104 protein-coding genes, 1 pseudogene and 1 riboswitch (2 of these 106 cut by a window edge) are annotated in these 115,343 nt (G+C 38.1%); of the genes and pseudogenes, 10 read left to right on the forward strand and 95 right to left on the reverse strand.

Annotation, left to right across the window (positions count from 1 at the left end):
* The 21 genes from QNJ52_RS00625 to ylqF all read right to left on the reverse strand — a co-directional run.
* Positions 1 to 1,525, reverse strand: partial view of a PolC-type DNA polymerase III gene (locus QNJ52_RS00625; protein WP_419956634.1) — the start only. The gene continues 2,780 nt to the left of window position 1, outside the view; the window shows 1,525 of its 4,305 coding nt (coding positions 1-1,525); it begins with the start codon at positions 1,523 to 1,525; its stop codon lies off the left edge, out of view.
* A gap of 71 nt (positions 1,526 to 1,596) precedes the next feature.
* Positions 1,597 to 3,303 carry a proline--tRNA ligase gene (locus QNJ52_RS00630; RefSeq protein ID WP_219494665.1) on the reverse strand — a complete coding sequence of 569 codons (1,707 nt, stop codon included), beginning with the start codon at positions 3,301 to 3,303 and terminating at the stop codon, positions 1,597 to 1,599.
* Between the two features lie 83 nt (positions 3,304 to 3,386).
* Positions 3,387 to 4,667: an RIP metalloprotease RseP gene (gene rseP, locus QNJ52_RS00635; protein ID WP_219494664.1), complete on the reverse strand. Its 1,281-nt coding sequence runs from the start codon at positions 4,665 to 4,667 to the stop codon at positions 3,387 to 3,389.
* Positions 4,668 to 4,669: 2 nt separating this feature from the next.
* On the reverse strand, positions 4,670 to 5,800 hold the full coding sequence (locus tag QNJ52_RS00640) for a 1-deoxy-D-xylulose-5-phosphate reductoisomerase (protein WP_219494662.1): 1,131 nt from the start codon (positions 5,798 to 5,800) through the stop codon (positions 4,670 to 4,672).
* 156 nt (positions 5,801 to 5,956) lie between these two features.
* Entirely contained in the window at positions 5,957 to 6,742 is a 786-nt protein-coding gene (locus tag QNJ52_RS00645) for a phosphatidate cytidylyltransferase (protein ID WP_099483165.1), read from the reverse strand.
* 10 nt (positions 6,743 to 6,752) lie between these two features.
* A complete protein-coding gene (locus QNJ52_RS00650; protein ID WP_283721623.1) occupies positions 6,753 to 7,502 on the reverse strand; it encodes an isoprenyl transferase in 750 nt (249 codons plus the stop codon).
* A 140-nt stretch (positions 7,503 to 7,642) separates the two neighbouring features.
* Entirely contained in the window at positions 7,643 to 8,200 is a 558-nt protein-coding gene (gene frr / locus QNJ52_RS00655; RefSeq protein ID WP_219494658.1) for a ribosome recycling factor, read from the reverse strand.
* Between the two features lie 25 nt (positions 8,201 to 8,225).
* Positions 8,226 to 8,948 carry a UMP kinase gene (gene pyrH, locus QNJ52_RS00660; protein ID WP_219494656.1) on the reverse strand — a complete coding sequence of 241 codons (723 nt, stop codon included), beginning with the start codon at positions 8,946 to 8,948 and terminating at the stop codon, positions 8,226 to 8,228.
* A gap of 144 nt (positions 8,949 to 9,092) precedes the next feature.
* Entirely contained in the window at positions 9,093 to 9,974 is an 882-nt protein-coding gene (gene tsf / locus QNJ52_RS00665) for a translation elongation factor Ts (RefSeq protein WP_219494655.1), read from the reverse strand.
* 125 nt (positions 9,975 to 10,099) lie between these two features.
* Entirely contained in the window at positions 10,100 to 10,867 is a 768-nt protein-coding gene (gene rpsB / locus QNJ52_RS00670; RefSeq protein ID WP_086038570.1) for a 30S ribosomal protein S2, read from the reverse strand.
* Positions 10,868 to 11,075: 208 nt separating this feature from the next.
* The gene (gene codY / locus QNJ52_RS00675; protein ID WP_219494652.1) at positions 11,076 to 11,849 is read right to left on the reverse strand and encodes a GTP-sensing pleiotropic transcriptional regulator CodY; all 774 of its coding nucleotides are present in this window, start codon (positions 11,847 to 11,849) and stop codon (positions 11,076 to 11,078) included.
* Between the two features lie 16 nt (positions 11,850 to 11,865).
* Positions 11,866 to 13,239 carry an ATP-dependent protease ATPase subunit HslU gene (gene hslU, locus QNJ52_RS00680; RefSeq protein WP_219494650.1) on the reverse strand — a complete coding sequence of 458 codons (1,374 nt, stop codon included), beginning with the start codon at positions 13,237 to 13,239 and terminating at the stop codon, positions 11,866 to 11,868.
* A 10-nt stretch (positions 13,240 to 13,249) separates the two neighbouring features.
* Complete coding sequence (gene hslV, locus QNJ52_RS00685) at positions 13,250 to 13,792, reverse strand: ATP-dependent protease subunit HslV (protein ID WP_219494648.1); 543 nt, start codon at positions 13,790 to 13,792, stop codon at positions 13,250 to 13,252.
* 11 nt (positions 13,793 to 13,803) lie between these two features.
* Positions 13,804 to 14,676, reverse strand: coding sequence for a tyrosine recombinase XerC (locus tag QNJ52_RS00690; protein ID WP_219494646.1), 873 nt, complete (start codon positions 14,674 to 14,676; stop codon positions 13,804 to 13,806).
* A 59-nt stretch (positions 14,677 to 14,735) separates the two neighbouring features.
* On the reverse strand, positions 14,736 to 16,037 hold the full coding sequence (trmFO, locus tag QNJ52_RS00695) for an FADH(2)-oxidizing methylenetetrahydrofolate--tRNA-(uracil(54)-C(5))-methyltransferase TrmFO (RefSeq protein WP_219494644.1): 1,302 nt from the start codon (positions 16,035 to 16,037) through the stop codon (positions 14,736 to 14,738).
* A gap of 164 nt (positions 16,038 to 16,201) precedes the next feature.
* A complete protein-coding gene (topA, locus tag QNJ52_RS00700) occupies positions 16,202 to 18,271 on the reverse strand; it encodes a type I DNA topoisomerase (RefSeq protein ID WP_219494822.1) in 2,070 nt (689 codons plus the stop codon).
* Positions 18,272 to 18,356: 85 nt separating this feature from the next.
* Positions 18,357 to 19,244: a DNA-processing protein DprA gene (gene dprA, locus QNJ52_RS00705; RefSeq protein WP_219494643.1), complete on the reverse strand. Its 888-nt coding sequence runs from the start codon at positions 19,242 to 19,244 to the stop codon at positions 18,357 to 18,359.
* 130 nt (positions 19,245 to 19,374) lie between these two features.
* A complete protein-coding gene (sucD, locus tag QNJ52_RS00710) occupies positions 19,375 to 20,283 on the reverse strand; it encodes a succinate--CoA ligase subunit alpha (RefSeq protein WP_219494641.1) in 909 nt (302 codons plus the stop codon).
* Positions 20,284 to 20,298: 15 nt separating this feature from the next.
* Positions 20,299 to 21,468: an ADP-forming succinate--CoA ligase subunit beta gene (gene sucC / locus QNJ52_RS00715; RefSeq protein ID WP_219494639.1), complete on the reverse strand. Its 1,170-nt coding sequence runs from the start codon at positions 21,466 to 21,468 to the stop codon at positions 20,299 to 20,301.
* Between the two features lie 108 nt (positions 21,469 to 21,576).
* Complete coding sequence (locus QNJ52_RS00720) at positions 21,577 to 22,362, reverse strand: ribonuclease HII (RefSeq protein WP_219494636.1); 786 nt, start codon at positions 22,360 to 22,362, stop codon at positions 21,577 to 21,579.
* Complete coding sequence (gene ylqF, locus QNJ52_RS00725; RefSeq protein WP_219494634.1) at positions 22,352 to 23,224, reverse strand: ribosome biogenesis GTPase YlqF; 873 nt, start codon at positions 23,222 to 23,224, stop codon at positions 22,352 to 22,354. The genes QNJ52_RS00720 and ylqF overlap by 11 nt, the downstream gene beginning before the upstream one ends.
* Before the next feature lie 122 nt (positions 23,225 to 23,346).
* Here ylqF and QNJ52_RS00730 point away from each other — a divergent pair, with 122 nt between their 5' ends.
* Genes QNJ52_RS00730 through QNJ52_RS00745 form a run of 4 tightly spaced genes read left to right on the forward strand, consistent with a single transcriptional unit; the run spans position 23,347 to position 29,859 of the window.
* Positions 23,347 to 24,303: a glycosyltransferase family 2 protein gene (locus QNJ52_RS00730; protein WP_219494633.1), complete on the forward strand. Its 957-nt coding sequence runs from the start codon at positions 23,347 to 23,349 to the stop codon at positions 24,301 to 24,303.
* The gene (locus tag QNJ52_RS00735) at positions 24,300 to 24,677 is read left to right on the forward strand and encodes a GtrA family protein (protein ID WP_219494631.1); all 378 of its coding nucleotides are present in this window, start codon (positions 24,300 to 24,302) and stop codon (positions 24,675 to 24,677) included. Before QNJ52_RS00730 ends, QNJ52_RS00735 begins: the two co-directional genes overlap by 4 nt.
* 3 nt (positions 24,678 to 24,680) lie before the next feature.
* Positions 24,681 to 27,275, forward strand: a complete 2,595-nt coding sequence (locus tag QNJ52_RS00740) for a YfhO family protein (protein WP_241427498.1) — start codon at positions 24,681 to 24,683, stop codon at positions 27,273 to 27,275.
* Positions 27,259 to 29,859, forward strand: a complete 2,601-nt coding sequence (locus tag QNJ52_RS00745) for a YfhO family protein (RefSeq protein WP_219494627.1) — start codon at positions 27,259 to 27,261, stop codon at positions 29,857 to 29,859. Before QNJ52_RS00740 ends, QNJ52_RS00745 begins: the two co-directional genes overlap by 17 nt.
* A 16-nt stretch (positions 29,860 to 29,875) precedes the next feature.
* Here the strand turns inward: QNJ52_RS00745 and rplS are convergent, their stop codons facing one another.
* The 21 genes from rplS to QNJ52_RS00850 all read right to left on the reverse strand — a co-directional run bounded on the left by rplS (position 29,876) and on the right by QNJ52_RS00850 (position 49,587).
* On the reverse strand, positions 29,876 to 30,223 hold the full coding sequence (gene rplS / locus QNJ52_RS00750; protein WP_012656731.1) for a 50S ribosomal protein L19: 348 nt from the start codon (positions 30,221 to 30,223) through the stop codon (positions 29,876 to 29,878).
* Between the two features lie 122 nt (positions 30,224 to 30,345).
* Positions 30,346 to 31,068 (reverse strand): tRNA (guanosine(37)-N1)-methyltransferase TrmD, encoded by a 723-nt coding sequence (gene trmD / locus QNJ52_RS00755; RefSeq protein ID WP_219494625.1) that lies wholly within the window; start codon positions 31,066 to 31,068, stop codon positions 30,346 to 30,348.
* Entirely contained in the window at positions 31,068 to 31,565 is a 498-nt protein-coding gene (gene rimM, locus QNJ52_RS00760) for a ribosome maturation factor RimM (RefSeq protein WP_219494623.1), read from the reverse strand. Before rimM ends, trmD begins: the two co-directional genes overlap by 1 nt.
* 48 nt (positions 31,566 to 31,613) lie before the next feature.
* Positions 31,614 to 31,841: a KH domain-containing protein gene (locus tag QNJ52_RS00765; protein ID WP_219494621.1), complete on the reverse strand. Its 228-nt coding sequence runs from the start codon at positions 31,839 to 31,841 to the stop codon at positions 31,614 to 31,616.
* Positions 31,842 to 31,846: 5 nt separating this feature from the next.
* Positions 31,847 to 32,122 (reverse strand): 30S ribosomal protein S16, encoded by a 276-nt coding sequence (gene rpsP, locus QNJ52_RS00770; protein ID WP_041635895.1) that lies wholly within the window; start codon positions 32,120 to 32,122, stop codon positions 31,847 to 31,849.
* Positions 32,123 to 32,264: 142 nt separating this feature from the next.
* Positions 32,265 to 33,617 (reverse strand): signal recognition particle protein, encoded by a 1,353-nt coding sequence (gene ffh, locus QNJ52_RS00775; RefSeq protein WP_219494619.1) that lies wholly within the window; start codon positions 33,615 to 33,617, stop codon positions 32,265 to 32,267.
* Positions 33,618 to 33,628: 11 nt separating this feature from the next.
* Positions 33,629 to 33,973 carry a putative DNA-binding protein gene (locus QNJ52_RS00780; RefSeq protein WP_219494617.1) on the reverse strand — a complete coding sequence of 115 codons (345 nt, stop codon included), beginning with the start codon at positions 33,971 to 33,973 and terminating at the stop codon, positions 33,629 to 33,631.
* Positions 33,966 to 35,216 carry a signal recognition particle-docking protein FtsY gene (gene ftsY, locus QNJ52_RS00785; RefSeq protein WP_219494615.1) on the reverse strand — a complete coding sequence of 417 codons (1,251 nt, stop codon included), beginning with the start codon at positions 35,214 to 35,216 and terminating at the stop codon, positions 33,966 to 33,968. Before ftsY ends, QNJ52_RS00780 begins: the two co-directional genes overlap by 8 nt.
* Positions 35,213 to 38,791 (reverse strand): chromosome segregation protein SMC, encoded by a 3,579-nt coding sequence (gene smc, locus QNJ52_RS00790; protein WP_283721624.1) that lies wholly within the window; start codon positions 38,789 to 38,791, stop codon positions 35,213 to 35,215. The genes ftsY and smc overlap by 4 nt, the downstream gene beginning before the upstream one ends.
* A complete protein-coding gene (gene rnc, locus QNJ52_RS00795; protein ID WP_219494611.1) occupies positions 38,791 to 39,519 on the reverse strand; it encodes a ribonuclease III in 729 nt (242 codons plus the stop codon). Before rnc ends, smc begins: the two co-directional genes overlap by 1 nt.
* A 151-nt stretch (positions 39,520 to 39,670) precedes the next feature.
* Positions 39,671 to 39,904, reverse strand: a complete 234-nt coding sequence (locus QNJ52_RS00800) for an acyl carrier protein (protein ID WP_041635894.1) — start codon at positions 39,902 to 39,904, stop codon at positions 39,671 to 39,673.
* Between the two features lie 30 nt (positions 39,905 to 39,934).
* Complete coding sequence (gene fabG, locus QNJ52_RS00805; protein WP_219494609.1) at positions 39,935 to 40,669, reverse strand: 3-oxoacyl-[acyl-carrier-protein] reductase; 735 nt, start codon at positions 40,667 to 40,669, stop codon at positions 39,935 to 39,937.
* 1 nt (position 40,670) lies between these two features.
* Positions 40,671 to 41,567, reverse strand: a complete 897-nt coding sequence (gene fabD, locus QNJ52_RS00810) for an ACP S-malonyltransferase (protein WP_219494608.1) — start codon at positions 41,565 to 41,567, stop codon at positions 40,671 to 40,673.
* Positions 41,560 to 42,540 (reverse strand): phosphate acyltransferase PlsX, encoded by a 981-nt coding sequence (gene plsX, locus QNJ52_RS00815; protein ID WP_283721625.1) that lies wholly within the window; start codon positions 42,538 to 42,540, stop codon positions 41,560 to 41,562. The genes fabD and plsX overlap by 8 nt, the downstream gene beginning before the upstream one ends.
* Before the next feature lie 2 nt (positions 42,541 to 42,542).
* Complete coding sequence (fapR, locus tag QNJ52_RS00820; protein WP_099483189.1) at positions 42,543 to 43,106, reverse strand: transcription factor FapR; 564 nt, start codon at positions 43,104 to 43,106, stop codon at positions 42,543 to 42,545.
* A 163-nt stretch (positions 43,107 to 43,269) separates the two neighbouring features.
* Positions 43,270 to 43,899, reverse strand: coding sequence for a class A sortase (locus QNJ52_RS00825; protein ID WP_219494605.1), 630 nt, complete (start codon positions 43,897 to 43,899; stop codon positions 43,270 to 43,272).
* Between the two features lie 12 nt (positions 43,900 to 43,911).
* Positions 43,912 to 45,948 carry an ATP-dependent DNA helicase RecG gene (gene recG / locus QNJ52_RS00830; RefSeq protein WP_219494603.1) on the reverse strand — a complete coding sequence of 679 codons (2,037 nt, stop codon included), beginning with the start codon at positions 45,946 to 45,948 and terminating at the stop codon, positions 43,912 to 43,914.
* On the reverse strand, positions 45,917 to 46,807 hold the full coding sequence (sdaAA, locus tag QNJ52_RS00835; protein WP_219494601.1) for an L-serine ammonia-lyase, iron-sulfur-dependent, subunit alpha: 891 nt from the start codon (positions 46,805 to 46,807) through the stop codon (positions 45,917 to 45,919). The genes recG and sdaAA overlap by 32 nt, the downstream gene beginning before the upstream one ends.
* A 12-nt stretch (positions 46,808 to 46,819) precedes the next feature.
* The gene (gene sdaAB / locus QNJ52_RS00840; protein WP_219494599.1) at positions 46,820 to 47,485 is read right to left on the reverse strand and encodes an L-serine ammonia-lyase, iron-sulfur-dependent subunit beta; all 666 of its coding nucleotides are present in this window, start codon (positions 47,483 to 47,485) and stop codon (positions 46,820 to 46,822) included.
* 67 nt (positions 47,486 to 47,552) lie between these two features.
* Positions 47,553 to 49,202, reverse strand: a complete 1,650-nt coding sequence (locus QNJ52_RS00845) for a DAK2 domain-containing protein (RefSeq protein ID WP_241427510.1) — start codon at positions 49,200 to 49,202, stop codon at positions 47,553 to 47,555.
* Positions 49,203 to 49,212: 10 nt separating this feature from the next.
* A complete protein-coding gene (locus QNJ52_RS00850) occupies positions 49,213 to 49,587 on the reverse strand; it encodes an Asp23/Gls24 family envelope stress response protein (RefSeq protein WP_219494596.1) in 375 nt (124 codons plus the stop codon).
* 253 nt (positions 49,588 to 49,840) lie between these two features.
* On the opposite strand from QNJ52_RS00850, the gene rpmB reads away from it, so the two are divergent.
* Complete coding sequence (gene rpmB, locus QNJ52_RS00855) at positions 49,841 to 50,029, forward strand: 50S ribosomal protein L28 (protein ID WP_219494595.1); 189 nt, start codon at positions 49,841 to 49,843, stop codon at positions 50,027 to 50,029.
* A 46-nt stretch (positions 50,030 to 50,075) separates the two neighbouring features.
* Here rpmB and QNJ52_RS00860 read toward each other — a convergent pair whose 3' ends face one another.
* The 4 genes from QNJ52_RS00860 to QNJ52_RS00875 all read right to left on the reverse strand — a co-directional run bounded on the left by QNJ52_RS00860 (position 50,076) and on the right by QNJ52_RS00875 (position 52,609).
* Entirely contained in the window at positions 50,076 to 50,714 is a 639-nt protein-coding gene (locus QNJ52_RS00860; RefSeq protein ID WP_219494593.1) for a thiamine diphosphokinase, read from the reverse strand.
* Positions 50,711 to 51,361, reverse strand: a complete 651-nt coding sequence (gene rpe, locus QNJ52_RS00865; RefSeq protein WP_219494591.1) for a ribulose-phosphate 3-epimerase — start codon at positions 51,359 to 51,361, stop codon at positions 50,711 to 50,713. Before rpe ends, QNJ52_RS00860 begins: the two co-directional genes overlap by 4 nt.
* Positions 51,361 to 52,236, reverse strand: a complete 876-nt coding sequence (gene rsgA / locus QNJ52_RS00870; protein ID WP_219494590.1) for a ribosome small subunit-dependent GTPase A — start codon at positions 52,234 to 52,236, stop codon at positions 51,361 to 51,363. Before rsgA ends, rpe begins: the two co-directional genes overlap by 1 nt.
* Before the next feature lie 79 nt (positions 52,237 to 52,315).
* Complete coding sequence (locus QNJ52_RS00875) at positions 52,316 to 52,609, reverse strand: hypothetical protein (RefSeq protein ID WP_219494587.1); 294 nt, start codon at positions 52,607 to 52,609, stop codon at positions 52,316 to 52,318.
* A gap of 69 nt (positions 52,610 to 52,678) precedes the next feature.
* On the opposite strand from QNJ52_RS00875, the gene QNJ52_RS00880 reads away from it, so the two are divergent.
* A complete protein-coding gene (locus QNJ52_RS00880; protein ID WP_099483199.1) occupies positions 52,679 to 52,978 on the forward strand; it encodes a rhodanese-like domain-containing protein in 300 nt (99 codons plus the stop codon).
* A gap of 28 nt (positions 52,979 to 53,006) precedes the next feature.
* Here QNJ52_RS00880 and QNJ52_RS00885 read toward each other — a convergent pair whose 3' ends face one another.
* The 12 genes from QNJ52_RS00885 to gmk all read right to left on the reverse strand — a co-directional run bounded on the left by QNJ52_RS00885 (position 53,007) and on the right by gmk (position 66,374).
* Entirely contained in the window at positions 53,007 to 54,284 is a 1,278-nt protein-coding gene (locus tag QNJ52_RS00885) for a cytochrome P450 (protein ID WP_219494586.1), read from the reverse strand.
* Positions 54,285 to 54,332: 48 nt separating this feature from the next.
* The gene (locus QNJ52_RS00890) at positions 54,333 to 55,202 is read right to left on the reverse strand and encodes a S41 family peptidase (RefSeq protein WP_219494584.1); all 870 of its coding nucleotides are present in this window, start codon (positions 55,200 to 55,202) and stop codon (positions 54,333 to 54,335) included.
* Between the two features lie 71 nt (positions 55,203 to 55,273).
* Positions 55,274 to 57,244, reverse strand: a complete 1,971-nt coding sequence (gene pknB / locus QNJ52_RS00895; protein ID WP_219494582.1) for a Stk1 family PASTA domain-containing Ser/Thr kinase — start codon at positions 57,242 to 57,244, stop codon at positions 55,274 to 55,276.
* Between the two features lies 1 nt (position 57,245).
* Entirely contained in the window at positions 57,246 to 57,983 is a 738-nt protein-coding gene (locus QNJ52_RS00900) for a Stp1/IreP family PP2C-type Ser/Thr phosphatase (RefSeq protein ID WP_283721626.1), read from the reverse strand.
* Between the two features lie 4 nt (positions 57,984 to 57,987).
* Entirely contained in the window at positions 57,988 to 59,079 is a 1,092-nt protein-coding gene (gene rlmN / locus QNJ52_RS00905) for a dual-specificity RNA methyltransferase RlmN (protein ID WP_012656707.1), read from the reverse strand.
* On the reverse strand, positions 59,079 to 60,383 hold the full coding sequence (gene rsmB / locus QNJ52_RS00910) for a 16S rRNA (cytosine(967)-C(5))-methyltransferase RsmB (protein WP_283721627.1): 1,305 nt from the start codon (positions 60,381 to 60,383) through the stop codon (positions 59,079 to 59,081). Before rsmB ends, rlmN begins: the two co-directional genes overlap by 1 nt.
* On the reverse strand, positions 60,373 to 61,305 hold the full coding sequence (gene fmt, locus QNJ52_RS00915) for a methionyl-tRNA formyltransferase (RefSeq protein ID WP_283721628.1): 933 nt from the start codon (positions 61,303 to 61,305) through the stop codon (positions 60,373 to 60,375). The genes rsmB and fmt overlap by 11 nt, the downstream gene beginning before the upstream one ends.
* The gene (def, locus tag QNJ52_RS00920; RefSeq protein WP_099483207.1) at positions 61,298 to 61,780 is read right to left on the reverse strand and encodes a peptide deformylase; all 483 of its coding nucleotides are present in this window, start codon (positions 61,778 to 61,780) and stop codon (positions 61,298 to 61,300) included. The genes fmt and def overlap by 8 nt, the downstream gene beginning before the upstream one ends.
* A gap of 152 nt (positions 61,781 to 61,932) precedes the next feature.
* On the reverse strand, positions 61,933 to 64,314 hold the full coding sequence (gene priA / locus QNJ52_RS00925) for a primosomal protein N' (protein WP_283721629.1): 2,382 nt from the start codon (positions 64,312 to 64,314) through the stop codon (positions 61,933 to 61,935).
* Positions 64,311 to 65,489 (reverse strand): bifunctional phosphopantothenoylcysteine decarboxylase/phosphopantothenate--cysteine ligase CoaBC, encoded by a 1,179-nt coding sequence (gene coaBC / locus QNJ52_RS00930; RefSeq protein ID WP_283721630.1) that lies wholly within the window; start codon positions 65,487 to 65,489, stop codon positions 64,311 to 64,313. Before coaBC ends, priA begins: the two co-directional genes overlap by 4 nt.
* Positions 65,490 to 65,544: 55 nt before the next feature.
* The gene (gene rpoZ, locus QNJ52_RS00935; RefSeq protein WP_099483212.1) at positions 65,545 to 65,754 is read right to left on the reverse strand and encodes a DNA-directed RNA polymerase subunit omega; all 210 of its coding nucleotides are present in this window, start codon (positions 65,752 to 65,754) and stop codon (positions 65,545 to 65,547) included.
* Positions 65,754 to 66,374, reverse strand: a complete 621-nt coding sequence (gmk, locus tag QNJ52_RS00940) for a guanylate kinase (protein ID WP_101141978.1) — start codon at positions 66,372 to 66,374, stop codon at positions 65,754 to 65,756. The genes rpoZ and gmk overlap by 1 nt, the downstream gene beginning before the upstream one ends.
* Positions 66,375 to 66,507: 133 nt before the next feature.
* Between gmk and QNJ52_RS00945 the strand changes: the two genes are divergently transcribed.
* A complete protein-coding gene (locus QNJ52_RS00945; RefSeq protein WP_283721631.1) occupies positions 66,508 to 68,190 on the forward strand; it encodes an Rqc2 family fibronectin-binding protein in 1,683 nt (560 codons plus the stop codon).
* A gap of 95 nt (positions 68,191 to 68,285) precedes the next feature.
* Here the strand turns inward: QNJ52_RS00945 and QNJ52_RS00950 are convergent, their stop codons facing one another.
* Positions 68,286 to 70,325 carry an AAA family ATPase gene (locus tag QNJ52_RS00950; protein ID WP_283721632.1) on the reverse strand — a complete coding sequence of 680 codons (2,040 nt, stop codon included), beginning with the start codon at positions 70,323 to 70,325 and terminating at the stop codon, positions 68,286 to 68,288.
* Positions 70,326 to 70,856: 531 nt separating this feature from the next.
* Between QNJ52_RS00950 and QNJ52_RS00955 the strand changes: the two genes are divergently transcribed.
* A complete protein-coding gene (locus tag QNJ52_RS00955) occupies positions 70,857 to 71,588 on the forward strand; it encodes a transglycosylase family protein (protein ID WP_283721633.1) in 732 nt (243 codons plus the stop codon).
* A 45-nt stretch (positions 71,589 to 71,633) separates the two neighbouring features.
* Here the strand turns inward: QNJ52_RS00955 and QNJ52_RS00960 are convergent, their stop codons facing one another.
* The 11 genes and pseudogenes from QNJ52_RS00960 to glgB all read right to left on the reverse strand — a co-directional run bounded on the left by QNJ52_RS00960 (position 71,634) and on the right by glgB (position 85,560).
* Positions 71,634 to 73,031: an alkaline phosphatase gene (locus QNJ52_RS00960; protein ID WP_283721634.1), complete on the reverse strand. Its 1,398-nt coding sequence runs from the start codon at positions 73,029 to 73,031 to the stop codon at positions 71,634 to 71,636.
* Between the two features lie 153 nt (positions 73,032 to 73,184).
* The gene (gene lepB, locus QNJ52_RS00965) at positions 73,185 to 73,769 is read right to left on the reverse strand and encodes a signal peptidase I (RefSeq protein WP_283721635.1); all 585 of its coding nucleotides are present in this window, start codon (positions 73,767 to 73,769) and stop codon (positions 73,185 to 73,187) included.
* A 96-nt stretch (positions 73,770 to 73,865) separates the two neighbouring features.
* Entirely contained in the window at positions 73,866 to 74,876 is a 1,011-nt protein-coding gene (locus tag QNJ52_RS00970; RefSeq protein WP_219494561.1) for a PTS sugar transporter subunit IIC, read from the reverse strand.
* A 179-nt stretch (positions 74,877 to 75,055) separates the two neighbouring features.
* Positions 75,056 to 75,778: pseudogene (tenA, locus tag QNJ52_RS00975) on the reverse strand (thiaminase II).
* Positions 75,770 to 75,865, reverse strand: a riboswitch (TPP riboswitch). Its footprint overlaps the pseudogene before it by 9 nt.
* 50 nt (positions 75,866 to 75,915) lie before the next feature.
* Entirely contained in the window at positions 75,916 to 77,013 is a 1,098-nt protein-coding gene (locus QNJ52_RS00980) for a DUF1648 domain-containing protein (protein WP_283721636.1), read from the reverse strand.
* Between the two features lies 1 nt (position 77,014).
* On the reverse strand, positions 77,015 to 77,386 hold the full coding sequence (locus QNJ52_RS00985; RefSeq protein WP_283721637.1) for a GntR family transcriptional regulator: 372 nt from the start codon (positions 77,384 to 77,386) through the stop codon (positions 77,015 to 77,017).
* Positions 77,387 to 77,518: 132 nt separating this feature from the next.
* A complete protein-coding gene (locus QNJ52_RS00990) occupies positions 77,519 to 79,924 on the reverse strand; it encodes a glycogen/starch/alpha-glucan phosphorylase (protein ID WP_283721638.1) in 2,406 nt (801 codons plus the stop codon).
* A 10-nt stretch (positions 79,925 to 79,934) separates the two neighbouring features.
* Complete coding sequence (locus QNJ52_RS00995; protein WP_283721639.1) at positions 79,935 to 81,335, reverse strand: glycogen synthase; 1,401 nt, start codon at positions 81,333 to 81,335, stop codon at positions 79,935 to 79,937.
* Positions 81,336 to 81,352: 17 nt separating this feature from the next.
* Positions 81,353 to 82,456 (reverse strand): glucose-1-phosphate adenylyltransferase subunit GlgD, encoded by a 1,104-nt coding sequence (glgD, locus tag QNJ52_RS01000; protein ID WP_283721640.1) that lies wholly within the window; start codon positions 82,454 to 82,456, stop codon positions 81,353 to 81,355.
* On the reverse strand, positions 82,456 to 83,604 hold the full coding sequence (locus QNJ52_RS01005; RefSeq protein ID WP_283721641.1) for a glucose-1-phosphate adenylyltransferase: 1,149 nt from the start codon (positions 83,602 to 83,604) through the stop codon (positions 82,456 to 82,458). Before QNJ52_RS01005 ends, glgD begins: the two co-directional genes overlap by 1 nt.
* Before the next feature lie 36 nt (positions 83,605 to 83,640).
* On the reverse strand, positions 83,641 to 85,560 hold the full coding sequence (gene glgB / locus QNJ52_RS01010; protein ID WP_219494545.1) for a 1,4-alpha-glucan branching protein GlgB: 1,920 nt from the start codon (positions 85,558 to 85,560) through the stop codon (positions 83,641 to 83,643).
* A gap of 198 nt (positions 85,561 to 85,758) precedes the next feature.
* On the opposite strand from glgB, the gene pulA reads away from it, so the two are divergent.
* The gene (gene pulA, locus QNJ52_RS01015) at positions 85,759 to 87,798 is read left to right on the forward strand and encodes a type I pullulanase (protein WP_283721642.1); all 2,040 of its coding nucleotides are present in this window, start codon (positions 85,759 to 85,761) and stop codon (positions 87,796 to 87,798) included.
* A 79-nt stretch (positions 87,799 to 87,877) separates the two neighbouring features.
* The gene (locus QNJ52_RS01020; protein WP_241427495.1) at positions 87,878 to 89,524 is read left to right on the forward strand and encodes a phospho-sugar mutase; all 1,647 of its coding nucleotides are present in this window, start codon (positions 87,878 to 87,880) and stop codon (positions 89,522 to 89,524) included.
* Between the two features lie 56 nt (positions 89,525 to 89,580).
* On the opposite strand, the gene QNJ52_RS01025 is transcribed toward QNJ52_RS01020, so the two are convergent.
* The 25 genes from QNJ52_RS01025 to mraY form a co-directional block, all read right to left on the reverse strand.
* Entirely contained in the window at positions 89,581 to 90,300 is a 720-nt protein-coding gene (locus tag QNJ52_RS01025; protein ID WP_219494540.1) for a hypothetical protein, read from the reverse strand.
* Positions 90,301 to 90,363: 63 nt separating this feature from the next.
* Positions 90,364 to 90,975 carry an orotate phosphoribosyltransferase gene (gene pyrE, locus QNJ52_RS01030; RefSeq protein ID WP_101044320.1) on the reverse strand — a complete coding sequence of 204 codons (612 nt, stop codon included), beginning with the start codon at positions 90,973 to 90,975 and terminating at the stop codon, positions 90,364 to 90,366.
* Complete coding sequence (gene pyrF, locus QNJ52_RS01035) at positions 90,965 to 91,663, reverse strand: orotidine-5'-phosphate decarboxylase (RefSeq protein WP_219494536.1); 699 nt, start codon at positions 91,661 to 91,663, stop codon at positions 90,965 to 90,967. The genes pyrE and pyrF overlap by 11 nt, the downstream gene beginning before the upstream one ends.
* Positions 91,660 to 92,577, reverse strand: coding sequence for a dihydroorotate dehydrogenase (locus QNJ52_RS01040; RefSeq protein ID WP_219494534.1), 918 nt, complete (start codon positions 92,575 to 92,577; stop codon positions 91,660 to 91,662). The genes pyrF and QNJ52_RS01040 overlap by 4 nt, the downstream gene beginning before the upstream one ends.
* Complete coding sequence (locus QNJ52_RS01045; protein WP_219494533.1) at positions 92,574 to 93,332, reverse strand: dihydroorotate dehydrogenase electron transfer subunit; 759 nt, start codon at positions 93,330 to 93,332, stop codon at positions 92,574 to 92,576. The genes QNJ52_RS01040 and QNJ52_RS01045 overlap by 4 nt, the downstream gene beginning before the upstream one ends.
* A gap of 11 nt (positions 93,333 to 93,343) precedes the next feature.
* Positions 93,344 to 96,517, reverse strand: coding sequence for a carbamoyl-phosphate synthase large subunit (carB, locus tag QNJ52_RS01050; protein ID WP_219494531.1), 3,174 nt, complete (start codon positions 96,515 to 96,517; stop codon positions 93,344 to 93,346).
* The gene (gene carA / locus QNJ52_RS01055) at positions 96,510 to 97,604 is read right to left on the reverse strand and encodes a glutamine-hydrolyzing carbamoyl-phosphate synthase small subunit (protein ID WP_283721643.1); all 1,095 of its coding nucleotides are present in this window, start codon (positions 97,602 to 97,604) and stop codon (positions 96,510 to 96,512) included. The genes carB and carA overlap by 8 nt, the downstream gene beginning before the upstream one ends.
* Positions 97,597 to 98,880, reverse strand: coding sequence for a dihydroorotase (locus QNJ52_RS01060; RefSeq protein WP_283721644.1), 1,284 nt, complete (start codon positions 98,878 to 98,880; stop codon positions 97,597 to 97,599). Before QNJ52_RS01060 ends, carA begins: the two co-directional genes overlap by 8 nt.
* Positions 98,881 to 98,891: 11 nt before the next feature.
* Entirely contained in the window at positions 98,892 to 99,773 is an 882-nt protein-coding gene (locus tag QNJ52_RS01065; protein ID WP_219494524.1) for an aspartate carbamoyltransferase catalytic subunit, read from the reverse strand.
* 11 nt (positions 99,774 to 99,784) lie between these two features.
* Positions 99,785 to 101,095, reverse strand: coding sequence for a uracil-xanthine permease family protein (locus tag QNJ52_RS01070; RefSeq protein WP_219494523.1), 1,311 nt, complete (start codon positions 101,093 to 101,095; stop codon positions 99,785 to 99,787).
* Between the two features lie 106 nt (positions 101,096 to 101,201).
* Positions 101,202 to 101,726 (reverse strand): bifunctional pyr operon transcriptional regulator/uracil phosphoribosyltransferase PyrR, encoded by a 525-nt coding sequence (gene pyrR / locus QNJ52_RS01075; RefSeq protein WP_133418592.1) that lies wholly within the window; start codon positions 101,724 to 101,726, stop codon positions 101,202 to 101,204.
* Positions 101,727 to 101,882: 156 nt separating this feature from the next.
* Positions 101,883 to 102,788 (reverse strand): RluA family pseudouridine synthase, encoded by a 906-nt coding sequence (locus tag QNJ52_RS01080; protein ID WP_219494521.1) that lies wholly within the window; start codon positions 102,786 to 102,788, stop codon positions 101,883 to 101,885.
* Positions 102,775 to 103,266, reverse strand: a complete 492-nt coding sequence (gene lspA, locus QNJ52_RS01085) for a signal peptidase II (RefSeq protein WP_099483238.1) — start codon at positions 103,264 to 103,266, stop codon at positions 102,775 to 102,777. Before lspA ends, QNJ52_RS01080 begins: the two co-directional genes overlap by 14 nt.
* Positions 103,267 to 103,403: 137 nt before the next feature.
* Positions 103,404 to 106,148 carry an isoleucine--tRNA ligase gene (ileS, locus tag QNJ52_RS01090; protein ID WP_283721645.1) on the reverse strand — a complete coding sequence of 915 codons (2,745 nt, stop codon included), beginning with the start codon at positions 106,146 to 106,148 and terminating at the stop codon, positions 103,404 to 103,406.
* Positions 106,149 to 106,397: 249 nt separating this feature from the next.
* Positions 106,398 to 106,964, reverse strand: a complete 567-nt coding sequence (locus QNJ52_RS01095; protein ID WP_219494518.1) for a DivIVA domain-containing protein — start codon at positions 106,962 to 106,964, stop codon at positions 106,398 to 106,400.
* A gap of 14 nt (positions 106,965 to 106,978) precedes the next feature.
* On the reverse strand, positions 106,979 to 107,752 hold the full coding sequence (locus QNJ52_RS01100; protein WP_283721646.1) for a YlmH family RNA-binding protein: 774 nt from the start codon (positions 107,750 to 107,752) through the stop codon (positions 106,979 to 106,981).
* 74 nt (positions 107,753 to 107,826) lie between these two features.
* On the reverse strand, positions 107,827 to 108,120 hold the full coding sequence (locus QNJ52_RS01105) for a YggT family protein (protein WP_283721647.1): 294 nt from the start codon (positions 108,118 to 108,120) through the stop codon (positions 107,827 to 107,829).
* Positions 108,117 to 108,638, reverse strand: a complete 522-nt coding sequence (locus QNJ52_RS01110) for a cell division protein SepF (protein WP_219494513.1) — start codon at positions 108,636 to 108,638, stop codon at positions 108,117 to 108,119. Before QNJ52_RS01110 ends, QNJ52_RS01105 begins: the two co-directional genes overlap by 4 nt.
* A gap of 9 nt (positions 108,639 to 108,647) precedes the next feature.
* Complete coding sequence (locus QNJ52_RS01115; protein ID WP_283721648.1) at positions 108,648 to 109,310, reverse strand: YggS family pyridoxal phosphate-dependent enzyme; 663 nt, start codon at positions 109,308 to 109,310, stop codon at positions 108,648 to 108,650.
* The gene (pgeF, locus tag QNJ52_RS01120; protein ID WP_219494509.1) at positions 109,288 to 110,094 is read right to left on the reverse strand and encodes a peptidoglycan editing factor PgeF; all 807 of its coding nucleotides are present in this window, start codon (positions 110,092 to 110,094) and stop codon (positions 109,288 to 109,290) included. The genes QNJ52_RS01115 and pgeF overlap by 23 nt, the downstream gene beginning before the upstream one ends.
* Before the next feature lie 67 nt (positions 110,095 to 110,161).
* Positions 110,162 to 111,295, reverse strand: coding sequence for a cell division protein FtsZ (gene ftsZ, locus QNJ52_RS01125; protein WP_086042291.1), 1,134 nt, complete (start codon positions 111,293 to 111,295; stop codon positions 110,162 to 110,164).
* A 32-nt stretch (positions 111,296 to 111,327) separates the two neighbouring features.
* Complete coding sequence (ftsA, locus tag QNJ52_RS01130) at positions 111,328 to 112,704, reverse strand: cell division protein FtsA (RefSeq protein ID WP_283721649.1); 1,377 nt, start codon at positions 112,702 to 112,704, stop codon at positions 111,328 to 111,330.
* A gap of 117 nt (positions 112,705 to 112,821) precedes the next feature.
* On the reverse strand, positions 112,822 to 113,709 hold the full coding sequence (locus QNJ52_RS01135) for a cell division protein FtsQ/DivIB (RefSeq protein WP_283721650.1): 888 nt from the start codon (positions 113,707 to 113,709) through the stop codon (positions 112,822 to 112,824).
* Between the two features lie 10 nt (positions 113,710 to 113,719).
* Positions 113,720 to 115,057 (reverse strand): UDP-N-acetylmuramoyl-L-alanine--D-glutamate ligase, encoded by a 1,338-nt coding sequence (gene murD, locus QNJ52_RS01140; RefSeq protein ID WP_283721651.1) that lies wholly within the window; start codon positions 115,055 to 115,057, stop codon positions 113,720 to 113,722.
* Positions 115,058 to 115,343 carry the 3' end of a phospho-N-acetylmuramoyl-pentapeptide-transferase gene (mraY, locus tag QNJ52_RS01145; RefSeq protein ID WP_283721652.1) on the reverse strand. The gene runs 683 nt beyond the window's last position, so only the last 286 of its 969 coding nucleotides appear in the window; its start codon lies off the right edge, out of view; it ends in the stop codon at positions 115,058 to 115,060.

Here is a 115,343-nt window from a genome sequence, read left to right on the forward strand (position 1 = left end):
CCATATCAAAGCTTGCATTATGCGCCACGTAGATTGCATCCCCTACAAAATCTTTAAAATCCTTCAATACAGATTCGATTGGCGGTGCATCTATAAGCATATCATCAGTAATTCCAGTCAAGTTCTTAATCGTTTCATTCAGACGTTCTCCGGGATTGCTAAAGCGCTCAAACTTATCGATGATTTCTCCGTCTTTCACTTTAACTGCCGCAAGTTCAATAATTTTATCATATTGTGAGCTTAAACCTGTTGTCTCTACGTCAAAGACAACGTAGGTCGCATCTTTCAGTGGTATATCTTGTGGTTTGTAACTGATGTTCACACCCTCATCGACAAGCATCCCTTCTATACCATAGATCATCTTAATGCCCGCTGCACTTGCTGCAGCATGTGCATCCGGAAATGCCTGACAGCCGTTATGATCAGTTACCGCGATTGCTTTGTGGCCCCATTTTGCAGCTTGAGCAACATATTTTCCGATATGCGTAATACCATCCATCTGGCTCATCGCACTATGCAGATGGAATTCAACACGTTTGTCCTGTGCTTTATCTTGCTTTTCAGGTTTTTTGATGGCCTCGATATCATCCATCATCATGACCAAATCTCGTACAAAGGTGTCCATTTCAATACGACCTTGTACACGCACCCAGTCACCAATTTTCAATGACTCAAAATGCTCTAAGTCGTTTTTACCTTTGCGTGTGAACATCTTAACGATTAAAGAATCTGTGTAATCTGTTATTTTAAGCTGCACGATATGTCGTCCGCTTTTTAGTGCTTTAATATCGATATCGAAGACTACACCTTCAAGTGCAACTTTATATTCTTCTTCGATAATGGATTCGATACGTTTAACATTTTCAATTTGTATCGGCTTCCCAATCTGACAACGTGTCACTTCAGGGCCATCATCTTCTTTACGCTGTTTTTCTCGTTCGATCATCTTTTCTCTTAATATTTTACTATGATTTTCTTCTTCTTCCTGTATATACGCTTCTAAAGATGCCAGCTCTTCTTGTTCAGCATTGTCTGACACTTCAAATACACAACGTGAGACATTAAAACCTACGTCTTTAAAGGCTTTAAGAAGCGCGCCATTACAGTTCTTTTCAAAGTGAACTTTCTCGATATCATTCGTCACATTGAATTTTAATATATCACCGCTGAATGTAAACGCTTTACTATTTAACTGATGCTTTAAACTTGGACTCATATTCGTCTGGCTAATCGCATAAGGAATATATGCGCAGAGTTTCTCTGTATCAAGAGCATCCAATACTGCTATTTCAAATGTCACTGTTGCAATATGTTCAAAATGTTCTTTAATCTTAGATTTAAGCAGAGCAAATAATTCATATGGCAGGTGCGTTTGAAATTTAAAGTACATATGCCATCTACGGTCATTCTTATAAACATCAATCTTAGTGAGTTCTGCTTCATCGAGATCAGGTATTGTAAATAAATCTTCAATCTGCAGCTGCTTTAACAATACTTTAAATTTTTCGTTATTATTTATTGTCACGTTTTTTACCACCTTCAAAATGAAAAAGTAACACGCAGGTGCGTATTACTTTTATTATTCATTATATCAAATTATGATTCAAAAGATGCATAAATTGATTGAATCGTTTCTTGTAAGTCATCTATATGGACTTCAACAGCGTCCCCAGTACGACGGTTCTTAACCTCGACAATACCGTCGGCTGCTTGTTTCCCAACCACCACACGAACCGGTATTCCGATTAAATCTGCATCATTAAATTTCACACCCGCACGTTCTGCTCGGTCATCATACAGTACTTCATACTGCGTGCGATATGCAGCATAGAGCTGGTCTGCAAGGTTTTTTTGGGCTTCCTGCTTAGGATTCACACTGATGATATGCACTTCATATGGGGTAATAGCAGTTGGCCATATAATACCTTTGTCATCATTATGCTGCTCGATTACTGCTGATAATGTACGTGAAACGCCTATTCCGTAACATCCCATTATCATAGGCTCTGCTCGGCCTTGATCGTTTAAGAAAGTCGCATTCATGCTCTCACTATATTTTGTACCGAGTTTAAATACTTGTCCGATTTCAATACCTTCAGCAAATTTAACTGGACCACTACCATCTGCAGCTGGTTCACCTTCTAAAATAAATCGGAAATCACCATATGCTTTCACGTTAAAGTCACGATCGGCATTCGCATTCACATAATGATAGTCATCTTCATTTGCACCGACTGCTAAATTATTTAGATCCTGTACACTGTTATCTGCATAGATATCAATCTTATTAACTCCTACTGGGCCTAATGAACCTGGACTCGCATTTAAGATTGAACGAATATCATCATCTGTTGCCATCTCTACATGTTCAGTTCCAAAGAATGATTTTACCTTAATATCATTTAATTCATGATGTCCACGAATTAAGAACATTACAAACTGGTCATCGACTTTAACAATCATTGATTTCACAATTTCATCTAAGTCACGCTTTAAGAAATCTGCTAACTGCTGCGCTGTTTTTACACCAGGCGTATGTACTTTTTCTAATGCTTTCTCTTCTGTATGTTTCTTATTTGGATGGTATACGACTTCTGCTTTTTCGATATTTGCTGCATAATCACTGCCATCTGTATAACAAATCGTATCTTCACCAATTTCCGCTAACGCCATAAATTCATGCGTGTGGCTGCCACCAATTGCACCACTATCTGCGATAACTGGACGGAACTGCAGATTAAGTCGTGTAAAGATCTTGGAATATGCATCATACATGTCTTGATATGTCTCATCAAGTGATGCTTCTGTCGCATGGAAGCTATATGCATCCTTCATAATAAATTCACGGCCACGTAACAATCCGAATCTAGGACGCTTTTCATCACGGAACTTGTTTTGAATCTGGAATAACGTTACCGGTAACTTCTTATAAGACTTTAATTCATCACGCACTAGTGATGTAATAATTTCTTCATGCGTCGGTCCAAGCGCAAATTCACGACCATGACGGTCTGTCATACGCATAAGCTCTGCGCCGTAACTTTGCCAGCGACCAGATTCGCTCCAAAGCTCTGAAGGCTGTAAGGCAGGCATTAGTATTTCGACACCATCAATCGCTTCCATCTCTTCACGTACGATAGCCTCAATCTTGTTCAATACACGTTTCGCAATCGGTAAGTAGCTGTATACACCACTTGCGACTTGTTTGATCATCCCTGCTTTAAGCAGTAGCTGGTGACTTTTGCTATCTGCATCGCTTGGAACTTCTCTTAATGTTGGAATAAACATCTTACTCTGTTTCATAGCTGCCTCCTAAAATCTATAATACATATATCATATAATAAAATAATCATTAATCAAACAAAAAATAAACAGCACAGTGCTGTTTATTTTAAGAAATATCTTGAAATATCGTTCCACGTCACCATTATCATCACAAAGAACATAAATATTACCCCTGCTCCGACGATAATCATCTCTACACGTTTATTCACAGGACGTCTGAATATAGCCTCATACAGAACAAACAATATACGTCCGCCGTCTAAAGCAGGAACAGGTATCAAATTCATAATCCCGATGTTTATAGAAAGCATTGCTGCTAAATTAAGCAGTGGGATAAGTCCTTGCTGCGCAACAGTATCTGTAAATTTATAGATACCTACAGGTCCATTTAACATATTAAATGAAAAACTCCCTGTAAATATAGAAGTAAACAGTTCGATAAGTAATGTAAAAATCAGCGTTGCATAGCGCATCGTTTCATTAAAGCCATTTATAAATGGGTCTGTGAGTGAAAACTGTCTTTCTGGTAAGAAACCGATCTGATAAGTCGTTTCTTTCTTTGTTTTAGAAATCTGAGTGACAATCTTTTTAGGTTTCAGTTCTATCTTTTCAGCACGGTCTCCACGTTCAACGGTTACGCTTAACGGATTACCCTCATTATTCGCAAGGTAAGATTTTATTTCGCCAAATGTACTTACCTTCTCGTCATTGAGCTGTACTATTCTATCACCAGCCTTCAGTCCTGCACTCATTGCAGGAGAATCTTCAGCTACTTCTTTCACAGCATTTGTAGGAGAACCTATCATAAATGCAATGATAATACATAGTACAAGTGTCAACAGAAAATTAAAGAATGGTCCTGCAAATAATGTTAAGAACTTTGGCAATGGTTTCTTCGTTCTGAACTGTCTGCTCGGAGGAGCAATCTGAATCAAGTCTCCTTCACGGACAAAATATGACTGTTCTGCAATACGAAGATGCTCTTGCTGCTGCGTATATTGATTGATACCTTCAATAAACATTGCATCATCCATATCACTATCAACGACTTCAATTTGTTCAATTTGCTGGAATTGATGCTGCTCATCAAGCAGAATATGCGTCACTTCGCCATTAGGATTCCTCTTAATATTAACATTCATCCCTGCTTTTAGCGGATTTTCTTCCATGCCGCTTCCAGCCATCATCACATACCCACCAACTGGCAGCATACGAATCGTGTACAGCGTTTCATTCTTCTTGTAAGAGAAGAGCTTCGGTCCCATACCGATTGCAAACTCCGGACACATAATACCTGCACGTTTTGCGAAGATTAAATGTCCAAGTTCATGCACGGTAACGATTAATCCGAAGACTAATATAAAGGCTAATAATCCTAACATCGCTACACCTCATACTTTCTTGACTTATACTGTGCATCAATTTCAAGAATGGTTTCAAGATCTGGACTTTGTATCACATCATGTGCATTCATTTCACGTTCAATAATTGTCTCAATATCTAAAAAGTCAATCTCTTCATCTAAAAACTGCTGCACGACAACTTCGTTGACTGCATTCATTACGACTGGCATCGTGCCACCAATCCTGATTGCATCATATGCAAGTTTCAGACATCGATATCTATCAAAATCCATCGCCTTAAAGTCCAGCTGACCAACTTCAGCAAGATTTAGTCGTTCTGCTTTACGTGCGAGACGATCCGGATAACTAAATGCATAAAGAATCGGCATACGCATATCCGGTGTCCCAAGCTGGGCAATCACACTTGTATCATTGAACTCTACCATTGAGTGTATGATACTTTGCTTATGTAACAGAGTTTCAATTTTATCGATTGGCATATCAAACAGCCATCTTGCTTCAATGACTTCAAGTCCTTTATTCATCATTGTCGCAGAATCAATTGTAATCTTCTGACCCATCGACCAGTTCGGGTGTTTCAGTGCATCCTGTACAGTAACATCTTTCAGTGCCGCGCGAGATAAATCTCTAAATGAACCTCCACTCGCTGTAATAATCAGTTTCTCAATATGTTTATGATCTTCACCATTTAAACACTGAAAGATTGCAGAATGCTCTGAGTCTACAGGTATTATATTCACATTATTTTCACGGGCGAGCTGCATAATAATTTCACCTGCAACAACAAGCGTCTCTTTATTGGCAAGCGCAATATCGATGCCGTGTTTAATCGCATGAACAGTAGGCTTTAATCCGACACTCCCCATAATTGAATTTAAGAGCATATCATTTTTGTGATATGCAGCTATTTCCATCAATCCATCATTACCATATACGACTTTAATAGCCGTTGATCTAATCTTATCTACATCTTCTTTATTTTGTACACAGCAGATGTCCGGTCTAAATTCTTCAATAATTTCATTTGCCAGATCAATATTTTTACCAACCGAAAAACTCACAAGCTTGTAAGCATGCGGATATTGTCTAATTATATCTAATCCTTGTGTACCAACTGATCCGCTGGCACCTAATATTCCTATGTTTTTCATTGTTTCACCTTTTTTACGTTTAATAGCTTTATTCTATCATAAATCTTGCAATCATAATAAGCATTCAAATACATTTATCACATGAAAAAATAACCCTGTTCACGATTTAGCAAAACATGAACTGGGTTATTATGTATAAAATAATGCTGTGATTGTTTATTTGAAACTAATCAATAATATATTCATCAAAGGCAGTACAAAGATAAAAGAATCAAAGCGATCGAGTATTCCGCCATGTCCAGGCAACAGATTACCTGAATCTTTAACATCAAAGTGACGTTTTAGCGCACTTTCCACTAAATCACCGAGCTGCCCGAACATACTGAATAACCAAGTTAAAAGAATCAGTGGCAGGATCGATAGCGGCATATCATAATTGATACTGAATATAATTGCTATTATAGTAGAACTTAGAATACCTCCTACAAAGCCTTCTATCGTTTTATTGGGACTGATTTCTGGCCACAGCTTATTCTTGCCAAATAAACGTCCAAATATGTATGCACCTGTATCTGTTACCCATACGATAAGTAAAGCGAATAAAATATAAATCAGACCGTTGTTACGCGTTTCATAGAAATACATAAACCCAATCCCAATATATGCAACTGCAAGCATACAAAATGCAGCATCCACGAAATTGAATCTATTCTTACTCATCACTGTATAGCTCAGCATAATTAAACTCATTAATATTAAAAAAGGAACCTGATAATCGAGCGCAACAAGCTTACTTTTTTCTGGTAACATAATTAAACATATTGCGACTACACTAATAATACCGGGTAATGAATAAAGCTTAATATTCTTCATATTCAACACTTCTTTTAGCGCTACAATCGCAAGTAAGTATGCCATAATTAATAGTGGCAGCTTACCATATACAACCACGGGCAAAAAGATTGCCATTGCGATTATCGCAGTAATCGTTCTTGTTTTCATGATTTACTCCTTATAATCCACCAAATCGTCTATGTCGATTCTGGTATATTGAAATACATTTATCTAAACTTTGTTCTGTGAAGTCCGGCCAGTATTCATCTACAAACACAAACTCACTATATGAACATTGCCAGATTAGAAAGTTACTTAAGCGCTCTTCACCAGATGTACGGATGAGAAGTTCTGGATCCGGCATATTTTTAGTAAATAAAAATTCATTAAACTGAGACTCATTGATTTCATCTAATGAAAGCTCTCCAGATTTATATTGTTCTGCAATTAACTGTACCGCAGAGATGATTTCTTTTCTGCCACCATAATTTAATGCAAATACTAACTTTAACCCTGTATTATCCTTTGTTCTTTCTTTCGCCTCTAGTACAGCCTTCTTTGTGTGTTCTGGCAGATCATCAATAAATCCAATCGTTTCCACCTTTACGTTCTTTGCAATCAATTCCGGAAGAAAGGTATTTAAGAAATCTCCTGGTAACTTCATTAAATAATTTACTTCATCTTTAGGTCGTGACCAGTTTTCGGTAGAAAATGCATACAATGTTAAATATTCTACTCCGAGATCACTTGCATGTCCTGTTATCTTCTTTACTGTCTGCATGCCTTCGTAGTGCCCTTTAATGCGCGGCATCTTCTTAGCTTTCGCCCATCTCCCATTACCATCCATTATAATAGCAATGTGTTTCGGAATATGCGCTTTACTCATTTGAATATTTTCTGTCACTTTCCTTTTCTTAAATGGGAACATAGCCGCCTCCGTAATTCAACTTATTCATATATTTTAACATAAGATATATGTATATTCATGAAAATCACAAAAAAAGGTCGAGCCAAAAATGATTTGGCTCGCCATTTATTCAAACTATAATTTATTTTATTACAGGTACCCTATACTTCTAAAATATCTTTTTCTTTAGACGCAGTTAATTCGTCAATCTTTTTAATAAATTTATCAGTTTCAGCTTGAACATCATCAGAAAATGATTTTAAATCATCTTCAGTAATGTCTCCAGCTTTTTCAGCTTTTTTAAGTGCATCGTTCGCATCACGACGGATGTTACGAATCGCAATTTTTGAATTCTCTGCTTCTTTCTTAGCTTCTTTAACGAGTTCTTTACGGCGTTCTTCTGTTAAAGCTGGTATTGTAATACGGATTACATTCCCGTCTGAAGTCGGGTTAACACCAAGGTTTGCCATATTAATTGCCTTTAAAATATCATCAATTGATGTTTTATCATATGGCGTAACTAAAAGCATTCTTGCTTCAGGAACTGATATACTTGCTAATTGCTGAACTGGCGTTTCAGCACCGTAATAAACTACAGATACACGATCTAACAGATTAGCATTTGCATGGCCCGCACGAATCGCAGCAAAGTCACGCTGTAAGCTCTCGATACTCTTTTCCATCTTTGATTTTAATTCATTCATAATTTCAGTTGTCATTCTTTTTCTCCTTTGATTCTATATTTTATTTTGTGATGATAGTCCCTATCTCTTCACCCATAATTGCACGTTTAATATTACCATCTTCCATAATTGAGAATACCATGAGTGGAATATCGTTGTCCATACAGAATGAGCTTGCTGTTGAATCCATTACTTGTAGACCTTCTTGTAACATTTCGATATATGTTAAGGTTTCATATTTCTTCGCATTTGGATCTAGTTTCGGATCAGCTGAATATACACCGTCTACGTTATTCTTACCCATAAGAATGACATCTGCTTCCATCTCGGCAGCACGTAATGCAGCTGTTGTATCTGTTGAGAAATAAGGATTCCCAATACCAGCAGCGAAGATGACAACACGACCTTTCTCAAGATGGCGTATCGCTCGACGTCGAATGTAAGGTTCTGCAACTTGCTTCATTTCAATAGAAGTTAGCACACGCGTGTCACAATCCAATTGTTCTAAAGAGTCCTGTAATGCTAATGAATTCATTACCGTAGCAAGCATCCCCATGTAGTCAGCAGTACCGCGGTCCATACCTAGGTCACTTCCCGTTTTACCGCGCCATATGTTACCACCGCCTACGATTACAGCAATCTCACAATCCATCTTCGCTACTTCTGCCACTTGTTTCGCAACACTTTTAATCACAAACGGATTAATGCCAAAGCCTGTTTCTCCAGCAAGCGCTTCTCCACTCAACTTTAATACGACACGTTTATATTTAGAAGTTTCAATCATTATTACCCGTCCTCTCAAAATATGTGTACTGTACACAAAACTATAGCCATTATATCAATAATCTTCTGTTAAATAAATCATTATATGTAGTTTTTCTAACCTTTTATGTATAAAAAAAGACACCGAAGTGTCTTTATCAGAACATTATTTACCCATTTGCCCCATTACTTCATCAGCAAAGTTATCTTGACGTTTCTCGATACCTTCTCCAACTTCATAACGTACGAATGATTTTAATGAACCACCTTTTGATTTTAAGAATTCAGCAACAGTTTGATCTGGATTTTTAACGAATGGCTGATCAACCACACAAATTTCTTCTAAATATTTACGTAGACGACCTTCTACCATTTTTTCAACGATATTTTCTGGTTTACCTTCATTTAATGCTTGTTGTTTCAAAATTTCTTTTTCGTGTTCTAATTCTTCAGCAGAAACTTGTTCACGAGAAACGAACTTCGGATTTAATGCAGCGATGTGCATTGCAACGTCTTTTGCAGCTTCAGCATCAGTTGAATTTTCAACTACTGCTAACACTCCAATACGTCCACCCATGTGTAAGTATTCACCAAATGCATCTGCATCTGTTTTTTCAGCTAATACGAAACGACGTAAAGTTAATTTCTCACCGATTGTAGAAATTGCTTCGTTCAATTTAGTTTCAACATTTTTACCTGCTTCGATTTCAGACGCCATTAATGCATCAAGATCAGCTGGTTTAGTTGCTAGAATATGATCTGCCATTTCTTTAACTAATGCTTGGAAACCTTCATTACGTGCAACGAAGTCTGTTTCAGAGTTTAACTCTAATAAAACTGCAGTGTTGCCACTAGAAGCAACATAAGTTGTACCTTCAGCAGCGATACGGTCAGCTTTTTTAGCAGCTTTCGCAATTCCTTTTTCACGTAAGTAGTCAACTGCTGCGTCGATATCTCCGTTTGTTTCAGTTAATGCTTTTTTGCAGTCCATCATACCTGCGCCTGTTCTTTCACGTAATTGTTTAACTAATTGTGCTGTAATAGCCATGTATAATACCTCCAGAGATTTATGTTTACGGTTTTATTTTACTAAAATTTTAATTAAAACTAAAGCAAATGCTTTAGCTTTTAAAAAAAGTGATAAATGTTATACACTTATCACTTTTATTTCAATTAAGCTTCAGTTGTTTCTTCTGCTTTAACTTCTGCTTCTTCAGATAAATCAATATTTTGTTCAGCTGCAACTTCTTCGTTAGATACGCCTTGACGACCTTCTAAGATTGCATCAGCCATTTTACCAGTTAATAATTTAACGGCACGAATCGCATCATCGTTTGCAGGGATTACGTAATCGATTTCATCTGGATCACAGTTTGTATCTACGATACCAACGATTGGAATGTGTAATTTCTTAGCTTCTGCAATCGCGTTACGCTCTTTACGAGGGTCTACTACGAATAATGCTGAAGGCATAGATTTCATTTCACGAATTCCACCTAAGAATTTGATTAAACGATCATATTCTTTTTTAAGTTCAACTACTTCTTTTTTAGGAAGTACGTCAAAAGTACCGTCTTCTTCCATTTTTTCAATTTCTGAAATACGTTTTACACGTTTAGAAATTGTTTTGTAGTTTGTTAATGTTCCACCTAACCAACGTTCGTTGATGAAGAATTGACCTGCACGTTCCGCTTCTTCTTTGATTGCTTCTTGTGCTTGTTTTTTAGTACCTACGAATAATACAGTACCGCCTTCTTCAGAAATAGATTTTACGAAGTTGTATGCTTCTTCAACTTTCTTAACTGTTTTTTGAAGGTCGATGATATAAATACCATTTCTTTCAGTGAAGATATATTTCTTCATTTTTGGGTTCCAGCGACGTGTTTGGTGACCGAAGTGAACACCAGCTTCTAGCAATTGTTTCATTGAGATTACTGCCATTTTAATTTCCTCCTAATTGGTTTTATTCCGCCATTACAGGCAATTTCAGAAACAACAGATGTTGCACCGTCCGAAATACTTATCTGTAATGTGTGAATTTGGCTTTTTAGCCATAGATTAATATAACATAAATCAATATTACATTCAATAATAAAAATTAAAAGAAACATAAATTATCTCTTATAAGTTTGTATATTTATCACATTGATTAATGTGACGCAGATAGTTCCTCTAAGAAATGTTCTTTTTTAATTTTGATAAATGTACCCTTCATACCAAGCGATCGCGATTCAATAACTCCTGCGCTTTCAAGCTTACGGAGTGCATTAACGATAACCGAACGCGTGATTCCGACTCTATCTGCTACTTTAGAAGCAACAAGTAATCCTTCTGATGCCCCTAATTCTTCAAAGATATGTTCAATCGCTTCTTTCTCTGAATACGATAGTGAATTAATAGCCATATTGATTGCTGCTTTATCTCTCGCAAGCTTTTCAACATCAGCGTGCTTTTCACGCAGAATTTCCATACCTACTACAGTAGCTGCATATTCTCCTAGTACGAGATCCTCATCATCAAACGCTCTATCTACACGGCCTAATACAAGCGTTCCAAGGCGTGTACCGCCCCCTTTTATCGGGATAATAACCGTATTAGACTGAGCGAATAAGTCTGCATTTTCAGATGGGAACACAGAAAGGTCATTTTCTATTTGAATATTGCTCTTTGTCTCATCAATATTTAAAAGTAGCTCAACATATGTTTCTGGAAACTGACGTTCCTCAAGCATCTTGATAATGCGTTCGTTCTTAAGTAGTTCATTAACACCAAAACCTAATAACTTTCCGCGACGTGATAAGATGAACACATTAGATTGCATCGTTGAACCAAGATAATCTGCCATTTCTTTAAAATCAACTGCAATCCCTTTATGCTCCTGTAAAAGTTTGTTAATCTTTCTCGTTTTTTGTAATAATCCCATATTAAAAGGCACTCCTTTAAAGTATAAATTCACTTAAATTTTTATTTTTTGTAATGTTTCCTAGTTTAGCATCGACATATTGCGCAGTAATATCTACATGTGCGTTCGGCATTTCCGAAGCCTCAAACAGCAGATCCTCAAGCATCTTTTCTAAAATTGTATGTAGGCGTCTTGCACCAATGTTATCTGTTTCCTGATTCACTTCATAGGACATTTCCGCGAGTCTGTCAATCGCTTCATCCGTAAACTGGATAGTAACATCTTCTGTCGCCAGCAAACTTTCATACTGTTTTAACAACGATAGTTTCGGTTCTTTTAGTATTCTTTTGAAATCATCTACCGAAAGCTTATCAAGCTCCACCCGAATCGGGAACCTCCCTTGTAACTCTGGAATCAGGTCGCTTGGTTTGGACACATGGAAAGCCCCAGCACCTATGAATAGGATGTGTTCAGTATTAACAGCTCCATACTTCGTCTGAACTACACTACCTTCAACAATCGGTAATATATCACGCTGAACACCTTGTCTTGAAACATCCGGCCCTTGGTTACCTCCGGCTATCTTATCTATTTCATCGATAAATACAATTCCTAACTGCTCAGTTAAGGCTACAGCTTCACTATGCATTGATTCTTCATCGATCAGCTTTGTTGCTTCTTCATCAATCAGAACGTCCCTTGCATCTGAAACCTTTAACGTACGTTCAACCTTCTTCTTCGGCATCATCTGACTGAACATATCCTGCATTTGATTGTTCTGCATATCCATACCGAACATATTCAGTCCTTTAAATTCTTGGTCTACTTTAATCTTGACAGTTTCATCTTCTAATTTTCCTGCTTTCAGCTGAACTTGAATATCTTTACGTTTTAATTTTACATGCTCATCTGGTGCATCTTCTTCTTCTTGGATAGTTTGATTGAACAGCATTTCAAATGGATTTCCAGCTTTATTTTCTTTTTTCTTCATCGCTGGAACGAGCAACTTAACAAGGCGTTCTTCTGCATTTCGTTTAGCTTCTTCTAGAACTTCCTGTTTTTTCTTCTCTTTAATTAACCTGACACCATTTTCTGTAAGATCCCTTATCATACTTTCAACATCGCGACCTACATAACCGACTTCTGTATATTTGGTTGCTTCTACTTTTACAAAAGGCGCGCCAACCAGCTTTGCCATTCGTCTCGCTATCTCTGTTTTACCGACACCCGTTGGCCCAATCATCAATATGTTCTTAGGAATAACTTCCTTTTGAATCTCATCATCTAGTGCCATACGACGGTAACGATTTCTTAAGCTTACCGCCACTTTCCTCTTTGCATCCTGCTGACCGATAATATGTTCATCAAGATGACTAACGATTTGTCTTGGCGTTAAGTTCGCTGACTTCATGATTTGCCTCCTAAATTTCTTCAATAATAATATTATGATTTGTGAATACACATATATCAGCTGCTGTTTCTAAAGAAGCCTGTGCGATATCGCGGGCGCTCAATGTACTGGCATGACGCTTTAATGCACGCCCCGCACTTAGCGCATAATTCCCACCTGAACCAATCGCAATAATATCATCATCAGGCTGGATCACTTCGCCTGTACCACTCACGACAAGCAGTTCATCTTTGTTCATAACAATCAGCATCGCTTCAAGTTGACGTAACATTTTGTCGCCACGCCATTCTTTGGCAAGCTCAACTGCTGCACGTGATAAATTACCATTATATTCATGAAGTTTTGCTTCAAACATTTCAAATAACGTAAATGCATCTGCAACACTGCCGGCAAATCCTGCCATGACTTCATCATTAAAAAGTCTTCTCACTTTTCTTGCAGTCTGTTTCATAATGACCTGTTGGCCGAGTGTCACTTGACCATCACCACTCATCGCCGCCCGACCATTATGTCTGATTGCAAAAATTGTCGTAGCATGTAATTGATTATTCATTCTTTCACTCCTTATGCTCTTGGATGTGCTTTTAAATATGAATTTCTTAAGTGCGCTTTCGTTATATGCGTATATTTGCTCGTTGTCGATAAATTGACATGGCCAAGCAATTCCTGAACAGTACGCAAATCTGCTCCATTATTCAATAAGTGTGTTGCGAATGTATGTCTTAATTTATGGGGATGGATATGTCCATCCGCACTACTCCTCTTAATCAGCATATCAAGAATATATGTCAGTCCCCTAGCGGTGAGAGGACCACCCCGCTGATTAACCAGTAAATAGTCATGCGTTATCACCTTGCTGTTTCTAAAATCCAGATAATCCAGTAATGACCGATGTGCATAGGCACCATAAGGAATAATTCTTTCTTTACGGCCTTTCCCCATCACCTTTACTGTCATAAGTCCTAGATCGAATGCATCACTCTTCAGCTCAATAAACTCTGAAACACGCATACCTGTAGCATACAACATCTCAAGTATGAATTTATCCCTTACTGCGAATGGTTTTGACATGTCGATACTATTAAACAATAAAGTCATCTCTTTTTCATAGAAGAATTCAGGCAGATACTTCTTTTGTTTCGGATGAACAAGTTGTACAAAGGGATTGCTTTCGTCTCCATCATATAAAAACCCATAAAAAGAGCGTAACGCAGAAATTCTTCTCGACACCGTCGTACGTTCAAGCCCTTTGTTATATTGACTCACGAGGTAATTTCTCGCATCACGATATTCAAAAGTTCTAAACTCTAACTGTTCGTGTTCTAAAAACGCAATAAACTGCAGTACATCATTTTTATAGGCAGTAACAGTATGGTCTGAAAAATTACGCTCATTCTTCAAGTAAGTTAAGAATCTTTGCAAATCATTAGTGTCCATACAGTCCTCCTATTTATCTGAATTCTATCACAATTTAAAATTGACACACAACTAAAACACTATAAAGTAACTTTAAAATGTTCTAAAGAAGCTAATGCGCGTGCTGCGAGCGCTTCATATCGTTCTTTTTTATCTTTAATACGTTTATCTAAACTTGGCAAGAGTCCGAAATTGGCGTTCATCGGTTGAAAGTTCTTGCTGCTTGTATGCGTGATGTAATATGCCATTGAACCGATCACTGTATTTTCAGGGAATGTAATCACAGGCTTATTGTCAACATACTTCGCCATATTGATTCCTGCAACTAATCCACTTGCTGCACTTTCCACATAACCTTCTACACCTGTCATCTGTCCAGCCAGAAACAGACTGTCATTGCCTTTAAATTGATACGTCTGCTGTAGATTTGTCGGCGAATTGATAAACGTGTTGCGGTGCATAACACCATATCTGACAACTTCCACATTTTCAAGACCAGGAATCAGCTTTAATATTTCTTTTTGTGCGCCCCACTTCAAATGTGTCTGAAAACCTACAATATTATAAAGTGTTCCTGCTGCATCATCCTGACGTAACTGGACAACTGCATATGGACGTTCCCCAGTCTTAGGATCTTCTAGACCAACAGGCTTCATTGGTCCAAACAATAGTGTTTTACGCCCTCGCTTCGCCATCTCTTCAAACGGCATACAGCCCTCAAAGTAGATTTCTTTTTCGAATTCCTTTAATGGCACTACTTCTGCTTCAAGTAAAGCATCATAGAATGTATTGAACTCTTCTTCTGTCATCGGACAGTTCAAATATGCAGCCTCACCTTTATCATAACGCGACTTCAAATACACTTTATCCATATCGATTGAATCCTTTTCAATGATAGGTGCAGCCGCATCATAGAAGTAGAGATGATCTTGTCCTGTTAGCGTCTGAATTTGTTTTGATAAGCTTTCAGTAGTTAATGGGCCAGTCGCAATTATCGTCGGTCCATCTGGTATCTCCGTAATTTCTTCATTGATAACTTCAATATTTGCATGTTGCTTTAATGTATCTGTCACATATCCACTGAATTCATGTCTATCTACAGCTAGTGCTCCGCCTGCGGGTACGCTTGCGTTATCAGCAGCTTTGATGATTAACGAATCGAGTCTACGCATCTCTTCTTTAAGAACACCGACAGCATTCGTCAATGCATTGCCTCGTAATGAATTCGAGCAGACAAGTTCAGCAAATTTGTCTGTATGATGAGCTGGGGTCTGCTTTACCGGCCTCATTTCATATAGTTTAACTTTAATACCTCGTTTTGCTAATTGGTATGCCGCTTCACTACCCGCAAGCCCAGCGCCAATTATATTTACAGTTGTCATAGTATCTCCTCCTGAATATCCTTCATGATTGTATTACAATTTTGTAATGAAATAAACTATTATTATTAAAAACAGATTCATTTTTCACAAAAATCGAAAAAATAATAGAGAACAGATTATATTTCAAATCTGTTCTCAGATTAACATGATTATTTATGGATGTGTTATTGAGGCTTCTCATCATAATCACAATTCGTGCATACAACTTGTGTCTGCTTCCCTTTTTTGCGTTCCACAAGCTGCGTGTCACACTTCGGACAATTTCTTGCAATAGGTTTATCCCAAGAAATATAATCACATTCTGGAAAATTACTGCAGCCATAAAAAATTCTATTTTTCTTAGATTTACGTTCAACAACTTCGCCATCTTTACACTTTGGACATGGTACACCAATAGTTTTGACGATTGCTTTTGTATTTCTGCAGTCAGGGAAATTTGAACAGGCCATAAATTTACCGTAACGTCCCATTTTATATACCATCGGAGAACCGCATTTCTCACAATCTTCTCCTGCTGGCTCGTCTTTAATTTCAATCTTTTCCATTTCTGCTTCTGCACGTTCAACATGCGTTTTAAAATCACCATAAAATGTTGAAACAACTTTCTTCCATTCCATATCTCCACTTGCAATTTTATCCAATAATGTCTCCATATTCACCGTGAAATCAATATCAATAATTTCAGGAAAGTATTCTTTAACAGACTCGTTGACAATGATGCCAAGCTCCGTCGGATAAAATTTCTTCTGGTCAACTTTTACATAATTACGCTTTTGAATCGTATCTATGGTTGGTGCATAAGTTGAAGGTCTGCCAATACCTTTTTCTTCCATCGTTTTAACAAGACGTGCTTCAGTGTAGCGTGGAGGTGGTTGTGTGAAATGCTGATTTTCGTCGATATTAACAGCCTTAACTGTGTTACCCACTTCCAGCACCGGCAATTTATTCTCTCCGTCTTCAGTCTCTTCATCCTGACCTTCGATGTACACGCTCATAAATCCTTTAAACTTAATTGTCTGACCATTTGCTCTAAATTTAATATTATCCTGAACAAGGTCTACACTGACCGTATCAATGACTGCTGCAGCCATTTGACTTGCCATAAAACGCTCCCAGATCAATTTGTATAGGCGTAGCTGATCTCTAGAAAGATACGCTTTCATCTCAGAAGGCGTACGCATCACCGATGTTGGGCGTACTGCTTCATGTGCATCTTGGGCACCTCCACTCTTACTTCTGCGTTTAGACAAGAATTCTTTACCGTAATGTTCTTCAATATAGCTTGCAGCCTCATTCTTTGCAGTATCTGAAATACGAGTAGAATCCGTACGCATATATGTAATCAGCCCGACTGTACCTTGTTTCTTAAGGTCGATCCCTTCATATAATTGTTGTGCAAGCATCATTGTTTTACGTGCTTTGAAGTTAAGCTTACGTGCAGCTTCTTGTTGCAGCGAACTTGTAGTAAAGGGTTGTGCAGGATTTCTGAGTTTTTCTTTTTTTGTGACATCTGTCACTTTAAATGTATCTGATTTCAGTTGTTTGACAATTGCTTTAACGTCGTCTTCCTGCTTTAATTTCTTAGGTTTATTATTCTCATGTAAGAACTTTGCCTTGAACTGTTTTTTATCATATTCAAATAATCCGTCAATCGTCCAGTATTCCTCTGGTTTAAACGCATTGATTTCTTCTTCTCGATCAATAATAAGCTTAAGTGCCACAGATTGAACACGGCCAGCCGAAAGTCCTTTTTTAACTTTTTTCCATAATACCGGAGAAATATTATAACCTACGAGACGGTCAAGTATACGTCGTGCTTGCTGAGCATCAACAAGATTTTGTTCAATTTGTCTTGGATGCTTAAAACTCTCTTTGACAGCATCCTTTGTAATTTCATTAAATACAACTCTGGATTCTGCTTTTTCATCTATATTCAGTATATGTGCCAAATGCCAGGCAATCGCTTCACCTTCACGGTCCGGGTCACTCGCAAGATAAACATGTTTCGCGCGCTTTGCATGTCTTTTTAAATCTTGTACGATAGGCCCTTTTCCTCTAATCGTTATATATCTTGGTTCAAAATCATTTTCAGTATCAACGCCCATCTGGCTACGCGGTAAATCACGTACATGCCCCATAGATGCGACCACTTTAAATTTCTTCCCTAAATATTTTTCAATGGTTTTAGCTTTTGCAGGCGACTCAACAATGACGAGATTTTCTGCCAATTGTATATCCCCCTCTTACTTAATTTGTTTTCAATGATAAATAATATACGTATAAGTAAGTGATTGTCAAATAAAACTCATAAATATAGTTTTAATTTTTTGAAATATCAGGAAAAAAATAATCTTCTATAATATCCTGTGCACATTGAACAAGCTTTGCACCTTCTTTGATCCTTTTATTACATCCTGCTGAAAGTTCATGAATGATAGGTCCTGGCAGACAATAGATGTTCCTATTCTGTTCTAAACCTTGATCCAGCGTTATTAAACTCCCACTCCTCTCTTTTGCTTCAGTGATCAGGATGCCTTGAGCAAGACCGCTAATAATTCTATTACGTTCTGGAAATCTAAACTTTTGTATCGGTGTAGCCGGTGGATATTCACTTATCACGATGTGATGTTTTTCCATCAGCCTTCTTATTAAAGTAGTCTCTGCAGGATAGATGAAATCATGACCATACGCGAGGACTCCAATCGTATGACCTCCATAAAAGTTACATGCCAGATGCGCATAATTATCTGCGCCTTTTGCCAGACCACTGACGATGTATATATTATTTTTTATCAGTACCGGTACAATCTGGTCCAGGGCATCTGCTGTATAATTCGTTGCATCTCTGCTCCCTACAATCGCTAAGGCATTCGTATAGTTAAGAAGATTAATATTGCCTTTTGCGAATAAAACAAAAGGATAATCATAAATTTCAAGCAGTAGTTGTGGGTACGCTTCTGAATCAAAATAGATTGGGGTGATCTCCTTGTTTGCAAGCTCTTCTAACAGCGTTTTGATTTTGAGATTCTGAAATTTTGATAACTTATTATCCAGCGTGCGCTCATGGCAGTTAAGAATTTGTCGTAATATAGGCTTGAGCTGAAGAAAATTTAAATCAAATGAATGGTAAACATTATATATCTTGTGTAACTCCTGAGTCGTGAAACCTGCATAAATGAGTTTTAAAAGTTTATGATGTCGTTTCATATCTGTCACCTCATTACTATTCTAATAGGTGTTCTTTAATTTCATTTCATTTAAGTATTAATATTTGTAAATATTAATAAAAAAATACCGGACGACCTATAACTCATATATAGGTCGTCCGGATTCTTTTTTATTTAACTGTTAAACATTTTTCGTATAAGCCTGCTTCTTCTTTAATACGTTCGATTAATGTAGAACCAATTTCAGAAGGTGTCGCTGCAGTTTTAATGCCGCAAGCATTCATTGTTTTAATCTTTTCTTCAGCCGTACCTTTACCGCCAGAAATAATCGCACCAGCATGTCCCATACGTTTACCTGGAGGTGCAGTCTGACCACCGATAAAGCCTACAACAGGTTTCGTCATGTTCGCTTTTACCCATTCAGCAGCTTCTTCTTCCGCTGTCCCACCGATTTCACCGATCATCACAACAGCTAAAGTTTCAGGATCATTGTTAAACGCTTCTAGTGCATCGATGAAGTTCGTACCGTTTACAGGATCTCCACCGATACCTACAGCTGTTGTTTGACCAATACCTGCTTGTGTTAGCTGATGCACTGCTTCATAAGTCAATGTTCCAGAACGGCTTACAACGCCAACGTGACCTTTTTTATGAATGTATCCTGGCATAATCCCGATTTTACACTCATCAGCAGTAATAACACCAGGACAGTTCGGTCCAACTAAGCGTGTTTTCTTACCTTGCATATAACGTTTCACTTTAACCATATCTAATACTGGAATATGTTCTGTAATACAGATTGCTAAATCTAATTCAGCATCTACACATTCAACAATTGCATCTGCAGCAAATGGTGCTGGTACATATATAACAGATACCGTAGCACCTGTTGCTTTTACTGCTTCTTCAACGGTATTAAATACCGGTACGCCTTCAACTTCCATACCACCTTTACCTGGTGTAACACCGGCAACGATCTTTGTACCATATTCAATCATTTGTTTCGTATGAAATAATGCTGTTGATCCTGTAATTCCTTGTACGATTACTTTTGTATCTTTATCAATAAATACTCCCACGATTATCCCCGCTTCCTATTTAGCTTCTTTTACTAATTCAACGATTTTTTGTGCACCTTCAGCCATCGTGCTTGCTGGTGTAATTGCTAATCCTGAATTACCTAGAATTTCTTTACCTTGATCCACATTTGTACCTTCTAAACGTACCACTAATGGGATTGTTAATTCTAATTCTTTAGCCGCTGCAACAACACCTTCTGCGATTACATCACACTTCATGATACCACCGAAGATATTAACGAAAATCCCCTCAACCTTCTCATCACCTAAAATGATTTTGAATGCTTCAGTAACTTTCTCTTTCGTTGCGCCGCCCCCTACATCAAGGAAGTTCGCCGGATTTCCGCCGAAATGATTAATTGTATCCATCGTTGCCATCGCAAGACCGGCACCGTTTACCATACAACCGATATTCCCATCTAAAGCGATATATGATAAATCATATTTAGATGCTTCGATTTCCTTTGGATCCTCTTCATCTAAATCACGTAGTTCCATAACGTCTTTTTGACGGAATAATGCGTTTGCATCAAAGTTAATTTTAGCGTCAAGCGCTAAAACTTCCCCTTCACCTGTTGTTACAAGTGGGTTAATTTCAATGATTGAAGCATCTTTCTTCATAAATACATCATATAGACCTAGCATAATTTTTACTGCTTTATTTACAGATTCTTTCGGAATATTAATGTTAAATGCTAGACGACGTGCTTGATAAGGCATTAATCCAACAACTGGATCGATAACTTCTTTAAAGATTTTTTCAGGTGTCGCTTCAGCTACCTCTTCAATTTCAGTCCCACCTTCTTCAGAACCCATTAATACTACACTGTCTGTAGCACGGTCTAGTACGAAACCTAAATAATATTCCTTTTTTATATCGCATCCTTCTTCAACTAGAAGACGTTTAACTTCCTTACCTTCAGGACCAGTTTGATGCGTAACTAATACTTTTCCAAGTAATTCTTTCGCGTAGCTTTCAACTTCTTCTAAAGATTTTGCAATCTTAACACCGCCAGCTTTACCACGGCCACCAGCGTGAATTTGAGCTTTAACGACGTAGACCCCTTCTTTTAGACCTTTAGCTACTTCAACTGCTTCTTCAGGTGTATAAGCAACAGAACCGTTCGGAACTGCTACACCCATAGAGCGAAAAATCTCTTTCCCTTGATACTCATGGATATTCATTGTCCATCCTCCTATAGTGCACATTAATTTAGCTTACGTTCCAATTATAAAAAATGAAAGCGCTATTGTAAACCGCAAACGCTTAAAAAAAACAGACAATTACGATAGTTACGTAATTGTCTTTGCGTTTTCTTCTGTTTTTATCATTGATTTAATCGGCTCAAATGATTTGCGATGATGCTCTGTTATCCCATACTGCATCAAACCTTCTAAATGTCTTTTAGTGCCATATCCAGCATTATGATTAAAATCATAGTAAGGAATATCTTTATGAATCTCTTCCATCAGGTGATCGCGATAAACTTTCGCAATAACACTTGCTGCAGCGATAGAAATACTTTTAGCGTCTCCTTTAATGATTGATTCCTCAATTAAACCTGTATTCAGTTTCATCGCATCTATCAGTAGTACGTCAGGCTTTACAGGTAACTTATCTATCGCTCTGTGCATCGCAATTTTCGTTGCTTCGTATATATTGAATTTATCAATTTCCTCCACACTTGCTTCTCCTATCGCATATGCAACCGACTGTGTTAATGCGTCATAAAGCGATGCCCTCTTATGCTTTGATAACTGCTTCGAATCGTTTAGACCAATATAGTGATGGCCATCGTTTAAGATGACAGCACATGCGATAACTGGGCCCGCTAATGGACCACGCCCGACTTCATCAATACCACAAACGACTTTTCCGTTATAGCGACGTTCATATTCGAGCATTTGTTCATATTCATCTATTGCTTGAGTTTCCTGCGCGATTTGTTTTGCTCTCGCCTGCTTTACTTTTAACGCACCACTTCTCGACTCTTCTTCAAAAAAATCAATAAGTTCTGTTTGATTCATCTCTCTTACTTTTTCTTTAAGTAAAGCGATGGTATAGTCATTACTCTTCATCATCAACCTCTGACATTGAAATATGATCGAATGTATATTTTCCTATTTTTTCGTTACGTATATCTCTTATAATTAATTCTACAACCGATTCATAATCTATTTCATTACCCTTTAACTTTAGGCCACGGCTTCTGCCGATCGCATCAAATACTTCAATATACGGCGTATCTGCTGTGACATCAATATTATAGTGCTTGTTAAATGTGTTCAGGTCTCTTTCCTGCAAAAACGAAATCCCATATATAGCGACTTCATCTAAATGAACAATGCTATCTTTAATTGCACCTGTTAAACTTAATTTTTTGCCGACAGTCTGATCCTCAAACTTCGGCCATAAAATCCCGGGTGTATCTAATAGTTCCAATGTCTTTCCAACCTTAATCCACTGCTGTTTCTTTGTAACCCCTGGCATATTCCCCGTCTTTGCGATTGACTTCTTTGCAAGGCGATTAATTAAAGTTGATTTACCCACATTTGGAATGCCGACAATCATTGCACGAATTGCACGTGGACGTAACCCTTTTTGCTTCATGCGGTCAAACTTTTCTTTAGTAACGATTTCTGCCGCTTTCGTTACTTGGGATAGATTTTTACCATTTTTGCTATCAATGAGCACAGGATAAAAGCCCTGTTCCTCAAAATAGGACATCCACTTTTTTGTTTCATTTAAATTTGCCATATCCATCTTGTTTAATAATACGACGCGCGGTTTATCCTTGATTACTTCATCAATCATAGGGTTTCGTGAAGAGTAAGGGATGCGTGCATCAACAAGCTCAAATACTACATCGACGAGCTTAAGCTGCTCTGTAACTTCTCTCCTTGCCTTTGCCATATGTCCTGGGAACCATTGTATTGCCATAATTTCACTTCTTTCCAGTTATTTAATTTAATCATCATACAAAATACGATTTACTTCATTGTATGTTAAAATATCTTTATGATTTATAATTAATATTTTAACACATTACTTAAGGAGTCTTTATGCTAATTTCACTCATCGCACCAATTTATAATGAAGAGAAGAATATTCAGCTACTTACTGAACAGATTGATGCTGTGATGCATAATAACAACTACAACTATGAACTCATACTCGTCAATGATGGAAGTAAAGACCATTCTTTATCAATCATAAAAGAGCAGGCAACCCTTTTTCCACAAATAAGGTACATTTCCTTTTCTCGCAATTTCGGTAAAGAGTCTGCTATGATCGCCGGACTCAATGCAGCTCGTGGAGACTGTGCTGTTATTTTAGATGCTGATTTCCAGCACCCTCCTGAACGCATACCGGAGATGATTCATTATTATGAAGAAGGATATGACCAAGTGGTCATGCGCAGAGACCGTTCAGGAGAGCATGTCATCAGGAAATTCCCAACTCAGTTATTTTACAAGCTTATCAACAATGCAGTTGATATTCAGCTAACAGATGGTGAAGGTGATTTTCGTCTGATCTCAAGACGTGTGATTGATAGCATCCTTTCCTTAAAAGAATATAACCGATTTTCTAAAGGGATATTTGAATGGGTAGGTTTCAGCAAAAAGACATTAAACTTTAAAAATATTGAACGTTTTGAAGGACAGTCTTCATTCTCTCCAAAAAGACTGATTGACTATGCAATTGACGGTATTATTAGCTATAACAATAAACCATTACGTCTTTGTTTCCATTTTGGCGCACTCACTATGACGTTATGCTTACTCTATATATTGATCACTTTCATACAAATTATGCGCCACGGCGTAGAGTCACCTGGATATTTCACAATCATTGCATCGGTATTGTTTCTCGGTTCCGTTCAACTGTTTGGCCTTGGCATTATCGGCGAATATATCGGTCGGATTTATTATGAGACAAAGGGTCGACCCCACTACATTATTAGCGAAACTAATATTAGTAAAAACGAGCTGCAGGAGAACGTGAGAACACGCATATGATAAAACGTTACAGTCGACTGATCAAGTTTATTGTTGTAGGTTTCATTAATACATTCAATTATTACCTTGTCTATTTGCTATTATTAAAGGTTTTACATTTAGGTTATTTAACGAGTCATCTAACGGGATTTCTCGTGTCATTTATTATTTCTTATTTTTTAAACTGTTATTTTGTGTATAAAGTGAAACCCACCTTTAAAAAATTTATTCAATTTCCACTGACGCAGGTTGTGAATATGGGTGTACAGACGCTGCTACTCTATATATTCGTGGAATCACTGCATATCGATAAAGTTTATGCCCCTTTCCCTGCACTAGTCTTTACGATACCTATTACTTATTTCGTTACAACTTATATCTTAACAAAGGAGTAAATGATGAAAAACAACAGAAAAATATTTATTCCGGTAATTGCCTTGATGCTTGCTATCTTTGGGCATAGTTATTATATTTACCGTTTTTTGCAGGATGGTACAATTTTTACAGGTCCAAATGATGGATTAGAACAAATGCTGCCAATGCAGCTTTACCTTTATAAGAAATTTATTAATGGTGAGTTCTTCTACAGTATGGATTTCGGTCTTGGTGGCGATTATTTTACGGATTTATCATATTACTATTCAACAAATATTATTTACTTTATAAACATCATATGCGTCTGGTTTCTAGATGTATTTTTCAACTTTAAAACAGACAGTATTTCATTTTGGGCCAAAAACGCTTTTTATGTTTCTATCGTTAAATCTGCTATCGCTATTATTTTCAGTTACTTATACTTTAGAAAGATTCGTTTAGCAGGATCATCAGCAATGCTTGCTGCTTTTTTATTTGTCATGTCCGCTATATATTTCAGATTTACATTGTACTGGTCGTTTTTTAGCGATGTCTTTATTTTTTTACCACTTATGTTGCTTGGAATTGAATATTTCATTCAGAATAAGAAACATTCTATATTTATCATTGCAGCAGCACTTATATTTATTAATAATTTCTATTTCGCATATTATCACCTGCTTGCAGGACTTATCTATTTTATTGCAAGAAATATATTCAGATCAAAATATGATGTTGTGCCTCGTAAAACACAGTGGCCTCATTTTGTTATCATGTCGATCATCGGATTACTGATCAGCAGTGTGTTCTTCTTCTATGGTGTTAAGAGCTTTCTACAAAATGAACGTGCACCATATAAAGCGGGTATTTCTTTATTTGATTCTTTCGATCAAAATGCAAATATCTTCTATGACAATTACTTAGTCATTGTATTATTCTTAGCGGTTCAGGCCATCTTTACTTTTAAATTATATGACAATTATTTTTACAGATTCTTTAGTATCATGTCGATTATCTTTATGTGTTTCAGTCTTACACCCTTTATAGATGCTGTATTCAATGGATTCAGTGCTCCACAAAAACGCTGGCATTATTTAATATCCTTCTTCACAAGTGGTCTGATCGGAATGTATATTATGCACTTTAGAACAATCACGGTTAAACACTATCTCATCTCCGTTATTCCCGGGATATCGATGGTCTTTGCGAGTCATCTTGTGATTCATAAAGCGGTGAGCTGGGTATATATTGTTCCGATCATCATTATCGTCGGACTATTAGTATTAATCGTAAAGGATAAAAAACAGCAGCGTGCGCTCTATATTTCTATGATTATCTTAATTCTTATCTTCAACTGGGACGTCATTCGAGTGCATAATAAACTGGATAATTATAATCCGGGTATCAATGATCGTGCGAAGATGAGCTATATTGTATCAAGTGTTTATGATTCACCTTTGCAACAGCATATTATCGATCAGCTAAAACAAAAGACGAAAGCTGACGAACGTATCGACTGGAGGGTGCTTGAACAAGATAACACACCGATGTATCAAGGGTTTAAAGGTGTAAGTCTGTATTCAAGTATATTCGATGGTGCTTTAGTCGATTTCTATTTTAAAGACATGAAGATTAATCTGAAGGAGGAGTCAGTCAGTCGATACTCCACCTTCCAGTCAAGAAGCAACCTTGAGTCATTGTTCAACGTCAAGTATCTCGTTCGTAAAGCATATCAGACTGACGTACCCGAAAACTTTAAACTCGTTCAGAATGACGGAAAATATAAAGTTTATGAGAACACACAGACCATTCCTTTTGTCAGGATTACAAATAAATTTGTCAATACTAGGGATCTCACTGAAATTATCGACCGAGAACATGCGATGATGGAAGGTATCATTTCAGAAGACGAACCTACAAGCTATCCTTTCAAGAAAAATAAAAATTTAATCGATAAGGTACACATCAATACAAGCGGATCAAATTGGCTTACCCAAAATGAGAAGCTTAAAGTCAATCCTCCAAGTGGTGGATTAATCATCGAAATCCCTCAAAACCTACAACAACAATACAAGGATTTCTATGTCGATATGCACGTTGAAATCATTTCACCTATCACAAATCATCAGATTAATGTGAACAAATATGCCAACAACCGTCTTTTCCAGACAAGTAAGTATCGTACACATTATGATGATTTGCTGTATCGTGTAAAATCACCTGAGAACGGAAAGATTCTAATCGGTCTGACACCTGGTACTTATAAACTGAAAATCAATGGTATTTATGGTGAAGATTATAAACAGTTGAAGAGCATGAAGAAAGAAATTGACTATAATTTCAAAGATGAAGGTAATAAAATGACCATCAACCTAAAATCTTCTAAAGATGGCACGATGGTTGTTCCTATCGTTTATCGTGATGGCATGAAAGCTCACGTGGATGGAAAGAAAGCAGAGGTAAAGCGCGGCAATTATATTATGACTACAATCCCAGTAACCAAAGACACAAAGGAAGTTGTTCTAAATTACACACCTCCATACTTTTATCTCATGATACTATTGTCATTGATGGGTATCATCCTGGCTGTATTCTACATTAAATTTACGAGGTTAACTAAAGATGAGACAAAGATTTAAGCGTTATCCCAATATATCTCTATTGCTTGCTTCAATACTATGTGCATGTATCGCACATAGTGTTGTCCTTTATCGTATGTTTGACCGCGGGACATTGTTCACCGGCAAGGGTGATGGTATTGCACAGATGCTGCCATTTCAGATGTATCTGTATAATAAGTTTTCTCATCTTCATTTCTTCTATGATATGGACTTTGGCATCGGTGGAGACTTTCTTAAAAGTCTTTCTTATTATTATTCTACATCGCCGATAACATATTTAAATTTTATCTGTATCTATATTGGAGATATTTTTTTATCCTATGATGTGACTGACCCAGTATTCTGGGCAAAAAATCAAATCTTCATCTCAATCATCAAACTATCACTTATATTTTTTGTGACTTATAAATTTTTAAGATATATGAATATAAACCGCTATGCCGCATTTACCGGCAGCTTTATTTATGGCTGGTCAACAGTGTACTACTTCTTTACATTTACATGGAGCTTCTTTAGTGATGTAATGTTGTGGCTCCCAATGACAATCTTTGGTCTCGAACGACTGTTCAGAGAAAGAAAGCCGCTTCTTTTTATAATTGCAGTTGCGCTGACACTGCATGCTAACTTTTATTTTAGCTACTATGAATTTATTTTCGTATCTGTATATTTTTTATATAGATCGATTTTTAGTAAAGATGATGATCTACTGAACTTAAAGGAAAAGCTGATTACAGGTAGCATAAGCGGCATCCTTGCACTGATGATCAGCAGTGTCGGATTTTTCACTGGTGCTACAAGCTATTTAATGAATGACAGAACACTACCCCCAATTAAGCTCAATCCTATCATTGATATGGTCGGTTTCTATAATTTATTTTATGATGGCTATTATGTCGTTATTTCAGCAGTGGCTGTTATCGCTTTAGCGACGTTTGTATTGTATAAGCATTATGATTATAGACTTTATGCGATACTTTCTATTATCTTTATGATCGGTTCTTTAAGCCCATATTTTGATAGTTTCTTTAACGGATTCTCAATTGATCAGAGGAGATGGGTCTATCTACTTGTATTTACGACTTCCATTCTAGCTGCGATCTATCTTGATAAATTAAGCGAACTTAAAATGAAGTCATTTCTAATTTCTTTAATACCTGCACTATTCATCTATCCTGTTTCTGTAATTGGTCACGAGAAGTTTCTGATCTGGCTGATTTATATTCCGATAATCTGTGTTCTAATCGGATATTATATCTATAATAAAAAAAGATACCTGTATATACTCATACATGCCGTTATCTTTATCATGACCAATTTCTTTGTATATGAATATATGACCGAACAGATTGATACGTTGCATCCTGAAAAGGAGCGAAATATCGAATATATTACAAGTAAAACTTATCAATCGCCGATTCAAAACAGAATTATCGATGAAATCAAGGCGGTGCTAAAGCCTGGTGACCGTATAGACTGGCAGACATCAATCACACATAATACACCGATGTTACTGCAGTTCAATGGGATAAAATTATATTCAAGTATCTTCAACAAAGATATCTATCAGTTTTATGATAAGGATCTAAATATTACGATGGATACGGATAGTAACTCTATTTACTATCGTCTTGGTGAACGCGCAAACTTAAATAGTTTATTTAATGTCAATCAGATTATCAGAATCAATGAATTGATGACTATCCCCTATGGGTATGAGCGTGGTAACCTCTATGCTGAGAATGACTTGTCGCAAAAGTACTATGTCTATAATAATACTCATAGACTTCCATTCGTTCGTGTGACCGATAAAGTATATAATGCAAACGAACTGAAACAGCCTATAGATAGAGAACACGCGATGCTAAATGGTGTTGTACTTGAAGGCAAGGGCGACAGCAAGATTAAACCACAGAAGAACTTAATGCAAGATGCCGAGCCGCAATTGCGTAATGCGACACTTCAGGGCAATAAACTTATTGTGAATCAGGAAAACGGCGGCATCACTTATAAACTCGGTAGCAAGAAAATCAATAAGTATAAGGATCTTTATGTAACTTTGAGCATTGAATCAAAGACAGCTACAGATTATCATTATGTCTGGATCAACGAAATTTATCAGTCAAGAAAACCTTTGAATGATGATTATCGCCGATTTAATCCTGTAATCACGTTAAAAGTCAAAGCAACAGATGTTATCGATCTAAAATTAAAGACAGGTACTTATCACTATAAACTTCTTGGAATATATGGTGAGGATTACCAACAACTAAAAGAAGCATCAAAGAATACAAATACACATTTGTTTAAGAAGAATAAAGACAAGATGGAAATTACACTTGCAAAGCATAAAGCAGGCTATGTGGTTATACCCGTTCCATTTTTAGAAGGTATGAGTGCTAAAGTTGATGGTAAAAAAGCTCAGATTTCTGAAGGGAACTACTTGATGACAGCCGTTAAGGTTGATGCTGACGCAAAACATATAACGATTAAATATACACCACCATATTTCCATTTAATGCAGGTAATTTCTGTTATAGGCATGCTTCTTACCTTCTTATATATTCGTTATTTAAAAAACAGAGCTAGAGACATAAGTCTCTAGCTCTGTTTGTCTAATATTAGCGAATTTCTTTAATACGTGCAGCTTTACCACGTAAGCTACGTAAGTAGTACAATTTAGCACGACGTACTTTACCACGACGTAATACTTCAATTTTCTCGATTTTAGGTGTATGTACAGGGAATGTACGCTCAACACCAACACCGTATGAAATTTTACGAACTGTGAAAGTTTCAGAAATTCCACCACCACGACGTTTGATTACTACACCTTCGAATACCTGGATACGTTCGCGAGTTCCCTCAACGATACGTACGTGAACTTTTAAAGTGTCACCAGGACGGAATGCAGGAATGTCTGTACGTAATTGTTCTTTTGTTACTGCTTCGATTAATTTGTTATTCATTTTACCTTCTCCTTCTGCCTATGTTCTTAAGTCTTCGCTCAGCGGATCATAGTGATTTATGTGTGATTCACACTTTTAAAATAATATCATACTTCACTGTGTAAAGCAATATATATTGACACCTAATTATCATGTTTAAGGTGTTCTAAATATTCTTTATCTGACTGAGTCAGTGGGTAGTGTTCTAATAAATCTGGTCGGCGTTCAAAAGTACGCTTCAAGCGCATTTCATGGCGCCATGAGTCGATATGCTTATGGTTACCACTAAGCAGTACATCCGGTACTTTCATTCCATTATAGTCAGCTGGTCTCGTATATTGTGGATGTTCAAGTAATCCTGTTGAGAATGAATCATCCCTATGACTCTCTTCTTTTATTGATTCAGGAATCAGTCTCACGATTGCATCTGTCATTGTAATTGCTGCAAGTTCTCCGCCGGTTAATACATAATCACCGATAGAGAGTTCATCAGTTACAAGATGCTCGCGTATACGTTCATCATATCCTTCATAATGACCACAAATAAATACAAGATGTTCTTCTTGTGCTAACGATTCAGCCACTTGCTGCGTGAAAGGTTTTCCTTGCGGACACATAAGGATAACACGTGTCTTGCTCGTTTTATCAATGGCATTCATTGCATTGAATATCGGTTCTGGCTTTAGAACCATGCCTTGCCCCCCACCATATGGATAATCATCCACTTGGTTATGTTTATTACCTGAATAATCTCTGAAATTAACCGTGTTCAGCTCCACAATTCCTTTTTCCTGAGCACGTTTCATAATAGAGTGATTCAGCACGTCAAACATTTCAGGAAATAATGTTAAATAATCAATCTTCATTATAATAACCCTTCAATCGCTTCAATGATGATTGTTTTATTATCAATATCGATTGACTTAACAACATCTTCAATGTATGGAATTAAATATTCTTTATCGCCTTGAACAACCCATACGTCGTTTGCTCCTGTTTCAAAGATATCATTCACAATACCGATTTCGCGTTCGCCATCAAACACAGTGCACCCAATAATATCTGAATAGAAGTATTCATTTTCGTCCAATATAATATCTTCATTCTCAATATCCTGATAGACATCCAGACCCTTATACTTCTCTACATCATTTATATTGTTTAAACCTTCAAATGCTACCATATGGAAGTTTTTATGGGTGCGATACGATTTGATTGTGAGCGTAACTCGCTCATCTTTAAATGGAATCATTAGCACTTTACCCGGCTTAAAACGTTCTGATGCAAAATCAGATGCCGTTAAAATCTTTACTTCGCCTTTCACACCGTGTGTATTGACGATTTTCCCTACATTCATTTCCATTTCACAAAACCTCCATCTCATAAAAAAAGAGTACCAAAAAAGGTACCCTTAATCAATCTCTACAAACACTTTCTTAACAGACGCAAGCGCTGCACCACTCGTAACTGTTCGCATTGCTTTAGCAATACGACCTTGTTTACCGATTACTTTACCTTTATCGTCCTGATTGACTGATAGATGATACGTAATGCTGGATGCATGTTCTTCCTTCGTGATCTTAATATCTTCAGGATGACTCACAAGCGGTGTAACAATGGTTTGTATTAATTTTTCCATAGCGATTACTTCGCGATTTTTTGGTTATGGAATTTCTCCATAATACCTTGCGTTGATAAGATATTACGAACTGTATCAGTTGGTTTTGCGCCATCAGCTAACCATTTTAAAGCTAAAGCTTCATCAACTTTGATTTCTGCTTCAGGTTTAGCAACTGGATTATAAGTTCCAATTGCTTCGATGATACGACCATCACGTGGTGCGCGTGCATCTGCTACTACAATACGGTAGAATGGGTTTCTTTTAGAACCCATACGAGTTAAACGAATTTTTACTGCCATTATAAATCTCTCCATTTCTAATCTTTTCTCAAGTACTAATATTAACAGGAAACTTACTTCCTGTAAAGTGTTTTTTCTTTACAAAAATAAATTTAATATAAAAGACAGAAAAAATCAAGTTTTTTCTGTCTTTTAGTAAATATTAAAACGGTAAATTCATGCCCTGGAATGGATTACGCCCTTTTTTACCTTTTTTCATTCCTGTAAACTGCTTCATCATCTTCTTCATCTCGTCAAACTGCTTAATCAGTTTATTCACTTCAGATAAACTTCTGCCTGACCCTTTTGCGATTCTCTTCTTACGTGATACATTGATAATCGCCGGATTGTTACGTTCTTCTTTCGTCATTGAACGTATAATTGCCTGCACATGATCGATTTGCTTAGCGTTCATATTAACATTATTCAGACCTTTCATCTTGTTCGCACCAGGAATCATCTTAAGCAGTTCATCAAGAGGCCCTAGAGCTTTAACCTGTTCGAGCTGCTCCAGAAAATCATCAAAAGTGAATGATGAGGTCTTCATCTTCTGTTCAAGTTCTTTCGCTTTAGATTCATCTACTTGAGACTGTGCTTTTTCGATTAAACTTAACACATCACCCATACCTAGAATACGAGATGCCATGCGTTCTGGATGAAAAGGTTCTAGTCCATCAAGTTTCTCACTCATACCGACAAACTTAATTGGTTTTTGTGTGACACTTCGAATCGAGAGCGCTGCCCCACCACGAGTATCTCCATCAAGTTTCGTTAAAGTAACACCCGTAACATCCAGCTGATTATCGAAACTCTCAGCGACATTCACTGCATCTTGACCTGTCATAGAATCTACGACAAGCATAATTTCGTCAGGTTGACTGATTTCTTTAACTTCAACAAGCTCATTCATCAATGCTTCATCAATATGCAGGCGTCCTGCTGTATCGATAATCACAAAGTCCAGATGTTCTTCTTTTGCGTGTTGCAGTGCACGTTCTGTAATTTCTTTAGGTGATACTTGATCCCCTAAAGTAAATACCGGTACATCAATCTGCTTCCCTACTGTTTGTAGCTGCTGTATTGCAGCTGGTCTATAGATATCACATGCGACAAGCAGTGGTTTCTTGTTATATTTCTTGCGCATTAAAAGTGCAAGCTTACCTGCAGTCGTCGTTTTACCTGCCCCTTGTAAACCTACCATCATCACAACAGTCGGTGGTTTCTTGCTCATATTAATCTGAGTATTCTCAGAACCCATTAAAGTCGTTAGTTCTTCCTGTACAATTTTAATAATCTGCTGTCCAGGCGTTAATGACTGCATCACTTCTGAACCAATCGCACGATCGGATACTGTCTTAACAAATTCTTTTACCACTTTAAAGTTAACATCGGCTTCAAGTAATGCTAAGCGTACTTCGCGCATCATCACTTTTATATCCGCTTCTGTAACTTTACCCTTACCTTTAATCTTCTGCATTGTAGCCTGGAGTCGATCTGATAATCCTTCAAAAGCCATACAATGACCCCCTATTCTATTCTTTGTAATTGTTCTATATATGCTTCTAACTGCTGATTACGTTGTGCATTATTCTGTAATTTAGTTAATTGAAGCATCTCTTCGTATATAGCCTGACGCTGTTCAAATTTATGATATAGACCAAGCTTACTTTCATATTCTTCTAATAAATCACCAGTCCGTCTAATATTATCATAAACTGCTTGTCTTGATACATCAAACGTTTCAGCAATCTCAGACAGTGATTCATCATCCATATAATACTTTTCGAGATAGTTTCTCTGTTTATCTGTTAATAATGACTGATAAAAGTCAAACAGATAGTTCATGCGCATCGTCTTTAGCAGATCATTCATCGTCTGAATTATCCTTCATTACTTCTGCCGCCTTATTCTCTTCTTCAGTAGAAGCTTCAATCATATCAGCAAATAATCCGTATACATAACTTTCTGCATCGAACGGCTGTAAGTCATCTAGCTTTTCACCGAGTCCGACAAATTTAACAGGGATGTGCAGTTCGTTTCGAATTGCAAGTACGATACCACCTTTTGCGGTACCATCTAGCTTCGTCAGAACAATTCCCGATACATCTGTCACTTCTTTAAATGCTTTTGCCTGTACGAGCGCATTTTGTCCTGTTGTCGCATCCAATGCAAGCAGCACTTCATGCGGAGCACCTGGTACAGCACGAGATAATACTTTTTTAACTTTCTCTAATTCTGTCATTAAATTTGCTTTATTTTGAAGACGCCCTGCTGTGTCACAGATTAAAATATCCGCGCCACGATTTTTCGCAGCCCCGATTGCATCGTACATAACAGCTGCAGGGTCTGAGCCCTCACTTTGCTTAATTACTTCAACACCGACACGGTCACCCCATACTTGAAGCTGTTCTATGGCGCCAGCACGGAAGGTATCTCCTGCAGCAAGCATCACTTTTTTTCCTTGTCCTTTGTAGCGATGCGCAAGTTTACCTATTGTCGTTGTTTTTCCGACGCCGTTAACACCAACCATAAGTATTACAGTCAGTCCATCTTCCTGGATGTTCATTTCCTGTAGTTTATCGTCTTCTTGTTCATAGATCTCTACAATCTTCTCTACGATAACTTCTCTTAAGTCAGCGGTCTCTGTAATATTGCGGCGTTTCGCCTCCATACGAAGAGATTCCACTAAATCCATGACCGTATTAAATCCAACATCTGCCTGTATCAGCATTTCTTCTAAAGCTTCGAAGAAATCTTCATCAACAGTACGGTACATCGCAAGTAAATCGTTAAGTTTATTCTGGAAGTTTTCACGAGATTTCTCTAGACCTTCACGGAATTTCGCACCAATCTGCTGTGCTTCAAGCTCCTCAAACTCTTCGATGGAAATTAAATCATCATCATCAAAGTCGAAGTCCCAGTCAGATTTCTTTTCCGTTTTCTTCGGCTGTTCAATAACTTCAGCGCGACTTACACTTTCGCTTGTCTGCACATCATGAGTTGGATCCTCCTGCTGCGGATCTAGTGTATCGTCTGGTGCTAATGTTTTCAATGGATCCGTTGTTTCTTCGTTATTTCCGACAAATTTATTTTTTAATTTTTTAAAGAAACTCATTTCGTCAACTCCTTAAATTTTTTATCGTCAATTTCTTTAAGATTAACACTTACTAGTTTGGATATCCCTGAGTTCTGCATCGTAACACCATAAAGTCTATCACTTTCTTCCATCGTCCCTTTACGATGAGTAATCACAATAAACTGGGTATCTTCCTTTAAAGTTGTTAAATAGTGCGCAAATCGACTGACATTTGCTTCATCAAGCGCTGCTTCCACTTCATCCAGGATCACAAATGGTGCTTTCTTTCTATTTAAAATTGCAAAGAGCAGAACTATCGCAGTCATCGCACGTTCACCGCCCGATAACAATGACAAGTGCTGTCTTTTCTTTCCTGGTGGCTGAACATAGATATCTATTCCGCTTGTTAAATAATCTTCTTCAGTCAGAATCAATCGTCCTTCTCCACCACCGAACAATTGTTTGAAGATGTGCTCAAAAGCATTTGATATCACTTCAAATGTAGTCTTAAAGCGCTCAGCAACTGTATGATCCATATCTCTTATGATCATTTCTAGATTATCTTTGGCTTCAAGTAGATCTGCTTCTTGTGATATTAAGAATTCATAACGCTCACTCACTGCTGCATATTGTTCAATCGCATTCATATTCACAGGTCCTAGTTCATCGACGGCAATCTTTGTCAGTTTGACACGACTTCTTAGTTCGTTTAACTGCTTTGCATCATCGACCGTCAAGCGATGTTCAAATATATAGTCCTCTGCAGCCTCATAGGTCATTTCATAAGTAAAGTTTAGATGTTCGAGATAGTTTTCAAGCTTTACATCTAATCTCGAATGCTGTACTTTGAGTTCACCGATGCCATTTTCAATGCCACTTATTTGACGCACAAGTTCTTTGTTCTGCATTTCAAGTTCGGCTTCTTGTTCGATATATTCACCGAGAGTCTGCTGTATATTTTCAATTTGTCGATGCAGGAAACTTTTCTTTTCTTTGTCTTCACCAATATATTTTTCAAGTTGAATGATTTCTTTTTGAAGCTTTTCTCGGTCAATCGCATGCTCAAGTTGACTTAAATGTTTAAGTTCGCCTTCTGTTGTCTCTATTTTGTCTAACAGATCTCTTTTTACCTTTTGATGATAATGAATATCTGCTTCTAGCTTATTTATCGATTTATTAATACTGTGCATTTCATGCTGCATATTTTCAAGTAAAGATTTTTTATTCTGTGCATTATTCTGATATAACTTTATTTTGTCTGTTAGTTCCGATAGTCGTGATTCGATTGTCTGAATGTTGTCATAGATAAGCGCTTTATCTTTCTCCAGCTGATTGATTTCTTGTCGCTCTTTATCATATTGTGTTCTAGTCTCAAGCTTTGACTGCAGACGCTCTAGCTTTATATGAATTTCTTCACGCGTTAACTTTAGCTGATGTAATTCATCACGCAGCTGAATTCCACTCTGTTTATCCTGTTCAAGCTGGAATTCAGCCTCTGAAATTGATTCATTCAACTGACTTACCTTTTCTCTTAGCTGTAAAGTTTGTGATTCATAGTCGTTTAATTGCTGAGACAATTGCTGTAATTCATTTCGAGATGACAAGGCTTGCGTCGGTTTTTGTTTACTTCCACCTGTCATTGAACCTCCTGGATTAACGACTTGTCCATCCAGTGTTACAACTTTATGTCTGTATGATACAAACTTTGCAATCTTGTTGGCTTCAGCAAGTGTCGTTGCGATGATAATATGTCCTGCAATATTATCTATAATATTTTTGTATTTATGATCTGCTGTAATAAGCGTATTTAAAGTGCCGATATACCCTTCGAATTGGGTCAATCCAGTTAAGATATCACTCGTGATGTTTCTAGGTTTGATGACATTTAACGGTAGAAATGTAGCACGTCCTGCTTGCTTTGACTTCAAGAATTCTATCGCTTTACGTGCAGCTTGTGCATCTTCTACGATAATATGCTGTAAGACCCCACCTAAAGCACTATCCAGCGCATCATTATAGCGAGGTTCTACTGCTATGGTATCAAGTACCGTATGATGAATACCATGGAGCTTCTCTTTATTTTTTAGCAGTAACCTGACACCTTGATAATACCCTTGATATTCTTCCTGCATTATTTTTAATCGGTTCACTTTAGATTCTAGTGTGGAGATAAAACGGTCAGCTTGTTTTAAGTTTTCACTTTCCCTAAAGTAAAGCTGTTTTTGCTTAGTGATATGTTGCTGACGCTCTGTATAGGATAGTCGTTTGTTATCAACCATCTGTTCCATACTATTAATCTGTTCGTTCAACGACTGCTGCTCTGAGAGCAAATCTTCATACTGTGTCATTGTCGATTCATCAACTTGCGCTTCTTCCTTACGATTAAACTGTTCGATCCTTGAATTCATATGCTGTATATCATTTTCAAGTTTCGTCTTCATCGTAAACTGTTCATAGTATTCACTTCTTGTCTCTTCAATCAACGCTTCGATATCATCGACTAATGCAGATTGGTCGTGCTCTGTCTGGGATAGTTTTTGTTTTTTTGATAATTTTTCCTGTTTTAAAGTTTGTATTTTCGCTTCTGTTGCTGATAACTCTTTTTTTGTATGTTCCAGCGTCTGGGCAAATGTTTTTTGCAGCTGATGTTTCTCCTCAAAGTTCGCATCCTGGTGAATGAGACGCTCTTTATTCACATTCAGCAGACCGATATTACGTTCAATACGCTCAGTAATGTGTAACAAATCAGACTTATACGTTTCAAGAAGCTTCTGCTGTTCATTTCTTTCCGATTTATGTGCATCCAGCTTATTAGAAATACGTGCACTCTTATCCTTCCTATATTTAAGCTGTTCGTCAAAACTTTGAATCTCCTGCTGCAGACGTTCATATTCTGCACTACTCTCCTTGATATCATGTACCGTCACTTGAATATCTGCATCCTTCATTTCTTCAGATAATGCGATATATTCTTCAGCAATACTCGCTTCAATTTTAAGGGGCTCTACGCGATCCTTTAGATCAAAAATAATATCATGCACACGACTGAGGTTATTCATCGTGTCTTCAAGCTTCTGTTCAGTTTCCACTTTACGTTTCTTATACTTCAATACACCGGCCGCTTCTTCAATCAATTGTCGACGTTCGCTCGGCTTAGCATTCAGTACCTGATCGACCTTTCCCTGAGAAATAATACTGAAAGCATCACGACCAAGACCACTATCTAGAAATAACTCCGTGATATCTTTAAGTCTTACTTTCTGATGATTCAAGAAATATTCACTTTCACCAGAGCGAAAGAGTTTACGAGTAATCAGTACTTTATCAGAATCAACAGCAAGGCTGCGCTCAATATTATTGATCGTAAGTGTTACTTGTGCAAAGTTAGTTGCATTCCTATCCTGTGCACCTGAGAAGATGATATCTTCCATCTTTGCACCGCGAAGGGATTTTGCTGATTGTTCGCCAAGCACCCACTTGATAGCATCTGTAATATTACTTTTCCCCGAACCGTTTGGTCCAACAATCGCTGTAACACCTTCATCAAACAGCACGGTTGTCTTATCTGCAAACGACTTGAAACCAGTTGCTTCTACCGACTGTAAATAAATCATTATGACTCTCCTGCTGTCAGAAGCAATAGAGCAGTTTGGGCTGCCTGTTGCTCTGATTCTTTCTTCGTTCTTCCTGTGCCTGTACCAATCACTTTATCTTCAACATAAACTTCAGACGTAAACGCTTTGAAATGTGCCGGTCCTTCCTCTTTAACGAGGCGATAGGTAACTTGTAAGTTTTTAGTTTTATGAATATATTCCTGTAAATAAGTCTTATAGTCAATAAGGCCATGCAGCAGATCTTCAGTTATAGCAGGAAAAATATAGCTGTTAAAGAATCTTTTTGTTACATCATGTCCTTGGTCAAGATATAACGCCCCGACGAAGGCCTCAAATACATCTGCAATTAAAGAAGGACGTGTTCTGCCACCTGTCTTTTCCTCGCCTTTGCCCAGCAAAATCAACTGATCAAACTTCAACATCTTCGCAAATGTCACAAGTGAAGGTTCACATACAATTGCAGCGCGCAACTTTGTCAGCCTACCTTCTGGCAGATCACTATGCTGCTGGTATAAATATTGTGAAACCATCAATTCTAACACCGCATCTCCTAGAAATTCCAGGCGTTCATTGTCCTTATTTTTATCAAGCTTGAAATCATTAATGAAACTCGAGTGTGAGAATGCCTGTACATACAGTTCAACATCATTTGGTATAATATCCAGGTGTGTGAGCACCTTGTTTAACTTTACTTTAAATTTATCGATTATTAGCTGTCTTTTATTCATTTCGTCCTCCTTATCTATGTTTTTATTTTACGTTATATACGCTGTAAAAAAAAGTGATTGCTTAATAAACTTTAAAATAATCATCATTAATAACTTAAATCCGAACACAGCTGCAAATGGTGTGTTCGGATTATGTATTTATAGCCTTATATTATTTTTCTAATGATTCGATATATTTCACTGCATCACCAACCGTGTTGATTTTTTCAGCATCTTCATCAGGAATCTCAGTTCCAAACTGATCTTCTAATTCCATAACTAATTCAGCGATATCTAAAGAATCGGCACCTAAATCGTCTTTGAATGAAGCTTCTGCAGTTACTTTATCTGCATCTACACCAAGACGATCTACGATAATATCTTTTACTTTGTCGAAGTTTTCCATAATTTCACCTCCTTAAAATAATTATAGTGATTACTGCATATACATACCACCGTTAACATGAAATGTCTGTCCTGTAATATACTGTGCTTTATCACTCGCCAGAAATGCTACCATATACGCAACATCTTCAGGTCGGCCCATCTCACCTAACGGTATCTGACTTTTCATCGTTTGAACAAGCGTCTCATCCAGCACGTCGGTCATATCACTTTCAATAAATCCAGGGGCTACTGCGTTAACACGGATACCACGGCTGGCAAATTCTCGAGCAAAGGTTTTCGTCATTCCTTCAACACCTGCTTTAGCTGCAACATAATTGACTTGTCCTGCATTTCCGATACTTGCAACGATACTGCTGACATTGATGACAGTTCCTGCACGTTGGCGTAGTAATTGTCTTGAGGCAGCCTGGATGACATTGAATACGCCCGTTAAATTCGTATCGATGACATCTGCAAATTCTTCTCTCTTCATACGCATCGCTAAATTATCTCTAGTGATCCCTGCATTGTTGACGATACAATCTAACGATCCAAAAGTAGCAACGGACTGATCTATCATCGATTTAACTTCTTCATGATTACTGACATCTGCTTTAATCGCAACAGCTTTCTGACCTTTATCAATAATTGCTTGTACAACCTGCTTTGCTTTTTGTTCATTTCCTGAATAATTGACGATAATATTAAATCCTTCGTCTGCCAGAGCTAAAGCAATACTTCTGCCGATACCTCTGGAACTTCCCGTAACTAAAGCCGCTTTCATATTAAACCTCACTTATTTCATTTGTAGTAGTAATATTTCTAACAGTAATATTACGTTCTATCTTTTTTACGAGTGCAGTGAGCACCTTTTTAGGTCCGATTTCAACAAACTCAGTGACTCCTTGATCAATCAGATAACGAATAGAATCTGTAAATTCCACTGGAGAATATAATTGTTTTACTAAATTCTCCTTGATGCGTTTCGCATCAATTTCTGATGATGCACTTACATTTTGCACAACAGGAATTTGTGCTTCTTGAAAATCAAACTGCTCAAGATACGCCCTGAATTCTTCTTCGATTACTTTCATAAGCTCTGAATGAAATGGACCACTCACATTGAGCGGAATAATTTTCTTTAAGCCGAGTTCATGTTTTCTGTCAATGAGTGCTTCTATACATTGCGTATGACCAGACACAACAATTTGTCCTGGACCATTAATATTTGCAACGTTTAATAGATGACCATCATTGCTAACAGCTTCACAAGCCTCTTCTATAACCCATCGATCTGTTCCAATAACTGCCGCCATCTTTCCCACACCTTGAGGATATGCTTCGCTCATTAACTGACCTCGTTTGTAGACGATTTGAACAGCGTCCTCTTTAGTTAATACACCAGATGCGACTAATGCACTGTATTCTCCTAGACTATGGCCTAGACAATAGTCAAACGGCTGTTGAATTTGCTCTAACAATACAACGCTGTGCATTACAATTGCCGGTTGTGTATACTTCGTGTCATTAACCGCTTCATCATGGCGCATAATATTGACGAGGTCGACATCAAACAGACGATTCAATTGTTTAAGCGTCTCTTGCCCCCGCTCGTTAAAATCGTCGGTCATACCAATAAACTGTGACCCTTGTCCCGGAAACAGTAGCGCCCGCTTACTCATATGTCACCTCTTGCTTTAACAATGATATAACATCTTCTGTTGCTGATTGTCGTGCTTGTTTAAGCGCATTGAAGAATGCTTTCTTATCACTCGAACCATGCGCTTTAATAACAATTCCATCAACTCCAAATAATACGGCACCTCCATACTCTGAGTAATCCATCTTATTTTTAAGTTGCATCAAATCTTTTTTTATGAGCCCTGCTGCAATTTTTGTTTTTGTTGAAGCTAACAAAGTTTCTTTCAGCATCTTAAAGATATTGTTCGCTGTACCTTCTAAGGTCTTTAGAATCATATTTCCTGTAAATCCATCAGTAACAACGATATCTGCTGCATAGTTTAGCAGTGCTTTAGATTCAACATTACCGATAAAGTTGATTGATGTCTCTTCTTTTAGCAGGTTAAACGTATCACGTGCGAGTTGATTCCCTTTTTTATCTTCTGTGCCAATATTTGCGAGTCCTACAGACGGGTTACTGATACCACGATTTTTCTGCGTATAAATCGATGCCATTTTAGCATATTGGACGAGGTGTTCTGGCTTGGCATCAGCATTTGCACCCATATCCAGTAACATAAATCCTTCATCATTAATTGTTGGTAATGTCAGCGCAAGTGCAGGACGTTCGATTCCCTTTATTCTTCCGATGACAAATAATCCCGCAGCCATCAATGCACCCGTATTACCAGCAGAAACAACAGCATCAGTTTCCTTTAGTTTCACGCTCTCTGCTGCACGCACCATGGAAGCATCCTTCTTTCGTCGAATCGCACGCACAGGTTCATCTTCCATCGTGATGACTTGTGTTGTATGATGCATCTTTAGTCGCGGATGATTAAGTCGATTGTCTTTTTCATCACCGTACAGATGGATCTCTACATCATTAAATTCCTTAAGGAACATTTCAATTCCATCTAGAACAATGTCCGGTGCATTGTCTCCCCCATGCATATCTACTGCTATCTTAATCATATTTAAGCTCCTTTATTATTGTAATACATCTCAAACTCGCCATAGAACACTTGACTTTGATTGACTGTGCTGAAGACTTCGATCTTTGCTCTTTGGTCCTTCTTCTCAATAAGCACTGCCTTTGTTATAACTCGGTCACCAAGCATTACAGGCTTCTGGAAATGTATATTGCTTGAAACAGTCAGTGCAAATTCATCATTGATTAGAGCAACACACAGTGAATTTGCCTGTGCAAATAAATAATGTCCTCTCGCAATGTTATTTCGACTGAACACATGCTCTTTCTTAATATCCAGAATAGATAATGCCATATGATCAAGTTCAATATCGATAACTTCTCCAATAATATCATCCATAGATAACGTTCTAATTTCGTCGTGTGATTTAACCGCTACATTCTTAATACGCTCTCTTAATTCGGGTATATTAAGTTCCAGACGGTCAAGACGAATGGTCTGGATGCTTACATTAAATTCATGACTTAATGTTTCATCCGTTATGAATGGGTCGTTTTCCAATAATTGCTGTAACTGTTCCTGTCTTAAGTGCTTTGACAACTTTTTCATGCATTCATTTCCCTTATTAGTAGTTGGTCTTAATACTAGTAAATATAACAAAAATATACACACACTGCAACAAAAAAAGGAAAAGACATTTGTATGCCTTATTCCTTTGACCTTCACAAAACGATTCATTTTTATAAGCGTATCTATTTTACCTTTTGACCTGCTACTTTTGACCATTTCTTTCAATTATCTGCGCTTTGACAATCATTCGCTTCTCAAACATTAAAGTATCTGGGTTATAATCGTTACACGTAATCAAGGTAAGTTCCTGTGGATTTCCAGGCTTTTCATCTAGTACACCGACTTCAGTCGGTTGCACATCATAGATCTTTGTAATCTTATAAATATTCTTGCCGCTTCTCGATAATAATTCAACGGTATCGCCAACTTTTGCACGGTCCAGATAGTTGAAACGAATTCCTGCACCTTCTACACGATGACCCGCAATCGCAACATTCTGTTCTGTTATCTTTTCACCTTTATCTACAAGTACGACACCATTTTTCATTGCTTCTTGGGTTGCCGGTCCTTTATATAATGGCTCGTTTATATCCGCAGCCGGCACTTTTAAGTAGCCGATCATATTGTCTTTAAGCTTTAATTTTTCAGGTTCCGTTTTAGTGATCCATTTTTCAAAACCATTAACATTTACTTTATCATCATTCTTCTCATATGACTGTATAATCTTTTCGTTGACTGAATGCGTGAAATACGCACGAATATCCTGCCAGAAAAACATCGTAATCGCTGCTACGATACATAGAACTCCAATCAATCTTACGATAACTCTCATTTCAATCTCCTCTTAGTCAAGTTGATGTTCAGCAAGGTCTGCATCTAGACGCATCTTTAATGCGTGTAATTCAGGTTGCGCGATTGCACCACTTAGTATTAACTTGCTTGCTTCGTCACGCGCAACTTCCAGCATGCGATAATCCTCAACAATATTTGCTACCTTAAAGTCCGGTAGACCACTTTGCTTAATGCCGAAGAAGTCACCTGGTCCTCTCATTTCCAGATCCTTTTCACTGAGTACAAAGCCATCTGTTGTCTGCGTCATAATCTGCAACCTTTCTATGCCTGTTTCGCTTTCTGGGTTGCCGACCAATATGCAATAGCTTTGATAAGAACTTCGACCGACGCGACCTCTTAACTGATGCAAAGTAGATAAACCAAAGCGTTCTGCATCATAGATGACAATCAACGTAGCGTTCGGAACATTCACACCGACTTCAACGACTGTTGTAGATACTATAACATCAAATTCATGGTTTTGGAATTTATTCATCACTTCATCTTTTTCTTCTGTCTTCATCTTACCATGGAGTAGTCCTACTTTATCAGTGCCAAATAGCCTTTGATAAGCTTCATAGATTTCAATTGCGTTTTTTACATCTAAATGTTCTGAAGCTTCAATCAGCGGACATATCACATAGACTTGTCGGCCTGCTCGTATTTCACGTGCAGTCTTATCATGGACAATTTCAATTTCCTCATGTTTCGCCCATTCTGTAATAATGGGTTTACGTCCTTTTGGCATCTGTTTAATCGTTGAAACGTCAAGTTCACCAAATACAGAGATTGCTAATGTACGTGGTATCGGTGTAGCCGTCATAAAGAGTACATTTGCATCATTGCCTTTTTCACGTAATAATTTACGTTGATTTACTCCAAACCTATGCTGCTCATCGGTGATAACTAAACCGAGATCATGAAATTGCACGGGTTCACTGATAAGCGCATGTGTACCTACAATGATATCGATATCGCCACGTTCTAACGCTTCTAAAATTAATCTCCGCTTTTTACCTTTGACTGAACTTGTAAGAAGCGCAATGTTTAGTGATTCACCATAGATTTCAGATAAACTTTCTGCATGCTGTTCAGCCAGTATTTCTGTCGGCACCATCAATGCACTTTGTCTACCTGCAGTCATTAATGCATACATGCAAATTGCAGCAACGATAGTCTTCCCTGATCCTACGTCACCTTGGAGCAGCCTATTCATGCGAAATTCATGCTTCATATCCCGAAATATTTCATTGACAACTTGTTTTTGTGCATCTGTCAGTTCGAAGGGCAGCGTATCAATAAACGCCTTAACCTTCGTAATATCATAATCGACCTTGCTATGTGGCGCCCCACTTTGTTCAAGCTGATTAAGCATACGCATCTTAAGCTGAAAGAGTAATAATTCGCAAAAAGCAAAACTTCTACGTGCCTGCTGCAAATGTTTATGGTTTGAAGGAATATGTAACTCATATAGCGATTGATCCAGATCCCAGAGTTTATATTTCACTTTTAAGTGATCCGGCAAAAAGGGATGAATTTTCACGGTCTGAAACGCGCTGTCAATCATTTTTCTAAACTGTGCTCGCTTAATCAAACCTTTCAGACTATATTGCGGGACAAGCTGCACACCTGAATGTTCATCTTCTGATATTTTACTGCCTTGAATCACTTGCTTTGATCTGTTCCATTTGCCGGTGACTTTGACCGTCTTGCCTATCTCTGCAATCCGCTTCACATACATCTGATTAAAGAATTCTATTTTCACCGCGACATTGTCAACCATCATATGGAATGATACTTTAGATTTTCCGCGCCCAAAATGAGCCAAAACAGGCGCAGAGTAAATTTCACCCTGCACCGTTATTTTTGCACCCTCTTCGGCTTCATGTAAATTAATGACGGTTTCATCTTCATATTTATAAGGCAGATATAATATGAGGTCTTCAATAGAATGTATATTGAGTGAATTGAGACTCTCTAAAGATTTCGGGCCGACACCTCTTAACTCCTTCAATGTACTATCTGTTATTAGAAGATGCTGATTTTCCAAAGATTCTTTCCTTCATTTCCTGGCCAGTCTTAGTGCCTGCAAGACCTCCACGACCTGTCTCACGCAGTGCACTCGGCATTGTTAAACCTATCTTATACATCGCTTCAATTACTTCATCTGTCGGAATTCTGCTCTCCACACCTGCAAGCGCCATATCTGCTGATACAATAGCGTTGGATGCACCAGCTGCATTTCTTTTTACACACGGTACTTCTACAAGTCCAGCTACAGGATCACATACAAGACCCAGCATATTCTTAAGACAAATACTGAATGCATGTGCACTCATCTGTGGCGAGCCACCAGCCATCTCTACGATCGCTGCTGCTGCCATAGCTGCTGCGCTGCCTACTTCTGCCTGACACCCCCCTGCAGCACCGGAGATAGAGGCATTATTAGCCACAACAAATCCAAATGCTCCAGTCGTAAACAAGAATTTAATCATCTGTTCACGCGATGGATTCAGTCTTGCTTTCATAGCAAATAATGTTCCTGGTACTACTCCAGCACTGCCAGCAGTCGGTGTTGCACAAATTAATCCCATGGCAGCGTTCACTTCATTTGTCGCAACCGCTTTTGAAACTGCATCCAGCAAGGTCGCGCCACTCAACGTATTGCCCTTTGCAATATAATTTCGTAACTTCACCGCATCCATTCCAGTTAAACCTGTAGGACTTGTAACACCATCCAGACCACGCGCTACAGCTTGTTCCATTACGATTAAATTTCTTTCCATATTCGACATTACTGTTTCGTAATCAAGCTTACTTACAGCCATCTCTTGTGCAATCATAACGTCTGCTATGCTTTTATTTTCTGTCTCACAAATATGTATCAGTTCTTCTACGCTTTTAAACATAACTTCTCCCCTCTATGATTCTGTCATCAACGTTACAGTCTGAATACCCTCACAACGCCTAATTTGCTCTAGTACATCATCTGTTATCTCATCATCTAGTTCACATGTCATTAAAGCAAGGTCGCCTTTTTCCTTACGTGAGACCTGCATCTGACCGACATTAATTTTGTGGTCGCTAAGAATACTTGTAACTTTCGCAATCGTGCCGAACGTATCTTTATGAAATACGAGTAACGCAGGATAATTCCCCGAAATTGCAATCGGAAAACCATTTAATGCAACTATTTCAATCTTACCCCCTCCAATTGAAATGCCTTCGATAGAGAGCTGCTGATCATGACTTCTCATGTTGAGAACGGCAGTATTAGGGTGACTTCTTTCTTCTGTCATCTCAATAAAATTTATCTGTAATCCTGCTTCTTCCGCAAGTTCAACGCTTTTTGGAATACGACTGTCATCCGTATCAAAACCTAACAGACCTGCAACTAATGCCACATCTGTTCCATGTCCTTTATATGTTTCCATAAATGAACCATATAAATAGATATCAACAGCATCCGGCATCCTTCCAAATAAATCTCTGGCAACTAAACCGATTCTGACTGCACCTGCTGTATGTGAAGATGATGGACCCACCATCACCGGGCCGATAATATCAAATACACTTCTATATTTCATAAAGCTCCCCCTTATCCATTAAAAAGAACTACACTTTAAAGTGTAGTTCTAATACATATAGATTAACTTATTCTACAGAAAACATAAAGCTATATATAGGCTGTTTTCCATCTTGTATTTCAATTTCAATATCTTCATAATTTTCACTTAAGAAATTTTCAATGGTAGCAACATTTTCATCTGCAGCATCGATTCCTTTAATGATCGTAACAATTTCTGCATCTTCATCAATCATTGATTTCAATAATTCAATACATACTTTGTTCTGATCTTTATCCGATACCGTAATCTTACTCTCATTAATACCCATAAATGCATCTTTCTCAATATTAACACCATCAATAGTCGTATCTCTGACAGCATATGTAACGGAACCTGACTTCACATGCTGCATCGCTTCTGTCATTAATGCCTTATTGTCATCACTAGATGCTTCCGGATTGTATGCAAGCATCGCACCTAACCCTTGTGGTATTGTCTTAGACGGCACTACTGCTACAGGAATATCCACAACTTGAGCTGCTTGTTCTGCAGCCATAATTATGTTCTTATTATTCGGTAGAACGACCGCTTCTTTACATCCACTTGCTTCAATAATCTTTACAATATCTTCAGTAGATGGATTCATCGTCTGTCCACCGCTAATAACATGCGTTGCACCAATCGACCTGAATAACTCAGTAATACCCTCACCCATAGAAATTGTGATCAACGCTTTTTCTACTTTCTCAATCTCGTTTTTAGTTTCCTTAATACCACGCTTACGTAACACTTCGCGATGCTGTTCACGCATATTCTCTATCTTAATCTTGATAATCTCTCCATATTGACTACCATATGTTAATGCTTCCCCAGGTGTTTCTGAGTGAACATGCGTTTTAACGATTTCTTCATCAGAAATCACAAGGAGCGAGTCACCAAACTTAGACATATCTTCTCTGAAATCATCTTCATTAAATGGTTTCATTCCATCTTTAAATCGAACCATAAATTCAGTACAGAATCCTGGCACGATGTCTTCAGTTTTAACCACATCACCGAAGTCATGATCATCATTAATAAAGTCGTCATTAATATCTCGCTTAACAGGTGCTGCAATTGTTTCACCCTTTAAAACAGCAAGGAATCCTTCATAGACATACATCAAACCCTGACCGCCGCTATCTACTACCCCAACTTCTTTTAATACTGGAAGTAGGTCTGGTGTACGCTTTAATGATTCGTTCCCAGCTTTAACGAGCGCTTCCATAATTACGATACAGTCATCCGTTGATTCACTAGCCTTCATAGCAGCTTCTCCAGCTTCACGGGCAACTGTAAGAATGGTACCTTCAACGGGTTTCATTACTGCCTTATAAGCTGTTTTTACACCTGCTTGAAATGCTTTAGCAAATTTTTGGGCGTCTATCGCACTCTCCGCTTCGATATACTTAGAAAACCCTCTGAATAGCTGTGATAGAATAACGCCCGAATTCCCACGTGCTCCCATTAATAAACCTTTTGAGAATGCAATTCCAACGTTTCCAATATGTGCTTCAATATTCTCCTCAGTTTCTTTCGCACCTGAACTCATCGAAAGATTCATATTCGTTCCAGTATCACCATCTGGTACCGGAAAGACGTTCAGTGAATCTACATAGTCTGCATTTTGAGATAAGTTATTTGCTCCTGTGATGATCATTTCAGCAAATAGCTTGCCGTCAATTGTTTTCATTATGAAATCCTCCCTATTCTTCATCATCCAGTTTGATGACACGTACACCTTGAATGTATATGTTTACTGAATTAACCGTTAAGTTTAAAGTTTGTTCTAAAGTGTATTTAACTGTCGATTGTACATTACTTGCAATTTCAGAAATTTTTGTGCCATATGCAACAATAATATACATATCAACATCTAAAGTACCGTTATTATTTGTTACGATAACACCTTTAGAATAGTTGTCACGCCCTAAAATATCTGCAATACCATCTCTAACCTGATGTTTACTTGCCATACCGATGATACCATAACATTCAACTGCCGCTCCACCTGCAATCGTTGCGATAACATCGCTAGAGATATCGATTGAACCAAATTCATTTGCTATTTCTAATGTCATTTCATTGCCTCCCTTGTTTATACACTCGTCATATTATTATAATCAATAAATATTCATAATTACAAGAAATCTATTGTTTAAAGGTAAAAATAATATTATATATAATATTATCTTAAGTAACTACTGTAATTTTTACTCTATTGTTACAACTGATAAACAAAAATTTATTGCATTACATATTGAATTATGTTAAATTATTATGGTATGTAAAAGATAAGTGTATCTCTATATTCTATTAAAGGAGGCAAAAACAATGGCTAAAGTATGTCATGTTACAGGTCGTAAAGCCGTAACAGGTAACAATCGTTCTCACGCAATGAACTACAGCAAACGTCGCTTCGGAGCTAACTTACAAAAAGTCCGCATCTTAGTAGATGGTAAGCCTAAACGTGTATGGGTTTCAGCTCGTGCATTAAAATCAGGTAAAGTGACTCGCGTTTAATTGAATATATAGATACAAAAAAGACCTTTGTGTGAAAGGTCTTTTTTTATTGCTCTGTACTTTGTATACAATAAACCATCCCTTGTTCTACCGTAACTTGCGCACGACGCTCAACAAATTCATTTGAAATCGTTCTTGTAATTCCAAGATTCACTTCCAGGCGATCAGCATCATATTTAAATCCTTCAAGTGTCAAAGTTACTCCGTCATTCACCGGAATAAAGGATATATACTTTTTATCAGGTTCATGTTCAATAATGTGTGTGCCTGCAGTAAGTACCTGAATCGTATTATACGCATTAACGATATGAAATTCGCTTGCCGACAATAATATTTCTGGATGCAATAATGTCTGCAGGTTTCCAAGAAAATGATCGAGTCTTCCGCCCGTCGCACCATGAATAAATACTTTGTTGTATTCTAAGTCTTTCGCATACTGCATTGCAACTTCAAGGTCTGTTTCATTCTTTTCAGCAGGAAGAAGGTCGATATCGATAACAGACTCTATACGTAATTTCTCTGTCTCATCAATAGAATCGAAATCTCCAAATGCTGCGATTGGTCGAATGTTATGATCAATCAGCATCAACGCACCATAATCCACACCTATCCAGTCATCACTTCCATACATCTCAAATATCGATTCATCTACTTCCAGCTGCGTACATAATATATGAAGATTCATCCTACTTCTCCTTTCAATATCTTTACTGGTACTTTATAATCATCATGCTTAAAGAAATAAGAACCTGCTACAAGCACATCAGCACCGGCTGCTTTACATAAAAGTGCTGTATCTTCATTGACACCGCCATCAACTTCTATTTCATATGAAAGTCCATGCTTATTTCGATATTCATTTAAGGAACGAATCTTATCAACACTACTCTTGATAAATGACTGACCACCGAAACCTGGATTAACTGTCATAACGAGAACAAGATCAACCATATCAAGAACCGGGATAATCGATTCGACCGGCGTTCCTGGATTAAGTGTAATCCCTGATTTCTTGCCAGCATTTCGAATCATCTGCAACGCTCTATGAATATGCTTCGTAGATTCTACATGCACAGTGATAATATCACTGCCTGCATCAGCAAATGCTTGAATATACCGTTCCGGATCTTGTATCATCAAATGTGTATCAATCGTCAGATCTGTTATACTTCTAATTTGCTGTAATACTGGAAAAGCAAAAGAAATGTTCGGAACAAATTGGCCATCCATCACATCAAAATGAAGGTAATCTGCACCTGCTGCATGGAGGTCAGCTATTTCCTCTTTCAATTCAAGAAAATTACAGGACAACAAGCTTGGAGCTACTTTCATTAATATCTCACCTTTCTATTCTCAATTTCAGACATCATCTGTAAATAATGATCATACCTTGATTGCAGTATTTCACCTGTTGCCAGCGCTGTCTTTATCGCGCATTTCGGTTCATTAAGATGCAGGCATTCTCTAAACTTACATTGAGGCGAAAGCTTAACAAAATCCGGGAACATATTTTTAAGTTCATACTTATCAATGTTATCAAGTTCAAGAGAACTAAACCCTGGTGTATCTGCAATATAACCATTTTGTAGTGGTATTAGTTCGACATGCCTTGTCGTATGTTTACCACGATTTAAAGCGTTACTGATGACACCGGTATTTAAATTAGCATCAGGAATGAGGCTATTGATAAACGAAGACTTACCCACACCTGATTGGCCTGCCAGCACAGTGATTCCTTGAACGAGTGCGTCATAAGACTGTTCATTCAAATTGGTCACAAAATAAGTTTCATATCCGATAGATTCATACTGGTTTAGTGCACGTTCAATAAATAATGCCTCTTCTTTATTAATCAGGTCTTTCTTTGTCACAAGAATTACAGGTTCAATGCCATAAGATTCGACTTTAACGAGAAACTTGTCCAGTAAATTCAAGCTGAATTCAGGTTCTTTTGCACTTAGAACCACGATTACGCGATCAATGTTTGCTACAGGTGGACGTACCATACTGTTGTTCCTTTCATCAATAGACAAGATATAGCCGTCCGTCTCATTTTCAACTTGAAATTCTACAAAATCACCTACTAACGGAGAAATACCGCGTTTTCTAAAATTACCTCTCGCACGGCACTGATATATTTTCGCCTCACTTTTTACATAATAGAAACCACTTAATGCTTTTATAATCTGACCTTTAATACATATCACCTCTTCTTAATATTCACTTAAATTATAACATTCTCTTAGCTGTGAATATATATAAAACCACTTCTAGAATTCGAAGTGGTCAGTCAACTCTTTTTTGTAAGTATGATTTATATTCCTCTTTAAGCTCAAGGTTATACTTTTGAATGAGCTCTTTTTCAACCTCAGCTTTAATTCGATCGACATAATGCTTACTCGTCTGTCTGTATATTTTGTAAAGCAAATATAAAGTAAATCCTAAAATAACCAGAATAGATCCAAAACCTAATAGAATCATCGTCGTGAGCATATCAATCATATGATGTAACTGTGCTTCTTTATCTGCAATAAATTCCTGCACCCTGTCCAATGGATTCGTAAATAATATTATCTTCATCACCTCTTTTGTTATATTTTTAATTTTAGCCTAAACAGTGTATGATAAACAAAAAAGGAGGAAAATAATATGAAACATATTACAATAGATGCGTTACAAGATGCGTTACAGATTGGTACAGAAGCACATATTATTGATGTAAGAACACCAGAAGAATATAATGAAGGGCATATTAAAGGTGCAAAGAATATCCCACTGGATACAATTCCTGCTTCAGTCGATTCATTTAATGATGAAGATGAATACATCATCATCTGTAAGCGTGGAGGACGTGCGCTTCAGGCTGCTGAATATCTCGATAATGAGAATTTAAACATTACAGTAGTCGACCAAGGGATGGATGACTGGCAAGGTGAAATCACAAAATAAAATGACTGAGGCGTGCGCCTCAGTCATTTTATTTTGTACGGTCGATATTCACCCTTATATTTTCAATATCCATTCCAGAAGCCACTTTACCAGGAAACTTTGTCGTATCCACTGTAAAGTCTTGAGGTGGTACATCATAAGAGATTTCATTTGCAAAGAATTTCATTGTTTCCTCCATAATGATGATCGTCATCCATTCACCTGCACAGCGGTGATTTGTGTAATAATCTCCTCCGCCTTGAGGGATCAGATCAAATGGGCTTCCGTCCCAGTTCTCAAAGCGGTAAGGATTAAATCTTTCAGGTTCACTGAATAAATCGTCTCGATGTAATGTACCATAGATATCCAGGAGCATCATCGTATCTTTTTTAATCTTGTAACCATCAAATGTAATATTTTCTTTCGCTTTACCTGGCAGGAATGGAACGAACGGATAATATCTTCTTACTTCCTGCACGAATTTATATGCATAATCCTCTTCGTTTAATGCAACACGAACACGTTCTCCAGGAAACTCGTGCAACGCTAGCACACCAAAGCTCACAAACTTATTGATTGCGACAAGCGGACGTATGACATTCATCAAGTCAACCGCGCAAAGTCTTGCGTCCATTGGTTTACCGTTCATATCTTCCCAGTGACTAAATTCATATAAGGCAGTTCCTTTTTCCGGATGAATCTTTCCTTTACGCACAGCTCTAATTTGATCCTCCAGAAATTGCTCGACACGTGCACGTGCTTTTTTCGCTTCACGATAGCCGCCATATAATGAACCAATCGCACTGAATGAATCAATCATCTTATTCATGTCATCTGCCATCTTTTTGATATTATCAGGGTTATCAGCAATACCTGCCCAGCGTAGTCCAACTTTAGTAAGCAGTTCAGTTGCTTCTTCATAGACATTTACTTTTTGTTTATATTGCATATGCTCAATGTTCTGGAACCAGTAAATACGCGTAAGCTTTCTTAAGTAGGCTAAGTTTTCATCGGTCATAAGAGACATAAATAACGCCTTACGATCAATATGCGTCTTACCCGCTGTAGTATGTATTGCACCTTTACCGAACAACGTCTTTACAACACGTTTAGGTAATGTACCTTTACGTTCTGTCTTATCGTTATCATAAAATAATTCAGCTGCGTCTTTACCGCTGATAACAACAGCAGCTTTACCTCCTAAAACATGCGTTTCGAAAATATTCGTATTGAATTTCTTCATACGTGCGGGAACGTATTCATAGCCTTCTTTCATAATCTTGAATGAATTATCAATACCTCTATCTTTAGGAATTCTTTTACTCATTGTTATACCCTCCATATTTATGTAATCAATAGTAAACTCTACCCTTAATTAGATGTTTCTAACATGATTCACTGCATATTCTAAAATCTTATCTTGTGCAGCTTCATTATCAATTTCTACATCCGGATATGCTGTTCTTTCACCGGTTATACCATATTCAAAAGTATATGGTCCTAATTCAAGTGTTTCATACTCACTTAATGCACCAAAAGTCTCTTCACCTACTTTTAATGCATCACTGTTAGAGGCAAAGGCTTCAGCACTTCCTTCAGTATGTCTGCTGATCAATATGATTTCCGGCTGGATATCATATAGTTGCTGTATCCCCTTTGTGTATCTTAAGTCTAGTATAATTGGAGTATCTTTAATGATAGTTTCTTGAATATTCACAAGTTGATCCGGTGCATAGATAGTAATCTGCTGATATGTATCTCGGATAAGAACTTGAGGTTCAGGTAACGCATAGCTATTTAATGTGAAGTGATAATGCTCACTTCCTCTCCTTATCTCTGCATCGTGCTGCTTCATGATTAGGGGTGCCCATTCTTGTTTATGGAACGTATCATGAAAGAGCTGCTTGCGGTAACGGTCACTCAATACATCAACAGCATCACCGCTTAAATGTGTAATAATATCCCCGGTTACAAATCGTGTATCCTCATTCACTTCAATCACTTCAAGTCCCTCGTCTATTCTATTTACTACGAATCCGCTATGACGTTGATGTTGATAAAACTTAAAACTTTTCTGCTGATATTCTGCAAGATATTCTTTCATAATTTCAGCGAAGGTAAAATCGTTACCAGGAGCTAGCTGCTTCACAATCGTCGTATAGAGCTCTTTCGTTGCTTCATCATGTATATGTAATACCTCACTAATTTTTTCTGATACAGCTTTAAAAATATGATGATATTTCATAGACACTCCCCCTTTTATAGTTATTATACATTGAAAAGCAAAAGAAAAAAACTGGATGCACCTGCATCCAGTTAATTACCGAGTTCATTATAATTGATGTGTTCATTCATATACGTCTTACCATCAACTTTTACGAGGATGATTCCCTCTTTATCCTTACCTATTGTGAGATTAAAATTCTTTGTCGTGCTCTCTGTCGTCTTATATGATTCATACACTTTATCTATGTCATTATCTTTATCCTGAATAAAGATTTCAACTTTCTGCTTAGAACCTTCTCCTCGGTATGGAATCGTAAATGTTCCAAAATATGATTTGTCATAATTGGAAGCGCTCGTATCGTTCTTTTCTTTTGGTTTTTCTGATGATGCCTTGTCCTCGGAAGAACTTTCCTTACCTTTAGATATAACGAAATTGATGATTGAGCCGTATTGATAATTTATATTACGTATATCCTGAGAAATAATTCTGCCCTTTGGTATCGATTCAGAAGTTGTACTTTGCGCCACATTGACAATAAAACCGAGCGCTTCTAGTTCCTTTTTTGCAATATCGTAGGACTGCCCCGTAAAATCAGGAACATATACTTGTTCTGTACCTTTAGAAACTGTCAGAACTATCTCTGTATCCTCAGGAATAACTTTAGTACCAGCAGTTACACTTTGTTTCAGAATCTCTCCGGAGGAAGCCATGTCAAAGGTTTCTTTCAGTTTAATGCGCTTAAGCTGCTGTTTTTCCAGTTCTTTCTTTACATCTTTAATATTTTCCCCGACGTAGTCACCAATAGTGAAAGTTTTAGCCCCTTTTGAGATTTTTAAATCTACTTTCGAATGTGCATCTATCTTATTACCGGCAAGTGGCTTTGTATCAACAACTTGATTTTTTTCGTCTTCATTTGTAAACGTGTAGCTGACCTCGCCTTTTCTCAAATTATTATCGTCTAAAATTTGAGTTGCCTGTGTTAAAGATTTTCCATTTAGTTCAGGGACCGTTACTTTATATACTTTGAATAGAGCCGCATATACAACGGTACTTAAGGTAAACATAAGGATCAATGGAACAAGCCATAAAAGCCACCGCTTTTTATTTGCTGGTTTCTCAACGTATTGCTCCTTATGAATCGAACTTTCCTTAACGGATGGGGTCTCAGTCCTACTGTCTTTAACAACAGGAATCATCTTTGTCTTATCGTCTATCTCTGCTACTTTATCTTCTTTAGTTCTGCTAGCATCAAGCGCAGTTGTTACGTCTTCATACATCTCCTGAGTCGTTCGATACCTTCTGAGCTTATCTTTCATCGTTGCTTTATTGACTACATTTTCAAGGCTTTGGGGTATAGCGCTATTTTCCTCACGAATCGAAGGAATCGTCTCCTGGATATGTTTAATCGCGATACCAACTGCGGACTCCCCTTCAAAGGGGGGATGCCCAGTAAGCATTTCAAATAGCACGATACCTATGGAGTAGATATCGCTTGACTCATCGGTCCTGATTCCTTTTGCTTGTTCTGGAGAGAGATAATGGACGCTCCCCATAATATGATTTGTCTGAGTCATCGCTGTCTCACTCAGTGCACGTGCGATCCCAAAATCGGAAATCTTAAGCTCTTTATTGTCTGTCATCAATATATTTTGCGGTTTAATATCACGATGCACAATACGGTATGAATGAGCATGTTCAATCCCTCTCAAAATCTGTTTAGTAAAAAATACAGCTTCTTCAGGTGATAATGGGCCATGCTGCTGTATATATTCATGGAGGGTTGGACCTTCTACGTATTCCATGACTAAATAATAGTGTCGCTCATCTTCATCTACATCAAGCACTTTAACAATATTTGGATGAGACAATGTCGTAGCGTTTTGAACTTCCCTCTGAAATCTTTGAACAGCACGTTCAACATCAACGTGAGGAATATTAATTATCTTAACCGCAACCCTCTGATTCAGGATAATGTCTTGAGCAAGATACACGCTACTCATGCCGCCTCCGCCAATATACTTTAGAAGCTTATAACGTTCACTAACGATCGTACCGAGCATGTTACATGCCCCCTTTTAAAGAAGCGATCACAATCGAAATATTGTCTTTAGCAGCGCTGTTTATAGCAGTCTCAATCAGCTGATTACCGATATCTTCGATTAGATTAATAGATTTAAATATGTCATGTATCTGTGTTTCTTCAACATAATCTGTCAATCCATCAGAAGTTAACATAATATAATTATATCTATTAAAATCATATACAAATACATCAGGATGCAAATGTTTATCACTCCCCATAACTTTTGTAATTACATTACGTTGAGGATGATGTTTCGCCTCTTCCTTCGTCAGACCCCCAGCCAAAAGAAGATGGTTGACAAACGTATGGTCACTGGTCGCTTGTCTAAGCTCTCGTTCATTTATAAGATAGGCTCTTGAATCTCCGACATTCGCGATGACCACATGATTATCGTAAAGCAATGCGCAGACAAGTGTCGTCCCCATACCCTGGTTATCGTCATTCAAATGAGATTGTTTATAGAGCTCACGATTAATTTCAGCGATGTTATTTCTAAGCCAGCTTTCTGCATATTCAAACTCTATGAAATTTTCTTCTTCAAAACGTGATTTAAGCATATCGTTGACCAATGCACTGGCAACATTTCCTGCATTATGTCCGCCCATACCATCGCAAATCACCATTAACATCTGGCCTGTATGATTATAATAAACGCCACCTGCGTCTTCATTTCTTGCTCTTACTGGACCGATATCGGTAAAAAAGCGTGCATGCATATCTCTACCTCGTTTCTTCTTGTCTCTCTTTCGCTCTTAACTGACCACAAGCTGCGTCAATATCAGAGCCATGTTCACGTCTAATTGTAGCATTGATTCCATTGCGTTTTAATTCTTTTTCAAACTTAAAGATATCTTCTTTCGGAGTACGAACATAGTCACGTTCAGGCACATGATTTACAGGGATCAAATTGACATGGCAGTTTAGGTGTTTAATCAGCTGGGCTAATTCTTTAGCGTGATGAACCTGATCGTTCACACCACCGAATAATCCATATTCAAAAGTAATACGGCGTCCTGTTTTATTGACATAGTATTCTATTGACTCCATTAACTTCTCTAGATCATAAGCGCGGTTAATCGGCATTAAGCGACTTCTAATATCGTTATTTGGTCCATGTAAACTAAGTGCAAAGTTGATCTGCAGTTCTTCATCAGCAAAGTCATAGATACGTGGGATGATGCCTGATGTAGATACTGTAATATGTCGCGCACCGATATTAAGACCATCATCATGATTAATAACCTTTAAGAAATCCATCATCTCTTCATAGTTTTCAAATGGTTCACCAATACCCATAATAACGACATGGCTTACTCGTTCCTCTACTTCGTCTAATGCTTTTTGAACATTTAGTACTTGTGCAACAATTTCGCCAGCTTCTAGATTTCGTTTCAAACCACCTAGAGTTGATGCACAGAACGTACAACCGATACGGCAGCCTACTTGCGTTGTCACACACACTGAATTGCCATAATCATGACGCATTAACACTGTTTCAATCGTATATCCATCCTGTAATTCAAATAGAAATTTAATTGTCCCATCTTTACTTTCCTGCTTAACAACAGTTTTTAACGTTGTCATCGTAAAGTTATCCTCTAACACTTTACGCAGTTCTTTCGATAAATTTGACATCTCTTCAAATGAGTTAACACGTTTTACGTATAACCAGTCGTAAATCTGTTTCGCTCTAAAACTTTGCTGACCATGCGTTGCCAGCCATTCTTTTAATTCTCCGAGTTGTAATGAATAAATTGAGGGTTTATCAAAGTTCGGCATGAACTTTTTATTTTTCTTTTCTAATAATGCCATTATTTACACTTCCTTCTTAGTTTTGCAATGAAGAAGCCGTCAGAATTAAAGTCTTGCGGCAACACCTGCAATAATTTTCGCTTACCGATAACCGGCAGTTCAATCGCTTCTATTTCAAAGTCTTCATTTTGTTTGATAAATGAATACACAACGTTTTCATTTTCCATCTGTTCGATCGTACAAGTGGAATATACGAGAACACCACCAGGTTTCACTGCGTTAGCCGCATTTTTCAATATTTCAAGCTGCAGTGGCCAAAGCGTATCGATATCCTTCTGTGTCTTCTCATACTTTATCTCTGGTTTACGTTTCATTACACCAAAGCCCGAGCACGGTGCATCCACTAATACACGATCATACTGTTTATCAAACGGAACTGTTGCATCGTGCACGCTCGGATGAATATTACGCAGTGATAGTCGTGTGATATTATACTGGATTAGATCTATCTTATGTGGATGAACGTCGTGACTATCAATATGTCCTGTTCTGTTCATCTTCTCTGCAATATGACAAGCTTTACCACCTGGTGCGCTACATGCATCAAGTATTGTTTCATCCGGTTGTGGATCCAGCACATTCGCAACAAGCATACTTGAAGCATCCTGAACACTTAAGAAACCATGTTTAAATAATTCATGCTGCACGATAGGCGGTCCATCGATTGTTAAACATTCAGGTAGAATTTCTGATTGTTTAACAGTGTAACCCGCTTCAGTCAGACGTTTTATTGCATCTTCTGGCGTAATCTTCGTCGTGTTCACACGAACTGTCGTATCCGGATAATTTAGAAATTCTTCCGCCATCTCACGCGTTGTGTCAAATCCAAAGTGTGTATTCCAGTGCTTTATCAGCCAAAGTGGTGTACTTGTTGCAACACTTAAACGCTTTAGGTCATCCTTTATTTCATTTAAATCACGTAACGGATTACGCTGAAAGTTTCTCAAAATTGCATTTACCGTATTCGCACCACCCACTGAGCCTCGGCGCTTCGTTATCTCCACCGCTTCATTGATGATGGCATGATCCGGCACTTTATCTAAATAGACAGACTGATAAATACTCATAAGTATAAGTCTTCTCATCCACCCTTTAATATTCGTCTTAATATACGGCGCCGCATAAAATTCTAACGTCAGTTTACGCTGCAGCGTGCCATATACAAGTTCCGTTAAGAGCGCACGGTCAACAGGTTCAACATAACCTTTTTTTATTGCTTCATTAATCAGTAGATTACTATATGCACCTTCTGTTAAAACTTCATCCAGTATTTCAAGTGCGACACTTCTCACATTATGCTTCATTAAACTTCATCCCAACAAGTTGTGACTTCGCACCTGCAACAAAACTTGCAGCATCCATGCGTTTCTTACCAGCAGGCTGTAATGATGTAATACGCACTGCTCTATCATTCGTCGCAATAACTATACCAGACTTGTCTGCCTGAATAATTTCTCCAGGTACACCACTGCCCTCAGCAATTTCTGAAGCCCACAGCTTCATAACCTTACCATCAAAGTTCGCAAATGCAACAGGCCATGGACTTAGCCCGCGAATATGGTTATGCACTTCAAGTGCACTGCGGTCAAATGTAACAAATTCTTCTTCACGACTGACGTTAGAGGCAAATGTCGCTTCACTATCATTCTGGGATGTACGACTATTCGTGCCATCCAGTACGCTAGGCATTACTTCAAGTAATAGCTGCGTTCCTGCATCGCTTAACTTGTCGTGAAGTGTTCCGACTGTATCATCGATTTCAATCGGCACTTTGACGCTGTCGATCATATCGCCTGCATCTAAACGTTTAACCATATACATGATCGTCACACCCGAATACTTCTCACCATTAATAATCGCTTTATGAATCGGTGCACCACCACGGTACTTCGGAAGTAACGATGCATGTACATTAATACAACCTAGACGTGGAATATCAAGAACACGCTCCGGTAAAATCTGACCAAAAGCAGCTGTAACGATTAAATCAGGACTAAGCGCACGCACTTTCTCGAACGCTTCATCACTTTTCATCGATTCGGGCTGATATACTTCAATCCCTAAACTTTCTGCCATAGCTTTAACAGGAGGCGGTGTTAAAACACGCTTACGACCAACAGGCTTATCCGGCTGTGTTATGACGAGACTGACACCATGCGCTTCATGCAATGCCTTTAAAATTGGTGCTGAAAAGTTAGGCGTACCCATAAAAATAATATTACTCACCGTACATCTCCTCCAATTCTTCCTCAGTTAACTGTTTCGTCATCTTTTCTGTGAACAATTCACCGTATAAGTGATCTACTTCATGCTGAATAATACGCGCAATATCATCATACGCAGTCATTTCAATCTTATTACCATCTAAATCGTTTGCTTCAATGACAATCTCAATCGAACGATCGACAAGACCGAATACACCAGGAATTGAAAGACAACCTTCTACATCGCTTTCTGTCTCTTCTGAATAAGAAACAATCTTCGGATTCACAAGTTGCAATATACCATCAGCTTCCATATCCACTAAAGCAACCTTTAAATCAACACCGATCTGAGGTGCAGCAATCCCAACGCCATCATGATGGAATAATGTATCTTCTAAATCTTTGATCAATGCCTTTAGACTTGCATCAAACTGCGTAACATCCTTAACTTCACGATGTAACAATGGGTTTTGTTCTTCTATTAATTGTTTAATCACGTAACTTCTCCTTTATATCTTCAATCATTCTATTTTACATGAAAACGCACTGTATTACCACGTATTGATATAAATGATAAAACTCTCCTTAAACAAAGTTAAAGAGAGTGCTCGGTGTTATTTTACTATATTTTAAGAGAGATGACGAATGATTACATCATCATATACGGGTTTATATCTATATGCAGCGAGAACTTATCTTTCACAAACAGTTCATGGTAACGGTCATCCAGATAGTTAAGTGCCTTTAACAGCTCCGGTTCTGATTTAAACTTAATCAATATCTGGAAACGATGCTGATTATTAATTCGTGCAATTGGACTCGGTGCGGGTCCGAGTACATATGCTTTTGGTGATAGGTGCTGCACTAATATATCATGTATATGCTTACTTTCGGTCAGTACGGTCTTTAAATTATGATGCTGCATATTAAGATAGATCATATAGAAGTACGGCGGATACTTGCCGAGTCTTCTGTATTCCATCTCCTCTTTAAAGAATGCTTTATAGTCATAATTTACTGCGTGTTGTATTGCGTAGTGTTCAGGATTATATGTCTGAATGACGACCTCGCCTGTCTTTTCACTTCGTCCAGCGCGTCCAGCGACTTGTGTTATGAGCTGGAATGTTTTCTCGCTTGCTCTGAAGTCCGGTAAATTGAGCATCGTATCGGCGTTCAGTACGCCAACGAGTGTAATGTTCGGGAAATCCAGTCCTTTTGCAATCATCTGTGTGCCGAGTAAAATGTTCGCTTCTCCGTTTTTAAACTGTTCAAGCAGCCGTTCATGCGCACCTTTCTTGCGTGTCGTATCGTTATCCATACGGATGACTTTCGCATCTTGGAATGTCTGATAGATGATCTCTTCCACCTTCTGCGTACCGACGCCCATCTCGCGTATATGTTCACTTTCACAGCTCGGACATATATTAACAGGTGGTTCCTTATGTCCACAATAATGGCATTTCAGTTCATCCGTATATTTATGATACGTTAAGCTAATGTCGCAGTTCGGACACATCGGTACGTGTCCGCAGTCACGGCATAGCATAAACTGTGCGTGCCCTCTTCTATTTAAGAAGAGCACCACCTGTTCTCCTTTATCAATCTTCTCCTGAATCTTATCGTGCAGTATGCCGGAGAACATCGAACGATTTCCCCGCATCAGTTCTTCCCGCATATTCGAGACGATCATCTCTGGCATCGCGGATTTGTTTGCGCGTGTTAACATTTCGAGCTTCGTATATACACCCTTTTCTGCACGTGCATAACTTTCAAGTGATGGTGTGGCGCTTCCGAGCACGAGCGGACAGTGATGATACTGCGCACGCCATTCCGCAATTTCGCGGGCATGGTATCGTGGATAGTCTTCCTGCTTATATGTTGTTTCATGCTCTTCATCGATAATGATGATGCCGATATTTTTAAATGGTGCGAATATACTGGACCTTGCACCGACAGATACGCGTGCCTCCCCCATCTTTATCTTGCGCCACTCATCATAGCGTTCACCGTTAGAAAGACCTGAGTGCAGTACGGCCACTTCATCACCGAAGCGGGACTTGAATCGATCTACCATCTGAGGTGTCAGCGCAATTTCAGGTACCAGTACGATGGCATCCTGTCCTTTGTCCAGCACTTCTTTAATGAGCTGAAGATATACCTCTGTCTTACCACTTCCAGTAATCCCGTGTAACAGGAATGTTTCTGACTGATTTTTATTAATAGTTGCCATAACAGCATTGTATGCACTCTGCTGTTCATCATGCAGTGCTTTTTCCTTATCTTCAAAGAACACTTTATGCGCATATGGATCTCGAGTCGTTTCAATATTGATTTTTTCTAAAAATCTTTTTTGCACTAAGTTATTGACTACAGCATTTGATATGCCCTCTTCTTTCAGTTCGATCAATGTCAGTTCTCCTGCATCATTTATGAGTTCGATCGCACGTATCTGCGTTTCAGATTTTAGCTGTGAAATGATGTCATCTACATTCGAATGATTAAGCTTCACACCGACGAATGTTTTTTTCTTGTATTTTTGAGAGACTTCGATATCTTCAACGACGTCACCACATTCAATATATGGTTTGAGCAGCGAAACAATTTCAAGCTGCTGCGCGCGTTCCAGTGTTAAGGTTGCATCTTTAAAATATTGCGTGAGTTCTTGCGGCATACGTTCATCATCTATTAAACGGAATATCTTCTTATACTTCCCTTTTACTGCGTTTGGCAGCATCGCATCGAGCACTGCAATACGCTTAGAGACGTGAGAATAGCTCATCCACTCACTTAAATCTATTAATTCGGGCGTAAGTTCCGGTATAAAGTCCTGAATCGCAATGACAGGTTTTAGCTTGTCGTATTCTGCATTATCCGTCACTGTGATAACATAACCCTGTATTTTTCGTGGACCAAACGGCACAACAACTCTCTGGCCTGGTACGATATCGCTTTTTAGATGTTCCGGAATATAATAATCAAACAACTTATCAACACGTTTACTATTAACGTCTACGATAACTTTTGCAATCACTTAAATCCCTTCTCTTTTACATGTGATAATATTTCATGTGCAATGTTAAGCTTAGGTTGTTTTGGAATATCGATGTGCGTTCCATCTTTAAAATACATCGTTACAGCGTTGTCATTCGATTTAAATCCGATAGATTTATCACCCACATTATTTGCAACAATAACATCTGCATTTTTCTTGTTCAATTTGCCGCGTGCATACATTTCGACATGCTCTGTCTCAGCTGCAAAGCCAACTACAAATTGTGTCGTCTTATGCTCACCAATATATTTCAGTATATCCTCTGTACGTTTAAATGTAATCGTGAGATCTCCCTCTTGTTTCTTTAATTTCTGGTCATGTGTTTCTACTGGTGTATAGTCTGCTACTGCTGCTGCTTTAATAATAATATCCTGTTCCATATTATCTTTTACTGCATTGAACATATCTTGTGCACTTTCAGTCTTAATATGATGTACACATTTCGGCACAGGTATTCCTACGTCTGTCGATACTAATGTTACATCTGCACCTCGCAGGCTTGCTGCTTCAGCTAAACTATAGCCCATCTTACCCGATGAACGGTTCGTTAAATAGCGCACTGGATCTATCGTTTCAATTGTAGGTCCTGCTGTAATCAATACTTTCTTGCCTTGCAAATCTTTTTCTATATTATCTTCAGCAATAAATTTCATGATATCAAGTGGTTCGCTCATGCGTCCTTTTGCTATATAGCCACACGCCAAGAAACCTTCTCCCGGTTCTATGAATTTGAATCCACGCTTCAGTAACGTTTGAATATTGTCCGTTACTGCCGGGTTATTGTACATATTACTGTTCATGGCAGGTGCTAAATAAATCGTCTTCGTAAACGCAAGTACAGTTGCAGTCAGTATATTGTCACTGATACCATGTGCAATCTTACCGAGCGTTGATGCAGTTAATGGTGCGATGATCATAATATCTGCCCAGTCTCCAAGAGCAATATGCTGAATTTCAGCTGGGTTCTGTTCCACGAAGATATCTGTGTATACAGAATTTCTGCTTAACGCCTGAAATGCAAGTGGCGTTACAAACTGCTCTGCACTCTCCGTCATGATGACACGCACTTCATGACCATTCTGTACGAGCTTACTTGTTAAATCTATCGCTTTATATACCGCAATTCCACCAGTAACGCCTAATACAATCTTCATAAGTCTAAATTCCTCCTATAAAAAAACTGACAAACATTACATTTGTCAGTTTATACTATTCCTCAGGGTGTTCGCTTGTAATATGAATCTTACCTGCAGCAATCTCTTCTAAAGACTGACCAACAGGTTTATACGATAGGTATCGGTCATTCAATTTTACATCTGGATGATCCTGCATTTCACGTGCACGTTTCGCCGCAAGGGTTACGATTAAATATTTAGAATTCACTTTTTCTTTTAATTTATCTAATGGTGGGTTTAACATTATTTTGCCTCCAGTATCATTTTTCTGAATCGTGCTTCTACACGTTCACGTTTTAAATGTTCAGCTTCAACAATCATCTGAACCTTTTCCTTTGCATCCATCACTTCATCATTGATCACTACGTAATCATAGAGATTCATCATCTCCACTTCTTTACGTGCTTCACTTATTCTATGATTGATGACTTCCTGACTTTCAGTGCCACGACCGATAAGTCGTTCCTCTAGATGTTCAAGTGTTGGTGGCGCTAAGAAGATGAATAGTGCTTCAGGAAATTTCTTTCTGACTTGCTTTGCTCCTTCAACTTCAATCTCTAAAAATACATCCTTACCACGTTCCATAGTATCCTTAACATACTGTACAGGGGTCCCGTAGTAGTTCCCGACATATTCAGCATATTCGATAAATGCATCTTGCTCGATCAGTGTTTCAAATTCTTCACGTGACTTAAAGAAATAATCTACACCATCTACTTCGCCTTCCCGTTTGTTTCTAGTCGTCATTGAAATTGAGTATTCGAAATCAGTATCCGGATCCTCAAATATCGCACGACGCACAGTTCCCTTACCAACTCCAGAGGGACCAGATAATACAATTAATAAACCTTTTTCTATATCCATGTCTACGACCTTTCATAAAAATGATATAAATTAAATTTATCATATAAATGAATAAAAATATAGATGAAACATTCGCCTTGTGAAATTGTTATTTCATGTTACACTATAAACATTATAAAAAGAAGGTGAAGACATGGCTTTTGACGGCTTATTTACGCATCAGATGATTAAAGAAATATCATTTTTAGAAACAGCACGAATCAATAAGATTACACAACCCGATCAATTTACGGTCATCTTAACGATAAGAGCGAACCGCAAAAATCAAAAATTAATGCTCTCAATACATCCAAACTTTGCACGTATGCAAATCACAAATAATCAGCTCGATAATCCATTTGAACCTCCGATGTTCTTACGTGTGCTGCGTAAACATATTGAAGGTGGTATCGTCGAACGTATCGAACAGATTGGAAATGACCGTATTGTTCATTTTACTATCAATAATACCGATGAAATTGGTGATCGTATTAAGCGACATCTCTATCTGGAAATAATGGGGAAACATAGTAACATCATCTTAACAGATGATAGCAATAAAATATTAGACAGCTTCAAACACTTAACACCCAACACAAACAGCGCACGTACTTTAATGCCTGGATTCAACTACGAGTTCCCACCAACAGACAAAAAGACAAATCCATTCACAGTAGATACAATCAGTGACAAGCTTGACAACACGCTCGCTATTCATAAAGCAGTACTAAGACTACTTGAAGGATTCAGTCCTCTCGCAGTCAAGGAGATGCTATCGATGGATAATGATATCGATATCGCATTTAATCGATTTATGCAGACGTTACAAACAAATGCTTCAACGTTTTCCATTGATGGCAAAGAAGATTTCTATTTCCGACCAGTAGCGCACGGTACAAGTATCGAAACTTATCATAATTTAAGCGAGATGCTGGATATCTATTATAAAGACCGAGCAGTGCGTGAACGTGTCCGTAATCAGACGAATGATCTTTCACGTCACTTAAATTCATTACTTCAAAAAAATGAAAAGAAGCTCGCAAAACTTGTTGATGAACTAGAACAGACAAAACAGATGGACAAGATGAATCTTTATGGAGAACTTATAACGAGCAACATGTATCAGCTCAAACAAGGCATGGATGAATTCACAACGAAGAACTATTATAATGAAGAAACTGTGACAATTCCACTGAACCCAAGAAAATCACCAGCAGAGAATGCACAGTATTATTACAAACAATATAACCGTCTAAAAACACGTAAAGCACATGCTGCTGAGCAAATAAAGGCGACTCAGGATGAAATAGCATATATAGAGACGATTCAGATGCAGCTGGATCATATTTCTGTAGACGATATCGATGATATCCGTACAGAGCTTGCAGAGCAAAACTTGATCAAGAAAAAACATAAAACAAAACAATCCAAAAAACAGCAGTCCTCTATCGATTATTACTTATCGCGTGACGGCCAAGAAATTGTGGTCGGCCGCAATAACCTTCAAAATGAATACATTACGCATAAATTAGGGCGTAACAACTATCTATGGTTTCATACAAAAGATATTCCAGGCAGTCATGTCGTAATTCTTGATAGCAATCCAACAGATGGCACAGTTGAAGATGCTGCAATGCTTGCCGGCTACTTCTCAAAAGCACAAGGTTCTTCTAAAATTCCAGTTGATTATACAGAAATCAAGCATGTGCATAAACCAAGCGGTGCTAAACCCGGATTCGTAACGTATACCGATCAGAGTACTGTCATGGTTACACCTGAAGAAGACTATGTCGAACATTTAAGAAACAGCTATTTAAATAAGGAAGTACCAAATTAACTGTTAATTTGGTACTTCCTTTTCATTTTTTACAAAAAAAGAGCAGGGACCAGATTACTTAGTAATCTGGTCCCTGCTCATGCTCATCCTAATAATTATTCTTTAACCATTAAACCATCTTCTGTTTCATTCAGGTCGATGGTCACCTGTTTTACATCAATATGATCTAAATAGTAATCTGTAATAGAATCACGTACTTCACTTTCGATCAATCGACGTAATGGTCTTGCACCTAAAGCCTGATCATAGCCATGCTCGACTAACCAGTCTTTCGCACGTTCTGTCACTTCCATATCTATTGATTTACGTGCAACTACCTCCTGCACATCATGTAACAATAGTTCTACAATTTGTTTCAAATCTTCTTTAGCTAAATGCTTAAATTCAACAATCGCATTGAAGCGGTTTAAGAATTCAGGTCTGAAGTATCCTTTTAACTCTTCATAAATGGATGTGCGTTCACGGTCTTCACCAAACGATGCATTACTTGTTGCTATTATTATCGTATTCTTAAAGTTTACCGTATTACCCTGACCATCAGTCAGAGCGCCATCATCTAATACTTGTAGCAGCAATGTGAGAACCTGAGGGTTTGCTTTTTCAATTTCATCTAATAAGATAACTGAATATGGATTACGACGTACTTGTTCAGTTAATGTATTCGAGTTGTCATCATATCCAACGTAACCGGCAGTTGTACCGATCATTTTAGAGACAGCTGTCTGATCCATATATTCACTCATATCCAGACGGATCATCGATTCAGTCGTACCAAATAGTTCTAAAGAGAGTTGTTTAGCAAGCTCTGTCTTACCGACACCTGTTGGACCTACAAACAAGAAGCTGCCGATTGGACGATTACCATCATCAAATCCTGCACGATTACGTCTGATTGCTTTCGCAACAGCTTGAACAGCTTCATCCTGACCGATGACTTTACCTTCAAGTCTGGATTGCATATGTTTTAGACGCTCAATTTCATTATCATCCATCTGAGAAACGGGCACACCTGTCATGCGTTCTACAGTAGCAGACACATCTTCTTTTGTGACATGATTACTTTCCACACCGGCTGATAATTTGTCTTTTAAAGCTTTAATCTTCATCTGCAATTCCTGCGCACGATTAAAGTCTTCCTGCTCGACTGCCTGCATCTTATCAGCTTCGAGCGTTTCAATTTCTTTTTCAGTCTCTACTTTGTCTACAACCGTATTACGGGATGAAATATGCGCTGCTGTAATATCCATCAAATCAATTGCTTTATCCGGTAGCATGCGGCCCGACATATATTGAATAGATAAATCAACGATTGTTTCTATCACCTCATCATCAATCTTAACATGATGGTGGTTTTCATAATTTTCCTTAATTCCTTTTAAGATTTTAATTGTATCTGCTTTCGACGGTTCATTCACAACGACTTCATTAAAACGACGAGCAAGTGCCGGATCTTTCATTATGTTATTGCGATACTCGTCCTGTGTTGTTGCACCGATAATAGATATCTCACCACGACTAAGCGCTGGTTTTAATATATCGGACAAACCTTTGCTTCCAGAGTCTCCTCCAGTCGACCCACTGCCAATAATCTGATGAATTTCATCGATGAATAATACTACATTCCCTTGCGCTTTTACTTCTTCAAGTAATTTCTGTACATTCTCTTCAAACGCACCACGATACTGAGTCCCCGCTTCAAGCGCTGACACATCGATTGAAATGATTTCCTTATCCTTAATCGAAGCTGGTACATCCCCTTTTACAATTGCCTGGGCAAGACCTTCAACGACTGCAGTCTTACCTACACCTGCTTCACCGACTAGTATCGGATTGTTCTTAATTCGACGACTTAATACTTCAGCAGCTTGACGAACTTCGGATTCTCTACCTATAACGGGATCTAATTGGTTGTTTCTTGCTTCTTCTGTCAAATTTCTTCCTATCTTATTTAAGAAACTATCGCTCGTTTGTTTTGAAGTATGAGGTTGATGTTGATGTTGATGTTGCTGAATCGCATCACTCGATACTTCCTGTCCGTTAATATAAAACTTGCGTGAGACCTGCCCTTCATTCATTTCATTAAACATTCTATTAAAAATCGCATCAAAATTATTATCAAAAATACCATTATTCATATTAAATCACTCCTATATTCAATTTTAATCGTGCTAGCAGAAGTTTCTTATCACTTCTGTAATTACATTATACACCAATGGTCAAAGATAGTCAAATATAATTTTGATTATCTTTGATCAATTGAATTCATATTTTTATTGTGTTAAATAAAAATAATTATATTTTTAATTGTAATTAATTACATATATTAACATGAAGAAAAATGAAAGAAGCTACTGCGATTTATATAAAAATAAAAATCTTTACTTAAGGTTTATTTTGAAAATTAATTTCCAATTCATATTTAAATTATTAAATTTATATCCCTTTTTATTTGTATTATCGAATTGATTATGTTTTAATATGTGCTGTTACAGACATAGTACATTTCAACAAATATTACGAGAACATTTCAACGTTGTAATGAATTGTTATGTAGCTGTAACGCACAGACATATTAATTGTGTTAGTGTATGTAGTGTCACTTAGCCAAATGAATCTTACTTTGATTCATAATATTAATTAAACAAATTACTGGAGGATTTTATATAATGAAAAAAGCAATTATGACTTCAACATTAGCATTAGCATTAGGAGTAACTGGTGTTTCAGCTTCTCAAGCAGATGCATCTACGGAAACAGCAGAAGCAAATCAAATCAACAAAGCCGAATTAGCAAACTTAGCATTAAACAACCCATCAGCTTTAAATGAAAACCCTGTACACGAAGGGGCTTATCACTATGAATTCACTAAGGATGGCTATCATTTTACCTTTGATTCAAATGGTGCGCACTGGACTTGGGAATATAACCATACTGGATCAGCAGATTCAGAAGCATTCAGCTCAGTAACGAATAACAACTTCAAACAGGAGGCACCTGCTGTACAAGCACAGGCTCCTGTAGCAAAGACACCTGCTCAAACGTATGTAGCACCTAAAGCGCAGACACCTGCTCAAACATATGTAGCACCTAAAGCGCAGAACTATCAAGCACAATCAACATATAAAGCGCCAGCTCAAACACAATCAGCAACTTCACCAGTAAGTGTTAACTCACATTTACAAGTAATTGCTCAACGTGAATCTGGCGGTAATATCCGTGCAATTAACTCAGAATCTGGCGCAGCAGGTAAATACCAATTCTTACAATCTACTTGGGATTCAGTAGCTCCAGCTGAGTGGAGAGGCGTATCTCCAGCATCAGCACCTGAAGCAGTCCAAGATGCAGCCGCTGTTAAGTTATACAATACAGCTGGTCCATCTCAATGGGTTACAGCTTAATCTTAAGAAATAAAAAATGAATGTGCCATTCGGCACATTCATTTTTTATTTCTTAAGATATTCAAAAATTCGTTTTGCGTTATCTGTATTATCCATATTACCTCTCCAAGCTTGTGCACCTGGACCATATCCATAGATGTTTACATCTTCTCCTGTATGGCCATTCGTTGTCCATCCTGTGTAGCTACGTTTGTTAACTGTCGCTTCAATTGCATCCTCAATCTTTTCATCATCTTTTTTAGTAACAGCTTCTTTTATGGCTTTCATTTCAGCAGCTTCTAATGTAAATCCAATATTTTCTGTGATTATTTTATCTATATTTGCATCTTTTTTCAGCAACGCTGCGCTCAAATATTCAGGAGTATGCTTCATCTGTTTGATAGGATCAACAAGGAAGTTATATTCTCCACCTTGTCCCATCGACATTCCACCTGTAGAGTGATCGGCAGTTGCAATGACTAAAGTATTACAGTCTTTCTTCGCAAAGTTAATCGCTGTCTGGAAAGCTAAGTCAAAATCCTTCATTTCGCTCATCGCACCTGTAATATCATTTGCATGTCCTGCCCAGTCAATCTGAGATCCTTCAACCATCAGGAAGAACCCATCTCTATCACCGCTTAATTTTGTCAAGGCAGTTTCGGTCATATCTTTAAGTGACGGCATACTTTCATTTCGATCTATCATCTTCGGCATCCCACCTTGTGAGAACAGACCTAGAATTTGTTGATTCTTAGATTGCGCTGCTTTTGTCAAAGAAGCTTTATCTGTGACATAGCGATATCCATCTTTTTGGAATGCTTTGACTAAATTTCTATCCTTACGTTCAAAGTATTCTTTACCGCCACCGAGCAGTATATCTACTTTGTGCTGTCCATTTATCATTTCATCATAATAATCATCAGCAATTTGCGGCATATTCTTTCTAGAAATGTCGTGTGCCCCAAATGCTGCAGGAGTCGCATGTGTAATCTCACTTGTCGCAACTAAACCCGTAGCTTTACCTACTTCCTTCGCCTGCTCAAGAATAGTCTTTACTTCTTTCTTCTGTTTATCAACAGCGATTGCATTATTATAAGTTTTAGTACCGGCGCTCATCGCTGTCGCTGCAGATGCTGAATCTGTAATATTCTCATGATCATCATCAGCAATTGTGCGTTGTGCACCTAGTAAATAATGGTCGAAAGCAACTGGATCTAATTCATGTGTCTCTTCCTTATCTTCCATGTATCGATATGCTGAAGTATAAGAAGGGCCCATGCCGTCACCAATCATAAAGATAACATTTTTTGGTTTCTGTTTATTGCCACATTGAACGACCTCTGATTTTACACCATTATTTTGTGGCAAAGGTTTTCCTCCCGCAAATGCAGTGGTCGGCGCAATTGCAGATAAAATTGTAGATACAGCTAATGTTCCAGCTGTAATATAACGAAATCTAGTCATTAATATTCCTCCAAATGTAAAAGAAATTTTTATTACTTGTTTAGATTAACAATGAATTATTAAGAGATTATAATACCTTTGTAAATAATTTATTAAGGATTAATAAATATATGTAAATAAAAATGGCTGAGACTAAAATCGTCTCAACCATTTTTATTTATTCACTTTATCAAAGTTGTCTTCGAAAAAATAACGCGTAAACGCATCAAATGGCCATATACGCAGAGCTACTTTACCCACGACATCGCTTTTATCAATAAGTCCTAATTCTCTTCTACTATCAAGGCTGACTTCACGATTGTCTCCTAATACCAGGTATTTACCTTCAGGAACCTTCTTATTACCGTCCGCATTTACTAACATATCTACAGTAAAATCGTCTGTCAGCTTTTCATTCGTCTTGTTCTTGCGATTTTCTTTCAAATAATCTTCCTGAATATACTGTCCATTTATATAGAGTTTATCATTCTTATATTCAACCGTATCGCCAGGCTTACCAATCAATCGCTTTATATAGTCATTTTTAGTATCTGTATGAAAAACAATAATATCTCCACGATCAATGCTATCTGTCTTTGTCGCAATCTTATTGATAATCACGCGCTCTTTATCCTTAAACGTCGGGAACATAGAGTCACCATTGACTGCATACGTTGCAAATAAAAATGTATGTACGATATAGAAAACGACAAGTGCAACAAGTATTGATATGATCCATTCTTTTATCTCTTTTAACATATGTTATCTCCTTATTTCAAAATTCTATACTATTATACCATTAATAATATATAAAAAGATAATGTCATACTGCCATACTTTAGATGTATAAACCAATTATATAAATTCTGATTTCCTGCGCAGAGGATAAGATTTAAATATACGGCTTCCTACTAGCCCAACAATTAGACAGATTACCGCAATAACGCTACCCCATCCAATAATCTGAAGTGGTTCGTTAAAGCCGAACATCACTAAAAATCCAGCTAGAGGACTCGCTGTTCCAGGTGCATCATTAATCATTCCAGAATGTGCAATAACCATACCCGCAAGTGCACCACCGATAAAGTTACAAGAATAGATCGGTACAGGATTTAAGGATATAATATCTGCCTGTGATAACGGTTCGATGCCAACAGCTAAGATAGAGGCACGATCTCCTAACTTTAATTTATAGAACATCGTTGAATTAATAAACGCTGAACTGAATGATACCATTGCAGCAATCGCCATCGGTAACCCTGTCAGACCAAGTAGTGCTGTTAGAGCCATCGAACTCAGTGGTGCAGTTCCTACAACCGTAATAATACCACCAAGCACAAATCCCATAACCAGCGGACTCGCATCTGTAGATTGCTGTATCACTTCACCAATTTTAATTAGCGTATTATTTACTAATGGTGTAACAAGCATTGCAAGCATACGTGCAAGCGGCGCGATAATAATAATTCCTACAATTAGATCAACACCTTCAGGCACATATTTTTCAGCATATTTCATAACATAACCAACGACATACCCTGCAACGAACCCGGGTAATAAATCAAGGCCCCCACAACTTGCTGCTATAATGAGTGCATAAACGGGAGATACACCAATAGATAAAGCAACTAAACCAGCTGCTGCTACACCACCGAGACTTCCGGCTGTATCTCCTAATTCTTCTAGAAACTTTATTCCGAATATATTTCCACCAACGTATTTCTGAAACGCCTCGACAAGAAATGTTGCAATCGCGGCATTCGCTAATGCCCCCATCGCCTTCATACCAGATGGTGCTTTATACGTAAATAACGTAAACAGCACAAGGACAAGGAGTAAGAAACCTGTTCCAATCAAAATATCCACATCAACAATCCCTTCCTGTTTTTATAATATATATATGTGTTCTTATTATAGTAACAAAAAATAATCGATTGTTGTCGTATACATTTCACACTTTTCGAAATTTTCTTTTTAAATAAATAATAAAGTCAGAAGCTAAGTATTTGCTTAGCTTCTGACTTTAACTATTCTAACATTACAACTTACTTCACTGGAATGTCCCAATGTGCTTTAAATTCACACATCTCCCAGAACATATACTCGTAGTAGCTTGTTTTAACAATAATCTCCTCTAAATCTGCAAGTACACGCTCCGGCATACCTTCAGCAAGCTCATCCATCAGTGCAATTGCATCATTCATAAGTTCCGTAAATGCTTCCCCTGAATATGTTTCAATCCAGTCACGATATGGATTATTATCATCTAATGCGCCGTCCTACTCCGCTAAATGATTCCCGATATAGTTATAACTCCATGCGCACGCAAGCAGACACGCCGTAACATGTTCGGCACCACCACGCTGTGCATGGTTCAGCATATAGCTCGTATACGCTGTATTCACTGATGCCGCTTCAGTTGCTTCTAATTCACTTTCAGAAATGCCAAACTGTTTCGCATAGCTGCGATGTAAATCCATCTCCATAAACAACGTACCATGCAGCAGTTTAGAGAATATGCCCATCACACGCAGGTCAGGTGCCTTCGCACTCCCGATCGCCATTAATTTAACATAATCAATTAAATAAACATAATCTTGTTTTAACCAGAACTGAAACTTTTCCTTCTCAAGTGAACCATCACCTAGCCCCTTAACGAAAGGATGTTCCAGATAAGAAGCCCAGATCGGTTCGACACGCTTTAATATGCGCTCAGTAAACATGTTATTCCTCCTCAATAAAAAATGCCTATACGCAGGTATAGGCATTAAGCACTTCCCTACGCTGGTATAAACCAAACAGGTTCAAAGGGTCGGATTACTCCTCTCAGCACGAATGCACCCCTAGTGACATTTTTTATTTTTATTTGTAGTACAGTATAATCGTATCATATTAAATATTTATCTCAAGTCATTATAATCATAATCACTATCGGTATTATAGGAAACACAATAATCATAAATGCGATAAACCATGCAGCTGGTCTTGCCATATTGAGTGTCATCCCAAATTCAGATAATTTTGGTACCCACACGTTATCATCTTCTTTATTATAATAAAACAGTCCCCATATGTAATTTTTTTCATTATGATACGGTGCTTTATCATTTAAAGCGGCTGAGGCACGATACTTCTTATCATTGCTAATCTGCTGAATAATACCAAATATCACCACGACAATTGATATAAATATAATACTTTCCATTATATAAGGTGGCATATATTCTTTCCCGAACAGAACAGGTCTTACGAGAATGAAGATAAATAAAATTGTCATAATAAATGATATGACGTGCAGTAACATCTCGTTATTGCGCTTCGTATCTGTCGCATACTTTTTCGAAGCTTCTTTGTTTGCCGGACTCACATTTGACTGGTAAAGTGATAACCCTTTGCTTGAACCCCATAACACAAATATCATAAAGAGTGCTATGCCTGAAGGGAAGAATACAGTTATTATATTTTTATCACTCCAATTATCCGGTACACCATTAAGCCCCCAGTGCGTCGCAATTGTGTCAGGTATTGTATGATAGTTCATTGCAACATATATTACCGCTGCCATGAGCATTACGAATTGTATCATATAGAAGTATGAAGTCGTCGAATTTTCTTCATCCATTAAACTTGTATCTACAGCTTTATACATTTTAATGTCTGCCATCCAGTCTTCTTTTTCTTTTAAAGATCTCATCTGATTAAATGCACTTCTATATATCCAGATCATTGCGATAATCAATAGGAATATAAGTATCGTAAACAGGATAAACTGCAATTCAGATTGTAATATCGTCCTCAACAATAAATGAATAACTGCAAATAATATACTGATAATGAATACATTTCGTTTATACGTTTGCGCAATATTTCTCACCTTACTATCATTACGCTTACTGTCTGGAACATACACACTAAAGAGAATATTTCTTCTGATATATCGTGCATTCAGTAAAAAGAGTAGACCTGTACAAAGTAAGATAATAGTTGTAATAACGGCTTCCATATTATTCACGCTCCTCTAATTTTTTTAATAAGTCTGATATATCGACCTGCTTGCATTTCGCTTCATCGATTATCGGCTTTAATCGTTCCAGCAAATCTTCCTGTTCGGCTTTCGTAGCAGCCTTCAATGCATCCGGATGAATGATCGCACCTGACTTAGGCTGAACGAGTATCAACCCCTTATCTTCCAGGTAATGGTATGCTTTATTCACAGTATGCATGTTAATTTGTAATCCACGAGCTAAACTTCTGCTTGAAGGTAACGCATCATATGGCACTGCATTTTCTGATGCTATATTCGCAATTATCGCATTCGCAAGCTGCAAATATACAGGAGTCGTGCTCCCTTCATTTAATTCAATATATATTGTCAACACCCCTTTTTGTTATACATATTATAGAACAATTTAAAATACAAAATAAAAAGTTTCTGTTATATATTTAGTATAACAGATGATGGCGAAATTTCCATAAAAAAACTGAGACTTTATCGTCTCAGCTCTTAATTAATTCAACTTCCAAATATCAGTCGCATATTGCTGTATCGTTCGGTCACTAGAGAATTGACCCGACTTCATTATATTCGTCAAGCTCATCTGATTCCACTTCCTCTTATCCTGATATGTTGCCATCGCAGTCAAATGAATATCAACATATGAGTTAAAGTCTTTAAGCAGGAAGTACGGATCATTGTTTGTCAGTACATGGTAGTACAGGTCATTAAATGCATAGTTTCTGCCGAACTGTTCATTGATAAGCGCGTCCATCGCATTTTTCACACGTGAATCCGTCTTATAGATGTCCTCTGCTCGGTAGCCACCATTTAACTGATAATTAATGACTTCTTCAGAACTTAAACCAAAGATAAAGATATTCTCTTTACCTACAAGCTCAGCAATTTCAACATTCGCACCGTCCATCGTACCAAGTGTAATCGCACCATTCATCATCATCTTCATATTACCTGTCCCTGATGCTTCCATCGATGCAGTTGAAATCTGTTCTGATATTTCTGCTGCCGGCATAATATCTTCAGCTAATGTCACATTGTAGTTTTCTAGAAATACAACTTTAATTCTATTATCAACATCTGTATCATTATTAACTACATTTGCAACAGCATGAATCAGTTTGATCACTTCTTTAGCAATATGGTATCCCGGTGCTGCTTTGGCACCAAAGATAAATGTTATCGGTTGTACTTTTATAGACGGCTTACGCTTAATTTCATTATAGAGGTAGATAATACGCAGTAAATTCAATAATTGTCGCTTATACTCATGTAATCTTTTCACTTGCACATCAAATACAGAATGTTCATCTACTTCAATGCCTGTCTTATTGTAGATGACCTCTTTAAGTGCTTTTTTATTGTGCAGCTTCACTTCAGCTAATCGATCCAGGAAAGCATCGTCATTATAATAATGCATCAACTGCGTTAATTCCTGAGGATGTTTCACCCAGTTATTTCCGATAGTATCACTGATTAAGTTTGACAGCTCAGGGTTAGAGGTCATCAACCACCTTCTATGCGTTATACCGTTCGTCTTATTATTAAATTTCTCTGGCGTCAGCTTATAGAAATCATTAAATGTATAATCTTTAATAATTTCAGAGTGGAGCGCAGCTACACCGTTCACACTGAAAGAACCGACGATAGCAAGCTTGCTCATATGAACCACATTATTACTGATGACTGCAAGATCACCAATCTTATCACGCATTTCTGGATGTGCTTCATATACACTCTTACAGAAACGTTCATTGATTTCATTGATAATCATAAAGATACGCGGGTTAACATTCTGAACTTGATATACTGGCCATTTCTCTAGCGCTTCCTGCATGATTGTATGATTCGTATAGGCAAATGTGTGCGTAGTAATGTGCCACGCGTCATCCCATCCGAGCCCTTCTTCATCCATCAGAATACGCATCAGTTCTGGAATACCGAATGTAGGATGCGTATCATTGATCTGAATACAATGATACTTATGGAAGTCTGTTACAGGCAGCTGATAGCGTTCTTTGAATTGATTGATCAGCGTCTGAATCGTAGATGAAACTAAGAAATACTGTTGCTTGAGACGTAAGAATCTACCTTCTTCAGTTGAATCATCAGGGTATAAGAAACCTGAAATACGTTCTACACTTTGCATATGCTCAAGTCGATTCTTGTTATCTCCATGATCTATCGTGTCGTGTGGTAGTTCAGCACTCCAAAGACGCAGCTGATTGACATTATCATTATCATATCCTACAACACCTACATCATATGGCACTGCAAGTACTGTCTCCTGGTTACTATAAGTAAATTTAAGATTGCCATCTTCAAGTACTTCTGAAGTGACTTGACCTCCAAAATTTACAGGCACTGCTTCCTCTATTCTTCTTGTTTCCCAAGGGTATACTTCCTGTAACCAGTTATCTGGCAATTCAATTTGTGTACCGTTAACAATACGCTGTTCGAATAACCCATAGCGATAACGTATACCAAAACCGTTTCCCATATATCCTAAAGAGGCGATAGAATCTAAGAAACACGCAGCAAGTCTACCAAGACCACCATTTCCTAATCCAGCATCATTTTCTTCACTATAAATTTTCTTAGGGTCACGACCGAGCTCAGTCAGTACTTCATTACATACATCTAATAGTCCGGCATTCAATAGGTTACTTTCAATTAATCTTCCAATCAGAAATTCCATCGATAGATAGTTAATCTGGCGTCTTTTAGCTTCAATGTTATGATGTCTAGTATCCACTCCTGCCTGATTAATTTCATCTTTTAATATAGAGCATATTGCGTAGAATATATCGTTATCTGTAGACTCTTCCAAGGTTGCAGTACGTTTATTCATCAACTTAGTTTCTAATACTTTACGAAATTCTGATTTTGTATATGTTTTCATTGAAGTCTCCTTAATAGATGTCTAAGTATTGTCGTGCTGAAGCATCCCAGCTATGATTCACTTTTGTGATGTTCTTAATCAGAGCTTTATATTTATTTTCATCATGATAGATTAATAATGATGCATAAAGCCTATCTAATAATTCATGTGCATTATAGTTGGCAAAGGATAACCCAGTACCTTCCATCGACACTTCATTGAATGGAATGACGGTATCCTTCAGCCCCCCTGTTTCACGAACTATTGGAATTGAGCGATATTGCAGCGCAATCAGTTGACTCAGACCACAAGGTTCAAAAAGTGATGGCATGATAAAGAAATCGCTTGCCGCATAGATTTGTCTTGAAACCTGCTCATCGAACCCTCTATAGAAGCGTACTTTATCTGGATACTTCTCCTGAAGATAATTAAAGTAGTTTTCAAACTCTACTTCGCCATTTCCCATGATAAAGAGCTGTACCTCATTCTGGATAAATTCTTCCATAATACACATCACAAGATGCAGACCCTTTTGTTCTACCATCCTCGTGATTATTGCGTACATCGGTATATGAGCAGAATTCGGAAGATCGAACGTTTCCTGAAGTATCGTCTTATTCTCTCGTTTCTTAAGTATCGAACTTTTGAAATTGACGGCGATGTTCTTATCAGTAAGCGCGTTATAATCTTTAACATTTATCCCATTGACAATACCTGTTAAATCACGTGCACGCATATTCAATAAGTCTTCAAGCCCTTCGCCGTAGTATGGTGACTTAATTTCTTCAGCATAGCTCGGAGATACCGTTGTAATCTTATCAGCATGGAAGATACCTGCTTTCATAAGATTCAGCATGCCTCTCCACTCGAAACCCGCGAAATGAACGCGCTCGAGGTTAAAAAGGTTGTCAAACGCATCGTACATCAGCATTCCTTGATATTTGATATTGTGGATTGTGAATACAGTACGCATTCCAGCAACAGGTTGCTTTATATTACAAAAGGCAACTGCCGCCCCCGCTTGCCAGTCATGTCCATGAAGTACGTCCGGTTTATAATCTCCTCTATAGATAAATTCTATTACAGCATTTGAAAAGAAGACAAAACGTTCTCCATCATCATCATAACCGTACAGTGTATCACGACTGAAATACTGCATATTATCAACAAAATAATATATAATACCATTCCATTTTAATGATAGAATGCGTGTATATTGAAAACGCCAGCCTACATGTGTCTGAAAAATCATTTCTTCTTTAAGCTGTTCCTTATATTCAGATTTTAAGTCTTGATAAAGTGGTAAAATCACACGCACTTCACAGTCACCTGTTTCATTTAAATATTGAGGAAGACTGCCGATTACATCAGCGAGTCCTCCAGACTTAAAGAAAGGTGTACATTCTGAAGCTACAAATAATATCTTTTTCATCACTTTTCCAACTTTCTTTAAATTGTTTGTCTTTTCGCAACAACAAACGGCTTATCTTGTGACCCAATCAATTTCTGATGCTCATTCACAATGACGTCTTTGTCTAATATAACATTTTCAATCAAAGCACCAGCTTTTATATGGCAATTGGTCATAATAATCGAATTTTTTATCGTTACACCTGGTTCAACACATACGCCGCGGTAAAGAATACTGTTTTCAACATGTCCTGCAATTTCACACCCATTGGCAACAGTCGAATTTAGAACGGTACAATCACCAATATATTTTGTCGGAGGTTGATTAGAAATCTTTGTTTTAATTCTATTTTCCTTCATAAATATTGCTTTGTAACGTTCAGGCTCTAAAATGCTCAAGTTATTCTTATAGAATGTCTTAAGCGAGTTGATGTACATTGTCACTTCCTGAATATCATAATATGTGACATCCAGCTCATCTATTCTTTCGAATATACCATGGAAGAAGAAATTATCTTTATAATTCTGAATGCAGTAATCCATGATTTCAAATAATTTATCCTTCTTTATAATATATGTTCCAGTAAATACGTGGACATTGGCACTATCATGGTTAAGATATGTCACTTTCGAACCTTCATTATTTACACGTAATAATGGTTGATGCATTTCTTCAAGCTTATCCACATTCTCTGAAATCAATGTGATATCTGCATCATTTTCTATATGAAATTTAAATGCGTCCTTAAAGTCCGTGTTTGCAATCAGCTGTGATCCAGAAATAATCACATCCGTTGCATTACTTCTAATAAAGAAATCACGGTTGTTATGAAAATGCCTTAAATCTCCTCTAGAAATATCCGATGGACCGTGCCAATCCGGAGGGAGCACAAATAATTTTGATTTTCGGTCATCAAGCCCGAAATCATCACCATTTCCAAGATGGTCCATTAAAGAACGATACTTCTGGTTGACAAAGATTGCAACTTGATCAGTACCCGAACTTACTATATTAGAAAGACTGAAATCTATCAGACGATATCTCCCTGCAAATGGAACGCTCGCACCATTTCGAAAATACGTGAGTTCTTCTAAATAATCCTGTTCATTTGATAAATTGATTAATCCCATAAGCGAACGCATTATGCATTACCTCCTGTAAATTTATGAATATTTTTAGGACCAACAACAATCGGTTCCTGCTCATTTGTTCCGTCAATCGTAACACCATCTGGAATGATAAGGTTATCCATGATAATTGCTTTTCTGATTGTACATTCTTTACCGATTACCGTTTTTGGATGGATGATTGCATCCTGAACGATAGCACCTTCGCCTACCGTAACTTCGCTGAACAGCACTGAATGATCGACATGACCAAAGATAAATGACCCTGGACAGACGAGTGAATCATCGATATTTGCTTGAGTACCTACATATTGTGGCGGCAAGTTTTCTTCATGAGAATACGTTGGCCATGACTTGCTGTTTAACAGCTCTTTTAAATCTTCTTCTAGTAAATCCATATTCGCTTCCCAATAGGACTGTATCGTACCTACGTCCTTCCAGTATCCTTCGAATCGATACGCATAAAGAAGTTTGTTAGCGTCCAGCATTTTGGGGATGATGTCGTTACCAAAGTCATGTTCAGATTGCGTATCTTGTTCATCTGCGATTAAATACTCACGTAAAACTTTCCAGCTAAAGATATAGATTCCCATCGACGCAAGATTATTCTTTGGATGTTCTGGTTTTTCGTCGAATTCATAAATCTTAAGATCCTCTTCAGTATTTAGTATTCCAAAGCGACTTGCTTCTTCAATCGGCACTTCAATTACAGAAATCGTCGCATCGGCCTGCTTTTCTTTATGGAAATCGAGCATCTGCTGATAATCCATCTGATAAATATGATCTCCTGAAAGAATCAGTAAATATTCCGGGTCATACTGATCGATAAAATGAATGTTCTTTGTAATTGCATCGGCAGTACCTTCAAACCACGAAGCGCCTTCCTGATCAGCAAATGGAGCAAGCACAGTAACGCCACCATCCTGCTTATCAAGCGACCACGGTTTTCCTAATCCAATATGTCGGTTCAGCATTAGTGGTGCGTACTGAACAAGCACTCCTACTGTCGATATATTTGAGTTCGATAAATTACTTAATGTAAAGTCAATGATGCGATACTTTCCTCCAAAAGGCACTGCTGGCTTTGCAATATTTTTTGTCAGCTGACCTAATCTCGTTCCCTTTCCACCTGCAAGTAACATTCCAACAACTTCATTTGACATGATATCCCCTACCTCATTCATATTTTTTTGTAATATCTATGATGTTCTTTTTCGTTCTTTAACTTTTTTATAGATTACAAATCCGAACGGTGGTATTTTCCCTTTTATCGCATGTTTGAAACCGGTTACCTCGATAGTTTCTGAAAAAAGATAGTTACTGACTACTTGATTAGAGCCACCGTATATTTTTTTATCTGAATTAAAATATTCTTTATACTTACCAGGCTGATCTACTGCCACGGTAAAGTCATAATAAACTTCCTTCGAGAAATTAAGCACTATAATCAAAGTGTTACCCTTACGATCTGTACGCATGTAACTCGCAATATTCTGTGTATTATTGTCTGCATCTATCCATTTGAAGCCTTCTGTTTTGTAATCTAATTCAAATAGTGGTCTTTCTTTTAAATACAGCTTATTCATATCCTGAACAAAATCCTGCAGTCCTTGATGAATGGGATAGTCCAGCAAGAACCAGTCCAGCTGTTCTTTATCTTTCCACTCAGCATACATTCCAATCTCGCTACCCATAAAGTTAAGCTTCTTACCCGGCTGGGTCATCTGATAGCCATATAATAAGCGATACTGCGCGAACTTCTGCCATTGATCTCCCGGCATTTTATCCAGCATACTAAGTTTACCGTGGACCACTTCATCATGTGAGAAAGGCAGGATAAAGTTTTCGTCGTAGCGATAGACAAGCGGAAAGTTCAAATAATTGTGGTGATGCTGCCTCATAATAGGATCGAGTTCCATATAATCAAGCGTGTCGTGCATAAATCCAAGATCCCATTTAAAGTTAAACCCAAGGCCGCCAGAAGCAACTGGCGCTGTAACATTCTTCATATCTGATGAGTCCTCTGCAATCATTAATGTATACGGGTAATGTTTGAAAACTTCAGTGTTCAGCTTCCGTAAAAACGCAACCGCTTCTTTATGAATCGTTGTCCCATCCTCATTAAAAATTCTCTCATGTGCTTTATGATTCTCAAAATTAAGATCCGTCATTGAATGTACAGCATCCACACGCAAACCATCGATATGATATTCACTCAACCAAAATAGTGCATTTGACACGAGGAAACTCTGTACTTCTGTTCGTCCAAAATCAAAGGTCAACGTCCCCCAGCCACGTTTTTCTGCACGATACATATCGGGATGTTCAAATAACGGAGTCCCATCAAACATCCTGAGACCGTGCGCATCCTTACAAAAATGAGCCGGTACCCAGTCCAGTATCACTCCAATTTGGTGCTGATGACATTGATCGATAAAATATTTGAAATCCTGTGGTGTACCAAATCGGCTTGTAGGTGCAAAATAACCCGTTACTTGATAACCCCAGGACAAATCGAAAGGATGTTCAGTAATTGGCATCAATTCAATATGAGTATAGCCCATCTTCTTCACATACGGGATTAAGGACTCCGCCATTTCTCTATATGTATAATATGAACGATCTGTAAACGCATCGATGGATTCTCCTTCGTAGCGCTCAACATTATGTTTTTTCCACGTTCCAAGATGAACTTCATAAATATTGATTGGTTGATCATAAGGAGAAGTCTTATTACTCTGCCATGCTTCATCTGACCATTGATAGGAGATATCCGTGACAACCGATGCTGTTGCAGGTCGTTTCTCAGCATAGAATGCATAAGGATCCGCCTTGAATATTTGTTGACCTTGTTTAGTTTCGATTAAATATTTATAGATTGAACCAATACATACATTAAATGTACCTGTAAACAATCCACTATCCGGTACTTTCTCAAGTTCGTATCCAGTACCCGTCCATTGATTCGCATCTAATGCAACACTTACCTTGCGCGCATGTGGTGCCCATACGGTAAATGTTGTCTCACCTTTCTCTTTGTTGAAATGAGCGCCCATAAACTGCTGGGATGCATAATGCGTCCCTTGATGAAATAAAAATCGATCTAATTCAGTTACCATTTCATCCCTCCGTCATATTGCTTATTTTCAGTATAATTGAAAAATGTGAACGATATGTTAATTAAACATTATTTAATTATATTTTCATCTCTATATTATACCCTTTAAATGAATAAAATTTCCTATATTCAAAATATTTTTACTTTTATATTTTCCATGTTACACGTTATAATATTAAACGAGTAGGAGGTTTTACCATTGCAAGCTTATATAGATGATTTTAATCTCATAACCGTTCAATCAAATGTAAAATTAAATGGACATTTTCAAATCGATAATGATGGTATCTTCAAACTAGAATTGATGAAACAATTTAAACTTGAAAATAACTACTATTATAAATTGAAGATGTCACATCCTATACATCTGTCTCAAACATATCATATATTATATGACGGGCAAGAAATTCCATTATTCATAGGAGATATCACGAGAACCTCAAATTTTGAATCAGCATTTAGTGCACTGGATGAAACCCTCGGTGCAACGATTAAAGATGATAAGACGACATTCTCTGTATGGTCACCAGTTGCGCAGTCTATAATCGTCGTAACAGATGACCATACGTATGAAATGACTCGTAAGAACAACGGTACATATACCGTTGTCGTTGATAATAATCTCCATGGTATTTCCTATCAGTACGAAGTCATGATCAACAACAAGAAAATACGAGTGAACGATCCCTACGCTAAAGGATTAACTGTCAATAGTACGAAAAGCGTGGTCATCGATATGAATCAAGTGCAAGACTTTCCTTCTCAATTTCCAGAAATAGAACGTAATGATGTCATTATTTATGAAGTCCACACAAGAGACTTCTCGATGCATCCGAATAGCGGTATACAGCATAAAGGCAAATTATTAGGGTTAATCGAAGAAGGAACCTCAACCCATACGGGGCATACTACTGGCTTTGATTATATAAAATCATTAGGCACCAGTCATATTGAATTATTACCCGTAAACGATTTCGCTCGCGTTGATGATATTGATTTCACGTCCAATTACAACTGGGGATATGATCCGGAATTCTATCAGACGATTGATGGCAGTTATTCTACAGACGCGGTGCATCCTGTGAAACGAATCGAAGAATTAAAGATGGTAGTACAGAAATATCACGAAGCAGATATGGGTGTGATTTTAGATGTCGTCTTTAATCATGTATATAAGATGGAGACTTCTCCATTTGAACAGCTCGTGCCAGGATATTATTTTCGCTATCATAAAGATGGTACATTAAGCAATGGCACTGGGGTTGGAAACGATGTTAAGACAGAACGCGTCATGATGCGTAAATATATATTGGATACATTAGAATATTATATTGATACCTTTAAGATCGACGGCTTCCGTTTTGATTTGATGGGTGTTATTGATATTGAGACGATGCAGCATATCGAAAGATTGATCCAAAGTAAGAATAAATATGGCTTTATCCTAGGTGAAGGCTGGAATCTATATAGTGCAATGCCGGATGCTATAAAGACGATTCATGAGAATATCGATCAAGTCCCTGACGTTCATTTTTTTAACGATTTCTTTAGGGACACATTAAAAGGGAACAATTTCGACCTTAAGGATCGAGGCTATTTCAACGGAAAAGGGCGATACTATGAAAGAATGTTCACACTCTTCACAGGACAGACAGGTATCCCAGCCAAGCAGTCGATTAACTATGCAGAAGTACATGATAACCATACATTATTTGACCGCATCAACTATACGACTCAGACCGATATACAGTTGCAGCATAAGATTCATCAGATGATTACAATCTTCACCATTCTGTCACTAGGGACTCCTTTCATCCATGCTGGACAAGAGTTTTTTAGGACAAAATATGGGCATGGTAACACATACAACTTGAGTGATTTCATCAATAGAATCGACTGGAACAGAAGAATCAAATATGACAAAGAACTTGATGTCATCAAACAAGCCATACAAATAAGACGTACTTATGAAATATTTAAGGTTCAGACGCTTGAAAATAAGTCAAAACGTATCATACAACTTAACATTGACCAGCCTTTATTCGGGGTATTGCTTTTCGATAGAAGATATGAGTTTATACTTCTTTTTAATCCTACAGCGATCAATTATGACGTACCCTTACCAAGAATGGGTCAATATGAAGTAGTACTGACGAATGAAAGCACTCAACAGAAGCTCGTCCAGTCACAAGTGACATTAAATCCGTACCAATGTCTGCTACTAAAAAAGAATTTTTAAATAAATTATCAGCATATCAGTGGTCGGCGTATACAATTCATGATTTAATGAAGTTAATCTATATAAGGAGATGGAACATTTGACAAATCAAAGTACATGGGAAGCACATATCGATGATAGTTTAATCAGTATTGAAGCTTATGAAAAGTTATCTGAACAGGATAAGCAAGAGGGTTATGTAGGCAATTTATCTTTTGGTACAGCTGGTATTCGAGGTAAGATTGGACTTGGACCGAACCGTCTGAATAAATACACGGTGCAGAAAGTAGCAACAGGCCTTGCACAGTATCTCATTGAACTTAAAGCAGAACCGAGCGTGGTCATCGCATACGATACGAGACATTTCTCGCCGGAATTCTGTGATGCAATTGCTGAAGTATTAGGTCACCATAATGTTAAGACATATATCTTCGACAGATATCATACGACACCTGAATTGTCTTTTGCTGTGCGTCACCTAAAGACCGATGCAGGCGTAATGATAACTGCAAGCCACAATCCACCTGAATATAACGGGATTAAGATCTATGGTCCAGATGGCGGACAGCTAGCGCTTGAAGCTTCACAAAAGGTAAGTGCTTTTATCGATGATATTGATGATGTATTTGCACTTAACTCTACAAGTAAAGCTGAACTGCTAGCACACAGCAGGATTGAATATTTAGATGATAGCATAATCAACGCCTATAAATCGGAAGTTATTTCACTCGTCGAAGATATCCCGGCATCTGATCTTAAAGTCGTTTTTACAAGTTTGCATGGTACAAGTGTACCGATCATACCTGAACTATTAGATGCACTTAACTTTACGCAATATGAAGTGGTTAAGGAACAGGCGATTCCAGATGGCGATTTTACATCTGTAAAATCTGCGAATCCAGAAGATCATGACGCATTTGATTTGGCTGTCAATTACGCGAAAGCCTCAAATGCAGATCTACTGATTGCGACAGATCCGGATGCGGATCGTATGGGAATCGTTGCATATGTAGATGGCAAATTTCATTATTTCAATGGGAATCAAATAGGCGCTTTACTCCTCCACTATCGTATTCAGTCTACTAAAACGACTGAAAATCGTGCTGCAGTAAAATCCATAGTAACGAGTGACCTTGGCCGCAAGATTGCTGAAGCAAACAATGTAAAAATGTTTGACGTCTTAACAGGTTTTAAATTTATAGCAGAGAAGATTGCTCAATTTGAATCTTCTTTAGCGTATAACTATATATTTGGCTATGAGGAAAGCTACGGTTATATGGCCGGTCCATTTGTACGTGATAAAGATGCTGTTCAAATCGTCCCGCTCATTATCAAACTGGCAAGTGAGCTCAAGAATGAACAGCGTACAATTGTAGACCAGATGAATGACATTTATTCTAAATATGGTCATTATCAGGAGAAATTATTCTCCCACACCTTTGAAGGCCAAGAAGGCAAAGCACATATCGAAAAGATAATGAGTGAAAGCCGTGCCCAATTCCCTTCTGAAATAGCAGGTCAAAAAGTTATCCGTGTTGATGATTATCTTGCACAGACTTCTTATGCTGATGGTTCTGAAACAAAGATTGAGCTCCCGAAAGCTGATGTGCTAAAGTTTCATTTTGAGAATGGATGGATTGCACTACGTCCATCAGGTACTGAGCCGAAAATCAAGCTATACATATCAATGATTACAGATGATATCGCATCACTTGCAGAAGAAATGAACCAGGCTTTCTTCAATTAATTACTAAATAAGCACTTGAAACCTCAGAGGCTTCAAGTGCTTATTTAGTACTTTATTTACACAGAAGGAACAAACTTAAAGAAGTTCAGCCATGGCATGTCTCTAGTAATATAAATATAGCTCACCATAATGATGATATATAGAATATGCAACGGGAAGACATCAATCTCTATCTTGTTCATCTCTTTATATGTAAAGAAGAGTTTGATCGGCACTGTCATAATAATTAAAAATCTTATCGTATAGATGATCATGACGAATTCTGGGCGTAGATACACACAAAGCAGCTCGATAAGCATAAAGAAATTGTACAGCGTATAGTAGCTGATCGTATCTACAAATACTTTATAGAAGTTATTACTCCGATTTAAAGCAAGCATCTGAATTAAATACGTCATTAGAATAGCGATTAAAGCAAATGTACCCCCACTGACTACATAATTAATGCCTTCCAGATTATTAAACGTACGTAGGTGAAATGCACCAAGCAGATAGAGCATACACAAGAAGATACAGTAGTTACTAACCGCAAAATAAAAATATTTACTACTTTTGCTGTTATCTATTATTTTATTCGGCATGACAAATGAGCGGTAAGCATAGTTCAAGAAAGAATCGATATGGTAATCAAATTCTTTAATCGGTTGCTTTACTTGTGCGATTACCTGTTTTCTTTTGCTGGTCTTTACATGTTGCTGGTCCAATGAATCGTTGACAACGTTCTTTCTATCGTCATCTTCTTTAATAAACTTATTAATGTGGTCCCATTTGCCCATTCTCTCACCTCAAAAAAATAAAAACTGTTTAATGATAGTATACATTAAACAGTTTCTTTTTGCTTATAAGTTATCACGCCAGTTAATTAATCCTTCAATATCACTTTGTTCAATCTTCCCTGTCTCACTTGCAACCTCAACGAGACTATCGAAATCAGAAAGCGTATAGTATGGATATCCTGCTTGTGCTAATCTTTCTTTCCCTTTGCTTAATCCGTATGTAAATATTGCAACGATGCCTAATACATCCGCACCATGCGCTTTTAATGCATCCGCTGCTTCAATCGCTGATCCCCCAGTAGAAATTAAATCTTCTACGACAACAACCTTCTGCCCTTCTAATACACGGCCTTCAATCTGATTCCCTTTACCATGTTTTTTACTGGATGAGCGCACGTAACTCATCGGTAAGTTCATCTTCTGTGCAGTAAATGCTGCATGTGGAATACCTGCAGTCGCTGTTCCTGCTAATACCTCTACATCACTGAAATGTGTTTCAATCAAAGACTTTAAACCTTCAGCAATCTGATCTCGTACCGCAGGATAACTCATTGTTAATCGATTATCACAGTATATCGGACTTTTAATTCCTGAGGACCAGGTAAACATATCATTCGGTTGTAATGATACTGCTTCAATTTCTAGCAATGCTTTTGCGATTTCTTTATTTAACATCTGTTTCCCACGCTTTCTTTATTTGATGATATTTTGCGACTGGATTTGTATCTTGTGTAATTGAACGCCCGACAACGATATGTGTTGCACCATTCAATTTCGCAAATTCAGGCGTTGCAATGCGTACTTGATCGCCTTTTGCATCTTCAGGTGTACGAATACCCGGCGTTACTTTCAGAAATGCATCACCAAGTACCTCTCTAATCATTGCACTTTCATTTGCCGAACATACGACACCATCAAGTCCAGACTTCTGTGCTAACGTTGCATAGTTTAAAATACTGTCATTAATGGAAGACTGAATGTTCTGCTCCTGCTGCATCATGAGTTCGGAAGTACTTGTCAGCTGTGTCACTGCAATCAGAGATGCATTGCTACCGCTATCACGTAACCCTTCTAAGGCACGCTGCATCATGATGGAGCCGCCAGCAGCATGTACATTCACCATCTGAATATCTAGATTTCCTAATCCTTTCATTGCCTGACCAACTGTATTCGGAATATCATGCAACTTTAAGTCCAGAAAGATCTCATGACCTTGATTACGAATTTCTTTTATGATATCCGGGCCATTCTGTAAATAAAGTTCCATCCCTACTTTAACAAATAATGATTCATTGAACGGCTTTAAAAATATTCTTACGGCTTCCATATCTTTAAAGTCTAAAGCTATAATGGGTTTTGTCATTTCACTGCCTCCTGTGTACGTCCTTTTAATTCATGAATATGATTAGCACCCAATTTATCTAAAAGACCTGGCAATGCATCAATGATATCTTTACAAACTGTCGGATTCTGGAAGTTTGCTGTACCAACAGCGACGGCATCTGCACCAACTGAAATATAGTCGATAACGTCCTGTGCTTCTGTAATGCCACCCATAGCGATAATCGGAATATTCGGCAATGCGCGACGCACTTCATAAACCATACGCATCGCAACTGGTTTAACAGCAGGGCCACTTAATCCTCCGATTACGTTAGAAATAATCGGAACACCCGTTCTTTCATTGATCCTTAACCCTACTAATGTGTTAATCATCGTAATACCATCGGCATATTCAGCAACTGCACTCGCCATCTCTACAATGTTTGTAACATTTGGAGAAAGCTTGACGTATATTGGAACACTTGATACTGCTTTAACTTTACGCGTTAATTCCTTCGCAGTGTCAGGATCAGTCCCGAACTGTATACCGCCCTCCTTAACGTTCGGACATGAAATATTAAGTTCAAGTGCACACACATTCGGAGCCTTTGAAATCTTCTCTGCAACTTCAACGTAATCTTCAACTTTAGAACCTGCAACATTTGCGATGATGGGTGTTTCAAATTGTTCCAGCCACTTCAGTTCATGCTGAATAATATGGTCGACACCTGGATTCTGCAATCCTATCGCATTGATCATACCACTTGATGTTTCTGCAACACGCGGCGTCGGATTACCGAATCTGCGTTCTGGTGTCGCAGCTTTAATCATTATTGCACCGAGTTCATTTAAGTCCATAAACTGTGCATACTCTTTACCGAAAGCAAAGCATCCACTCGCAGGCATGACCGGGTTTTTTAAGTTCAATCCTGGTAGTTCAATATTTAATCTCATAGTGCAAGTGCCCCTTTCTCAAATACTGGGCCGTCCGTACAAATCTTCACGTAGCCATCTTCATTATCCGCTTCACATACACATGCATAACATGCCCCGATACCGCATCCCATACGCTCTTCCAATGAAACAAAACCTGGCGTATGTGGTAACGTCTCCTGTATCGCCTTAATCATGACGATTGGACCACATGTATAGAACGTATCATAGTCGACCGGTATCGCATTTATAACATCTGTTACAAAACCTTTCGTACCATATGTCCCATCAACTGTCGCAACATGCGTCGTACCAAGCGCTTCAAACTGTTTAATATAAAACATATCTTCAGCCGACTGAAAGCCGAGCACGTGGATTGTTTTAATGCCACGTGCATTGAGTTGCTTAGATAATTCATATAATGGTGGTACACCGATACCTCCACCGATGAGTAATGCTGTTTTCTGTGCAGCTTCTACTGGAAAACCATTCCCTAGTGGTGCTAATATATTTACGCTATCACCTGATTTCAGTTGTGATAACTGCGTTGTACCTTTTCCTTCAGCACGATATAAACACGTTAAAGTCTGTGCCTGTTGATCTACTGAGCAGATAGAAATTGGACGTCTCAGCATAAACTCTGAACTGTTGCCAACACGCATATGCACAAATTGTCCCGGCTTTGTCATGTTTTTCGTAATGTCACCTTGTAAAACGATTTCGTATATATTTCTTGCGATACTTGTTTGTTTAACGACTCGCATCTCTTCCTGCATCAATAGACCCCCTACATTTGATTCATATTAAATGTCATGCTTTCAATGACTTCAAGTAATGCTCGTGCTGTATCAAGAGATGTTAGACATGGTACACCGTTATCAACTGAATCACGACGAATCTGGAAGCCATCACGTTCAATTTGCTTCCCTTTCGTCATTGTATTGATGACGATCTGGACATGTCCGTCACGAATAACATCAAGTAAGTTAAATTCGCTACCAATCTTACTCACTTCAACAACCGGAATATCATTTTCTTTAAGCAACTTCGCTGTACCACTCGTTGCCATAATGCGGTACCCTACTTCATGGAAACGTTTTGCAAGCCCTAGTGCTTCTGCTTTATCTTTATCAGCAACTGTAATAAGCACAGTGCCGTGATCCTTAACTTGAAGTCCACTTGCAACCAGCCCTTTATATAGTGCTTTTTCTAACGTAATATCTTTACCCATCACTTCACCTGTAGATTTCATCTCAGGTCCGAGTGTAATGTCAACATTTTTAAGTTTAGAGAAGCTGAATACCGGCGCTTTGACATAAACACCTTCTTTGTAAGGAACAAGTCCGTCTTTGTAACCTTTAGAAATTAACGATTCACCTAAAATTGCTTTCATCGCTAAGTTTGCCATCGGTACGTCAGTAATCTTACTTAAGAATGGTACTGTACGGCTCGCGCGTGGGTTTACTTCAAGCACGAATACTTCATCATTACTAATAACATATTGAATGTTCAGTAATCCTTTAATCTCTAAACCATGTGCTAAACGTTTCGTATAGTCTTCCAGCGTCGCAATTTGCTTTTCAGTTAATGTTTGCGGTGGATATACCGCAATCGAGTCACCTGAGTGAACCCCTGCACGTTCGATATGTTCCATAATGCCTGGAATTACGACCGTTTCACCATCACAAATCGCATCAACTTCAATTTCTTTACCTGTTAAATATCTATCGATTAATACAGGATGCTCAGGACTCGCTTTAACAGCTTGCGTCATATAATTGATCAGTTCTTCTTCGTTATAAACAATTTCCATCGCACGTCCACCGAGTACATATGAAGGACGCACAAGAACAGGATAGCCGATAAAGTCTGCATTTGCTACTGCTTCTTCAACAGAAGTTGCAGTTTTACCCAGAGGCTGCGGAATTTCAATTCTCTGCATTAACGCTTCAAATTCTTTACGGTCTTCGGCACGGTCTAAATTTTCTAAAGATGTCCCTAATACTTTCACACCATATTTCGTAAGTTTTTCAGCTAAGTTAATTGCTGTCTGTCCACCAAACTGAACTACAACGCCTTCTGGCTGCTCCAGGTTAATGATGTTCATCACATCTTCTTCCGTTAAAGGTTCAAAGTATAGTTTATCTGAAATAGAGAAATCTGTTGAAACAGTCTCAGGATTATTATTAATGATAATTGCTTCATAACCCGCTTCACGAATCGCCCATACAGCATGCACTGTTGCATAGTCAAACTCTACCCCTTGACCGATACGGATTGGTCCAGATCCAAGCACGACAACTTTCTTCTTATCAGAACGAATAGATTCATTTTCCGTTTCATACGTTCCATAGAAGTAAGGCGTATTCGATTCAAATTCAGATGCACATGTGTCCACCATTTTGTAAACAGGCAGAATATTGTTTGCATGACGGATATCATAGATTTCTTTTTCTGTCATATTCCAGCGATGGGCAATCACTTTATCACTGAATCCGTATTTCTTAGCCCAGATTAAGTGATCGATATCACCGACATTGTCCTTTAAGTCATGCTCGATATCAATGATATGCTGGAACTTATTTAAGAAGAAATAATCAATTTGTGTCATCTCATGAATCTCTTCTAAAGTCACACCTCGACGGATTGCTTCACCGATGAAGAAGAGACGCTCATCATCTTGTTCACCGATTCGCTGTTTAATGAAATCAAGTTCAAAGTCTTCACCGTTTGGTAATCCAAGGTGATGTACACCATACTCTAACGAACGAATTGCTTTAAGCAATGACTCTTCATATGTTCGTCCGATCGCCATAACTTCACCAGTCGCTTTCATCTGCGTACCTAGCACACGTTCACCTTTTTCAAATTTATCGAATGGGAAACGCGGAATCTTAGATACAACGTAATCAAGTGCTGGTTCAAATGCAGCATAGCTTGTACCTGTTACTGGGTTCATCATCTCATCAAGCGTTAGCCCTACAGCAATCTTCGCGGCAAGTTTCGCAATCGGGTAACCTGTAGCTTTAGATGCAAGTGCTGACGAACGTGATACACGTGGGTTTACTTCTATAATGTAGTAATTGAATGAATGGGGATCCAGTGCTAACTGTACGTTACATCCACCCTCTATCCCTAATGCACGGATAATCTTCAACGATACGTCACGTAACATATGATATTCTTTGTCTGTTAACGTCTGACTCGGTGCGACAACGATCGAGTCTCCTGTATGAATTCCAACTGGATCGATATTCTCCATATTACATACTACGATGGCATTATCGTTTGAGTCACGCATCACTTCGTATTCAATCTCTTTATAACCTGCAATGGATTTCTCAATCAAACATTGTGTCACAGGTGAATATTTCAGACCATTTGTCACGATTTCAACGAGTTCTTTTTCATCGTGACAGATACCGCCTCCTGTTCCCCCCATCGTGAATGCTGGACGAACGATTACCGGATAACCGATACTTGTCGCAAAATCAATCGCCTGTTGAACCGTATTAACGATATCACTTTCAGGGACAGGTTCATTCAGTTCATTCATTAAGTTACGGAATAAATCTCTGTCTTCCGCTTGTTCTATTGAAGATAATTTCGTTCCAAGCAGCGTAACATTATTTTCTTCCAGAATTCCTGCTTCATGCAGCTGAACCGCCATGTTTAATCCTGTCTGTCCACCAAGTGTCGGCAGTAATGCATCTGGCTGCTCTTTACGAATAATACGTGAGACAAAGTCTAACGTTAAGGGTTCGATATAAACCTTATCTGCAATTTCAGTATCCGTCATTATCGTTGCAGGGTTTGAGTTCACCAATATTACTTTATATCCTTCTTCTTTTAATGCCAGACATGCTTGAGTACCTGCATAGTCAAACTCTGCAGCTTGTCCAATAATAATTGGCCCTGAACCGATTACGAGAATTGTTTTGATATCATTACGTTTAGGCATTTGTGACACGCTCCTTATTTTCTTTCATTAAGTCGATAAACTGATCAAATAAATAGTTTGGATCATGAGGACCTGGTGACGCTTCTGGGTGATACTGCACCGAGAATGCAGGTAATGACTTATGCTTCAGCCCTTCTACTGTTCCATCGTTTAAAGCTGTATGTGTAATTTCAAGGCCCGTGTTTTTAATCGATTCCGGATCCACCGCGTAACCATGATTTTGAGATGTGATTTCAATCTTACCTGTCGCTAAGTTTTTCACTGGATGGTTAGCACCACGATGTCCAAACTTCATCTTGAATGTCGTTGCACCACTTGCGAGTGCGAACAGCTGATGTCCTAGACATATACCGAAGAATGGAACTTTTCCTAAAATCCCTTTTATCATTTCGATTCCTTCAGTTACAACTTCTGGATTCCCTGGTCCGTTCGACAGCATTACACCGTCCGGTCTCAGCCTGATAATCTCCTCAGCTGTTGTCGTATATGGCATTACTGTTACATCACAGCCACGTGAGTTCAGTTCACGGACAATGTTTTCTTTCTTTCCGAAATCGATAAGCACGACACGCAGATCGTTACCTGTAGACACATATGCACTTTTTGTTGATACTTGCGCAACTTCATCTGTAGGTAGCGTTTCTTCTTTCAAACGTTCAATTGTTGCATCAATATTACTTTCTTCATTGATAATGGCTGCTTTCAGTACCCCGTGCTGACGGATTATACGTGTTAATTTTCTAGTATCTACACCGTCAATCCCCGGAACATCATAGCTTTTTAACGTTTCATCGAGTGTCGCCATATTGCGGAAGTTACTCGGCAAATCACATGCTTCACGCACAACCATACCTTTAAGAGAAGGGGTTAACGTTTCGAAGTCGTCACGGTTAATACCGTAGTTTCCGATTAACGGATATGTGAATGTAATGATTTGTCCTGTATATGACGGATCTGATAATGTCTCCTGATAACCTGTCATCGCAGTATTAAATACGATTTCTCCTACTACCTCTTTGTCACTTCCAAATCTATATCCTTTAAATGTAGTGCCATCTTCTAATACAAGATATCTTTGTTTACGCATGTTGCCCCTCCTGATAAGCGATTTGTCCTTCGACAAGTGTTAGCTTCACATTGCCGTAGACACGTTCTCCGATAAATGGTGTGTTGTTTGACTTTGATAAGAAGTCTTCAGCTTTAATTTCATATTCCTCGTCGAGATCAATGACTGCGATGTCTGCAATACTACCAACTTCTAAAGATCTGCCGTATGGTAAATCAAACACTTGACCTGGTTTTACTGCTAAATAGTCAATAAGCTGGCCTAATGTCCAATCCCCATTTTTAACGAATTTTGTATATAACAATGGAAATGCTGTTTCACTGCCAACGATACCAAACGGTGCTTTTATCATCGGCTGATCCTTCTCATCTGCAGCATGAGGTGCATGATCTGTTGCGATAAAGTCGATTGTGCCGTCAAGTAATGCCTCTATCAATGTCTGATGGTCCTCTTCACTACGAAGCGGTGGGTTCATCTTAAGAATCGCATCATCTTCTGTAATTGCAGTTTCATTCAGTAATAGATGATGGGGCGTCACTTCTGCCGTCACTTTAATGCCTGCACGCTTTGCGTCACGTATGACACGCACACTTTCTTTACTCGATACGTGGCACACATGATAGTGACAATCCGCTGCTTCAGCTAATAGTACATCTCGAGCAATCTGTACAGCTTCACAAATTGAAGGAATACCAGGAATATTAAGGGCTTTTGATACTTTCCCTTCATGCATTGCACCACCGTAAATGAGTGAATTATCTTCACAATGGGCAACAATTGCCATATTAAGTTGTGCAGCCTGCTGCATCGCTTCATACATGATGGATGCTGTCTGTACACCGACACCATCATCTGTAAAAGCAAATGCACCGTGTTCTTTTAGCGCCTTAAAATCCACTAAGTCTTTTCCAAGTTGTCTTTCGGTGATAGATGCATACGGTAACACACGCACCTTCGCATTCTGTTTAATCGATTGATTCAATGCTTCAATATGTTCCACACTATCAGGAACTGGTCGTGTATTCGGCATCGGACAGACTGTTGTAAATCCACCGCGTGCTGCTGCACGTGTGCCTGTCTCAATCGTCTCCTTATGTTCACCACCAGGTTCACGCAGGTGAACATGTACATCAACAAAGCCCTGCGTTACAAACTTACCGTCAAGGTCAATAATCTCTGAATTATAGACGTTTAACTTTTCACCCATCTCTACTATTTTCCCGTCTTCTATTCGAATATCCTTTGAAACAAGTTCATCATTAACTAATACTTTTCCGCCTCTTAATAAAGTTGACATATTCAACACTCCTATCGATTATTTTCAATGACTTGACTTAAAATACTCATACGTGTGTAGACACCGTTTTCCATCTGCTTAAATATACGTGACTTCGGCGCTTCGACAAGTTCACTATCAATCTCGACACCCCGATTCACTGGGGCCGGATGTAATATAATAGCATCCTCCTTCAATCTATCGTACCTTTCTCTTGTTAACCCATACATCCTGTTATAGTTGACTTGAGAAAAGTTTGAAGCATCTTCGTCATGACGTTCATGCTGCACACGTAGCAGCATACAGACATCAACCTCTTCAATCGCATCATCAATCCTGACATATTCAGCATCCAATGAATGATCCTGCCAAATTTCAGGTGCAACAAATTTAACTTGTGCACCTAGACTAGAAAGCGCATGATAATTACTTCTTGCGACACGTGAGTTTAAGATATCTCCACAGATGATTATCTTCAATCCTTCAAACTTTCCATATTCTTCATAGATGGTCATCAAATCCAGTAGACACTGTGTCGGATGCTGACCGCTGCCATCTCCTCCGTTGACTACCGGTATGTTAAGGCGCTTTAACTGCTCGTAATAATTATTCTCAGGATGTCTGATTACCAGCACATCGCACCCAATACGCTCAAGCGTCTTACAAGTATCATACAGACTTTCACCTTTCGTTACACTTGAAGTACTCGTTTCAAACGGTATGACTTGCAGGCCGAGCTTTCTCTCTGCCATCTCGAATGAGCATTTTGTACGTGTTGAATTTTCAAAGAAGAGATTTGCCGTATAAATATTTTCATAGCGTTTTATTTCACCATTTTTAATCATTATTGCACGTTCAATCGTGTGCATAATTTCATCATTTGAAAGTTCAGTAATCGAATGCAGATGTTTCATTATTCCACCCCTTAATAGTCTTCATGTACTTTTGATTCAGGTAATATCGCATTGAGTAATATTCCAGCCAGTGCTGCGAGCGCCATGCCTTCGATGTTCAAGTTGATTTGACCGACACTGAAGTCAAGATGTGCTTTACCGATACCCAGCACTAATATGACTGAAGCAATCACTAAGTTACGCTTATCCCCAAAATCTACTTTGGATTCGACGAGCATTCTTAAGCCACTTGAAGCGATAATCCCGAATAATAATATTGAGACACCACCCATAACTGGTGTCGGAATACTTGATACGAGGGCTGTAAACTTACCTACAAATCCAAGAATCACGGCAAGTGCTGCGGCCCCTCCGATGACCCATATACTATAGATACGTGTAATCGCAAGCACCCCGATGTTCTCACCATATGTCGTGCTCGGTGGTCCACCGATAATTGAAGCGAGCATCGTTGAGACACCGTCTCCAATTAAGCTGCGATGTAATCCCGGATCTTTGAAGAAGTTATGTCCGACGATCTTATTGATCACAACCTGGTGACCGATGTGTTCACTCACTGTTACGAAGACGATCGGCAGCATAATAAGAACAAGCATCCAGTCAATACTCGGTGTATAGCTTACGAACGGAACATGTACGTCCGGAAGCTGGAACCATTTTGCTTTTTGAATGCCACTTAAATCTACGACCCCAAGACCTAATGCTGTGATATATCCGACAATTATGCCAATGAGTACTGGAATGATTGACAGGAAGCCTCGAACGAGCACCGAGAAGATAATCACTGTAACGAGTGTTGCGAATGCAATAAATAAGTATTTAATGCTATATCCTTCCATCGTCCCACTATTTGTATACATCGCCATGTTTACAGCTACAGGTGCTAGTCCAAGTCCGATGACCATAATAACAGGCCCGACAACAACAGGTGGCAGTAATTTAAGCAGCCAGTTCACACCTACAAACTTGATGACTATTCCGATAATCACATACATCAGACCACTCATAAAAAGCGCCATCAACATTTCACCTAGACTATGTGTTTTTAATCCCACAATAATCGGTGTGATAAATGCAAAGCTTGAGCCAAGATATGCAGGAATCTTTCCTTTAGTAATCAATATATAGAGCAAAGTCCCTAATCCTGAAGCAATAAGCGCTGCTGATACAGGTAGCCCCGTCAGAAAAGGTACAAGTACAGTTGCACCAAACATTGCAAATAAGTGCTGAGAACTTAAGAGTAACCACTCACTTGCTTTCGGTTTCTCATGCACATCTAATATTGGTTCAACTGTTCGTTCATAAATTTCTTCGTTTGTCATAATATCCCTCCATATAATAAAAAAAGTCTCTTTGCGTACGCAAAGAGACTTAAGTGTCTGTTATCACTTAAACCCTTTGCTGGTCTCTCGTACCAATTTAAAAGGATTACTTAATATATACTTGTGTTTTGTCGTCAACTTCATCCAGCATGACAACAATTTCTTCACTTAATGCTGTTGGAATATTCTTACCGATAAAGTCTGCACGAATCGGAAGTTCACGATGCCCTCTATCTATTAACGTAGCTAAGCTGATACGTTTTGGACGTACATGATCAAGTATCGCATCAAGCGAGGCACGCACTGTTCTCCCTGTATAGAGCACATCATCAACGATGACAACATGTCTATTATTCATATCTGTATCAATCGTATATGCAACGACGTCCTGTGAGACACGATCTGTCACATCATCACGATATTGTGTTACATCTAATACACCTGTAGGCACAGTAATTCCATCAATCTTCTCAATTTTAGACTGAATGCGTTGTGCCAGATAAATACCACGCGTTCTAATACCGAGTAATACAAGGTCATGTGCACCTTTATTATTCTCTAATATTTCATGTGCGATTCGTGTCAACGTGCGGTCAATTGCCTTGTCATCAAGAATAATACGCTTATCCATAGTGTCCCTCCTAAAAAAACCTCACGCCAAATAGACGTGAGGTTTTCTCGACGCCTTATAAGTCTCTCTGGACTTATTTAAAAGCTTAACGTGATTTATTTAGATTAATACTAACACTCTAAAATGTTTTGTCAATCGAAAAAGTAAAATTACATACTATTTTCTTAACTTTGTCAGCAGTTCTTCAAAGTATTCTGGAAGCGGTGCACTGTGTTCAATATATTCTCCAGTAACAGGATGTTCAAAGCCTAATACGCCTGCATGTAACGCCTGTCCACCGATATCCATCGTCTTCTTCGGACCATATTTCGGGTCTCCGACAAGTGGAAAACCGATATGCTTCATATGCACACGAATCTGATGTGTACGACCTGTTTCAAGCACACATTCTACAAGTGTATACTTATCAAATGTTTCAAGCACATTAAAGTGTGTAACTGCGTGTTTACCATTGTCAACAATAGCCATTTCCTGACGGTCTTTCTGATTACGCCCAATCGGCGCATCAATTGTACCAAATTCATGCGGAATCACGCCATGAACTAATGCCGTATATTTACGCGTAACGGATTTATCCACGAGCTGATCGACTAGACCACGATGTGCAATATCATTCTTGGCAATCATCAATAGTCCTGAAGTATCCTTATCGATACGATGAACGATGCCTGGACGAATCTCACCATTGATACCTGATAAGTCTGTGATTGCATGCATCAATCCATTCACTAACGTTCCATCTGGATGTCCTGGTGCAGGATGTACCACCATACCTTTTGGTTTATAGACAATAGCAACGTCCTTATCTTCATAATAAATTTCTAAACCTAAATCTTGTGCTACGAGATCGATCTCTTCTACTGGTTTCTCAGTCACTGAAATTTCATCATTTAAACGCAGTTTATAATTCGATTTAATGACTTTGCCGTTCACTAAAACGAGATCGTTTTTAATCCAGTCCTGAATCTGACTGCGTGACCAGTCTGGATTTGCATCCGCAAGAAATTTGTCAATACGTATGCCTGTTTCTTCTTCGTTTATTTCAAAATTAAATGTTTCCATGTGATTTCTCCTCTTTTTGGTTAAATAAAAGCTCATAAAGTAAAATAAATACGCCGATTGTCAGACAACTATCCGCAACATTAAATATCGGAAAGTCATAGTTAATAATCTTCGTATCGATAAAATCAACGACATTCCCTCTAAATAATCTGTCGATAAAGTTTCCGATTGCACCTGCAAAAATAAGCATTAGTCCACACTGCATCAGTAGGTTATCTGCTGCTTCCTTATAATAAAAATAGATAAGTGCAATGAGTACGATGATAGTAATAATATAGAAGAAGATCATCTGATTTTGAAGCATTCCCCATGCCGCTCCGTAATTACGATGAGAAGTTATTTGTAATACATCACCGATTACAGGTATGCTCTCTCCGATATTCATTGTCTTTACAATAATATATTTTGAAATTTGATCCATCAATATCAATATGGCGGTATATAAAGTCATTGGTATAATGCGATATTTACGATTCATGTCCTCACTCCAATCTTTGTTATTTTAACACATAAACATCGTTTCGTCTTCAAACTTATTAGTTTACATAATATTTTTATTTAATTTTAAAATACTTAAAAAAAAAAAAAAAAAACCAGGAGATCCTGGTTTTAATATTATTTAGATTCAAGTACTGATAAACATCTTGGACACACATGTGGGTGTGCGTGGCTTTCTTCTGTAAGTACTGTAGAGTAATTCCAGCAGCGTTCACATTTCTCACCTTCAGCATGCTTTACAAGTACGTTACTCAAGTTATAATCTGTTCCTTGCGGTTCATCAACAACTTCTGCATAAGATGTGATGAAGAGTTGATGCAGATTATCGAATGATTTGAGCAATGCTTGGTCCTCTTCGTTTTTCGCCTGAATATATACAGCCGCTTCAAGTGATTTACCGATTACTTTATCGTTACGTGTTTCTTCGATTGCTTTTAGTACATCATCGCGAATCTCTAGGAAATGATTCCATTTACCGATCAACGCTGTGTCTACAGTCTGTACTTCTGGCATATCTGCTAAATGTACGCTTTCTTCATCCACATGTGGCGTATGGCTCCAGATTTCATCAGCAGTATGTGGAATAATTGGTGCTAACACTTTCGTTAATGATGTCAATACTTCATAGACAACCGTCTGCATACTACGACGGACATGACTATCCTGTGCTTCGATATAAAGGATATCTTTACCATAATCCAGATAGAAGTTACTTAATTCTACGTTGATAAAGTTCTGTAACTCTTGATACATGAATAAGTAATCGTTATTATCATAATGTTTATGTGCATTATTAACGAATGTATATAATTTATTTAACATAAACTGATCAATCTCTACAAGTTCTGCATAAGGAACGGCATCCGTTGCCGGATTAAAATCATTTACATTTCCTAACAGGAACTTAAATGTGTTACGAATCTTACGATATACTTCAGAGACTTGCTTTAAGATATCATCAGAAATACGAACGTCTGCTAAATAATCTACGGACATTACCCATAGGCGGATAATATCTGCACCCATCTGTTTGACAACTTTCTCTGGTAGTACTGTATTTCCTAATGATTTACTCATCTTACGTCCTTGTCCATCCATTACGAAACCGTGCGATAATAATTTCTTATAAGGGGACTTGCCACGTGTAGCAACTGCTGTTGTGATCGATGAGTTGAACCATCCACGATACTGGTCACTCCCTTCGAAGTATAAATCAGCTGGGAACGATAATTCCGGACGCGCTTCCAATACACCACGGTGAGATGAACCTGAGTCAAACCAAACGTCCATAATATCTGTTTCTTTTGTAAATACTCCGTTCGGACTACCTGGATGTGTAAACCCTTCTGGCAATAAATCTTTCGCTTCTCTTTCGTACCAAACGTTTGTCCCATGCTTTTCAACAAGTGTCGCAACGTGTTCAATTACCGCTTTATCCATGATGATGTCACCATTTTCGGCATAGAATACTGGAAGTGGCACGCCCCATACACGCTGACGTGAAATCACCCAGTCGCCACGGTCACGAATCATATTGTAAATACGCGTCTTACCCCAGTCCACTTTAAATTCTGTTTCTTCGATTGCATCCAGGATATCTTGACGCACTTTATTAATCGATGCAAACCATTGTGGTGTGGCACGGAAGATAACTGGTTTCTTCGTTCTCCAGTCATGCGGATATGAGTGCTTGAAGAAGTCAAGTTTTAATAGGTGACCTGAAGCTTCTAACTTCTCAGTGATTACTTTATTCGCTTTGTCGTAGTACATCCCTTCAAATTCACCAGCTTCACTTGTGTAAACGCCTTTACCATCCACAGGTGAGATCACATCTAACTCATATTTCTGACCGATGATAAAGTCATCTTCCCCGTGTCCTGGCGCAGTATGTACACATCCTGTACCAGCGTCTGTTGTAACGTGATCCCCTAAGATGATTAAAGACTCACGATCGATAAATGGATGACGTGCTTTAACAAATTCTAAGTCAGCACCCTTGAATGTCTTCTCAATCTGAACACCTTCTTTTTCCCAGCCAACTGCATCACAAACATTATCTAATAAAGCCTGTGCTACGATATATGATGTATCATTTACACGTACTTGTACATAGTCTAAATCTTTGTTTAACGCAATCGCAACGTTAGCGGGTAATGTCCAAGGCGTCGTCGTCCAGATAACAAATTTCACATCATCATCGACTAAACCTTTACCATCTAATACATCAAATGCAACATAGATTGAAGGAGATACTTTATCTTGATATTCAATCTCTGCTTCAGCTAATGAAGATTCGCTTGAAGGCGACCAGTAGACAGGTTTTTTACCTTTATAAATATATCCTTTAGCAGCCATGTCACCGAACAGACGAATCTGCTCAGCTTCAAATTTTTCCTGCAATGTAATGTATGGATTCTCCCAGTCACCATTAACACCTAATCGTTTAAAATCGGACTTTTGTAATTCAATTTGTTCTAAGGCATATGCGCGACATAATTCGCGGAACTCCGCTTCAGACATTGATTTGCGGTCCACTCCTTTTTTCGTCAGTGCCGTTTCAATCGGAAGACCATGCGTATCCCATCCAGGTACATAAGGGGCATAGAATCCATTCATAGCTTTATAACGCATAATCATGTCTTTAATAATTTTATTTAATGCATGTCCCATATGAATCTGTCCATTTGCGTAAGGAGGACCATCATGAAGAACATAAGGCGTTCTACCTTCGTTTTTCTTTAATATTTTTTCATAGAGCTTCTTTTCATCCCACTGCGCCTGAATTTGGGGTTCTTTATTCGGTAAACCTCCACGCATCGGAAAATCTGTCTTCGGCATTAATAATGTGTCTTTATAATCCATAGTTCTTCTCCTTTAAAAAAGCGAGTCTATAATCATTAATCAGGACGACAATTGCCGCGGTACCACCTGGATTAACTCTTACAGAGCTCGCTTTATGTTTAGTATGATTTTTTTGAGTAGAGTGATCTGATTAAAGGCGTTATGCCAAGGCTCACACTATCCCTCGTTCGCTTTCATAACAGGACTTCAATCCGGTTCTACATGTTTGTTATTTCTAATATTAACATGAAACTTTAAAAAACGTAAGTCCTAGTTTTCAGAAATTTCATTTTTATCTACTGATCCGCCACCTTGATTTACAGCTGGATCTATTTGAGGGGCAGCATCTTCTTGTAATGGACGTGTATCCAGTTCATAGTTAAGCAAATAATCCCAGTCTTCAGTTTTAAGAAGGTCTAGCTGCGCTTCAACTAACAGCTGGAAACGTGATCTGAAAATCTTAGATTGGCGCTTCATATCTTCTGTCTGATAAGCAATTTCACGCGCTTTTTGCATAGCATCATTCACGATGAGATCTGCATGACTTTTTGCATCCTTAATAATGACATCTGCCTGCATGCCTGCAGCTGCCTTAATTTCATCGCCTGCACGTTGTGCGACTAGGATAGCATCAGAAATCGTATTCTCTACATTCTTAAAACGATTGATATTCTCGTCTTTATCAGCAATCAGCTGTTCCAGCATCTTCTTTTCGCGACGTAATGTTTCAAGTTCATTGCTTAATTCTTCCAGATAGTTACGGACTTCATTTTCATTCAGACCTTTATGTACTACGTTGAACTGTTTTAACTTAATTTCTTCTGGACTATATTTCATTGTCTCACCTCGTACTATTGATTAAATAATGTTTTATATGTAATTCGGTTTTTATTCTTTTTCGTTAAATCTCCTATTTCAGTAAGCTGCGCACGACCATAGCCTTTAATTGAGAGTGTATCCCCAGACGCAATAACGAAGCTTACTTTATCTATTATAACATGATTTACCTTAATATGACCTGCTTCGATATGCTTTTGTGCTATCGCTCTTGATTTACGCATCATTTCAGCAACAACCACATCGAGCCTTAAACTAGAAACTGTGGCATGATGTGATTGATATGTTTCAACGGCCTCATTCAATGTATCTGCATCTATCGCAATAAGTTTTACGGTTGATCCTTTAAGTTTTGTCAGATGCTGTACTAGATAATCATTCAAATGAGAGGCAATTACAATCTGTAATTCGTCACCTATAATTATATCCCCGAGATACTCACGTTTAAATCCAAGTTGCATGAGTGCACCAAGAACGTTGCGATGGGTTAACGTTACAAACTTCTGTGCATATTTCACTTTAAAGGCACTGACCTCGAAATCTTCTTGCTGTACTTCATAGTATTCTGGATAAATGAGTGCACGGACACGTTCTCTTTCGCCACTTCCACCATAAAAAGATACGTTTAAATCCGTTCTGTTGACGAGCGTCGTTAAAATAAACTGCTGTCTTTGATCTAAAAAGTGCGTGAGTATTGGTGCATACTGGCTTTTTGCCTGTGCGACCAGGTCTTCCAATACTTTAACAGTTTCAATTTCTTCATATCTGAAATGCTGATAAATACTCATAAATTCCCTTTCCCAAACATAATTTACCGGTCATAATAGTTTATAAGTAACAAAGCTATCATAACCGGTACGACTTATGCCAAACTGTTTAATATGATGTTGAATATCGCTGCGATGCCTTGCATGAAAAAGCGCAAAACAATCAATGCCGCTATTGACGAAACATCAAACATACCTAGTGGCGGAATCACTCTTCTAAAGGGTTCTAGTATCGGCTCATATACTTTACTCATCATGCGACCAATCTTTGATTCTCTTGCTCCTGGCAGCCATGACATAAAGAAGTAGATGATCATGCCCCAGTAAAATATTTCTAAAAATAGCATTAAAAAATTAAATAGATTATAAACAATCATATATGTATTCATTCATTCTCCTCTTCTGGTGCCTCTAGCATTTCTGTTATCGTACCTGCCACTTCAACGTTGTCAGGTGTACACAAAAAGATATCCTGACCGATACGCTGTATATCTCCGCCAATAGCATACACTGTACCACTTAAGAAATCGATAATACGCTTTGCTGATATTTTATCGATACGCTGCAGATTTACGAGCGTTGCACGTCTATTCTTTAATTCATCTGCAATATCTTGTGTGTCTGAGAATACGCGCGGTTCAAACAAACATACTTTTGAGCTTACATTCATTATATCATCATGCATATTGACAACATTCGCTTTCGTCACTTTTTCTTCATTCACTTTCATCTTAGGTTTCGATTGTTTTTGGAAACTTTCTGTACGTACAACCTTTTTTTCAGGAACATAAGTTTCTTTGACAACCTTTTTTTGCGCAGGTTCTCTTACTTTGTCACTTTGTTCCTCTACATAATCTTCTTCATCTTCATATGCAAAGAATCCTTTAAATACATCTTTAAAAGCCATTATATCCTCCTAACCGACGAGCTTCGTACCGATACGAATAAACGTCGCACCTTCTTCTACTGCAATCTGATAATCATTACTCATGCCCATAGATAATTCTGTACATGGTGCATAAGATAGGTGTGCATCCTGAACCTCCAGCTGCAGCTGCTTCATCGCCTTAAAATATGTTCTTAGTTCTGATTCATCTGCATCTGCTGGCGCCATCGTCATTAAGCCAACCACTTCAATTTGACTATAAGATGCTAAGGCATGAATAAAGTCCATCACTTCATCTCTCTTAATTCCGTGTTTACTCTGTTCATCGCTAACATTTACCTGTACAAAACATTTGATCGTCTTTTCAGCACGTTTGTCAATTTCCTTTGCAAGAGACAATCGGTCAAGTGAATGCAGATAATCTACCTGATTGATGACCTCCTTAACTTTACGTGATTGCAATGTGCCTATAAAGTGCATCGTCGCATCACCTAAAGCTTCACGCTTTTCCAGGAAGCCTTCAATTCTATTCTCGCCAAGATGACAGATACCTGCTTCCATCGCCTCTTTTGCTCGGTCTATTGTAACATATTTTGTCACTGCAATAATAGTCGGAGCTTTGTGATCAGCAGATTTCTGAAGTGCACTTTCAATTTCCTGTTTAATTGTGTCAAGATTCTTTCTGACTTCCATTGTCATCCCTCTTTCCGATATAAGCTAACATCCTGCCGGTATTACCTGCTTCTTTTCGATATGAGAAGAAATCCTCATTTCCAGTTGAGGTACAGCGCTGTGAGACATGGATATGCGAAGCAGCAATACCAGCATGCTGCGCGATACGCCTATTGATTTCTTTCAGCTCTATTTCATACATATCACCATTAGGTATAAAGCAATCTTCCAGCTGGAGATTCAGTGACATAAACTTTGCTCTAATCTCATCATTAACGACATATGCCTTGCCACTAATCGAAGGCCCGATCACACAATGCAGATGTGTCTTATCACCTTTATATACATTAATGAGCTTTTCGGTGATCATTCCTACAGTACCACGCCAACCCGCATGTCCGAGCGCGATAAAGTTATCGGTCACACTATAGATATAGATGGGTACACAATCTGCAAAACACATGGTCAATAATACTTCTCTATCATATGTATAGAGGCCATCCACATCGTCCAGGGCAGTGGTCAATTCAGTAATATTTATCCCTCTGTCTTCTAATGAAACTTCTTTAATATGAGTTCCGTGCTTTTGAATTGGAAAGACCCACTTTGAAGTATCAAAATTGATTTCTTGAGCAACACGCTGTTGATTGCGAGATACATTTTCTGGTGCATCTTCTATATATCTTGCCATATTCAAAGAAAGCTCTGGATAGTCACTGACACCACCATTGCGACCTGTAATACCAATTATATGTTCATCATCCTTATAGTTAAACGTAACAGCTTTTCTCTTAAATATATCCATAACGACCCCCAATATTGAAAAAGGAGTGGAACATGAGAATGGTCCACTCCTAATATTAAAGCCTTCATTATCTTCTTGATCGACGTGTTCTTGAACCACGATCTCGAATAAAGCTTGGTACATCTAGTCCTTCATCGTTTGATTGACGCTCTCTTGTTTCCTGTACGGGTGTTTCATTGCGCACTTCACGCTCAGGTGCTGGTGCTGAATGACCAAATGAGCTTGCAGGAGATACCGAACGTGTCGGTTTGTCATTAAATCCTGTTGCAATAACTGTTACAACGATTTCATCTTGTAATTCCGGATTAATAACCGTACCGAAAATCATATTTACATCTTCGTCAGCTGCGTCCTGAACGATATCTGCCGCTTCTTGTGCTTCGAATAAAGTCAATGATTCTCCGCCGGTAATATTCATTAGAACCCCTTGAGCACCAACGATTGACGTTTCAAGCAATGGAGAAGAGATTGCCTTTTTAGCTGCTTCGATTGCACGGTTTTCACCGCTTGATACACCAATACCCATCAGTGCTGAACCTTGGTTACTCATGATTGTTTTAACGTCTGCGAAGTCTAGGTTCACTTCCCCAGATACCGCGATTAAATCTGAAATCCCTTGTACCCCTTGACGTAATACGTTATCCGCTTCTTTAAATGCTTCCATCATCGGCGTTGACTTATCAACGATATCTAATAGACGATCATTTGGAATGACGATTAATGTGTCAACTGCCGCTTTCATTGCTTCAACACCGGCAGCAGCCTGTGTCTGACGTTTACGACCTTCAAATGAGAATGGACGTGTCACAACACCAACGGTTAATGCCCCCATCTCTTTGGCAATCTTAGCAACAACAGGGGCAGCACCAGTTCCTGTTCCGCCACCCATCCCAGCAGTAACGAATACCATATCCGCTCCTTGGATTGCATCTTCAATTTGTTCACGTGATTCTTCTGCGGCTTTCTTACCGATTTCAGGGTTTGCACCTGCACCAAGTCCACGTGTTAACTTTTCACCAATTTGAATCTTTGATTCAGCTTTAGATAAGTTTAAAGCCTGGCCATCCGTATTAATCGCAATAAATTCTACGTTGTTCATACCGTGATCGATCATTCGGTTGACGGCATTGTTACCGCCTCCACCAACACCGATAACTTTTAAAGTTGCTAAGTGATTAAAGCCTTGTTCAAATTCTAACATTGTTTTTCCTCCTAATATTTTAAATGGCCATTTTAATCAAATAATGATTTCATTATCCTTTTCATCATACTTGGTTTTTCTTCATCATTGTCAAGCGCATCTTGATGACTTTCTGCTGGTGCAGCCTTCGTTTCTTCTTTAGAAGTATAGACACGCGTTTCAACATTGTCTTTCTTACGTTTGAATAATCCATCTAATGCACTTTTCTTCGGCTCAGCTTCAACCGGTTGTTCTTCTGTTTCTGAAGGCACATCATGATTATTAATTGTAACATAATCTAATAATTCATCAAATACTATACCGCTGTTGATTGTCGAGATTGCTGAAGTAAATTCAGGCTTTCTAATGCCCATCTGTTGTGGAATATGAATTCTTACCTTCTCGCTTACCATATCTGAAAGTAATTCCTTAATTCCGAGCATATTACTGGTTCCGCCTGTAAGTACAAAGCCACCGTTAATTTTATTTAATCCCATTTCCTGCAGTAATTCAAATACTTCAAGGAAGATTTCTTCCGCTGTACCTTCGATAATATCGCTCAGATCCTTCTGACTGAAACTCACAGGGGATTCGGCGTCAATCTGCGTAACGTTAAATACATCTTGTTCGCTCGCCAGGTCATAGAACGCATGTCCATATTGTTCTTTAACTTTTTCAGCTTCATCAAATGTAATATTCAGTTCTTCAGAGATATCTTCAGTAATATCACTCCCTGCAATCTGAACATGATCTGCATCAAATAATGTACCGCGTTCATAATATGCCACTTGCGTTAACTGGTCACCAATATCGATGACACACGTGCCAAGTTCAATTTCGGTCGGTGACAGGATGTGCTGATAGTTATAAGCATCAGAATAGACATCCAGTACATGCACGCCACTGCTTTCGACGCATTTTAAGATATTGATAAGTACACTGCGTTCAATTGTGATAACGCCTGCGTCTACTGCCAGGCTTTGTGTCGCAACCATTTCTTTTGGATCCGTTACTTCATGCAGATCATCGACTTTAAACATCTTTGGATAGACACCGATAATCTCAATATCTTTTGAAGCATTCTTAGCACGAATGCCATCCAGAACATCTTCAATATGTTCACCTGTTATTTCAGTTGAAGCACCCTCAAATTTAACTTCATGCACTACATCATGAATTTCAGAATAGATAATTGGCATCTTTAAGAAAACATCCTGAATTTCAATTCCTGAGGCAATCTGCGCCTTTTTAATTGTATCTTTAATCGCATGCTGTGCGACATCAAAATCGTCAATCATTCCATTTTTAATACCTGTAGTAAAAGTCTGGCCTGTACCTATCACATTAATGCCATTGTGAAACTTTTCTCCTACCACTACTTTTACACTCGATGAACCGATATCAATTGATACGTAATAATGTTCTTCCATCGATAGGCACCTCCTAAACATTTTATTCAGTCATACACTATTCTTATTATAGTCGTTATTTGAAAAACTATAAACTGTTTTATGAATATTAGACTTTTTTTTTTGAAAATTTATACTTTAGCTGTTCTTTTTGACCTGATTTAACTCTTTCTTCAGTTTTTCTACAGATTTTTCAAGCTCAGCTTTATCTTTTTGAGAGCGTTCTTCCATCGCTGCTTCTAATTCAATTCTTCTTTCCTCGGCTTGCTTCGATTCATAGGGGATAAATACTGCTCCGACCTCAAGATCGATAATACCTGGTTTCAGTATTCGACCGTTACTATCTTTTTTGAGTTTACTTGCCATCGCCGGGAAGTAATTCAGTTTGTTGTCGATGGTACGCATATCACCGATAACTTCTAGCCCATTTTTCATATAGAACTGGACGCGGTTAGAAGCTTCTACTTTCGGTATAAAGTTAATCTCTGAAATTTGATTGATAATTTCATCATCAGAGGCACGTAAAACTTTAACAAGCTGATTCAGCGCCTTACTGCTAAAATTATTTAGAAGGGGTACTTCTGATGGCTCAGCGTAATTATGCTTATGTAGAATCTGTCCATTTTCCAGTGCAGGATGGTAGTGCTCACCATCCTTTACAACACCAAGCACATCATATTCTTCTACATTGATACTGACTACATTCGGAAAATGACGTCTGACAGTAACTGATTTTACCCCATCAAGATATTCAATATTTGACACAATTTGTTTCGTATCCAGTCTGTAGATACGCGCTTTAGGCTGAATACCTGATTTCTCTTTGATTGTCTTTGTACTGTTAATCAACGTATCATTAACTGATATTTTCTTTACATAGCTGATACTCGTGAACATATAAATAAGAATCAAAGACACGATTGCTACAATGCTTAAGAAGATAAATAGTTGCAGTCTCTGACGTTTCTTTCTGCGCATTCTTCCTTGTTCATCAAAACGGGGTGTATGAATAATTTTATCCTCCATCATATCACCTCTAAATTAATTTGACCTGACTGATAAAGTGTTCTCCTCTTACTTCGTACGTAGGATATTGGTCCCAGCTGGCACATGCCGGACTGAGCAGCACTACCTCACCTTGTTCAACATATGATGCAGTTTTAATCACTGCATCTGTCACATCTTTGCATATCGTACAAGGGATATGATGCTGCGCTGCAAAAGCTGTAAGTTTTTCAGTTGTTTCTCCAAAAATATACATTCGCTTTACATGATGAATGTGTGTGTCTAATTCTTCAAACCCATTCCCTCTATCCAGTCCCCCTGCAAGCCAATGAATCGGGTGCTGGAATGAATCGAGCGCAAAGCTTGTTGCTAATGTATTCGTGGCCTTAGAATCATTGTAATACTTCACCCCGTCTGTCTCAGTTACAAACTGCAGACGATGTTTAATCCCTTCAAACGTCTTTAATGTATCGCAAATATGAATGTTATCTATGCCTGCAAGTTTTGCAGCCGCAATACTTGCCAGCACATTTTCAAGGTTATGTATGCCTGGCAGAACGATGTCTTCCACATCGATGATAAATTCATCATAGAAATATACTTTGTTTTGATCTATATACGCACCTTCTACTTTTTCGTCAGTAGAAAAATAGACGACCTTGGACTTTATATCATATTTTTGCAACAATGTACGTTGCTTATCATTGAATATAAGGTAATCTTCACTGGTCTGATTTTTAATAATCTGCATCTTAGCATCAGTATAGTTCTGCTGATTACCATGGTAATCCAGATGAGCGGAATAAATATTCGTAATGAGCGCAATATGCGGTCTGAATTCTTGAATTCCCATCAGCTGGAACGATGATAATTCCATAACAAGCGTATCATGAGCGCCTGCATTCTGAGCGACTTTCGAAGCTACAAAACCAATGTTCCCACATAGTAACCCTGCATGTTGATGTGATTTAAACATATCTCCAATGAGGGATGTAACAGTCGTCTTACCATTTGTACCCGTAATACCGATAATGGAGCTTTCGGTAATTTCATAAGCTAATTCTACTTCAGTAATGATAGGAATCTTCAATGTTTGTGCTTGTTCTATTAACGGTAATGTGTAAGGAATACCTGGATTCTTGACAATGAGCGTCGTATTTTCAAGCAATGAAAGGGGATGATGGCCTCCGATAATAGTAATGCCCATCTCTGTCAGTTCGCGATATTGCTCTGTCTGAGAAACATCTTTACCGTCATTGATCGTAACTTGTGCCCCAAGACGATACAGCAGTTTCGCTGTTTCATAGCCACTTTTTCCAAGTCCGAGAACGAGCACCTTTTTCCCTTGATACTTTTGTATATGTTTCATTTAATTCACTCCTAAATAAATTCCGATGAGTCCAGTTAATATACCGACAATCCAGAACACGGTTACAATCTTCCATTCGCTCCAGCCTACCATCTCAAAGTGATGGTGAAGCGGACTCATCTTGAAGATCCTTTTACCAGTCAGTTTGAATGATGTGACTTGCATCATCACCGACAATGTCTCAACAACAAATACAAAGCCTATAAAAATCAGCGTTAATTCCTGATTCAGCATAATCGATACTGTCGCGATAACCCCACCAAGTGCTAATGAACCTGTATCACCC

The sequence above is a fragment of the Macrococcus sp. S115 genome (assembly GCF_030067655.1).
Taxonomy (GTDB): Bacteria; Bacillota; Bacilli; order Staphylococcales; family Staphylococcaceae; genus Macrococcoides; species Macrococcoides psychrotolerans.

Excerpts from the sequence above, each read along its gene's own strand:
- QNJ52_RS00630 (WP_219494665.1), bottom strand. The coding sequence starts at position 3,303 with ATGAAACAGAGTAAGATGTTTATTCCAACATTAAGAGAAGTTCCAAGC.
- rseP (WP_219494664.1), bottom strand. The coding sequence starts at position 4,667 with ATGTTAGGATTATTAGCCTTTATATTAGTCTTCGGATTAATCGTTACC.
- QNJ52_RS00640 (WP_219494662.1), bottom strand. The coding sequence starts at position 5,800 with ATGAAAAACATAGGAATATTAGGTGCCAGCGGATCAGTTGGTACACAA.
- QNJ52_RS00645 (WP_099483165.1), bottom strand. The coding sequence starts at position 6,742 with ATGAAAACAAGAACGATTACTGCGATAATCGCAATGGCAATCTTTTTG.
- QNJ52_RS00650 (WP_283721623.1), bottom strand. The coding sequence starts at position 7,502 with ATGTTCCCATTTAAGAAAAGGAAAGTGACAGAAAATATTCAAATGAGT.
- frr (WP_219494658.1), bottom strand. The coding sequence starts at position 8,200 with ATGACAACTGAAATTATGAATGAATTAAAATCAAAGATGGAAAAGAGT.
- pyrH (WP_219494656.1), bottom strand. The coding sequence starts at position 8,948 with ATGATTGAAACTTCTAAATATAAACGTGTCGTATTAAAGTTGAGTGGA.
- tsf (WP_219494655.1), bottom strand. The coding sequence starts at position 9,974 with ATGGCTATTACAGCACAATTAGTTAAACAATTACGTGAAAGAACAGGC.
- rpsB (WP_086038570.1), bottom strand. The coding sequence starts at position 10,867 with ATGGCAGTAATCTCAATGAAACAATTGCTAGAAGCTGGTGTTCACTTC.
- codY (WP_219494652.1), bottom strand. The coding sequence starts at position 11,849 with ATGGGATTATTACAAAAAACGAGAAAGATTAACAAACTTTTACAGGAG.
- hslU (WP_219494650.1), bottom strand. The coding sequence starts at position 13,239 with ATGAAGTCAGCGAACTTAACGCCAAGACAAATCGTTAGTCATCTTGAT.
- hslV (WP_219494648.1), bottom strand. The coding sequence starts at position 13,792 with ATGAATAATCAATTACATGCTACGACAATTTTTGCAATCAGACATAAT.
- QNJ52_RS00690 (WP_219494646.1), bottom strand. The coding sequence starts at position 14,676 with ATGGACACTAATGATTTGCAAAGATTCTTAACTTACTTGAAGAATGAG.
- trmFO (WP_219494644.1), bottom strand. The coding sequence starts at position 16,037 with ATGACAACTGTAAATATAATTGGCGCTGGGCTTGCGGGTAGTGAAGCG.
- dprA (WP_219494643.1), bottom strand. The coding sequence starts at position 19,244 with ATGAAACGACATCATAAACTTTTAAAACTCATTTATGCAGGTTTCACG.
- sucC (WP_219494639.1), bottom strand. The coding sequence starts at position 21,468 with ATGAATATCCATGAGTATCAAGGGAAAGAGATTTTTCGCTCTATGGGT.
- QNJ52_RS00720 (WP_219494636.1), bottom strand. The coding sequence starts at position 22,362 with ATGAAGAGTAATGACTATACCATCGCTTTACTTAAAGAAAAAGTAAGA.
- ylqF (WP_219494634.1), bottom strand. The coding sequence starts at position 23,224 with ATGGCAATACAATGGTTCCCAGGACATATGGCAAAGGCAAGGAGAGAA.
- QNJ52_RS00730 (WP_219494633.1), top strand. The coding sequence starts at position 23,347 with ATGCTAATTTCACTCATCGCACCAATTTATAATGAAGAGAAGAATATT.
- QNJ52_RS00735 (WP_219494631.1), top strand. The coding sequence starts at position 24,300 with ATGATAAAACGTTACAGTCGACTGATCAAGTTTATTGTTGTAGGTTTC.
- QNJ52_RS00740 (WP_241427498.1), top strand. The coding sequence starts at position 24,681 with ATGAAAAACAACAGAAAAATATTTATTCCGGTAATTGCCTTGATGCTT.
- QNJ52_RS00745 (WP_219494627.1), top strand. The coding sequence starts at position 27,259 with ATGAGACAAAGATTTAAGCGTTATCCCAATATATCTCTATTGCTTGCT.
- rplS (WP_012656731.1), bottom strand. The coding sequence starts at position 30,223 with ATGAATAACAAATTAATCGAAGCAGTAACAAAAGAACAATTACGTACA.
- trmD (WP_219494625.1), bottom strand. The coding sequence starts at position 31,068 with ATGAAGATTGATTATTTAACATTATTTCCTGAAATGTTTGACGTGCTG.
- rimM (WP_219494623.1), bottom strand. The coding sequence starts at position 31,565 with ATGGAAATGAATGTAGGGAAAATCGTCAATACACACGGTGTGAAAGGC.
- QNJ52_RS00765 (WP_219494621.1), bottom strand. The coding sequence starts at position 31,841 with ATGGAAAAATTAATACAAACCATTGTTACACCGCTTGTGAGTCATCCT.
- rpsP (WP_041635895.1), bottom strand. The coding sequence starts at position 32,122 with ATGGCAGTAAAAATTCGTTTAACTCGTATGGGTTCTAAAAGAAACCCA.
- ffh (WP_219494619.1), bottom strand. The coding sequence starts at position 33,617 with ATGGCTTTTGAAGGATTATCAGATCGACTCCAGGCTACAATGCAGAAG.
- QNJ52_RS00780 (WP_219494617.1), bottom strand. The coding sequence starts at position 33,973 with ATGAATGATCTGCTAAAGACGATGCGCATGAACTATCTGTTTGACTTT.
- ftsY (WP_219494615.1), bottom strand. The coding sequence starts at position 35,216 with ATGAGTTTCTTTAAAAAATTAAAAAATAAATTTGTCGGAAATAACGAA.
- smc (WP_283721624.1), bottom strand. The coding sequence starts at position 38,791 with ATGATTTATTTACAGTCGGTAGAAGCAACTGGTTTCAAGTCGTTTGCA.
- rnc (WP_219494611.1), bottom strand. The coding sequence starts at position 39,519 with ATGAATAAAAGACAGCTAATAATCGATAAATTTAAAGTAAAGTTAAAC.
- QNJ52_RS00800 (WP_041635894.1), bottom strand. The coding sequence starts at position 39,904 with ATGGAAAACTTCGACAAAGTAAAAGATATTATCGTAGATCGTCTTGGT.
- fabG (WP_219494609.1), bottom strand. The coding sequence starts at position 40,669 with ATGAAAGCGGCTTTAGTTACGGGAAGTTCCAGAGGTATCGGCAGAAGT.
- fabD (WP_219494608.1), bottom strand. The coding sequence starts at position 41,567 with ATGAGTAAGCGGGCGCTACTGTTTCCGGGACAAGGGTCACAGTTTATT.
- plsX (WP_283721625.1), bottom strand. The coding sequence starts at position 42,540 with ATGATTAAGATAGCAGTAGATATGCATGGGGGAGACAATGCACCGGAC.
- fapR (WP_099483189.1), bottom strand. The coding sequence starts at position 43,106 with ATGAAAAAGTTGTCAAAGCACTTAAGACAGGAACAGTTACAGCAATTA.
- QNJ52_RS00825 (WP_219494605.1), bottom strand. The coding sequence starts at position 43,899 with ATGAGAGTTATCGTAAGATTGATTGGAGTTCTATGTATCGTAGCAGCG.
- sdaAA (WP_219494601.1), bottom strand. The coding sequence starts at position 46,807 with ATGTTTAAAAGCGTAGAAGAACTGATACATATTTGTGAGACAGAAAAT.
- sdaAB (WP_219494599.1), bottom strand. The coding sequence starts at position 47,485 with ATGAAATATAGAAGTGTATTTGATATTATCGGCCCGGTGATGGTGGGT.
- QNJ52_RS00850 (WP_219494596.1), bottom strand. The coding sequence starts at position 49,587 with ATGACATTAGAAATAGCAAATGAATTTGGTTCAATCGATATCTCTAGC.
- rpmB (WP_219494595.1), top strand. The coding sequence starts at position 49,841 with ATGGCTAAAGTATGTCATGTTACAGGTCGTAAAGCCGTAACAGGTAAC.
- QNJ52_RS00860 (WP_219494593.1), bottom strand. The coding sequence starts at position 50,714 with ATGAATCTTCATATATTATGTACGCAGCTGGAAGTAGATGAATCGATA.
- rpe (WP_219494591.1), bottom strand. The coding sequence starts at position 51,361 with ATGAAAGTAGCTCCAAGCTTGTTGTCCTGTAATTTTCTTGAATTGAAA.
- QNJ52_RS00875 (WP_219494587.1), bottom strand. The coding sequence starts at position 52,609 with ATGAAGATAATATTATTTACGAATCCATTGGACAGGGTGCAGGAATTT.
- QNJ52_RS00880 (WP_099483199.1), top strand. The coding sequence starts at position 52,679 with ATGAAACATATTACAATAGATGCGTTACAAGATGCGTTACAGATTGGT.
- QNJ52_RS00885 (WP_219494586.1), bottom strand. The coding sequence starts at position 54,284 with ATGAGTAAAAGAATTCCTAAAGATAGAGGTATTGATAATTCATTCAAG.
- QNJ52_RS00890 (WP_219494584.1), bottom strand. The coding sequence starts at position 55,202 with ATGAAATATCATCATATTTTTAAAGCTGTATCAGAAAAAATTAGTGAG.
- pknB (WP_219494582.1), bottom strand. The coding sequence starts at position 57,244 with ATGCTCGGTACGATCGTTAGTGAACGTTATAAGCTTCTAAAGTATATT.
- QNJ52_RS00900 (WP_283721626.1), bottom strand. The coding sequence starts at position 57,983 with ATGCATGCACGCTTTTTTACCGATATCGGTCCAGTAAGAGCAAGAAAT.
- rlmN (WP_012656707.1), bottom strand. The coding sequence starts at position 59,079 with ATGGCATTATTAGAAAAGAAAAATAAAAAGTTCATGCCGAACTTTGAT.
- rsmB (WP_283721627.1), bottom strand. The coding sequence starts at position 60,383 with ATGAAGCATAATGTGAGAAGTGTCGCACTTGAAATACTGGATGAAGTT.
- coaBC (WP_283721630.1), bottom strand. The coding sequence starts at position 65,489 with ATGAAGATTGTATTAGGCGTTACTGGTGGAATTGCGGTATATAAAGCG.
- rpoZ (WP_099483212.1), bottom strand. The coding sequence starts at position 65,754 with ATGTTAAACCCACCATTAGATAAATTAAAAGAAAAAGTGAATTCTAAA.
- gmk (WP_101141978.1), bottom strand. The coding sequence starts at position 66,374 with ATGGATATAGAAAAAGGTTTATTAATTGTATTATCTGGTCCCTCTGGA.
- QNJ52_RS00945 (WP_283721631.1), top strand. The coding sequence starts at position 66,508 with ATGGCTTTTGACGGCTTATTTACGCATCAGATGATTAAAGAAATATCA.
- QNJ52_RS00950 (WP_283721632.1), bottom strand. The coding sequence starts at position 70,325 with ATGAATAATGGTATTTTTGATAATAATTTTGATGCGATTTTTAATAGA.
- QNJ52_RS00955 (WP_283721633.1), top strand. The coding sequence starts at position 70,857 with ATGAAAAAAGCAATTATGACTTCAACATTAGCATTAGCATTAGGAGTA.
- QNJ52_RS00960 (WP_283721634.1), bottom strand. The coding sequence starts at position 73,031 with ATGACTAGATTTCGTTATATTACAGCTGGAACATTAGCTGTATCTACA.
- lepB (WP_283721635.1), bottom strand. The coding sequence starts at position 73,769 with ATGTTAAAAGAGATAAAAGAATGGATCATATCAATACTTGTTGCACTT.
- QNJ52_RS00980 (WP_283721636.1), bottom strand. The coding sequence starts at position 77,013 with ATGGAAGCCGTTATTACAACTATTATCTTACTTTGTACAGGTCTACTC.
- QNJ52_RS00990 (WP_283721638.1), bottom strand. The coding sequence starts at position 79,924 with ATGAAAACATATACAAAATCAGAATTTCGTAAAGTATTAGAAACTAAG.
- QNJ52_RS00995 (WP_283721639.1), bottom strand. The coding sequence starts at position 81,335 with ATGAAAAAGATATTATTTGTAGCTTCAGAATGTACACCTTTCTTTAAG.
- glgD (WP_283721640.1), bottom strand. The coding sequence starts at position 82,456 with ATGCGTTCGCTTATGGGATTAATCAATTTATCAAATGAACAGGATTAT.
- QNJ52_RS01005 (WP_283721641.1), bottom strand. The coding sequence starts at position 83,604 with ATGTCAAATGAAGTTGTTGGAATGTTACTTGCAGGTGGAAAGGGAACG.
- glgB (WP_219494545.1), bottom strand. The coding sequence starts at position 85,560 with ATGGTAACTGAATTAGATCGATTTTTATTTCATCAAGGGACGCATTAT.
- QNJ52_RS01025 (WP_219494540.1), bottom strand. The coding sequence starts at position 90,300 with ATGGGCAAATGGGACCACATTAATAAGTTTATTAAAGAAGATGACGAT.
- pyrE (WP_101044320.1), bottom strand. The coding sequence starts at position 90,975 with ATGTTAAATAAAGAAATCGCAAAAGCATTGCTAGAAATTGAAGCAGTA.
- pyrF (WP_219494536.1), bottom strand. The coding sequence starts at position 91,663 with ATGACAAAACCCATTATAGCTTTAGACTTTAAAGATATGGAAGCCGTA.
- QNJ52_RS01040 (WP_219494534.1), bottom strand. The coding sequence starts at position 92,577 with ATGAGATTAAATATTGAACTACCAGGATTGAACTTAAAAAACCCGGTC.
- QNJ52_RS01045 (WP_219494533.1), bottom strand. The coding sequence starts at position 93,332 with ATGCAGGAAGAGATGCGAGTCGTTAAACAAACAAGTATCGCAAGAAAT.
- carB (WP_219494531.1), bottom strand. The coding sequence starts at position 96,517 with ATGCCTAAACGTAATGATATCAAAACAATTCTCGTAATCGGTTCAGGG.
- carA (WP_283721643.1), bottom strand. The coding sequence starts at position 97,604 with ATGCGTAAACAAAGATATCTTGTATTAGAAGATGGCACTACATTTAAA.
- QNJ52_RS01060 (WP_283721644.1), bottom strand. The coding sequence starts at position 98,880 with ATGTCAACTTTATTAAGAGGCGGAAAAGTATTAGTTAATGATGAACTT.
- QNJ52_RS01065 (WP_219494524.1), bottom strand. The coding sequence starts at position 99,773 with ATGAAACATCTGCATTCGATTACTGAACTTTCAAATGATGAAATTATG.
- QNJ52_RS01070 (WP_219494523.1), bottom strand. The coding sequence starts at position 101,095 with ATGACAAACGAAGAAATTTATGAACGAACAGTTGAACCAATATTAGAT.
- pyrR (WP_133418592.1), bottom strand. The coding sequence starts at position 101,726 with ATGGATAAGCGTATTATTCTTGATGACAAGGCAATTGACCGCACGTTG.
- QNJ52_RS01080 (WP_219494521.1), bottom strand. The coding sequence starts at position 102,788 with ATGGAAACATTTAATTTTGAAATAAACGAAGAAGAAACAGGCATACGT.
- lspA (WP_099483238.1), bottom strand. The coding sequence starts at position 103,266 with ATGAATCGTAAATATCGCATTATACCAATGACTTTATATACCGCCATA.
- ileS (WP_283721645.1), bottom strand. The coding sequence starts at position 106,148 with ATGGATTATAAAGACACATTATTAATGCCGAAGACAGATTTTCCGATG.
- QNJ52_RS01095 (WP_219494518.1), bottom strand. The coding sequence starts at position 106,964 with ATGAAATATAGTCCAGAAGAAATTAAGTTAAAACAGTTCAACGTAGTA.
- QNJ52_RS01100 (WP_283721646.1), bottom strand. The coding sequence starts at position 107,752 with ATGAGTATTTATCAGCATTTCAGATATGAAGAAATTGAAACTGTTAAA.
- QNJ52_RS01105 (WP_283721647.1), bottom strand. The coding sequence starts at position 108,120 with ATGAATACATATATGATTGTTTATAATCTATTTAATTTTTTAATGCTA.
- QNJ52_RS01110 (WP_219494513.1), bottom strand. The coding sequence starts at position 108,638 with ATGGCTTTTAAAGATGTATTTAAAGGATTCTTTGCATATGAAGATGAA.
- QNJ52_RS01115 (WP_283721648.1), bottom strand. The coding sequence starts at position 109,310 with ATGGAAGTCAGAAAGAATCTTGACACAATTAAACAGGAAATTGAAAGT.
- pgeF (WP_219494509.1), bottom strand. The coding sequence starts at position 110,094 with ATGGATATATTTAAGAGAAAAGCTGTTACGTTTAACTATAAGGATGAT.
- ftsZ (WP_086042291.1), bottom strand. The coding sequence starts at position 111,295 with ATGTTAGAATTTGAACAAGGCTTTAATCACTTAGCAACTTTAAAAGTT.
- ftsA (WP_283721649.1), bottom strand. The coding sequence starts at position 112,704 with ATGGAAGAACATTATTACGTATCAATTGATATCGGTTCATCGAGTGTA.
- QNJ52_RS01135 (WP_283721650.1), bottom strand. The coding sequence starts at position 113,709 with ATGGAGGATAAAATTATTCATACACCCCGTTTTGATGAACAAGGAAGA.
- murD (WP_283721651.1), bottom strand. The coding sequence starts at position 115,057 with ATGAAACATATACAAAAGTATCAAGGGAAAAAGGTGCTCGTTCTCGGA.